The sequence below is a fragment of the Nostoc sp. DedQUE05 genome (genome assembly GCF_034530955.1).
GTDB lineage: Bacteria > Cyanobacteriota > Cyanobacteriia > Cyanobacteriales > Nostocaceae > Nostoc.
The window spans coordinates 1-115343 of sequence record NZ_JAVRCB010000009.1 but is presented as its reverse complement, the minus strand read 5'-3'; the positions used below and the strand labels follow the sequence as shown (position 1 = coordinate 115343).

60 protein-coding genes and 1 pseudogene (1 of these 61 running past the window's edge) are annotated in these 115343 nt (G+C 39.1%); 14 read left to right on the top strand and 47 right to left on the bottom strand.

The annotated features are described in order from the left end of the window. Together RMZ42_RS08815 and RMZ42_RS08810 are read right to left on the bottom strand one after the other, a co-directional pair. Positions 1–46, bottom strand: the start of a protein-coding gene (locus RMZ42_RS08815; RefSeq protein ID WP_322671059.1) for a calcium-binding protein. The gene continues 821 nt to the left of window position 1, outside the view; only the first 46 of its 867 coding nucleotides appear in the window; its start codon is at positions 44–46; the stop codon falls past the left edge of the window. 192 nt (positions 47–238) lie between these two features. Next, positions 239–1504 carry a glycosyltransferase family 4 protein gene (locus RMZ42_RS08810; RefSeq protein WP_322671058.1) on the bottom strand — a complete coding sequence of 422 codons (1266 nt, stop codon included), beginning with the start codon at positions 1502–1504 and terminating at the stop codon, positions 239–241. 151 nt (positions 1505–1655) lie between these two features. Here RMZ42_RS08810 and RMZ42_RS08805 point away from each other — a divergent pair, with 151 nt between their 5' ends. After that, on the top strand, positions 1656–2381 hold the full coding sequence (locus tag RMZ42_RS08805; RefSeq protein WP_322671057.1) for a DUF429 domain-containing protein: 726 nt from the start codon (positions 1656–1658) through the stop codon (positions 2379–2381). A 120-nt stretch (positions 2382–2501) separates the two neighbouring features. Here the strand turns inward: RMZ42_RS08805 and RMZ42_RS08800 are convergent, their stop codons facing one another. The 3 genes from RMZ42_RS08800 to RMZ42_RS08790 form a co-directional block, all read right to left on the bottom strand. Continuing rightward, entirely contained in the window at positions 2502–3032 is a 531-nt protein-coding gene (locus RMZ42_RS08800) for a hypothetical protein (RefSeq protein WP_322671056.1), read from the bottom strand. Between the two features lie 180 nt (positions 3033–3212). Next, positions 3213–5777, bottom strand: a complete 2565-nt coding sequence (gene glgP, locus RMZ42_RS08795) for an alpha-glucan family phosphorylase (protein WP_322671055.1) — start codon at positions 5775–5777, stop codon at positions 3213–3215. 622 nt (positions 5778–6399) lie between these two features. Next, positions 6400–6723, bottom strand: coding sequence for a hypothetical protein (locus RMZ42_RS08790; protein WP_322671054.1), 324 nt, complete (start codon positions 6721–6723; stop codon positions 6400–6402). 607 nt (positions 6724–7330) lie between these two features. Between RMZ42_RS08790 and RMZ42_RS08785 the strand changes: the two genes are divergently transcribed. The 4 genes from RMZ42_RS08785 to RMZ42_RS08770 all read left to right on the top strand — a co-directional run bounded on the left by RMZ42_RS08785 (position 7331) and on the right by RMZ42_RS08770 (position 12401). Beyond that, a complete protein-coding gene (locus tag RMZ42_RS08785; protein WP_256091202.1) occupies positions 7331–7459 on the top strand; it encodes a hypothetical protein in 129 nt (42 codons plus the stop codon). Positions 7460–8116: 657 nt separating this feature from the next. After that, entirely contained in the window at positions 8117–8818 is a 702-nt protein-coding gene (locus RMZ42_RS08780) for an acyltransferase (protein ID WP_322671053.1), read from the top strand. A 384-nt stretch (positions 8819–9202) separates the two neighbouring features. Continuing rightward, positions 9203–9319 (top strand): photosystem II reaction center protein I, encoded by a 117-nt coding sequence (locus tag RMZ42_RS08775; protein WP_041566417.1) that lies wholly within the window; start codon positions 9203–9205, stop codon positions 9317–9319. 196 nt (positions 9320–9515) lie between these two features. Next, the gene (locus tag RMZ42_RS08770) at positions 9516–12401 is read left to right on the top strand and encodes a DUF3769 domain-containing protein (protein WP_322671052.1); all 2886 of its coding nucleotides are present in this window, start codon (positions 9516–9518) and stop codon (positions 12399–12401) included. Positions 12402–12409: 8 nt separating this feature from the next. On the opposite strand, the gene RMZ42_RS08765 is transcribed toward RMZ42_RS08770, so the two are convergent. The 3 genes from RMZ42_RS08765 to murJ form a co-directional block, all read right to left on the bottom strand. Then, positions 12410–12691 (bottom strand): hypothetical protein, encoded by a 282-nt coding sequence (locus RMZ42_RS08765; RefSeq protein ID WP_322671051.1) that lies wholly within the window; start codon positions 12689–12691, stop codon positions 12410–12412. 209 nt (positions 12692–12900) lie between these two features. Then, positions 12901–13422, bottom strand: a complete 522-nt coding sequence (locus RMZ42_RS08760) for an outer membrane beta-barrel protein (protein WP_322671050.1) — start codon at positions 13420–13422, stop codon at positions 12901–12903. Positions 13423–13678: 256 nt separating this feature from the next. Further along, positions 13679–15283 (bottom strand): murein biosynthesis integral membrane protein MurJ, encoded by a 1605-nt coding sequence (murJ, locus tag RMZ42_RS08755; protein ID WP_322671049.1) that lies wholly within the window; start codon positions 15281–15283, stop codon positions 13679–13681. A 762-nt stretch (positions 15284–16045) separates the two neighbouring features. Between murJ and RMZ42_RS08750 the strand changes: the two genes are divergently transcribed. Beyond that, positions 16046–19063: a GAF domain-containing protein gene (locus tag RMZ42_RS08750; RefSeq protein ID WP_322671048.1), complete on the top strand. Its 3018-nt coding sequence runs from the start codon at positions 16046–16048 to the stop codon at positions 19061–19063. 213 nt (positions 19064–19276) lie between these two features. Here the strand turns inward: RMZ42_RS08750 and RMZ42_RS08745 are convergent, their stop codons facing one another. The 3 genes from RMZ42_RS08745 to RMZ42_RS08735 form a co-directional block, all read right to left on the bottom strand. Then, positions 19277–20200 carry a hypothetical protein gene (locus tag RMZ42_RS08745; protein ID WP_322671047.1) on the bottom strand — a complete coding sequence of 308 codons (924 nt, stop codon included), beginning with the start codon at positions 20198–20200 and terminating at the stop codon, positions 19277–19279. 44 nt (positions 20201–20244) lie between these two features. Further along, positions 20245–20751, bottom strand: a complete 507-nt coding sequence (locus RMZ42_RS08740) for a pentapeptide repeat-containing protein (RefSeq protein WP_322671046.1) — start codon at positions 20749–20751, stop codon at positions 20245–20247. Positions 20752–20856: 105 nt separating this feature from the next. Beyond that, positions 20857–22377, bottom strand: coding sequence for an LCP family protein (locus RMZ42_RS08735; RefSeq protein ID WP_322671045.1), 1521 nt, complete (start codon positions 22375–22377; stop codon positions 20857–20859). Positions 22378–22492: 115 nt separating this feature from the next. On the opposite strand from RMZ42_RS08735, the gene RMZ42_RS08730 reads away from it, so the two are divergent. The 5 genes and pseudogenes from RMZ42_RS08730 to RMZ42_RS08710 form a co-directional block, all read left to right on the top strand. After that, entirely contained in the window at positions 22493–23557 is a 1065-nt protein-coding gene (locus RMZ42_RS08730) for a mannose-1-phosphate guanylyltransferase (protein WP_322671044.1), read from the top strand. 78 nt (positions 23558–23635) lie between these two features. After that, positions 23636–23932: a membrane protein insertion efficiency factor YidD gene (gene yidD, locus RMZ42_RS08725; RefSeq protein ID WP_322671043.1), complete on the top strand. Its 297-nt coding sequence runs from the start codon at positions 23636–23638 to the stop codon at positions 23930–23932. 31 nt (positions 23933–23963) lie between these two features. Then, a complete protein-coding gene (locus RMZ42_RS08720) occupies positions 23964–25610 on the top strand; it encodes an AarF/ABC1/UbiB kinase family protein (protein WP_322671042.1) in 1647 nt (548 codons plus the stop codon). Between the two features lie 429 nt (positions 25611–26039). After that, on the top strand, positions 26040–26354 hold the full coding sequence (locus tag RMZ42_RS08715) for a hypothetical protein (RefSeq protein WP_322671041.1): 315 nt from the start codon (positions 26040–26042) through the stop codon (positions 26352–26354). Continuing rightward, positions 26332–26433: pseudogene (locus RMZ42_RS08710) on the top strand (hypothetical protein); the annotation flags it as partial. The gene RMZ42_RS08715 and the pseudogene RMZ42_RS08710, both read left to right, overlap by 23 nt. A gap of 63 nt (positions 26434–26496) precedes the next feature. On the opposite strand, the gene RMZ42_RS08705 reads toward RMZ42_RS08710, so the two are convergent. From RMZ42_RS08705 to RMZ42_RS08550, 32 genes are all read right to left on the bottom strand, one after another. Continuing rightward, positions 26497–27366, bottom strand: a complete 870-nt coding sequence (locus RMZ42_RS08705) for an oxidoreductase (RefSeq protein ID WP_322671040.1) — start codon at positions 27364–27366, stop codon at positions 26497–26499. Positions 27367–27492: 126 nt separating this feature from the next. After that, positions 27493–27720, bottom strand: coding sequence for an MbtH family protein (locus RMZ42_RS08700; RefSeq protein ID WP_322671039.1), 228 nt, complete (start codon positions 27718–27720; stop codon positions 27493–27495). A gap of 190 nt (positions 27721–27910) precedes the next feature. Next, positions 27911–29287, bottom strand: a complete 1377-nt coding sequence (locus RMZ42_RS08695) for an MATE family efflux transporter (protein ID WP_322671038.1) — start codon at positions 29285–29287, stop codon at positions 27911–27913. 25 nt (positions 29288–29312) lie between these two features. Continuing rightward, entirely contained in the window at positions 29313–30341 is a 1029-nt protein-coding gene (locus RMZ42_RS08690; RefSeq protein WP_322671037.1) for a sucrase ferredoxin, read from the bottom strand. A gap of 55 nt (positions 30342–30396) precedes the next feature. Next, a complete protein-coding gene (locus RMZ42_RS08685; protein ID WP_322671036.1) occupies positions 30397–31284 on the bottom strand; it encodes an SDR family NAD(P)-dependent oxidoreductase in 888 nt (295 codons plus the stop codon). A gap of 97 nt (positions 31285–31381) precedes the next feature. Next, positions 31382–32761 (bottom strand): cytochrome P450, encoded by a 1380-nt coding sequence (locus RMZ42_RS08680; protein ID WP_322671035.1) that lies wholly within the window; start codon positions 32759–32761, stop codon positions 31382–31384. Then, positions 32761–36873 (bottom strand): amino acid adenylation domain-containing protein, encoded by a 4113-nt coding sequence (locus RMZ42_RS08675; protein ID WP_322671034.1) that lies wholly within the window; start codon positions 36871–36873, stop codon positions 32761–32763. The genes RMZ42_RS08680 and RMZ42_RS08675 overlap by 1 nt, the downstream gene beginning before the upstream one ends. Before the next feature lie 183 nt (positions 36874–37056). Then, a complete protein-coding gene (locus tag RMZ42_RS08670) occupies positions 37057–37815 on the bottom strand; it encodes a class I SAM-dependent methyltransferase (protein WP_322671033.1) in 759 nt (252 codons plus the stop codon). A 76-nt stretch (positions 37816–37891) separates the two neighbouring features. After that, positions 37892–42508, bottom strand: coding sequence for a polyketide synthase (locus RMZ42_RS08665; protein ID WP_322671032.1), 4617 nt, complete (start codon positions 42506–42508; stop codon positions 37892–37894). 33 nt (positions 42509–42541) lie between these two features. Continuing rightward, a complete protein-coding gene (locus RMZ42_RS08660; protein WP_322671031.1) occupies positions 42542–46942 on the bottom strand; it encodes a type I polyketide synthase in 4401 nt (1466 codons plus the stop codon). Positions 46943–46974: 32 nt separating this feature from the next. Beyond that, entirely contained in the window at positions 46975–48654 is a 1680-nt protein-coding gene (panP, locus tag RMZ42_RS08655; RefSeq protein ID WP_322671030.1) for a pyridoxal-dependent aspartate 1-decarboxylase PanP, read from the bottom strand. Between the two features lie 103 nt (positions 48655–48757). Further along, positions 48758–53458 (bottom strand): type I polyketide synthase, encoded by a 4701-nt coding sequence (locus RMZ42_RS08650; protein ID WP_322671029.1) that lies wholly within the window; start codon positions 53456–53458, stop codon positions 48758–48760. A gap of 29 nt (positions 53459–53487) precedes the next feature. Further along, positions 53488–56253 carry an amino acid adenylation domain-containing protein gene (locus RMZ42_RS08645; RefSeq protein ID WP_322671028.1) on the bottom strand — a complete coding sequence of 922 codons (2766 nt, stop codon included), beginning with the start codon at positions 56251–56253 and terminating at the stop codon, positions 53488–53490. A 58-nt stretch (positions 56254–56311) separates the two neighbouring features. Next, a complete protein-coding gene (gene ectB / locus RMZ42_RS08640) occupies positions 56312–57568 on the bottom strand; it encodes a diaminobutyrate--2-oxoglutarate transaminase (protein ID WP_322671027.1) in 1257 nt (418 codons plus the stop codon). An 85-nt stretch (positions 57569–57653) separates the two neighbouring features. After that, positions 57654–58535: a cupin-like domain-containing protein gene (locus RMZ42_RS08635; protein ID WP_322671026.1), complete on the bottom strand. Its 882-nt coding sequence runs from the start codon at positions 58533–58535 to the stop codon at positions 57654–57656. Positions 58536–58636: 101 nt separating this feature from the next. Next, positions 58637–60040 (bottom strand): condensation domain-containing protein, encoded by a 1404-nt coding sequence (locus RMZ42_RS08630; RefSeq protein ID WP_322671025.1) that lies wholly within the window; start codon positions 60038–60040, stop codon positions 58637–58639. Then, positions 60037–66096, bottom strand: coding sequence for a polyketide synthase (locus RMZ42_RS08625; protein ID WP_322671024.1), 6060 nt, complete (start codon positions 66094–66096; stop codon positions 60037–60039). The genes RMZ42_RS08630 and RMZ42_RS08625 overlap by 4 nt, the downstream gene beginning before the upstream one ends. Before the next feature lie 14 nt (positions 66097–66110). Beyond that, complete coding sequence (locus RMZ42_RS08620; RefSeq protein ID WP_322671023.1) at positions 66111–69359, bottom strand: amino acid adenylation domain-containing protein; 3249 nt, start codon at positions 69357–69359, stop codon at positions 66111–66113. A gap of 115 nt (positions 69360–69474) precedes the next feature. Next, positions 69475–70518, bottom strand: coding sequence for a TauD/TfdA family dioxygenase (locus RMZ42_RS08615; RefSeq protein ID WP_322671022.1), 1044 nt, complete (start codon positions 70516–70518; stop codon positions 69475–69477). Position 70519: 1 nt separating this feature from the next. Continuing rightward, positions 70520–72154, bottom strand: a complete 1635-nt coding sequence (locus RMZ42_RS08610; RefSeq protein WP_322671021.1) for a condensation domain-containing protein — start codon at positions 72152–72154, stop codon at positions 70520–70522. Next, the gene (locus RMZ42_RS08605) at positions 72151–74898 is read right to left on the bottom strand and encodes an amino acid adenylation domain-containing protein (protein WP_322671020.1); all 2748 of its coding nucleotides are present in this window, start codon (positions 74896–74898) and stop codon (positions 72151–72153) included. The genes RMZ42_RS08610 and RMZ42_RS08605 overlap by 4 nt, the downstream gene beginning before the upstream one ends. Positions 74899–75057: 159 nt before the next feature. Further along, entirely contained in the window at positions 75058–76455 is a 1398-nt protein-coding gene (locus RMZ42_RS08600; protein ID WP_322671019.1) for a condensation domain-containing protein, read from the bottom strand. Beyond that, positions 76452–81158, bottom strand: coding sequence for a non-ribosomal peptide synthetase (locus tag RMZ42_RS08595; RefSeq protein WP_322671018.1), 4707 nt, complete (start codon positions 81156–81158; stop codon positions 76452–76454). Before RMZ42_RS08595 ends, RMZ42_RS08600 begins: the two co-directional genes overlap by 4 nt. Positions 81159–81196: 38 nt before the next feature. Beyond that, positions 81197–82267, bottom strand: a complete 1071-nt coding sequence (locus RMZ42_RS08590; protein WP_322671017.1) for an HAD-IIIC family phosphatase — start codon at positions 82265–82267, stop codon at positions 81197–81199. Positions 82268–82271: 4 nt separating this feature from the next. Then, a complete protein-coding gene (locus RMZ42_RS08585) occupies positions 82272–83456 on the bottom strand; it encodes an acyl-CoA dehydrogenase family protein (RefSeq protein ID WP_322671016.1) in 1185 nt (394 codons plus the stop codon). 51 nt (positions 83457–83507) lie between these two features. Continuing rightward, positions 83508–83753, bottom strand: a complete 246-nt coding sequence (locus tag RMZ42_RS08580) for an acyl carrier protein (RefSeq protein WP_322671015.1) — start codon at positions 83751–83753, stop codon at positions 83508–83510. A gap of 56 nt (positions 83754–83809) precedes the next feature. Then, the gene (locus tag RMZ42_RS08575) at positions 83810–84673 is read right to left on the bottom strand and encodes a 3-hydroxyacyl-CoA dehydrogenase family protein (RefSeq protein ID WP_322671014.1); all 864 of its coding nucleotides are present in this window, start codon (positions 84671–84673) and stop codon (positions 83810–83812) included. Between the two features lie 32 nt (positions 84674–84705). Then, entirely contained in the window at positions 84706–90594 is a 5889-nt protein-coding gene (locus RMZ42_RS08570; protein WP_322671013.1) for a polyketide synthase, read from the bottom strand. Then, entirely contained in the window at positions 90587–97177 is a 6591-nt protein-coding gene (locus RMZ42_RS08565) for an SDR family NAD(P)-dependent oxidoreductase (RefSeq protein WP_322671012.1), read from the bottom strand. The genes RMZ42_RS08570 and RMZ42_RS08565 overlap by 8 nt, the downstream gene beginning before the upstream one ends. Beyond that, a complete protein-coding gene (locus tag RMZ42_RS08560; protein WP_322671011.1) occupies positions 97170–102791 on the bottom strand; it encodes a non-ribosomal peptide synthetase in 5622 nt (1873 codons plus the stop codon). Before RMZ42_RS08560 ends, RMZ42_RS08565 begins: the two co-directional genes overlap by 8 nt. Before the next feature lie 53 nt (positions 102792–102844). Further along, on the bottom strand, positions 102845–103744 hold the full coding sequence (locus RMZ42_RS08555; protein ID WP_322671010.1) for a cupin-like domain-containing protein: 900 nt from the start codon (positions 103742–103744) through the stop codon (positions 102845–102847). 252 nt (positions 103745–103996) lie between these two features. Then, positions 103997–104989 (bottom strand): cupin-like domain-containing protein, encoded by a 993-nt coding sequence (locus RMZ42_RS08550; protein ID WP_322671009.1) that lies wholly within the window; start codon positions 104987–104989, stop codon positions 103997–103999. A gap of 741 nt (positions 104990–105730) precedes the next feature. Between RMZ42_RS08550 and RMZ42_RS08545 the strand changes: the two genes are divergently transcribed. The 3 genes from RMZ42_RS08545 (at position 105731) to RMZ42_RS08535 (ending at position 110153) form a co-directional block, all read left to right on the top strand. After that, the gene (locus tag RMZ42_RS08545) at positions 105731–108517 is read left to right on the top strand and encodes a TonB-dependent receptor (RefSeq protein ID WP_322671008.1); all 2787 of its coding nucleotides are present in this window, start codon (positions 105731–105733) and stop codon (positions 108515–108517) included. Between the two features lie 144 nt (positions 108518–108661). Then, complete coding sequence (locus RMZ42_RS08540; protein ID WP_322671007.1) at positions 108662–109492, top strand: iron-siderophore ABC transporter substrate-binding protein; 831 nt, start codon at positions 108662–108664, stop codon at positions 109490–109492. Between the two features lie 283 nt (positions 109493–109775). After that, positions 109776–110153: a DUF1636 family protein gene (locus RMZ42_RS08535; protein WP_322671006.1), complete on the top strand. Its 378-nt coding sequence runs from the start codon at positions 109776–109778 to the stop codon at positions 110151–110153. 47 nt (positions 110154–110200) lie between these two features. Here the strand turns inward: RMZ42_RS08535 and RMZ42_RS08530 are convergent, their stop codons facing one another. The 4 genes from RMZ42_RS08530 to RMZ42_RS08515 are packed head-to-tail and all read right to left on the bottom strand — an operon-like array spanning position 110201 to position 114981. Next, the gene (locus RMZ42_RS08530; protein ID WP_322671005.1) at positions 110201–112012 is read right to left on the bottom strand and encodes an ABC transporter ATP-binding protein; all 1812 of its coding nucleotides are present in this window, start codon (positions 112010–112012) and stop codon (positions 110201–110203) included. Between the two features lie 60 nt (positions 112013–112072). Next, complete coding sequence (locus RMZ42_RS08525) at positions 112073–112894, bottom strand: ABC transporter ATP-binding protein (RefSeq protein ID WP_322671004.1); 822 nt, start codon at positions 112892–112894, stop codon at positions 112073–112075. A gap of 18 nt (positions 112895–112912) precedes the next feature. Then, on the bottom strand, positions 112913–113953 hold the full coding sequence (locus RMZ42_RS08520) for an iron ABC transporter permease (protein ID WP_322671003.1): 1041 nt from the start codon (positions 113951–113953) through the stop codon (positions 112913–112915). After that, on the bottom strand, positions 113950–114981 hold the full coding sequence (locus tag RMZ42_RS08515; RefSeq protein WP_322671002.1) for an iron ABC transporter permease: 1032 nt from the start codon (positions 114979–114981) through the stop codon (positions 113950–113952). Before RMZ42_RS08515 ends, RMZ42_RS08520 begins: the two co-directional genes overlap by 4 nt. Positions 114982–115343: the final 362 nt, after the last annotated feature.

The window sequence follows — 115343 nt, the reverse complement described above, 5'->3', positions numbered from 1 at the left end:
CACCGCTAGGTTTGAAAAAATGGGCAATGGTAAAAATAATTCGCATTTTACATATCGCTTTTATATTTCTTTGTCATTTGTCATTTGTCATTTGTCATTAACCAATAAATAATAATTAATATAATTCTTACAAAATTAGTTATTTTAACACTTTTATTTGCACCTTTGCTTGAGGCAAAAATATTTATGCAAGAGGCTAATGACCAATGACCAATGACCAATGATTAACGATCAATGACTAATTTTTGCCAAATCCTTTAGAAACTGGGCGCTTTTTTAAACTATCAGAACTTTTACCAGCGAACATCCATTGCAAATGCTGTGGTAACAGTTTTGCCAAATCATAACGCTTGATGATTGTCTCTCGCGCCTTCGCACGAATTGCTTGCATCTCTTGGGGATTATTCAGGGCCTCTTCAACCCTATTAGCAATATTCTGAGGAGAAAAGAAATCTACCAACAGTCCATTCATCCCATCTTGTACGACTTCCAAAACTGGCGCAGTCTTAGACGCTACTAGTAAACATCCTGCTGCCATTACTTCTAACATTGACCAGGATAATACAAAAGGACGGGTTAAATAAACATGAGCAGAAGAAGCTTGCAAAACCTGAAGGTACTCATTGTAAGGTAGCCTATCTGTAAAGTGCAGCCTCGATAAATCCAAAGATGATTTTAATTTTTCTAGCATTAATTGTTTATAAGTCTGACCATCAGGGAGATTTTTACCATAAGCAACTCGATTTTCTCCGACAACTACCACGTGGCATTTAGGTCGTCGCTGCTGAAGTAGCGCTACCGTTTCCATAAACTGTGGAAAACCTCTATAAGGTTCCATTCCTCGTCCTACATAAGTTACCAACTCTTCGACATGAGAAAGATCCAGATTTATTCTTGGTAAAACTAACTTTGCACCTGGTTTGGGAACAAAATAATTGGTATCGACACCATCATGAATTACAGTGAGTTTGCTATGATATTCTTTGGGAAACTGCTGACGCTGCCAATTAGTTGGAGAAAGACCGCGATCGCAGCTATATAAATCCGTTAAAATCGGCGCATTTTTGACCCTGATGCGGCATTCATCATCAACATTCACCGGATCGTTGGGATCGAAATCTGCATCGGAACCGTGAGCGTGATAAAACCACTCGAAATAACACAATAATTCGGCTTTGGGGAAAACATCTTTCATAAATAAAGTTGGCCCCCAACCAGAATGACCATAAACTATATCTGGAAAGAAACCCTCGGATTTTAATTTTTCTGCTACGCGATAGACAGCTTGAGCGGTGAGAACAGCATTTTCCAGGTTGCGAACGTAGTGGTGAGTTTGAGGTGCAGCTTCACGAGAAGGAGTATAAATAGCTTTAAAAACGCCGGGTATTTCCCCTTCCCGACGATTTGTCCCAAAGACAACTTGGCAATTAGGATCTTTACCCAAAACCATCGCTAGGTTGCGAAATTGTGAGGGAAAATTGGGATGTAAAAATAAAACTTTCATTGGAATAATCTTGATTAAATTATTACCAGATAAAATAAATTAAGACAAGCTGCTTAAGATTATAAGATTATTTATCACAACTTTTAGCAAGTAAACTTAGATAAATGCTTCCCCAAAAATGCGAAAATAATCGCAAATTCGTGTTATAATCATGAAATTTATTGGCATTGATTTGGGCTGGAAATCTCAACCAAGTGGATTGTGCTGTTTAGAATGGATAGATGGACAACTGCAACTACTCGATCTAGACCGCAAAGATGCCATTGCAGACATCCTCACCTGGATCGATCGCAGCGTCCAACCAGATGAGCCAGCCATTATTGCCGTAGATGCACCTACCCTTATACCCAACGCTACCGGGAGTCGTCTCCCCGATAAACTCAGCCACAAATACTTTGGCAAATATCATGCGGGATGCTATCCAGCTAATCAAAACTTACCCTTCGCCGATCGCACCATCAACTTTGGCTTAGAATTAGAATCACGCGGCTTTGCCCACGCCCCCACGATAGAACCGCAAAAACTCAGCAGATATCAAATAGAAGTCTTCCCCCACCCAGCAATCGTTAACCTATTCAACTTAGAACGCATCCTCAAATACAAAAAAGGACGACTCAATGAGCGCCGTCTAGAACTAATTAAACTCCAAAATTATCTTCTTGATATTCTCCCCTCCTTCTCTCCTCCTCTGCGCCTGTGCGGTTTGTTTCTTCTTGAAATCCCCACCACAGGTGCAGCTCTCAAAGCAACCGAAGATAAACTAGATAGCTTAATTTGCGCCTATGTTGCTGCATACTGGTGGTATTGGGGAGAAAAACGTAATTTGGTATTAGGCGATCGCACTACTGGATACATTATCATCCCTCAAAGAATTTGAGCAAAGGCTTCGCGTATGCTGCTTTAAAGTCCTTGCTTCTGATTTAGATATTGCGATCGCGTCGCAATATCTTATCCCTAGTAAACTAGACTAATCAACCGGGGTATTGTAGATTTATAGTTAATTGTGTTTGGGAAAAAACGTTCCCTTAATTGCCTGGGTGATTTGCTCTAGGTCATTTTCATCCATCGGCAGTGGCGTCACTCCTTCCTCAGGTTCAAAAGAAATTTCTTGCCATTCACTGACGGGAATCTTTTGTTTCTCCAAGCTCTGTAGCTCATCTAGCGTAGCGAAGACCATCCAAACCGAAAAGTCTTCGATCCGCAGTAACACCTCAGTGTCATTGATTAACTCATAGCTCCATAGTTGCAAAGGATGATAGCAGCCATCTTTCTCAAATTTTCCGCGTTCTCGGATGAGCGCTCTTGCTGCTGACGTTAAAGTGCCTTCAACAACTATACAGCCCACCATTCCTGACCAAGGTTGTACAGACACTTCCTCAAGCGCTAAAAAATCTGGTCTGCTGCCACTTAACTCCTCTCCTCCTGGAAAGTACGTCCGAAACCTGTCAGCCTTTTTCAGGTAGAAGTCGAGGATGCCTTGCTGAATCTGTGGTGTGTTTTGGGTAACTAGAAAACTTGAGCGAGACATAAAAATAGCCTTTGAAACCCCTAAGATGACGTGAGTTCGACGGGTTGAAAAAAAAGCTGAGACTGGAATAATTCTAGCAGTAGTTATTTTTTGGGCGTGACTGCGTAGCATAATAAAAGGCGTTGCTAAACTTGAATCAGCAACGCCTAATCTTGAGTATTTAAGAACTACTCAGCACTCTTACTCTGCCCAAGCAATCAACCTTGGCTCATAAGGATTAGCCAGATTTTTATTTTTGGGCAATACACGCAAAGACAAACCTTGTAAACCAGAAGCGGTATAGATGATATTACCAGTGTAAATACTCAATTGCTGTCCATCTTCGCCTTGGTAATCCATCACCACTGGCACAGCGTTGACAATCTCACCATTGGCATCGATCGCACCTTGATATAACTCCACTTGCACATCATTATTCGTCAAAGTTGCCAAGTCAACCTTGGCTTTGACAGCAACGGTTTGGTTAACTTCAATGTCTGAAGCTGCCGATACGTCAACATCTTTGATTCTGATGTTGAACCAGTGTTCGCTGAGTTTTTCTTTCCAAGCGGCAAGTTCTTTCGCTGGAGCATAGTTATCAACAGTCAGGGTATGATAGCGATCGCTAGCTGGGAAATAAGCCCTAAGAGCATATTCTCCGACCATCCGCGCTGTATTAAAGAAGGGACAATTCAACCGAATTGCATCCTTCATTTTGGCAACCCACGGACGGGGCAAACCATCAGTATCCCGATGTTCATAAAATAACGGTACAACTTCCTTCTCTAACAATTCGTAGAGAGCATTTGCTTCTACTTCATCTTGGTAGTTAGGATCGTCATAATTTTCTCCATGTCCAATCGCCCAGCCTGTGCGGACGTAATCAGCTTCATCCCACCAGCCATCTAGCACACTTAAATTTGGCAAGCCATTCATTGCCGCTTTCATGCCACTAGTACCAGAGGCTTCCCGTGGACGACGCGGTGTATTTAACCAAATATCGCAACCCGCAACCATCAACCGGGAGATGTGAATGTCGTAATTGGGAACAAACACTACCTGTTTTTCTAAATGCTGTTCGCGGATAAAGTGATTGATCTCGCGGATCAGTTCTTTACCGGGGATATCTTTAGGATGTGCCTTACCAGCAATCACGAATTGCACTTTCCGGTCTTTATTAGCCAGCAGAAGCCGCTTAATCCGATCCAGATCGCGCATCCAGAGGGTGGCGCGTTTGTAGGTGGCAAAGCGACGAGCAAAACCAATGGTGAAAGCGTAAGGATCTAAAACTTCTTGTGCCTGGGAAATTTCAGAGGCAGAAGCGCCGCGATCGGTCAAATGTTTCACCAAATGATCCCGCACATACAAAATCATATCTAAACGGCAGCGTTCGTGATTGCGCCACAATTCCTCATCGGGTATGGCGTCCATCCGATCCCACAATGGGCTATCTGGTGGTGCTGATGACCAATTTGGGCCGAGGTAGCGATCGTACAATTCTTGAGTCGATTTCGCCACACAACTCCGAGCATGGACACCGTTGGTAATTGCAGCGATCGGCACTTCCTCCACTGGCACTTTCTGCCACAAGCCCTGGAACATTTGCCGCGACACCACACCGTGGAGTTGGGCGACACCGTTAGAAAATGTTGCCATTTTCAGCGCCAGCACCGCCATACTGAAAGGCCCGGATAAATCGCCTGTATTCTCGCGCCCCAGTCCTAAAAATTGCTCTTTGGGCAACCCAAATATCTCTGCATAATACCCCAGGTAGTACAACATTTTTTCGGGAGCAAACAAGTCAATCCCTGCTGGTACTGGCGTGTGGGTAGTAAAGATATTACTGGAAGCCACCACCTGTTTAGCTTGGGCATAATTCAGTCCCTCTTCCTGAATCAGCAAGCGGATGCGTTCTAGGGCAGAGAAGGCGGCGTGGCCTTCATTCATGTGGTAAGCGGTGACTTTCAACCCTAAAGCTTTGAGCATTTGCACACCACCGATCCCCAGCATAATTTCCTGGTGGATACGCATATCGATGTCGCCACCGTACAGCTGATCTGTGATGTCATGGTCGTAAGTGTTGTTGGGTTCAATGTTGGTGTCCATCAAATACAACGGAACCGTTCCCACCTGTACGCGCCAAACTCTGGCATACACCTTGCGTCCTGGATAATCTACCGCAATCCGCAGTTCAGAACCATCGGCATTGCGCTCTAAATGCAAGGGCATATTATAGAAATCGTTGAGCAGATAGCGTTCTTGCTGCCAGCCATCAGCATTGAGATACTGGGCAAAGTAGCCTTGCTGATACAGCAAACCTACACCTACAAGCGGTAGCCCCAAGTCACTGGCAGATTTGAGGTGATCCCCTGCCAGAACGCCCAAGCCTCCAGAATAGACGGGCAAACAATCTACAAGTCCAAATTCCGCCGAAAAATAGGCATAGCATTCTTTCGGTTTCTGTTCCCGTTGTTTCTGATACCAAGTGCGCTCTTGCAAATAATCGTCTAACTGACGGTCAGCTCGATCCATTTGCGCTAAAAAGCCTTCATCTTCGACAACTTCCAGAAGCCGCGATTGAGAGATAGTACCCAGCATTAACACTGGGTTGTGATGGCTAGACTCCCACAGGTCAGAGTCTAAGCGACGGAATAAATCTTTAGTATCAACGTTCCAATCCCAGTGCAAGTTATATGCTAGCCGCCGCAGTGGTTCGAGTCGCGGCGGTAGTGAAGGGGATACGTTAAATGTGCGAATTGGCTGCATAGGTTGGCAAAACTCCAAGTTTAGCTATGGTTATTGTTTACTCTCTTTACCAATGTTGCCAATTCTTTATACTGTAGTTTGTGAAAAAGCGATGACTTTGTTAAGCATTGAGAATTATTTTTAACCTCGTTGCTAAAGTTTACACCAAGGTGTTTCTAATTCTGTGCCTTACTCTGAGCCATATACTTGGTATATTAAGATTTAATCATTTACTGGTATGTATCACTTAAAAAAATTTACTTTTGAATAAATAATTTATATTTATTTTAGTATTGCTTCCGGGGATCAATCGAGAGTCTGGGCTGAAGGTAAAAATTCCCCATAGCTGTGTCCAGTGAAGTTAAATTTTTTAATTATTTTTTCATAAAACCGCGCTGTCAAAGAAGGCAATCCCGATGAAAGAAGTTTCAAAAGCCTTGCAGGAAAATCTTCTCAAGATTGGGATTTTTACTTAGCACTCTCAAGCCAGAAGACAGAAGGGAAACCCTATAAATGATCGGATGAAACCCTTACCAAGCAGTTAATCAAGAAAAGCGATGCCTGGGGCGGGCTACACCTATTTTAACTACTTGGTATTAAATATTTCCACTAAAGCAGCAAAATAACTTATAAAGGTGTTATTTTATGCACCTAATGAAGGCTGATCTTTAGTATTTTTTGTCATTGTCAAAGCTACAGCTGCTGCATAAGCGAGTTCTGCTGCCATTTGATAAGCAAGTTTGATACTTGATGAAGTGTCCTTGGCTTTAGGAGATGGGGAAGCTTTTTTTCGGCGCGACTCAAGTTTTACATCACCTGCTGCGATCGCTCGCTGTAAAATGATCCAGGCATCTAGGTCTTCTGAGTCATAATTACCTTGAAGCTGCGATCGCAGTTGATCTTCGGCTACAACACTCAAAGAGCCGATAGTTAGAGCTTCTTGTACAATTTCTTTAATTAAAGCCATAATTTGAACCAAGTGTGTGAGTTAAAATCGATACCTCAATTTGGGAAGTTAGATGTTTTTTTGCAGATTTATCCTCGAAAATAAGCTACTTTTAGCTTTCTTCTAATAAAATTTATAATGAGTAGTACCAAGCACGCATCACCCGCTTGGCTCACCCGAATGGGTGATTTATAAATTTTTAGATACAAGTAATAGCGAAGAGAAAAATTTTCAGCTACTTTGGCTTTTTAACGAAGAGGGTGTCACAAGTATAGTAAATGTCATTCTGAGTTTAACGCCCAATTATAAAATAGTAACGATAACAATATAGACCAAAATGCCAATAACTACTTACAGCATTTTTAAATCTCCCTCCTTAATGGATGCTATCTAAGTGTATAAAAATATTTTAGAGTAGCATAGGCTTTGCCTGCCGGAGAAATCGCCCTAGTAAAAAAGTTAACTTATTTCCAGTATTATCATCAACAATCAATCTGGAAATCAACTTATTTAATAAGAGTGTTCCACTAAAAATAAAATGTGCTATTGTTAAAAACAATTGTTCTTAAAAACCATTCATGTCATTACAAACGTGAATTGGCTAGTCTGTAAATCATCCGTGTGCAACATGATTGGAGCAGCATACTCTAGAAATTCGTTGCAAGAAAGCCGTCATAGTAGTCGGGGAAGCGCTTACTTGTTTGCACCGATGGTTAACTTCAATGTGATGGCTGATGTGGGAGATAATCCACCCTAATTGGATTTTATTTGGGCATCAATACCCAGAAAAATCCAACAATAATTACATTGTTATGCTAGGCAAAAATTTTATTTAAACTTTGAATATAGTCTAGTTAAATGTATTTTTTGTTGCAAAATAGTTTGTGAAACTGAATTGTTTCAAAAAACTAAAACCGCTTGAGAGTAAATAGCCTCAAGACAAACAACACTATCCCTATTTGCTTTAGGAGTGCTGTTAGCGGTAGCAAGCTTTTCAAATTTGCCAGAGAACCAAAACAGTAGTCTATCTAAACCAGCAAATTTTCCATCAGACAATTTAGAGTCTAAGTTTTGACACAGCAATGCACTGAAATTGTTTTGTTAATTGATTTTGTGAAACATAAGCCAAAATTTTACGTGCATATAGTACAAAATCTGCTAGCGACTTAATGCAATTGTGCATATTACTTGAGTAATTTTACATATCTAACCTCAAGAATTGTTCGCATAGTCAAAGCCAGACTTTGGTTTTTCAATGTAAAACCATCTAAAAATCTTGGGAAATTTTGGTGATATTGCTACTTAGCTCATGTATTAATACATACATAGTCTATTGGTATTGGTAGAAGATTAGAATACAGTCAAAACAACTTTAAACACTGTCAACAACAATTGATTAACGAGATATGTAGCCATGCAGAACGAGCAATATTTTTCCAAATTGCAGCGCGTGCAAGAACTTTTAGTAACTACAGTATTAGGAGATATTCCAACACTTCTTCTCGGCCCAAAGTTGCGTAATTTAGGATATCGTAGTATTTTTGGCCAGATAGACAGCCCAGTATATATTCAAAATGGTGTTGAATTTAACGGTACTTCTTGTATTGAGATCGGCACAGGAGTCTATATTTTCAAGGGTGTGCGGATGGATGCGAGAGGACATAAAAATAATAAAATTCATCTAGGAAATAGAGTTGCGATTGAACGTAACGTTGATATCGGGTCTTTAGAAGATACGTATATACATATTGATGAAGACACCTTCATTGCTCCTAATGTATGTATTGAGGGGCCAGGAGACATTAAAATTGGTAAACACTGCATGATTGCTGCCCATTCAGGGATATATGCCAATAATCATAATTTTGCCGATCCGATGGAGCTGATTAAATACCAAGGTGTTACTCGCAAGGGAATTGTGATTGAAGATGATTGTTGGCTAGGACATGGAGTAACAGTATTAGATGGCGTTACTATCGGCAAAGGCAGTGTTATTGGTGCAGGAGCAGTTGTTAATAAAGATATTCCTGCTTTTTCCGTTGCTGTCGGCACACCTGCACGAGTAATCAAAAACCGAATTGGCAAAGATATAGCAAAGCTTCAAGTTGAGAAATAGGGCATGGGGTATAAGAGGCAGAGGGGCAGGGGGGCAGGGGAGAAATAATAACTCCTAACTCAGCACTCCTAACTCAGCACTGCTGAAAGGCATGGGGAATAGTAACTATCCCCTGTAACCTGTTGCCTTTTTTGGGAAACCTTTGCCATCAGTCAACGTCACAAGGGTAAACGCCTCTGAGTTATCTTTCTTAAGGGCATCTACAAGTCAGACAACTGACATCTTGTACATTATCAATAACCGTAGGGTAGACATTCCTAGTCTTGAGTCCCCAGAGTCCTCTAAAAAAGGGACGAGATTTGGGTAATATAAAGTAGCTATCTTTTCTGCATTGCAGATACTGAAAGAAAAGCTTTCTTTGTTTTACCCGTTGGAGATATTTCTATGCTGACTTTAAAAATCGCTGTTTATATTGTTGTTGCCTTCTTCGTAACTATCTTCATCTTTGGATTTTTGTCGAACGATCCAGCTCGTAACCCCGGCCGTCGGGACTTAGAGTAAAAGGGCGATAAATTATCCGCGACTTTGGAAGGCGGAAAATACTAAACGCCACGGAAACTTACTAAGCGAAAATTTAGTAAGTTTCTTTCTCCAAGTAGCTTGCTGTAGGTAGCAGAAGGCGACAGTCGGAAGGCAAAATGTATGTTTATCCTTCCCTTTGTCATTTGGCTGTTTGTTAGCCCGATTTTGCTCACTTATGCTTCATCCAGTTCTGCCACCTAATCCGCCTCCTATCGTTGAATCTTTACAACCTGTAAATCCCGCCTCGTCTGCTAGTCATACAAAGTTTCTTTCAGGTGTAGATACTGGAACACACGAAAAGACAGACAAATCCAAGCAGCCCAAGAATTTGGCTCAGTTGGCAATTTCGGGTAACACTAAGAGCGATCTTTTATTGTCAACTCCGATAAACTCAACTCAAGATCGCTTGGTAGTTGCTGAAACTTCTTCTGCACCTCATTCACCAGAAACCTTTCCACCAGAAAGTTCTCCACTCCCCGGTTCTGCAACTGCTGGGCTTTTGGGACAGCCGCTGGTTGTTGGTTATCCCACGCAAGAGGTTACAACCTCTAATCGCCAAGTTAAAAAAGACACAAAGACAAGTCCGAGCGTCGAACCCCGCCACTCGGAACTTCTGATGTCGGCACTGCGCAAACGGGAGATGCAAAGAAAAGTTGGAGCGGAGGCTTTAGACGAAGACGCAAAGGGTGAAGCTTCTCAAAAACTCGGTCAGCGATGTCTGACGACAAGCTGCTTTGCGTCTACGCTACCTCCAAACTCTAGTGGTGGAGCAAAACCAACCTTTTTGGACTCTTCTAGCTTTAGCTATAAAGTTTCTCCAAGCCCACTTGTCGCCCAATCTCCACGCCCTCTGCAAATTGCCCCAACTGTCACAAACAGCAATAAATTAGTTAAATCCAAGGCGGAAATTTTAGCTGAGAAGTTAACTCAACAAAAACAGCAACGCGATATTACTGCACAACAGTCTCTAAAAAAAGACAATATCTCTGTATCTGCTGCCGATCTTGCACCGAGTTCTCAATCAGTACAAAATCTTATAACATTTAAGTCTCGTAACCCGACAAACAAACTCTCAGCGCCGATCGCTGTAGAATTTAAGTCTCAAGTCCAGCAACAAAGCCAAGTACCAACGCCTACACCACAAGTAAATACCACTCAGCCACAAGCTCAACCATCTGGTACAACTGCGCCAGCTACCACACCGCCAGCCGGGCCAAGAACTGTAGAAGTCACTTCAGATCGGCAAGAGTATGACGAGAAACAGCGAATTATTACAGCTGTAGGTAATGTAGTTGTGCGATTTGATGGGGCAGTGGTGGATGCCGATCGCTTGCAAGTTAATTTGGACAACTTGATCGCTGCGGGTGAAGGCAACGTCACCTTAACCCGGGGCGATCAAATACTGCGCGGACAACGCTTCACCTATAACTTCGTTCAAGATCGTGGGGAACTGGAAAATGGTAGAGGAGAAATTTACGTACCCTCAGCCCAAACAGATTTTGCTTTTTCACCCACAGCTATAAGTGCTGGTGGAGTTTCAAGACTTCCGCCTAGCGATCGCATTCGAGCCGATCAGCCCCTTTCCGGTGTGAGTAGCCCTGGAGGAATTAATGTGACATTTGGTGGTCAGTCAGATGCTAGCAACATCCCGCGATCGAAAACAGGGGGTGTAGTCAATCGGCTCAGGTTTGAAGCTGAACAAATTGATTTTTATCCGCAAGGCTGGCAAGCAAGCAATGTCCGCATCACCAACGATCCTTTTTCGCCCCCGGAATTAGAATTACGCGCAGATAAAGTAACTTTGACGCGAGAATCACCTTTGGTAGACCGCATCAGGACACAGCGACAGCGTTTGGTATTGGATCAAACAGTCTCCTTACCAATTCCTTTGAATGAGCGTACTATTGACCGCCGAGAGCGGGACGCTTCACCTGCAATAGTCTCCCCCGGCTACGATGGAGAAGATCGGGGTGGTTTATATATTGAGCGTGGCTTTCCACTAATCGATACAGAGCAGACACGCTGGACAATTACGCCCCAGTTATTATTACAGAGAGGTGTGCAAGAAGGCGTGGGTGACTTAGGCTCACTGTTTGCTGTGAAAACCAAGATAAATTCTGTTTTGAGTCCACGGACGATAATTCAGGGAAATGGGGAATTAACTAGTTTTAATTTGAATGACGTGGAAGATAATTTGCGGGTGAATTTAGGATTGCGTCAGATATTAGGCACTTCTCTTCCCCACACATTGAATGTGCAATATAACTACCGCAATCGTCTCTACAACGGTACTTTGGGTTTTCAAACTGTCCAGAGCAGTTTTGGCGGCATTATTACCTCTCCGGTGATTCCTTTAGGAAAAAGTGGTATCAACCTCAACTACCAGGCAAGTGCCCAGTATATTGATGCCAACACCGATCGCCTAGACTTGCTAGAACCAGTGCGGGAAAACAATCGCATTTCGCTTGGTCGTTTACAAGGCAGTGCGACTCTCAGTAGAGGGCTGTTGCTGTGGCAGGGAAAACCATTACCACCCACTGCCAGTGAGGGGTTACGATACACCGCTACTCCTGTAGTTCCTTACTTGCTAGCGATCGCTAGCCTCACAGGCACTACCAGCTATTACACCAATGGTGATAACCAAAGTACTCTAACTAGTACAATTGGCTTACAAGGGCAAATTGGCCATTTTTCCCGACCTTTTTTCGACTATACCGCCTTTAATATCAGTTACTCTCAAGGCTTAAATAGCGGATTATCACCCTTTTTGTTTGACCGCTCCGTTGATAACAAAGTATTGACTGCTGGAATATCACAGCAAATCTACGGCCCTTTTCGCTTAGGCTTTCAAACATCTGTTAACTTGGATACTGGTAAGGAAACTAGCACCGACTACATTTTGGAATATAGCCGTCGCACCTATGGCATCACCTTACGTTACAATCCGGTGTTGGAGTTAGGCGGCATCAGCTTCCGAATTAGTGACTTTAACTGGGGTGGCGGCACCGATCCATTTTCGCAAGTTAAGCCAGTAGTAAACGGCGTACAACAGGATTATTAGTCTAAGGACTAGGGACGACTCGACAGGCGATCGATCTCACAATTAGTTAATGCCGAGCCAGGTATTCTCAAGCTGGCATAGTCGCCGCTTAGTTGAACGCGTGATGGTGGTTGATGTAGGGTTACACAACATCTGTGAACTGCGGCTTGGTATTCTCGCCATTGCCTACGGATTGCAATACTTGCAGCATTGTTACCTAAGTCGGAAAATCTTAGCCCCGCTCGCATCAGCCAAGATTCTACGTCAGTTGTTTCACCAACTATTTCTGGAGTGGGATTAATCTTTTTCATGAGTAATATCTTATACGTGTATTCTCAATTACTCATTTCACTTTAAAAGAAAGTATCAATACTAGCCAATATCATTTTTTATCAAAATCATCAATAAAAATTATTCATACCTGAATAGAATACTCAGGTATGAAAGAATGAATTACTATTACGGCTGGTAAACAGCATTGCTTTAGCTTGTGAATAGGCCGTTTTCTAGCTCGTAATTACTAGAAGCGATAGCCTAATCCGGCTTGGAAGCTGACAGCATCAGCATCACTATTTCTGTAAGCGTCAATACCCCATTTAGTATCGCCGTAGGCAATGACATTTTTGCTAACTTCTGATTCAATCCCAAGGGTGACTACAGGTGAATTCCGATTGCCCAATGGAGTTTTTTGACCTTCGTCAGTTACAAAGGAATAACCACCACCGAAGTAAACGTTAGTATTTTTGGCGATGGGCGCATCATAAGTCACTATGGGCATAATTGCAGCAGCATCACCACCATACAACACAGAACCCCGCAGTGAAACAGGTGCATTCGGTACGGCGTATCGTCCTTGAATATTACCACCAATTTGTGCTTCATCGTTTCCTTGTCCGCCACTGGTTGCACCAACAGCAACACCAGCACCGATGTAATTACCGTTAGTACCGTTAGTAACTGCTGTTTGAGCAGATGCAATCCCGGCTGAGAGGACAATGGAAGCAGCAGCAAAGAAAGAGGCAGCTAATTTTGTCAGTTTCATAAAGTTATTCTCACTAGAGTTAGGTAAAATCAATGTTCTCTAGTACTAGAATCTCTTTTTTTACAAAATGTAACCTCACGCACCTGGTTCACCCAAGTGGCTGAATTATTTCTCACCCACCTGGGTGTAACAACTGAAATATTTAGATATAGCAAGGGACTGGGGACTGGTGACTGGGGATTGGGTGAAAAGTCTTGTTGTGTCTAAGTTTTATCATCTGTTAATGTCCTAACCACGTTGGCTTGTGCTATAACAGTTATTTCTTTAAAAAGCGCTGACGTAGACGAGAGATAAAAATATTTACTTCTGGTATTTTCAGCCAGGAAGCGATCGCCGCAAACACTGCAATCCCCACGAAGCCAGATATACACAATTGCAACACCAGAATCAGTAAACCCGTTTTACCTAACAACTGCTGAGAACCAACCAAAGTCCCATAGCTTGCTACCCCAGCTACCACGCTACCACCAGCCAAACCCAGAATCGGCAAACTCCACTCGCGCCAAGGTAAACCATTGAGTTTGCGATCGAGTAACCATAACAGCATTAACATTGAGCTACAATTTACACCCACTGTTGCTAATACCAAACCGGGAGCGCCAAAAGGTTTAACAAAAAACCAATCTAATAAAATATTAAGCAAGATGTTAAAAATACTGATGCGAAAAGGTGTCTGTCCATCGCCTAAAGCATAGAATACCCGCACCAAAACATCACGCCCCAAATAGACAAACATCCCAATTCCATAAGCTACTAGTAAGGATGAAACTAGCTGTGTGGCTTCTGGCTTGAAAGCACCGCGCTCATATACCACCTGTACAATGGGTACAGATAGCGCCACCATCAGCGCCCCTAGCGGTAGCATGGTAAAAGCAGTGAGTAGGAGTCCTTGGCGAATCCGTAATTTTAAATCCTGCCAATTTTCGGGGCCAGATAGTCTGGCAAATATCGGTAATAGAGGCAGTAAAATGATATTAGAAATAATCCCCAAAGGAGTTTGGACTAATAGATTGGCATAGTTAAATCCTGCCGCCGCACCAGGGATAGGACTAGCAAAATAAAGGTCAGTGGCAACATTAATTGGCATCATTCCAGAGGAAACTGTTGCCGGAGTCATGATTTTGATAACTTCTTGAACGCCTGGGGATTTAAAATCAAACCGCAGGCGTAATGTGCCTAATCCTAACCGCCACTGGACAATTAGCTGCACTACCCACTGGAGAATCGCTCCTGCTAAGGTTCCCCAAGCTAAGACCATTCCCCCGATTAAAGCGTACTCCGGTTTAATAATATTCTTGCCCAGTTGCATCGCCAAGATCGCAAGACCGCCAACAACGGTAATACTGGATAATAAAGGGCTAATGGAGAGTAACCAATATTGATTGGCTGTATTGAGAGTACCAAAGCCAATGCCAATTAAACCGGCAAATAAAGCCATCGGGGCCATAATGCGGAGTTGTTGAATAGCGATCGCTCTAGTCGTCGCCTCCAAACCATGACCGACTAAATCAACGATCGCATCCGCAAATAAAACTTGAGCCACTGTCACCAGCAACAGCACTCCACCTACCAGCGTTGTCACGGTTTCCACTAAAGGAGCCGCTTCTTCTCGCCGCCGCTTGGCTAAAACGCTGACGAGCGCACTGTGTAATGGCCCATTGACACCACCGAGTAAGATCAATAGAAAGCCAGGGATAATATAGGCATAACTATAGGCGGTAGCAGCAGCACCAACACCAAATGCGGCAGCGATCGCTTGCTGCCGCACTAAACCGAAGACTTTACTAATTAATGTGGCTGCGGCAACAATGCCAGCAATTCCAGCGAAAGAACGAGAGGGTTTTTGATCTTGTTGTGTCACGAATAATACCCGACAACTCTAGCAGAGTGCATACTTTAAAACATTTAACCTGAAATTCCGCAGTCTGTCAGGTAAATTTTGACAAATTAGTAATTTTAAATGCCTACGCCAACGGCAAAGGCAAAGTGATATCTACGGTAAATGCTCGCCTACGCTCAAAATTAAATTCCTGAATTGCTATAATACAGCGAATTACAAGTTAGTTAGATCGCGATTTCAAAGGGGTCAGACGGATTTTCTGATTTGCCTTGACAACACTAACTTAGTGACAGCCAAGCTTTAAGTTTGTAGTGAATATACCCAAATAAACTTTGCGCTCCTCTGTGTTTCAATTAAACCCTCAATTGACGACGAATTTACACAATTGCGTACTTAGTTATCTCCTCTATTGTGTACAAGCCAAAATTATTTTTTAATCCATTACAAGGATAGATCGAGAAAGGGGAACTATAACAATAACCATCTTCTGGGAAATAGTTGAACTAAGGATTGGGGATTGGAGACTAGAGACTGGATATCGGGCGAGATTTGAATCCCAAACAAATCTTACTCATATTTTATTCCCTAGTACCCAGTACTCAGTCCCAAAGCGCCCATTCGTCCCTACCCCAACAAGTTGCTATCCATCTGAAATTGGTGAATCCTGGACGCGGCCAGTTGAAGACTGTAAAACTTTGCAGTTTGTCATATTTTTGACACTTGTTAACCCCATGAAGTTTGGTGTGAGGAACCCTTGTATAAAAAACAAAATAATCCAGAGCAATGGAACCCAATTCAAATTTCACAGAAAATCAACTTCTTTTATCAAGCGCTCAACTTCAAGAGCAACTAGAGCAACAAAAAGCTCTGGCGAGTGTCATTGTCCGAATTCGGGAATCTCTTGACTTAGAAACAATTTTTCAAACGACTGTTAAACAAGTGCGTCAGTTACTAAATGCCGACCGAGTAGCAGTCTTCCAGTTCGACCGCGAACAAAACTGGCAGGGAGAATTTGTTTCTGAAGATGTTGCAACTGGCTGGAACTCAGCAATGGCAATAAAAGTTTATGATCACTGCTTTGGAGAACAATTTGCTTCTAGTTATCAACAAGGTAAAGTGCAAGCAGTAGCAGATATTTACAATGCGGGACTGAGTGATTGTCATCTGGAAATTTTGAGCAAATTTCAGGTGCAGGCTAACCTCGTTGTCCCTCTATCGCGGAAGAAGGAACTGTGGGGATTGCTTTGCATTCATCAGTGCAGTGAGACTCGTGAATGGAAAGAATCGGAAATTGAGTTTATTCGTCAAATTGCTGACCATCTTATTGTTGCGATTCAACAAGCAAAGCATCTTCATGAAGTCAAATTGCAAGCTGCAAAATTGGCTCAAGCAGTTCAGCGCGACCAAGTAATAGCTAAAATTGTCGATGAAATTCGCTCACCCCTTGATATTGAAATTATCTTTAAAACCACAACTCAAGAAATACGCAAGCTGTTGCAAGCTGACCGAGTTGCCATCTTTAGCTTCAATCCTGATTGGAGTGGTAACTTTGTTGCTGAATCATTTGCTGAAGGTTGGACTCCTTTAGTTGGTCTTCTGTCTGCGATCGCTGATAGTTATTTACAACAGACGCAAGGCGGGCGTTACGTTAACAACCAGACTTTTATAGTTAATGATATTTACCAAGCCGAATTAACAAACTGTCATGTAACTCTGTTGGAGCAATTTCAGGCAAAAGCCTTTGCTACTGCCCCGATTCTCCAAGGAGATCAACTTTGGGGAATCATCGCTGCCTATCAAAATGCCTCACCCAGAGAGTGGCAATCTTATGAAGTCGAATCACTGAGCAAAATCGGCACACAAATTGGTGTCGCAGTGCGACATCATAAGTTGCTGGCATACGCTCAGTACCAAGCAGAGCAACAAAAAACATTAACTAGTGTAATTACTCGAATTCGAGAGTCTCTAGATTTAGATACAATCTTCCAAACTACTGTCACTGAGGCCCGGCAAATGCTGCAAGCAGACCGAGTGGCAGTCTTTCGTTTTGACCCGCAAAAAGATTGGGAAGGAGAATTTATTTCTGAAGATTTTGTGCCTGAGTGTAACTCGGTAATGGCAGAAAAAGTTTATGACTATTGTTTCGGAGAAAACTTTGCACCCCTTTACGCCCAAGGTCGAGTAAATGCGATCGCTGACATTTATCAAGGAAAGTTCCCCGGTTGCTACGTCCAAATTTTAGAAAAATTTCAAGTGCGGGCAAATATGGTCGCACCTCTATTGAAAAAAGGTGAACTTTGGGGATTGCTGTGTATTCACCAATGCACTGCTCCTCGCTACTGGCAACCCTCTGAAGTTGAATTTGCTAGTCAAATCGCCGAGCAATTAGGAGTTGCATTAAAACAGGATTCTTATTTAAAGCAAGTTCAAATGCAGGTTGTCCAGTTAGCAGAAGCCACTGAACGCGAAAAAGCAATGGAACGCCAAGAACTACTGGCTGCAACTATTGATAAAATCCGCCAGTCACTCGATATTAAAACTATTTTTAGAACTACTACTCACGCTGTGCGAGAGTTACTCGAAGTTGAGCGAATTGCAATCTACCGTTTCAACCCGGATTGGAGCGGTAAATTTGTAGCAGATTCCTTTAAAGATGGTTGGAAACCAGTTGCACAAACCCAACCAACGATTATAGAAACTTTTGAGGATACAGACGACGATAACGAACTTCCGCGTAACGAAACCTTTGTGCCGATTCGCGAAGGTGAAAAATTATGGGGATTATTAGTTGCTTATCAAAATTCGCAACCACGTTATTGGAAAGAAGAGGAAATTAATTTACTGGCTCAAGTTGGGGTGCAATTAGGAATTGCGATTCAGCAAGCAGAATTACTCGAACAAACTAAACGTCAAACCTTAGAACTTACTCAGACTCTGCAAGAATTAAAACAAACTCAGACCAGGTTAATTCAGGGTGAAAAAATGGCAGGATTAGGACAACTACTTGCTGGAGTTGCCCATGAAATCAACAATCCTATCAGTTTTATTTTTGGCAATCTTATCCATTTAAGTGAATATACTCAAGAACTGCTCAAGGTAGTGAATCTTTACCGTCAACACTCTTCAATATTGCCAACTATCCAAGAGCAAATCAACAAGAGTGATTTGGACTTTATCATCGAAGATTTACCGAAAACCCTTGAGTCTATGAAAGTAGGAACAGAGCGGATTTGTGATATTGTGCTATCACTGCGAAACTTCTCTCGTACAGATGAGGCTGAATTAAAGCCAGTAGATATTCATGAAGGGTTGGATAGTACTTTGTTAATTTTAGGGCATCGCCTCAAAAATAATAACGATCGCCCAGCAATTGAGATTGTTAAACAATATGATAGTTTACCTTTGCTCGAATGCTATCCCGCGCAATTAAATCAAGTGTTTATGAATCTTTTGAGTAACAGTGTTGATGCATTAGAGGAAAAGTTTAACACTATACAGCAGAGGTATTTGAAATTATTACAAACGTGTCCGAGAATACCTTTGACTATCTGGATTAATACGCAATTAATTAATAACCAGGTTGTAATCAGAATAGCTGATAATGGTCTGGGGATTCCAGAAGAGGTGCGATCGCATATATTCGATCCCTTCTTCACTACCAAAGCACCAGGTAAAGGTACGGGGTTAGGATTGTCTATTAGCCATCAAATAGTAGTCGAGAAACATCATGGTCAGATGAAATGTTCCTCTAAATCAGGAGAAGGAACAGAGTTTTTAATTGAAATTCCCATTGATAATTAGAGGCTACTGATTTTTGACAGTTTCAGTCAATTTTAAATAGGGGAGCCAGGATAAGTAGAGGTGTCCTCCGTTCCCCGAAGGCATCATAACAGACTAATATACCAACACCTGAATCAATATAATAATTTATTTTCTTTAGAGTTTAAAATCATTTTTTGGGATGCAATCGCAGAGTTGCTCTTGAGAAAGCGGCAGAATTGGTATAAATAGGTACTAATTTGCAGCGAGAAAACTTTTGATCATCTTAACCATTTCTTGTTTCTCTTCAAACCCAGAACTATAGCAGCCACTTAAAGATACCTTTTCACCAGATATTAACGTTAAGCTAACTCGATAAACAAAGCCATCTTCGCTAGAAGAGCTTTCAACTTTAATCTCGACAATTTCATTCAACGAGTAGAGAAAAACTGCTTTTCCCAATGTCCCAAACCATCGATAGCGACTGAGAGTTAAACTATTTGATTCTTTATCAAAATTACAGTTGATAAATGAACCTGTTGCTATAATCAGTAAACCTAATAAAAACCAAAATAGGGTTATTCCAATTGCACCATAAAGGATTATGGTGTCATCTTGCGTAACTAGTAAACTTTTTTCTAAAGGTTGTGCTAAAAAATTCTTAATTTTTAATATTATAAACTCTGCTTCTTCAGAAGAATAATCACTGTAAGTAATTCGTCTAAATGGAATACTCTCTTTATTAGTCAATAACTGAACTTGATATTCATATATATTTTTTCCCTCTTTATCGGTTTTAGTTTGTTTTTCTAAACGAGTTTCAGTTAATCCAGAAATTTGTTTTTCGCTTTTTTGATGACCGATAAAATCAAACTCTGTCAGTTGACATATAATTGTTGATGATTTTTGTTGAATAATGGAACTTTCTAAATTTTGCGGAACACGGTCACATTTAAGTTGTGTAACTGGTATCATCACAAAAATAGCAAATAAGTAAATTATTCCTACTTGTCCAATAAATAACCCAGTAAATCGAAGCAACTTCGGTTGAATAGTAAAATTAAGTTTATTTTGTGTTTGCTCATGGATTTTTAGATTTTTACCTTTGTGAAAATACCAAAATAAAAGCAAATTTGTAATTAATAATACATAATCTAATAAATAAGCTTTATTTTCCATATTCCGATAAAATATCTCTATTTTATGCTCAACGCCGAGATTCTTTACCTACAACCCAAACTGTCTCGCGTTGACATACCCGTAACCGGATTTACCCCATCGGCTCTTTCACACAGCAGCGACACTTGATAACGGTCAATTAAAGCATCGGTAAAATCAGCACCAGTGACATCAGCATCATAAAAGCGGCTACGGGTCAAAGTGGCTTCAGTAAAGATGGCATTTTTCAGGTTAGCACCATCCATAGTCGCGCGATCTACTAAAGCACCGCTCAAGTTCGCATCTTCCAAATTTGCCTTTAATAAAACTCCTTTAGTCAGAATTGCGTTGGTTAAATTCGCTCCTTGAAAATTTGTCCCCCGCATTTCTGCTGCGACAAAAGTTACCCCTGCCAAATCAGTATGAGAAAAGTCACGATTTTCTAAATTTATATTGTTGTAATTGATTGTGTTTATCTGAGCAAAAGCCGGTTTGGGATTAAGTATTATCCACCCAAAGGCTAGTAGCAAAATTACAATCAAACCCAAAAAGCGCAGTAAAATCTTTTTCATAACTTTATTATTTTTCAGTAGTCCGTTGTCATTAGTCCTTTGTCCTTTGTTAGTTAACAATGACTAATGACTAATGACTAATGACTAATGATTAATGATTCTTGCCTATTTCCAATCTTTACCAATGCGGATTGTCAGATCGGATTCTAAATCACCAATGGCAGAGACCTCGATTTGACCCAAGCCTAAGACTTTTTGCAAATCAACCCCAACTCGTCGGTTGCCTTTTTGGACAATAATCTGAGTTTGACGTTGGGTATCCGGCCAATCAGGCACTTTGTAAATATTATTAAAGCCTTTCTGTTTAAGATAAGCAATAACTTTTTCAGTTAGCTGAGGTTGATTTGAAGCATTTTGAATAGCAATTTTGAGGTTAGGAACCTGACGCATATCTGGCTTTAGACCAGGTACATTGACCCCAACATAATCATTCAACAGGCTCTGTTGTCCAGTCATATTCAGCCAATAGCTATCGGGGTCTTTGCTAAAGCGGCTAAAGGTACCAGGCAACACAGTCATTTGGAAATTATCGCGATCTAGGTTAAGTCCGAAATTGACCAACGCCATCATTTCTTCCATCTTCAGGTTGGTATCAAAATATTTTCGCATTAGGCGAGTCAATTGAGGCAACCTGGGTAAGATGGTGGGACTATTTAAGCGTTGCAGCAGGGCACCTGTTAGTGCTTGCTGACGCTGCACTCTCGGTAAATCTCCCAGACCTGGTTCGCGGAATCGGGCAAACTGTTCTGCTTGTTCGCCATTAAGGGTTTGCCAGCCACTGACTAAATTAATCGACAGCCGACTGCTGGAGTCTTTATATTCCATTGATTGGGGAACAAAGACTTCTACTCCGCCTAACTGATCGACTAACTGCCGTAAGCCGCTGGTAGAAATACGGATGTAACGATCGATTGGGGCATTATTTAAGGTACGGCTAACTACCCGTGCTGCTAAGACTGGGCCGCCTTTGGCATTGGCATCAGATACCTTAGTTAATCCCTTTTCTCCCTTTTCGGGGATGGCGATCATTGTATCTCTGGGAATGGAAAGTACTCTTACAGATTTTTCACTAGGGTTAAGTCGTACCAGCAGCATGGAGTCGCTTTTGCCTGCAAAGCTTTCTGGTGAGCCATCAACGGTACCGCTGACTGGTTCAATCCCCATGATTAAAATATTCATCGGACGTGAAAGCTTGTACTGGGAGAGTTTGCCCCATAACTCCCCTGGTAATGGGATTTTTACTTCGTCTTTAGCAGCAGTTCCTAAATCGTCATCTGTTCGATCTAGATTGCTCCATAAAGGAGTCCACAGCGCTAATGTTGACACCAGCAGCCCAGATAAGATGATGCCAATGACAACCGTCATAAACCATAACAGCCATCGAGGCATGGTTAAGCCCAGTCTCTCAGAAAGCTGATTGGGAAATGCGCCCACAGATTCGATGACGCTACGGTTCGGATTCGCTGGCTGGTTTAGTTCAACCTGCTCCTCCTCTGAGTCGGCTACAGGTGCTGGCGCTACTTGATTTTCTGTCCGTTGAAGTTGCGACGATCGCACGTCACTTTCAAACTCTACTACTTGCTGAGACGTAACCGGATTTTCCGACCATTCGACTTGTTTTATCACAATTATCTCCCCACTCAACCACTCCCTAAAAGTATGTTAATCCAAGCTACAAATATTGCCAGTGGAAAAGCTCACTGTAAACTTGTAATGTTCTTCGGTAGGCGTGTATGACAACATGAATACTTTATTGTTCCCCGTAATCCTAGCTGGTGGTAAAGGTGAACGTTTTTGGCCCCTAAGCCGCAAAGACCGACCCAAGCAATTTTTAAGTCTTGATGGTAGCTCTAGAAGTCTATTACAAGCAACCGCCGATCGATTGATTGAACTCGGTGGCGGGTGGGATTTCTTGTGGGTGATCACTTCTAGTCAGATAGCTGAAGGCGTAAGACAACAACTACCCGATCTACCAGTTGAAAACTTACTGATTGAGTCGGAAGGCAGAGACACAGCCGCCGCCGTTGCTTGGACAAGTTTAGAAATCAAACAGCGCTATGGTGAAGACGCTGTGATTGGCTTTTTCCCTGCTGACCACTGGATTGCTGACCAAGAGGCGTTTGCACGCACATTAAATGCAGCTACGCAACTGGCAACAAGCACAGCAGCGATCGTTACACTGGGGATCAAGCCTACTTTTCCATCAACCGGTTACGGCTACATTGAACAAGGTGAAAAAATAGGTAGCTTTAATGAGTTGCCAGCTTATCACGTGAACCGCTTTACTGAAAAGCCCGACCGAGAAACGGCAGAGACTTTTTTATCTACGGGACGTTTTAGCTGGAATAGTGGAATGTTCGTTTTTCGGGCAGGGGTTGTTCTCAAGGAACTACATACCCATGCTCCAGAAATTATCGAACCTTTAGAACAACATGGCCCTGATATCTATCCCCAGTTGCCTAAGAAGAGTATAGACTATGCGTTAATGGAAAAGACAACTCTAGCATACGTTTTGCCAGTTGATTTTGGTTGGGATGATTTAGGAGATTGGAATGCGATCGAACGCTTACTGAAAACGGAAGAGACTCCCAATGTGGAACTTGCTACTCACGTAGGTATAGATACGCAAGGGGCGATTATTTACGCCTCAAATCCAGAAGATGTAGTTGTTACTATTGGTTTAGAGGATGTGGTGATTGTGCGCGATCGCAATGTCACCCTCGTTGTCAAAAAAGAACGTACCCAGGAAATCAAGCAGATCCTTAAAATTATCCAAAGCGATTCCCGATTTACCGACCTGCTATAAAAGTTAGAACCCTTGGCAGAGGCGAAAAAGTCTGTTTTCCCATTATAACTTGACAGTCTGTTATTTTATCTGACAGTTATGGACATTATTAGCTTTGAGCCTCTGGCCAAGACAATGGCAATCGATTCTATTACTGCCTATCAAAAATACATTTCTCCGTCTAAAGGATTTTCTTGTTCCCATCGCTTATTACACGGCGGGGATTCTTGCTCTAGTTACGTCAAACGGATGCTGAACGAACAGAAGCTCCACCAAGCCGTACAATCATCCATCAAAAGATTTCAAGACTGTGCTGCAGCTAGCAAAACTTTAACAAGCACCAAAACTAGAGCTGATTTCGGTTGTATTGTCATCCCCTGCTGTCTACCTCTTTAACTCCTCTGCATCCTTGCAGTTTTTTACAAAAATGTTCCTCACCCAAACTGTTCCCCGTCAACGAGAAATCCTGGAAGTCTTCCTTCGCAATGGCTGGGACTATATGCGAAGGTTACTTACTGGTGGCAAAGCTGATGAACCCCAGCTGCCGACACCTGCGGTTTTAAAAAATATTCTGGTAGACTTGGGGCCAGTTTACGTCAAACTTGGCCAGTTAATGTCTACCCGCCCCGACTTACTGAGTGCCTCCTATATTGAGGAATTGTCAACTCTACAAGATGAAGTACCGCCAGTTCCTTGGTCAGAGATAGAAATAATCCTCCGCAAAGAATTAAAACGTCCATTAGCAGAAACCTTCAGCACAGTTAACCCGATCCCCGTAGCAGCAGGATCGATTGCCCAGACACATCGAGCTACACTAGCAGACGGTCGAGAAGTCGCTCTCAAAGTGCAACGTCCGGGAATCGATCTGACTATTGCTCAAGATATTGCTTTAATTCAAGGTATTGCCGATTTAGTGGCGCGGACTGATTTTGGGCAAACCTACGAAATCAAATCCATCGCCGAAGAATTTACCAAAGCCTTAGAAGCTGAATTGGATTTTACACGCGAAGCGGGTTTTACAGACCAACTGCGGCGCAATTTATCTAAAAGTCGCTGGTACGATCCCACACAAATAGTGGTTGCGGAAATTAACTGGGAATTGACCACAGCAAAATTACTGGTAATGGAATGGCTCGATGGAGTACCGTTCCTGGCGGCGGATTTGGATAATGACCCTAATGTTAAAGACTCTGCCGAAAAGCGTAAAGAAATAACTACTTTGTTATTTCGGGTATTTTTCCAGCAACTATATATTGATGGCTTTTTCCACGCCGATCCCCATCCAGGAAACTTGTTTTATCTCAAAGATGGGCGTGTCGCTCTTTTAGATTGTGGCATGGTGGGAAGACTCGATCCCCGGACACAGCAGATATTAACAGAGATGCTGTTAGCGATCGTTGATTTAGATGCTCAAAGGTGCGCTCAGTTAACTTTACAGCTATCAGATTCTGCTCAACCAGTGATTTTGTCGCGGTTAGAAAATGATTACGATCGCATGTTGCGAAAGTATCACAATGTCAGCCTCACGCAAATAAACTTCAGTCAGATAATTTATGAAGTTTTACAAGTTGCCCGCAACAATAAAATTAGGTTGCCTAGTAATATGGGTTTGTATGCCAAAACCCTAGCAAATTTAGAAGGGGTAGCGCGGACATTCAATCCAGAGCTTAATTTTTTTGATGAAGTTAAACCATTAATTACAGACTTGTTTCGTCGGCAATTACTGGGCGATAATCCAGTGCGATCGCTATTACGGACAGCCTTAGATATTAAAAGTCTATCTCTCCAATCTCCCCGCCAAATCGAACTATTATTAGACCGAGTTACCTCAGAAACCTTACAGTGGAATCTATCACTGCGGGGTTTAGATGGTGTACGGCGCACTATGGACGATGCCGCTAACCGACTATCTTTTAGTATTTTAGTGGGTTCGCTGATTATGGGTGCGGCAATTATTTCCACCAGAGCGCAAACAACTCAGCTATCTTTTTTAAGCACCATCCTGTTTGCAGTCGCTAGTTTATTGGGTTTGTGGTTAATTATTAGTACATTGCGATCGGGGCGTTTACGGTAAAATCATTTTGAATTTTAGACTTTGAATTGAAGGAAAAATCTAAAATTCAAAATTTAATGACCGACATTCCTTGATGGTACAAGCCCCTAGATTCATTTATGGAGTTAATCTAAAATCTAAAATCTAAAATTCCCAAGCCCCTAGATTTATCTATGAGGTCAATCCAAAATCCAAAACTTGTACTGAGCGAAGTCGAAGTATCTAAAATCCAAAATTGTCTGACTCATACCGTTTGGATTTTCAACGAAGGAACAGCGATCGCTAAATAGACAACCAACAGGCAAAGCTTCTGGACTGGGTTGGCTATCAGGAACTGGGATAAAATCGATTGAGGAAGCGATCGCTATTAATGCCAAAGATGCCCCAAAGCGATCGCCAATTACCTCTGATACCAGCTGGTTGTAAGTTAGAAAGCATCAGTTAAAAAACTTGAGTCATCGACTTAGTACCCATTCTGACAGCCAAATTGTACTTCATCTTGATGAAAAGTTTAGCATCGAATGTTTGCAACATTTGCGGGGTGAATTCGCATTTATCTTGTGGCATGAAGCGAGGCAGGTTTTATTTAACGTGAGTTCGATGAACCTCTCCCGGACAACCTCCCTCTCCCACGGGGAAAGAGAAGAGCAACGAGAAATTAGGGTTTTGGCTCCCCTCTCCGACACGGAGAGGGGTTGGGGGAGAGGTCAAAAAAGGGCTTGTCGAACTCACGTTATTTACTGCCTGCGATCGCTTCAGTATTAAGCCACTTTTCTATACAACGGTCGGTAACACGCTTTATTTGTCGTCAGAAGTCAAAGCGCTATTTGGCGCAGACGTTTAGCTTGTCAAAAGTATTACTTATTATCTAAATTTTTGACCGTCTGATTAACCGCGAAAAATAGTACTATTTGGTTACTAGAACCTCATCAAATGCAGTATTTACAGATACTTCGCTCCAAGCATCTAATTCTCCTTTCATAAACTCTAATGCACGATCGATAATCTCTACTGCATCTGCTCCCAAGGCTAATCTCTGTGGTGGATTATCACTATCAACCACTTGAATCATTGCTAAAGCAGCTTTTTTGGGATCGCCTGGTTGTTTACCATGATCGTCTAACATCTCTTGACGACTGTTATTAACCAATTCCTTATAGTCATCTATTTGACTATCATTGGCAACAAAAGAACGTTTAATAAAATCTGTTTTAAAACTGCCAGGTTCAACTGCTGTAACTTTTATACCAAACGGTGCAACTTCGTAAGCTAATGAACCGGAAATACCTTCTAGTGCCAGTTTACTACTGCCGTAAAATCCACCAGTTGGTTCTGCCATAAAGCAAGCTGTTGATGAAATATTCAGGATATGCCCACTACGTTGCTTTCGCATATAAGGTAGTACTGCTCGAAGCGTTTCTAAAACACCAAAGAAGTTGGTTTCAAATTGATAGCGAACTTCCTCATCACTAATTTCTTCAACTACCCCTCCAATTTTATATCCAGCATTATTAACAAGTACATCAATGCGTCCAAACTCGGCAATTGCCTGTTTCACTGCTTCCTGTACCTCTTCGGGTTTCGTGACATCAAGTTGCAGCGCTAATGTCCGATCCGGAAAGCTTGCTGCTAAATCTTCTATCTGTTGTGGATTCCGTGCCGTTAGCACCACAATCTCACCTCGCTCAAGCACTGTTTCTGCTAATGCTCGACCTAAGCCACTTGAGGTTCCAGTGATAAACCATACTCGTGTCTCTTGAACTGAGGATACTACCATAGAATTCTCCATTTATAACAAGCGTTACTAAGCTAAAAGAAATTGAATTGCAGCATAAAAATGCATATCTCTTGTGGAGTGGACATACAAAATCCACCCAGATGCACAATTGAAACGCACATTTGCTTACTGGATGTTGCCAGATGTTTCCTGCATCTTCTTGCGGAGACTAAGTGGTCTCATATCAGTCCAGACTTCTTTGATGTAATCCAGACATTCTTGCTTCAAACCTTTTTTTCCAACATCTTTCCAACCAACAGCGTTTTCGCGATCGGATGCCCAAATGGAATACTGTTCTTCATGATTCACTACCACTTTGTAAATTGTTGTGTCTTCTTTTTCGTCTTGATACATAATTAACCTCGTGACATTTAATTAAATATGCTTTGTAATTTGGTACTAATTTCGGGTATTAGTCTTAATAAGATTTACGCTTAAATTTCCCGATCATACTAGTAATATATCTCAGTCTTATTTGCTCTTAAAAACAACTCATTATACATATTTTTCTGTAGACTATTCTCTCTTTTATGATTCCTGTATTTTACGATTTGCTTGCTTCAAGTTGAAGTGAACTTAAAGATTTAAATTCCAAAATTGTTAATATTAATACAATTAACATAAATAAAACATCTGCCAAAAGCATTCCATAATATATGCCTCTTACCCCTGATATTTTTGAAAAGAATAATATCATGGGTATTGTTAAAATTATACTTTTTAACAAAATTACTACTAATACAGTTTTGCCTTTGCCTATAGATAGAAAAAGAGTATTGCTAAAATGTGCTAAAGGCCATATAGGTATTGATATTGTGAGAATTATAAAATTTAACAGGTCATCTTTTGTAAAATTAATTCCCGGTAGAATTATACCCAAAAATTTACTTGGGATTAATTGTAAAGGCAACCAAATTAATATTGACAAAAGAGTTCCAATAATTGCAAAAGTTAAATATGCTTTTTTTATCCTGCCATAATTTTGTGCGCCATAATTCATGCCAATTATAGGTTGTAATGCTTGGGCAAAACCAATGATGGGAATAAAGACAAATAAAGATACATTTGCTGTTGCTCCAAAGAAAGCAATATCACTATTTGTTCCGTAGTAAGAAATTAAATTAAAAATCACCAAATCTTGAATCAACAATGTCAATGGATAAAATAATTCTGATATCCCTATGAAGAATATTGCACGTAGTAAATCTCTAGCGATCGCAATTTTTTTAAAATTAACTGGAATAGAACTTTTACCAGATATAAAATAACCTAAATTGACAACGCTATAAACAATCATCGCTATAAATGTTGCAAAAGCAATACCTTGAGTTCCCCAATTAAATACACTAATAAATATATAATTTAAGGAAATGTTAACGATAACAAACAGCCAGTCAAATATTGTGGTTAACCTAATTTTTCCCTCTGATTTTATAACACGGCTACAAGCTTCTCCTACTATCAGAAATAATGAGCCTAGTATATAAATTTTAAAATATTTTGTGCCTTCTAAAGCAACTTCACCGCTTCCTCCTATTAATACAATTAATTCTTTACCAAAGCTGTAACCAAAAATTGTGATAAAAAATGATATTGCAACACTCATCACAATTAGATTACTAAATATTTTGGACTGAGTTTTGATATCTCCAGCACCTATAGCTCGACTAAGAACAGAAGCAGAACCTACCCCAACTAACAGAGCAAATCCATTGATAATACTTGTAAATGGTAGTGCAAGTGAAATACCCGCCAAAGCAGTTTCACCAATGAATCGTCCTGCAAATAAAGCATCAATAAAAGTGTTTAAACTAAGCATCAATATCCCCAAAGTACTGGGAATTGATAACTTAAACATCAACTGAACAAGATTACCTTGAAGAATTTCATTTGTAATTTGGGATTGTTTTTGTAAAGTCATTTTTTAGTTTTTGGATGATTTCTGTTTACTCAACCTTAACCAAACGGCTAACGCGATATTGTCTCACTGCTTCTAACTCCATCTCTTTTGCTGAGTTAAATGCACTCATGACCTCACCACAGACTTCTATTCTGGCTTCATAGGCACCTGATGTACTACCATCTGGAACTACAAAATCAATACGAACTTCTGCCCAGTCAGCATTCTGTCCTTCAGCTACTTCTTCCATCGCCAGAACTTTACCTGCTTTCAAGTAATCTAACCAGTTCCAACCAGACTGCATCCAAATTTCGCGTTCAACACTTTGCTCAAATTCGCTCAAACCAGTCCATCCTCGGTAGTATTGACGCAAACCAGAAACTGAACCGTTTCGCTGCACTAATAAATCCAATACATCTGGCTGTAAGTGCCCCCATAAGCAGCCTTGGGGTAAATCAACTAAGGTAGGAGCAAACTGATGACCACCAAAGTGAGTTGTTTGCCAAACTCTTAACTTTCCATTAGAAGTAGGAGCATATTCTTTACGTAATCGTCGATAGATAGGAGTCCCAAATCTGCCACAAGCAAGGTCAACTTGAGCATGGGTGCAAACCATGAGTTCACGAATGTGACTTGTTTGTTGTATATATTGCTGAAATTCTGATAAATTATTGGGTTGTTGCATTAACTGCTTGAATATTGCTGTCACCAAAGCAGCCGCTTTGCTTTCTGGAACAACAAATTCCTGTTTCTCAAACTGAGAAAAAAGCTTTGCAGGACGGTAGTAGTAAAACACGCGGGTAAAGCCAGGATGAGAATACTCGCCATCAGGAGCAATTAGCATTGGTTTCAACTTGATTCCATGCTTAAAAATTAACTCTTCAAATAAACTCACCAATGGCTTAATAGTTGGATTTTCTTGAAATATTTCTTGCGGCCAAGGTTGTGGAACTTCCATAATCAACCAATGCTCACAAGTACCTGCTGTCCCAATTGGATCTTCTCCATTAGCTTGAGAAACCAAAGAGCAAAAACGACAGTCACTTGTAAGAAGTTGGTGAGTATGTTTTGACATATTTCCTATCTCTGTTCTAGTTATTATTCAAAAAGAATAAAATAATGATAAATTGCTAATCCAATCCCATTCCTTTTTGCATATCCTTATAAAAATTGTCATAAAAATATTGATGCGGCACCAATCTTTTATATAAGGCATATAGCCTAAGTTCCCATGATGATTGGGTGACAAAATATTGTCTTTTAGGTTTCCTAGCTTCCAAAGCCTCCAAAATCGTATTTGTCACTTTTTCAGGTGGTAAACCTGTGCTGCGATTGTCCTCTACTGCTCCTTGCATATATATTTTGTAATTCTTGCCATATATAGCTTTAGCTTCAGGTGACATATTAGCTAATATTTCCTGGTAACTAGCTTCTACTTTGTCAGCCTGTTCTGGAGTTACGATTCCCCCTGGTAAGATGGAAATAACCTCAATTCCACTAGAAGATAATTCCATTCTTAAAGAATCTGTAATTGCCTCGATCGCAAATTTTGAAGCAGATAAAAGACTTCTATAAGGTAGAGCTAATCTGCCACAAATTCCACTAATATAGATAATTCGACCTTTGGCTTGTCGGATCTTTGGTAAAAATGCTTGTGTAACTGCAATTTGTCCGACAACATTTACTTCAAAATTCCATCTAATGTCATCTATGGGAATACATTCTAGTGGCCCATCTACAGCTACAACGGCGTTATTAATTAATGCAAATAAACCATCATCACCAACCGCCAGTGAGACAAATTCCGCAGCAGATTTAATTTCTTCCGCTTTGCTTATGTCCATAATAATGGGTGTTAAATTACCAGATGCAGCCTGTTTTAGTGAATGTGCATCTTTCTCTGTACGGACTCCTGCAAAAATGCGATACCCTTGCTTGGCCAATGAAAGCGCAGTTACTCGGCCTAAACCTGTGGATGTTCCTGTGATGACAACTGTGCCTTTATTACTCTGATTCATATCTATTTACTCCAAAACAAAATGTATTTTTATACTTGAAAAGGTTATATTTAGAAATATGACCTATATCAACTGAATAGAAAACTAAATTCAAGGGCTAAACCAAGTCAGAAATCAGTGACTGTGACTTTCCTTGATACTGACGCCGATTACGCATGACCATTCTTACTCCACTTGCAGGAGAACAAATCAAACCTGCAAATTTAGGACGTTCTGGGCGCTGATCGATCAACTCTAATTGATAGCGTGAAAGAATAGTTGCTAATATAAGTTTCATTTCAAATAGAGCAAAACTCGCGCCAATACACACACGAGAACCGCCACCAAATGGCAGAAATTCATAAGGAGAAAATTGTTTTTCTAAAAAGCGCTCTGGCTGAAATTCTTTTGGTTTAGGATATAAATCATCACGCTGATGGGTCGAATAAATATTGCCAAGAAGTATTGTACCGGGATGCAGTTTGTAGCCCATTAACTCAATTGGAGATTCTACCAACCTGGGAAATGTAAACAATTGGGTTGGGTAAATTCGTAAAACTTCGTTACAAACAGCACTTAAATAAGGGAGTGTAACAATGCTCATGGGGTCTGGATTCTGACCAAGACTATCAAGTTCTTCTAGTAGTTGCTCCCGAACATTTGTTAAGCGGTGAATCCAGTATAAAGCCCAACTAATGGCAGTTCCCGAAGCATCACCAGCTGCAAATATAGGCGATAATAAAAGGTCACGCACCTCTTCATCGCTTAAAGTTTCACCTGTTTCATCACAAGCAAATATCAAATCGCCAAGTATATCAGTGCGTAAAATATCTGCTTGCTGGCGACGTTCTTTAACCTCAGTAGATAACAATTGAAAAAGTTCTTGCCGGAGGTGAAGGAGATATCCCTGGGGACTCCATTTACCTAAATCTTTTTCTTGGAAAATATTACTAATAATCTTAGCTATAAGAGATTGTCTATCGAGTTTAAGCAAAGACGCAAATAAATGCTTAATTTTGTTGTAGCGCTCTCCTTCATACAAACCGATTACCCGCTCTATACCAACTTGAAAAGTAATATCTTCAATGATTGGGTATGCAATAAAAGCTTTTCCAACCACTTGTTTACTCATCATCTTTTCCGTGAGTTCGCAGATACCTCGGCCACACGCTTGCATCCGCGCTCCATGAAAAGCTTGCATTAGGAGCTTACGCCGATTTTTATGAACTAAACCATCAAGTTGCAGAACTCCTTGATTTCCGGTTATGAAGGCGAAATCTTGGTTTAATACACCGCTAGCTGTAATTTCCTTAGTATTTGTAAAAATCTCTTTTATCCCTGAAGGATTGCTGATGTAAACAATTGGTGTAGAGCCAGACATTATAGTAACGATATCACCATAACGTTGGGAAATAGTATCCAAATAACCAAAGGGATTAATCTCAAATTGCAGACCTAGCAACCATAAGGGGATTTTCGGCCCTGGGGGTAGTTTCATTAGTCTTTTTTACTCCCATTATTTATGACATTGCACACAGCACGATCGATACAATTTCTCAGATGTTTAGCTAATTTTTGAATATGAGGCTCAACGAAAATCGAGAAATGATCGCCAGGAACTTCAATGACTTGAATAGGTAGACTAGAATATTTACCCCAACCTAATAATGGGTCATCAGTATTCCATTCTGGATTATCAAAGTCATGAATAATCTCTTCGTTAGCTCGAAATAGAGTTATGGGATGAGGATAAAGTCGTGGGACATAATCTCGCATAGCTTGAACATCAGCTTTAAAAAGTTTGTAATAGCTGATGAAATCTTTAATTTCTGTATCACTAAAGATGAAGTTTGCTTTTTTATTAATCAAATTAAGTTGCTCATTTAGTGGCAAAACTCTAAGTTCCTCAAAAGGAATCGAAAAATCTATATTATTATCAGTTTTTATGGATTCAGCCATCCGAAGTAAAAATTTTGCATCGTCATCCTTTGTAGATTCAATGCGTGTTTCTAAAAGAATGGCATCGATAACAACTAGCAAATCTACTGCTTCACCCTGTCTTTGCAATTGCTGCGCCATTTCAAAAGCAAGTACACCACCGTAACAATGACCGCCTAAAAGATAAGGGCCATTTGGCTGTACTTTACGAATTTGTTGGAGGTATTTATTTGCTGTTTCTTCTAGTGAGAGAATTTCAGGTTTTTCTTGATTAGGGGTATGTTCCAAGGCATAAAATGGATAGTCTTCACCAAGCCTTCTGGACAAATTAAAATAGTTATTAATACCTCCACCTGCGCCATGCATACAAAAGAAAGGTGTCTTGGAACCAGAAGAGTTAATTACTACAAGAGGAGAATTATAAATTTCGTGCGATCGCTGACTGACAATAAGAGCTAGTTTCTCAATTGTGGGATTTTCAAAAAGAGTAGATAGGGTAAGATTATGCCCAAATTTGTCTTGAATTTGAGCCATTAAGCGTACAGCTAAAAATGAATGGCCACCTAATTCAAAGAAATTATTTGTCACTCCAATGAGGTTAGTCTTTAGTAGATTTTCCCACAATTTTACTAATGACAACTCTGTAAAATTCCGAGGGGGGATGAAGGAATTTGTAATATTTGGTCGGATAAATTCATTTGTGGAAAAAGAACGCTTGTCTACTTTGCCATTAGGTGTAAGTGGAAAAGTATTTAATACCACAAAGCTGGATGGGAGCATATAATTAGGCAATTTTTGTTGCAAGTAAGGCAACAGTTGTGCAGCTATATCCTGATTTTGGGTGACGACATAAGCAATCAAAATTTGACTTTCTTGAGTATCGTTGCTAAGAATGACAACCGATTCTTTTACATCTGGATGTTCTGTAATAGCTGTAGAAATTTCGCCTAATTCGACTCGAAAACCTCTGATTTTTACTTGTTCATCGTGGCGACCCCAATATTCAATATTGCCATCATTGAGATAACGCACTAAGTCACCAGTTTTATAAAGTTTATTTCCTAGAACAAAGGGGTTATCGATAAATTTTTCAGCGGTTAATTCCAGGCGATGTAAGTATCCCTTCGCTAATCCGTCGCCACCAATATAAAGTTCGCCAACAACTCCTACAGGGGTTAGTTGTAAATTGCGATCCAATACATAGACTTGAGTATTATCAATAGGACGACCGATAGGTACACTGTTTGCTTGGTCTGATAATAAACTGGTGTCGTAGTAAGTGGCGTTTGCAGAAACTTCCGATGAACCGTAAAGGTTGATTAGTCTTGCAAATGGTATTAATTCTCGGAAACTTTTAGCTAAGTTAACAGATAATGCTTCTCCACTAGTTATCCAGAGTTTTAATTGTGATAATTTATTGGTTAGATGATGGTAATTATCTAGCAGTAAACGCAGGAGTGAGGGTACAAGTATAATACGGGTAACTTTGTGATGCGCTAAAGCTTCTATAAATAACTGTGGATCTAGTAGAGTTGCATTATTAATAATTACTATGGGAATTCCCTGAAGTAAAGGAGCAAAAATTTCCCAAACAGAATCTACAAAACTAATAGCTGTTTTCTGACAACAAACTTCTTCTGGATTGAAAGGATAAGTTTTCCATAGCCAGTGTAAGCCATTTACTGTCCCACGATGATTGCCAAGAACGCCTTTAGGAGTTCCAGTTGAGCCAGAAGTATAGATAATATAGGCAAGATTATCAGATGAGGAGATGTTAATGGGATTTTCTTGACTTTCTCGAGCAATTTCGTCTTTTTGAATATCTAGATAAACGATTTTAGGCGAAGATAATGATAGTTTTTCGACAATTTTATGATGGGTAATTAATATTGATGCTTGAGAATCAGAGAGCATAAAATTTAGACGCTCAACTGGATAACTCGGATCGAGGGGAATATATGCACCGCCAGCTTTAAGGATTGCTAAAATTCCCGTCACCATGTCTATAGAACGTTCTAGGCATAAAGCAACAAATGTTTCTTTTGTTACACCCTGTTTTTGTAAATAATATGCAAGCTGATTAACTGTATGGTTAAGTTGACGATAGGTAATTTTTTCTGACTGGCTAATTAATGCCACAGAGTCAGGTGTTAGTTCAACTTGCTGCTCAAATAATTGATGGAGACATACATCTTGATAGTCTGCACAAGTTTGATTAAATTTTAGTAATAATTGTTCTTGTTCATCAGTACTTAATAGTGATAATTCACAAATGCGTTCCTCTGGATTAGCGAGTATATTTTCTAATAAAGTCTGGAAGTGATTAATAAATTGGGTAATTCTTGTTGAATCAAAAATATCTGTATTGTATTCTAAACACCCTGTTAAGCCTTCTCGCGATTCAGATATCGATAAGAAAATATCTATTTGAGCAGTACCACTCTCAAACTCTAAAGCACGCAAGGTTAATCCAGATACTTCCTGTACAGATGTTGGAGTATTTTGCAGCACAAACATGACTTCATAAAGTGGATTTCGGCTTAAGTCTCGTTCGGGTTGCAATTCTTCTACAAGCATCTCAAAAGGCAAATCTTGATGTGCATAAGCATCGAGAGTCACCTCACGGACTCGACGGAGAAGTTCGCAAAAACTGGGATTACCACTGAGGTCATTACGCAATACTAAAGTATTAACAAACAGACCTAACATACCTTCTAATTCGGCTCGATTGCGGTTGGCAATTGGAGAACCAATCACAATATCTTCTTGGTCTGTGTAGCGGTATAATAATACATTAAATGCTGCCAGCAAACTCATAAATAAAGTGGCATCTTCTCGCTGGCTTAATTGCCTAAGTGCATCAGTCAGTTCTGCTGAGAATGTAAAGTATTGTTTGGCACCAGCAAAAGTTGTGACGCTAGGTCGCGGACGGTCTGTGGGTAATTGTAGTACAGGCAGATCACCGCTTAGTTGCTGCTTCCAATAATTTAATTTGGTCGTGAGGAATTCACCTTGGGTGCGATCGCGTTGCCAAATTGCAAAGTCCGCATACTGAATCGGGAGTTCAGGTAAAGCAGAAAGCTGATTTGTAGACAAAGCTGCATACAGAGTTGACAACTCCCGCAGGAACACGCCACAAGACCATCCATCTGTAATGATGTGGTGCATGGTTACAAGCAAAACGTATTCTTCTTCACTCAAGCTTAGTAAAGTTGCTCTGACTAAAAGTCCTTTCGCTAAATTAAAAGGTTTTGTTACTTCCTCGGCTATAAGTTTCTTTACTTCCCCTTCCCAATCTTTACCAAATAAATGCTCAAGATTAATAATAGGTAAATCCCAAGTTAACTTTGGTGCAATTTCCTGTACTGGCTCTCCATTGACAAGTGTAAAATTTGTGCGCCAAATTTCGTGACGCTTGAGAATTTCATTCAGACTTTGCTGAAGCGCTGTAATATTTAGTTGTCCTTTTATATGGAAAGCAATGGGAATATTATAGAAAGAGCTACCGTGGTAAAGTTGGTCGATAAACCATAGTCTTTGTTGAGAGAAAGATAAAGGAATATTTTTAGATATTTGACGTTTGGGAATAGTATCAGCTTGAAATTTTCCTCCCTTCCATTTTTCTAGAAGGGCTTTTTTGGCAGGTGATAAATTAGAGTGATGTTTATCCATTGCTAATATGTCATCAAAAGTTACTAATTACTATACGTGTTTTTAACTTATATAAAGTAGAAATATCGCTTAATATAATTTTTCCTCCAAAAAGTTTCTATTTAGATTAACTATAAACTCTATGGAGAAGCGGCAATTATTAAGCGACAAGTCTAATAATTTGCAAAGTTTGCAATTGGATTATTAAGTTAAAGATGTCTTCTGGCAAACAAAGCAAGCTATGTCTTCACTTTCCCCAAAATCTTTGCTATTGTAATAATTAAATTCTGTAAATCCTGCATCTTTTAAAGCTGATTGAACTTCTTCTAAAAAGTGATCTTTCCTTAGCCAAACGGTGTCTGAACGCTTCCAGGTTTCTTCTATTAATTCAAATCCTGTAACTTTGATTTCCCATGTCCTTTCTTCAGGTTTGTAATAGAATAACTCTATTAATGAGCATTCGTCGTTAACGTAGACAATATTAAAATTATTTTTTTGAGCAGCTTCATGTAGCCAATCTGTTATTGGTATGTTGAACACAAAGATGCTACCATCTTTAAGTGCAGCATATACGTTTTTAAATACCATTTTTAATTCTTCATTGTTTTGGATAAAATGAAAAACATCATTTGCCAAAACTGTATCGAAGATGGGTGGTAATTCAAAATTACGTATATCGCCAAGGATAAATTCACTTTCAGGCGCGTTTTTTCTAGCGTAGTTTAGTAGCCCTTCAGAAGCATCGATTCCAGTAACTTTATATCCTTTAATGTTAAGCTGCTGTGCTAAATAGCCAGAACCACAACCCAGTTCAAGAATATGCGCTCCCGCAGGAAGTTGTGATAAGAATATTTGCTCTAAAGCAGGTATTATACCTGCTACCAAATCTTCAGGCGTATTCTTGAATTCATTCTGTAAACGAGCGATGGGTTCATAGTTAGGAAGAGTATTGAGTAGAGACATAGACTATTTTTCCTGTTTTTCAATGAAGGTTTTTAAGTAATTAATGAGGCACTATTTGTTGAATAAAATCGGACTTTTATGTGTTAGCCAAAAAAGTTTCTACTTCTTCTTCAGATAATTCTTCTATTTTTTCCAACAGAAGTTGTTCAATCATTTCTGCCTGTTTGGTTGGGATCATGGCTTGCAACAAAAGGTCACGCAGTGGTAAATCTATAGGAAATTTCGCTCTCAATCGAGAAATTAATTGAGTTGCAATCAGAGAGTCTCCTCCTAACTCATAAAAGTTGTCGTAAATACCAACTTCTGCAATTCCAAGTACCTGTTGCCATATTTCCGTAATTTGTGTTTCTAACTGGTTTGTCGGAGCAACATAGGAATTACTAAGTTGAGGTCTGGAATAGCATGATGATGAATCTAATTGATTATAAGATTTTGAATTTGTATGGTGGTTAAATGCATAATTATGTCTGGCGTTTAAATCTACCGTAGAAACAATAATTTGAGTTCCTCGATCTAGAGAAAGTATTCGTTTAAATACTTCTATAGTTTCTGCTGGAGTAATGCCTAATTTCAAACCCAGTCCTTGCTCTGGTTTTTTTTGCTCTTGGGCGACATTTAGCTGTAACTTATCCCAATTTATAATGTACCAGGATAAAGAATTATTGCGGTTGTGTCGATTAGCAAAGCTATCTATGAAATGATTTGCGGCTGAATATAACCCTAAGCCAAATCCCCCTAAAATGGAAGCTAAAGAGGAAGAAATGATACAAAAGTCTAATTTTATATTTTGTAAAACTTGTTCTAATACAGCAATTTTACAACATTGAAGTTCAAGTAATTTTTCTAATTCTATTTTACCAATTTCTGGCAATGAACCAAATATTTTTTCCCGATTTCTTCCAGTTGAATAAATAACTCCATTAATCTGTCCAATATTATAAGATGAGAAGCATTGATGCATTTGCTCAGAATTAGTAGTATCCGCACGCATTACCAAAACTTCTGCACCTAATTTTTCTAATAATAATAATTGTTGAATTTTATAACTTACTTCATCTTCTTGAGGCTGAGTTACAAGCCATTGTGAGAAATCATACTTTTCTGGAAAATCTAAATTTTCGATAAATATGATTTTTGCTTGTAGAGTTTTGGCTAAATATTCAGCAAGTACAATTTCAATAGTTTCTAAGCCACCAGGAAACAGATAAACACCGTGTTTTCTCAATGGTATTTTTTCTTCACCTACTGACTCTAAGTGAATTGGCTCAAATGTTTGTACCCAACGGTAGCAACCACGATAAGCAACAATTAAGTCTGAGGATGCAGATGTTAACTCGCTTAAAAGTTTGTCAATAATATTACTTTCACAATCCTCTTGTTCTTTGTGTCCATCTAGGTGATTAGTTATAGCAATATCAATACTGCGGCAGGTTATATTAGGATACTCTTGAGAAATTACCTTACATAAACCTAATACCGTTGATTTTTCTGGAGCTATAATTTCATTTCCATTGACTTCTTGAATATGATTAGATACAACCCAAACTTGTAATATTTCGTCATTTTTGATTTTTCTTAAGCTCTGCGATAAAAACAGTAGACTATTGAATTCTAAATAAGTTTTTATTTGACATTTTTCAAGTTTGCTGATGCTCCATAAGTAAACTATATTATGCGGATATTTGCCGAATGAACTTAATTCTTTAAATAAGATATTATACTCTTCGCTTACACACGGATTAATTGTATAAACACCTTCAGTCTCTTTACTAAAAATTTCTCCCTGTTTAACTATAATTATATTTTTATTTTGACTCTTTAATACATTAATTAAATTTTCACCTACTCCAAAATTATCAATGAAAAACAACCATTGCTCTTGGGAAGCTTCTGTATGAGCAGAAGATGAATGAGTGAGGAAAGAGCGTTTCCATGACGGAGTATAAAACCAATTTGCAATATCTTGTTTCTGCTCTAATGTTGCCGAGTTACTCTTTACAGAAGGTGATGTAGATTTGGTATCAATCCAATACCTTTGTCGCTCAAAAGGATAGGTAGGAAGAGGTAAACGATGACGCTGTTCGTGGGTATAAAATCCAGACCAATCTATATTTACACCAAAAAGCCACAACCGACCTAATGTTTGCAACAAAAACCCTACATCCGATTGTTGCTCTTTAAGATGAGGTAAGGAAGTTAGGATGTATTGTTTAGCATTTTTATCTAGATGCTGTGTGCTGAATGTGCTTAAAGTTCGTCCCGGCCCCACCTCTAGAAAAACACCTGCAAACTGCTCTAAAAGTTGAGATATGCCATCAGAAAATCTTACAGTTTGTCTTAAATGTTGGCTCCAATAAGCGGGATTTGTGGCTTGTGCATCTGTGATCCAAGTACCAGTTACGTTAGAAATAAAGCCGATGCGCGGTGAATTCAGTTGAACTGTTTTCAGCAACTGCACAAACTCTTCTAATATTGGTGACATCATTTGCGAATGGAACGCATGAGATGTATGCAATAAACGACATTCAACCCCTTGAAGTGATAATTGATTTTGTAGAGTTGCGATCGCTTCCTTCGTTCCAGAAACCACGCATGAAGTTTTGGTATTAATCGCTGCTATTTCTAGAGAATTTTTATACAAAGGCTGTGCATCCAACAGCGATCGCACCTCTTGTTCTGGTAGTGGAATTGCCAGCATACTTCCTGGAGGTAACTGTTGCATCAGTTGTCCCCTTTTTGCCACAATTACTAAGGCATCTTCAAGAGAAAATACACCTGCGATCGCGGCTGCAACATATTCCCCAATACTATGACCAATCATTGCTTCTGGTAGCACACCCCAAGACATCCATAACTGAGCCAGCGCGTACTCAATTACAAATAACGCTGGTTGGGTGAAAGCTGTTTGTTGTAACTTTTGGCTAGCCGCTTCAATTTCTTCTGGCTCTGGAAACAATAGATCGCGGATATCAAAACCAAGATGGGGTTGCAAAATTTCGGCACAAGTATCTATATGTCTGCGATATGTCGGTTCGACTTCGTATAATTCCCGACTCATGTTTGCATATTGCGATCCTTGTCCTGAAAACATGAAAATTACTGGCTGTTCTCTATGCTCCTGACATACAGTAAAAATTCGTTCTTGCTCTTGTGTTTCTAAAACGCTGACAGCATCTTCAACACTCTGACACACTAATATTCGGCGATAGTTAAAAGCTCTACGACCCACTTTTAAAGTATAGGCAACATTAGCTAAATTTATCTCTGGATGTTGTTTGAAATACGCAAGTAAATTATTAGTTGCAGTTTCTAAGGCTGTGCTAGTTTTGGCTGATATTAACAACAATTGCCAAGGTTTATAGTCATCAAAATATTCAATTTTAGGGGCTTCTTCCAGAATCACATGGGCATTAGTTCCACCAAAACCCAAGGAACTAATTCCTGCTCTTCGGGGAGTATTGTTAGTTTTCCATTCGCTAAGTTTAGTATTAACGTAGAAGGGACTGTTGACAAAATCAATCTCAGGATTGGGAACTTCAAAATTGAGGCTAGGAGGGATTTTTTTATATTTTAAGGCTTGCACCGTTTTGATTAAACTTGCTATACCAGCAGCTATATCTAAATGTCCGATATTTGGTTTTACTGAACCGATAGCACAGAAGCCATTTCTTTGGGTAAAAGCACGAAAAGCCTTAGTGAGTGCAGCAATTTCCACTGGATCTCCAGCAGCTGTTCCAGTTCCATGAGTTTCTATATAGGAAATATCTTCAGCATCTATTCCAGCATTTGCCAGAGCTTCTACAATAACTTCAGCCTGACCATTTACACTAGGTGCTGTATAGCTAACTTTCAAAGAACCGTCATTGTTGATTGCTGAACCTTTGATAACTGCATGAATATAATCTTTATCTGCGATCGCATCTTTTAATCTTTTTAAAACGACTATTCCCAGTCCACTGCCAAAAACAGTACCCTGTGCTTTAGCATCGAAGGCTCGACAATGACCATCAGGAGATAGAATTCCATCCTCTTCATACAAATAACCTGACTTTTGTGGAACTATAATCGTCACTCCGCCTGCTAAAGCGATATCACACTCTTCATCAAGTAAACTTTTACAAGCTAAGTGTAAAGCAACTAATGAAGTAGAGCAGTAAGTTTGAATTCCTATGCTTGGGCCTTTTAAATTTAATTTATATGATACATTTGTAGTCAAAAAATCTTTATTAAAAGTATAGTTATTGGAAATCTCTCTAGAATTAACATTTTTATATATATTGTTAAAAAAGTAAGTGTTTGTGCTAACACCAGCATAAACTCCAATCAAACCATTATATGTTTCTGGATCGTATCCAGCGTTTTCCAAAGCTTCCCAAGCACATTCTATAAAGAGGCGATGTTGAGGGTCAATTAGTTCGGCTTCTCTAGGGGTGTAACCAAAGAACCTCGCATCAAAATACTCAATATCTTCTAATATAGGTGCTGCTTTTACATAATTTGGGTCGTGTAAAATTTCTTCTTCCAGATTTGAATCTACTAAATCTTCATTCGAGAAAAAAGAAATAGACTCAACTTTATTTTGGATATTATACCAAAACTCATCGATATTGTTTGCACCAGGGAAACGACCAGACATCCCCACTATTGCTATATCTAGATTTGCTATTTCCTCTTGCCCTATTTCTATACTCATGATTTGATTAACCAGATAAATTAACTTTGTATTTTAGTTTGCTTGCATTTTCATCTGTCTTCTTCTTTGTCCTCGATTTAGCCTTTGTTCAAAAGCATTTTGCTGAGAGTCTTCAGGAGTAAAAATCTTCGTCATCGAGCCTATATTTGGGCATTCATAAAGTTTGGCAATAGAGAGATTTGAATTAAATGCCTTATTTACGATTGTCATAAGTTGAATACCTATGAGAGAATCACCACCAAGTTCAAAAAAGTTATCATAAATTCCTATCCGTTCAATACCAATAACTTCTTGCCAAATTTCAACTAGCTTTTGTTCATTTTTATTTCGGGGAGCAATATAATCGTTACTTAGTTCAGGTCTAGGATATTTTAATTTGGAAGAGTTGACAGCTTCTAAAAGTTCTATGGTCTGTATTTGATTGTAAGAATTATACTGTTTGAGTACATTTAATAAGTCAGATGTAGATATTACAACTTGAGGCATTGGATTTTCCAAAATGCGGAGAAACACATCTACACCTTCATTGGATAATATACCTTGTTTAAGATTTTCTTTTCGCAATTCTTGGAGTCGCTGGGGTAATTCTGTATTCACTGCCATCCCAACTTCTTGCCAACTATCCCAGTTAATGCTAGTAGTAAATCTACCCTGCTTTGCAGCATTACAGTGAGCAAAGGCATCAAGAAAGGCATTGGCTGCACAATAGTCTACCTGTCCAAATTCCGCTACAATTGAGCTATTTGATGATACTAGAATAAAGAAATCTAACTCAGTATCTTTGACAATTGCATCAATAACTATTGTCCCCTTTACCTTTGGAGCCAGAACACTTTCTGCTTCTTCTAGAGTTTTTCGCTGAATTACACCGCCTCCAGGAACTCCAGCAGAGTGAATAACACCATTTAGTTGACCAAATTGTTGTTGAGCTTGAGCGATCGCACTTTGCATTTGTTCTATATTGCTAACATCAGCAGCGATGGCTAAAACTTCTGCACCCAAGTCTTCAAGTTCTTGAACTTTGCGAATCTTATAGCTAGTATTATCACTTTCATCGTGAGTGGATAGCCATTGAGACCACTCATCTTTTTTGGGTAAAGCAGAACGTCCTACTAACAGTAGTTTTGCTTGGACAGTCCGAGCTAAATATTCTGCCAAAACAAGTCCGATACCTCCAAGTCCACCTGTAATTAAATAGACTCCTCTTTCTCGTAGTCGAGGGGTTTCAATTTTAGCTTTATCAAAATGCACTGGCTCAAAACTCTGCACCCATCGATTCAAACCTCGATAAGCAATTAACTTTTCCGAATTATCAACCGTCAGTTCTGCCAGTAATTTTTCTATAAGTTTTTCTTCTTGCCAACTGTCTTTAGGAGGAAGAATAACATCAATACTACGACAGTTTATATTTGCATATTCTTGAGGAATAACTTTAATTGGCCCGATTAAAGTGGCTTTCTCTGGACAAAGCACTTCAGTTCCCGTCACAGACTGTAGGTTGTTAGAAATAACTGTGATTTGAAAATTATCGCTAGTTTCTTGTCTTCCCAAAGCTTGGGCAATAAATAATAAACTATAAAATCCTTTGATTTGGGCTGATTCTAGTTCTGGAATTTCTAATTCATGCTCGCTGATATTTGTAACATTCCATAAATGAATTATCGTTTGTGGCAACTTGTTTTTTCTGAGCAATTCTTGGAATAAAATATCGTAATCCTGATTATTTTCTGGGTTGATAGTATATCCATCGCCTAGTATGATAAATTGATCGCCGATTTTTACAGTAATGACATCTTGGTTTTGTTTTTCTAGTTGTTTTACCAACTTGATACCCAAGCCACACTCATCAAGAAATACCAAAGTGCAAGATTTTTTAGTTATTAATATTTGGCTATCAAGTTCGACAGGAGGTAAAGAAGGTTTCCAAAAAGGAAGATAAAACCAGTCGGCTATATCAGCTTTTTTAGTTAGTGATACTATATGAGCATCATCTTTACCTGGATTTTTCGCTTCAATCCAGTATCTTTGCCGTTCAAAGGGATAGGTAGGTAAAGGTAGACGATGACGCTGTTCTTCGGTATAAAATTCTGACCAATCTATATCGACACCAAAAAGCCATAACTGCCCTAATGTCTGCAACACAAAGCTTACATCTGATTGTTGCTCTTTGACATGGGGTAAAGAAGTTAGCACATATTGTTTAGCATTGATATCTAAATGTTGTTTGGTTAATGTGCTTAAATTTTGCCCTGGCCCTACCTCTAAAAAAACGCCTTCAAACTGCCCTAATAGTTGAGAAATACTATCGGCAAATTTTACAGTTTTTTGTAAATGTTGGCTCCAATAGTTAGGATTTGTGGCTTGTGCATCTGTAATCCAGCTACCAGTCTGATTGGAAATAAAGCGAATACTTGGTGGATTGAGTTGAACTTTTGTGAGCGATCGCAGTTGTCCTCTGTTTGCTACAATCAATAGCGCATCTTCAAGAGAAAATATACCTGCGATCGCAGCGGCAACATATTCCCCGATATCGGCACCAATCATCGCTTCTGGTAGCACACCCCAAGACATCCATAACTGAGCCAGGGCGTACTCAATTACAAATAACGCTGCTTGGGTCAGCGCTGTTTGTTGTAGTTGTTGGTTAGCCGCTTCAATTGTTTCTGGCTCTGGAAAGAGTAGGTGACGGATATCCAGACCGAGGTGAGGTTGCAAAATTTCGGCGCAAGTATCTATATGTCTGCGAAATGTTGCTTCAACTTTGTATAATTCCCGACCCATGTTTGCATATTCTGACCCTTGTCCTGAAAACATGAAAATGACAGGGCAACGACTTGGCTCCCAGTGGTAACTAAAAACGCGTTCTGCTTCTTCATTTTTAAGTAATCTAACTGCATCATTTAAATTTTGGCAAACTACCAGCCGCCGACGATCGAAAGCTCGACGGCCTACTTGTAGGGTGTAAGCTACATCTGGCAGGTTGATATTAGGATGTTGTTGGAGGTAAGCCGCTAAATTTGCAGTCGCACTTTCTAAAGCTGTGCTAGTTTTGGCTGAGAGTAACAGCAATTGCCAAGGTCGAGAAGCACTGGATGTTTCAATTACTGGAGCTTCTTCCAAGATTACATGGGCATTAGTCCCGCCAACTCCAAAAGAACTGACACCTGCTCTGCGAGGTAAACTATTAGTTTTCCATTCTGATAATTTGGTGTTGACGTAGAAGGGACTATTGGCAAAATCTATCTCTGGATTGGGTTTTTCAAAATGTAAACTAGGGGGTATTTGTTTATGTTTTAATGCAAGTACCGTTTTAATTAAACCTGTTACACCGGCTGCTGTATCCAGATGCCCAATATTGCTTTTTACTGAACCAATAGCGCAAAAACATTTTTTATTTGTACTAGCACGAAAAGCTTGTGTGAGAGCCTTGATTTCAATCGGATCTCCTAAAGGAGTTGCAGTTCCATGAGCTTCGATATAAGAAATAGTATCGGGTTCAACACCAGATAAGGCAAGCGCTTCTAAAATTACTTCTCTTTGACCATTAACACTAGGTGCTGTATAACCAACCTTTAAAGAACCGTCATTATTGATAGCTGAACCTTTAATTACAGCATGAATAAAGTCTCCATCAGTAACAGCATCAGCTAACCGTTTCAATACCACAATTCCTAAACCATCGCCAAACACTGTTCCTTTAGCGTTAATATCAAAAGTTCGGCAGTGTCCATCAGGGGAACAAAGAACCCCCTCTTGATAGTGATAACCAGATTGTTGAGGTAGCTTTGCTATAGAAACACCACCAGCCAAAACTATATCACTTTCACCATTCAGCAAACTTTGACAAGCTAAATGTACAGCGATTAATGATGTAGAGCAGTTATTCTGAACATTAATACTTGGCCCAGTCAGATTTAACTTGTAAGAGGTTTGCGTACTTAAATTATCTTTTTCATTACCAATAAAAATATTTAAGGCATCTACCGACTGCATTAAATCTTGGTTGGAATATAAATTTGTAAATAAATAGTTACTATTAGTTACACCAGCATAGACCCCAATTTTCCCGTTGTATGATTCAGAATCATAGCCCGCAGATTCTAAAGCTTCCCAGGCAGATTCTAAAAAAATTCGATGTTGTGGGTCTGTGATTTCAGCTTCTCTAGGAGTAAATCCAAAAAATGCAGCATCAAATAACTCGATATCTTCTATTATGCTGCTTGCTTTTACATAATTGGGATCGTTGAGTAAAGCCGGATCTATACCCGCAGCTAGCAGTTCTTCATTTGTAAAATGAGAAATTGACTCTACTCCATCTCGTAAATTATTCCAAAAAGTCTCAACATTTTTTGCACCTGGAAAACGACCATTTATACCAATGATGGCTATTTCATCGTTATCATCAAAGTTATTAAATTCATCAGAGTTGTTCATGGAAAATACCTAATTAAACTTATTAACAGCAACTACGCTAGGCTCTGAGTGGCTTCTAAGGAATCTGATATCGATAAATCTAAAGCAATCTGAATTTGGTCATTTAGTACTGCATCTATATCCTCTTTAGTCGTGAGCGGATTAGCGATTACCGCCCGAAGCGCAGTCACAGAAATTTCTTTTTCTAAACAGTTAATTCTTTTTGTTGTCCGCGAGATAAAAGTACGACCGGCTTGACGTTGAGTTTTTTGCAGGCGCTCATTGAATATATTGATTTGTTGATTATCAGTGTCTGTTAATTGCTTTTTAACTGCAAGTTCTCTGAAAGGTTCTGGGATGTAACGGTAAAGAAGGAGATTTATATCCGGTTGAGATAGTAACTCAAATTCGGGTATGGCAGTAATTTGATCCGCCATATATTGTGTCTTCTCAATACCTGCATCAATTAAAAATTCATAACCTTTAAGTCCGATCAGATGTAACCCAGCATGTAAAAATAATGCCATACCCGCTCGAGAACCTTCTAAAGCGCGTTTACCCAAATCGAATGAACCCTTACGCATGGTGTAGCTAGCATTTTTTTCAATCGATAAAGCTAAGTATGGTTCGCGCATAAATACCATACCAATACCCATAGGTAAATACAGTTGTTTATGTCCATCAATTGTTACCGAATCAGCGCGTTCAATACCAACAAGCTTTTGTCGATGTTGTTCGGAAAAAATGAGTGGGCCACCCCAAGCTGCATCTACATGAAAATGAACATTTGCATCTTGGGCAATATCTGCTATGTCTAAAAGCGAATCTATGTTTCCAGAATCCGTAGTACCAGCAACACCCACGATCGCAATAATATGCAAGTTTTTAGTCTGACAATCTGCAACAGCTTGACGTAAAGCTGGTAAGTCTACTTGATTATCACCATTAGTAGGAATTTTTATTAAACCATGCGTACCTATGCCTAATAAATCTGCGGCTTTATCAAAAGAATAATGCATCAATTCAGAGCCAATGATTACCGCTCCTTGATAACCATAGTAATCTAAAGCTGCTGTTAAACCTTCTTTTTCTACACCTGCAAAACTATTTTTTGCACCTAAAGATTTATTGCGAGCGCACCAAAGTGCGATGATATTTGCTGCCGTACCTCCAGAAACCAATATGCCTAAAGTGCTTTGGCTATTTTGGATATGTTCGTTATAAAATTCATCAGAAAAGTTATAAATCAATCTATGCATCATTGCCAAAGCCTGACGTTCATAAGGGCTAAAAGCTTTGGCTGTTTCTATTTTGACAACATTTTGGTTCATAGCTGTCATCAGTTTTGCGATCGGTCGCACAAAACAGGGAAGAGCAGAGGTCATATGACCTATAAACCGTGGTGAAGATGTATGTATTGAATGATTAATAACGTTATTTGCTAAATAATCAAGGTAACTATCAAAATTACCAGGATTAATCGGAACTTGACTATCAGAAAACGTTTCTACTAATGTATTGAAATCAATAGTTGAATTAGTGCTAATTGCGCTTAAAAAATCATCAACTAAAACGTCAGTTTGAACACCCATTTTAGCTTCTATAGATGATATTAAATTATTAGACGGTGCAAATAATTGCATCACTCCCTTAGCAACTTCATACTGTGGTGTTAGCTCATTTTCAAGAAATAAATTTTGCTGAGTTTTTTGTCTCTGCTGACTTAATGCCATTTTCTACTCCAGAATATATCTTAGTTCTTAATTGCCTGGTTACAAGTTTGTAGTCAGGACTTTAGTCCTTATCCTAAGTAAACCCTTAACTAGGTTTAAAATACTAATTATCTTCTATAAGTGATGTCCTTCGATGATTTTGTCTAGCTTGTTTGCGACGTTTAATTGAAGCAGACCTCGTTTGAGTCCGGTAAGAATCTTTTTGTAAATCAGCTTCTTCGTCGCTACTTAAAAACTCGGCAAGTGAACTAATAGTAGGTCTTTCATAAATGCTGATTATCGGAATATGGGCATTTAATTCTTTTTGTAAATGAGAGATAATCTCAACACCTATGAGAGAACTACCTCCCAAATCAAAAAAGTTATCATAAATACCAATTTTTTCAATTCCCAGAACTTTTTGCCAAGTCGTAGCAACTATTTGCTCTACATTATTGCTAGATGGGACATACTCATTTTGTAAGTTTGCTCTGGAATGAAGTGATAAACTACCTTGATTATTTGATGATTCCTTATTTTGTAAAAAGTTTCGTTTTATCCATTTTTCAATTCTTGGTTGTAGTTCTCCCGCAGAAACAACAATTTGTGGAGTTTTATTTAGAGATAATACACGACTAAAGACATCGATTCCTTCTTGCCATGTCATGCGTAATTTTTCTAAAGCTACTCCCACAGTTAAATCCTGTATATCATCTTCTTGAGATTGCCAAGTATCCCAGTTTACGCTAATACAAGGGAACAAATTTATTTGGTTGTGCTTATGGGCATATGCATCCATAAAAATGTTAGCAGCAGAATAAGAAGTTAACCCTAAACCTCCTAAAACAGATGATGAGGAAGATGTAAATAAGCAAAAATCTAACTTTTGGTCTTGCAAAAGTTTTTCTAAAACAAATAGTCCATATACTTTAGGATTAAATTGTGATTGACTTTGAGTTTTAGAACTTTCTTCGATAGTGTAATACGCATCGTCATTAATTCCGGCTGCGTGGATAACGCCATGAATTTCACCAAACCGTTCATTAACTAATGCTATAGCTTGTTGCATTTGTTCTTCATTAGCTACATCAGCCGCGATCGCTTGAACTTGTGCACCTAATTCTTCTAGCCTCATCACCTTTTTTAACTTCTGGCTAACTTCATTAGATTCATCATGGTTTAGTAGCCACTCAGACCACTGGTGTCTTTCCGGTATGCCTTTTCTGCCGATTAAAACTAACTTAGCCTGCATTGTTTTTGCTAAGTATTCTGACATTGCTAAACCAATGCGACCAAGCCCACCAGTGATTAGGTAAACGCCTCCTTTTCTCAACTTGGTTTTGCTGATAATGCCTTTATCTAACTGTACAGCTTCGTATGTTTTAATCCAGCGATGATTGCTACGATAAGCAATTAAGTTCTCAGTTATTGGTGCTGTAAATTCTGTAAGCAGTGAGTCTATAAGTGTTTGTGATGGCTTAGTTATGGAGTCTGGAAGTACAATATCAAAGCAACAGCAAGTTATGTTGAGATACTCTTGCGGAATTACATTGCATGGCCCTAATATAGTTGCCTTCTCAGGGCATAATTTTTCGCTGCCAGTTATATCATGTAGATTACTGGTGACAACCATCAGCTTGATTGGTTCAATTATATTTTGTTTTGCTAAGGCTTGGGTCAGAAACAGCAAACTATCAAAACCAAGACTTTGGCAATCTTCAAAAAATTGATATTGTGTTTGTGGCTCTAGCTCTTGACTGGGTAAAGTATTGTTAGGAGTAACGCTCCAAAAATGTGCAAGATGCCATCCGGCACGCTTTGCGATCGCTTGTGAATTCAAATTCTGTTTTTGTAGTGTTTCCAATAAGGCATCATAGTCATCCCTTTGTCTAGGATTGATTGTATATGTACACTCATCAAGCTGGGAAAATTTATCTGCGACCCTAACAAAAATCACCTCATGTCCCTGTTGTTTCAGTCGTTCAGCAATTTCTGCTCCCACTGCATAGGGATCGACAAACACCAACCAATATAACTTTTGTTCTACCAACTTATCCGGTTGAAAAAATTCAATTGGTGTAGATTCTTTCCACCGAGGAACGTAGAACCAATCAGCAATATCTGGTTTTTTTTCAGAACTTTTTGGCGACATCATTGCCAGAGTCGCATTTCGATTTACCTCAATCCAGTAACGCTGCCGCTCAAAAGGATAAGTAGGTAAGGGTATGCGATGACGCTTTTCATTTACATAAAAACCTGACCAATCAATTTGAATTCCTATTAACCAAAGCCTACCCAAAGTGTTAAGTAAAAACTCTATATCTGATTGTTGTTCTTGAGGATGTCGTATAGAAGTTAGTGCTATGAGTTTATCTTTTTGATGTTGTTTCGCAAAACTACTTAGTGTCCGTCCTGGGCCCACTTCCAACAGTATTGCCTCTGGCTGTTTGAGCAACTCATAGATTCCTAAACTGAAGCGTACTGGTTGCCTTAAATGTCTAGCCCAATAGTTAGGATCTGTTGCTTCATCTGCGGTAATCCAAGTACCGCTAACATTAGAAACAAACTGAATTTTTGGGGGATTGAGTTTTACATTTTGTAATAACTGGATGAAAGTCTCAATGATGGGTTCCATCATTTGAGAATGAAAGGCGTGAGAAGTATGCAAACGCCTAAAGTTTACACCTATTTGTTGTAGCTTTTGTTGGAATTTCTCTATTGCTTCTGTTGCACCGGACACCACACAAGAAGAAGGTGCATTGCTCGCAGCCAGAGAGATTTCCTTTTCTAGCAGTTGTTGTAACTCTTGTTCTGAAAGCTGAACCGAGAGCATAGCACCATCAGGTAACTGCTGCATTAGTTTTCCTCGCATTGCAACTATAGCTAAGGCATCTTCTAAAGAGAAAACTCCAGCGATCGTTGCAGCTACATACTCCCCTATACTGTGACCAATCATCATCTCAGGGCGCACACCCCATGCCATCCACAACTTAGCTAAAGCATATTCAATCACAAACAACGCAGGTTGAGTAATTGCTGTTTGCTGCAACTTTTGTGTTGTTTCTTGAGCTTTTTCTACTCTGGGATAGAGAACTGAACGCAGGTCTAATTCTAAGTAAGGTTTAAGCAATTCACAGCAATAATCAACTTGCTGTTTAAATACGGCTTCACTTTCGTATAATTCTCGACCCATATTTACATATTGTGAACCTTGTCCAGAAAACATAAACACGACCGGACGATTACAAAGTTCTTGGTAATGGGTGAAAGCTCTTTGAGGATCTTGCAATGCATTAATTGCATCTTCTTGGTTTTGGCAAACTACTATTCGGCGATGGTTCAAAGTCCACCGTCCTAATTGTAAAGTATGAGCAACATCAGCGAGGTTTAAATCTGGATTTTTTTGTAGGTAATTAGTTAAATTTTCTGTAGCAGTTTCTAATGCTGTATTCGTCTTAGTTGAAAGTAATAATAATTGCCAATGTCTAGAATCACTAGAGGATTGAGTTATCGGAGCTTCTTCTACAACTAAATGGACATTTGTTCCGCCAAAACCAAAGGAACTAATACCCGCCCGGCGAGGAGTATTACTAGTTTTCCACTCAGATAATTTATTGTTTACATAAAAAGGACTATTGGCAAAATCAATTTGCGGTGATGGTTCTTCAAAGTTTAAACTGGGGGGAATTTGTTTGTGTTTTAAGGCTAGTACAGTTTTAATCAAACCTGCTACTCCAGCAGTTGAGTCTAAATGCCCAATATTGGTTTTCACAGAACCAATACCACAAAATCCTTTGTTTTGAGTTTTAATACGAAAAGCTTGTGTTAAGGCAGCGATTTCAACAGGATCTCCAAGAGTTGTGCCGGTTCCATGTGCTTCAATGTAGCTAATGGTATCGGGTTCTACCTCAGCCATAACCTGAGCAGCTCTTATTACCTTGGCTTGCCCATCTACGCTAGGTGCTGTATAGCTAACTTTATTTGACCCATCGTTATTAATAGCAGAGCCTTTGATAATAGCATGGATGCAATCGCCATCTGCGATCGCTTCTTCTAACCGTTTTAAAACTACAAGACCTAAACCCCTTCCTTTTACTGTTCCCGCAGCCTTAGCGTCGAAAGCACGACAATGTCCATCACGAGATTCAATTCCTCCATCTTTATATAAATAACCAACTGCTGTCGATATTGAAACTCCTCCTGCTAAAGCAATATCGCACTCACCACTAAGCAAACTTTGGCAAGCTAAATGTACAGCAACCAACGAGCTAGAGCAAGTAGTTTGAACTGCATAACTTGGCCCCTGCAAATTTAATTTATAAGAAGCAAGTGTAGTAACATAATCTGGAGAAGTTCCCTTTTCTATTTGCTTATCACCTACAGAGGCTAGAAGCTCATAATTAGAATAAATGTTAAGTAAATAACTGCCAAAACTTGTCCCAGCGTAGACCCCAATAGGCTTTTTATAGACATCCGAACTATACCCAGCATCTTCAAGTGCTTTCCATGAATGCTCCAAGAAAAAACGGAGTGAAGGGTCCATGACTTCAGCTTCTCTAGGATTAATGTCGAAGAATGAAGCATCAAATAAGTCTATATCTTTGACTACACCCTCTGCTTTAACATAATTTATGTCGCTCAATAAAGCCTCATCTACACCTAAATCTTTTAATTCTCGATCGTCGAATCTATGTATTGACTCTACTCCATCTCGGAGATTGTACCAAAATTGCTCAATATTTTCAGCCTCTGGGAAACAGCCACTCATGCCAATAATGGCTATCTCCAGACCAGTTTTGCTACTTAAATATTCTGAATTTCCCATAATTAATGTTAATTATTCAATAGTAAATATTAAACGCTCTGTTGCTTTTTTTGTAAAAAACGTTGCTTTAATCTTGCTTTACCAGCTTCTAACTGTTCATTCAATTCATTGCTTTGGTTTGCAAAGTTATTATCATCTTCTTGACTTAAATACCGCGATATGGAACTAATTGTTGGATATTTAAATAGATCGGTTATTACTAAGTCTGCTTTATAAAGTTCCCGCAGTTTGCTATAAACCTGAAGTACATTTAGCGAATGACCACCAAGGTCAAAAAAGTTATCTTGAATACCGACTTTCTCCACCTTAAGTATTTTTTGCCAAATGTCAGCAATTGCGTGTTCCATCTCATTTCGCGGCAATACGTAAGCTGTTTCTAATTTCGGGCGAAGATTATCTGGTTTTGGCAGAGCTTTCCGGTCTACCTTACCGCTAGGTGCTAGGGGTAGATTTTCCAGCATCACAAAGGCAGAAGGTAACATGTGGTCAGGTAACTTTTCCTTTAAGAAGCTACGCAATTCACTAATATTAGGAACTGCTTGTGTCTTAGCAACCACATAGGCAACTAATTGTAAGTTACCTGGTTCGTCTTGCTGAACCACGACTACATTTTCACGTACATTCGGGTGCTGAAGCAGAAATGTTTCAATTTCTCCAAGTTCAACCCGAAAACCACGAATCTTCACCTGATGGTCAATACGTCCGAGAAATTCTATATTCCCATCAGGAAGCCACCTTCCTAAATCTCCAGTTTTATAAATTAAATCTTTGCGATTTTCTGGTAACTTGTTTTTAACATCTGTAAAAGGATTGGTAACAAAACTGAAATTAGTTTTTTCTTGATTTTTCCAGTAGCCATTACCAACACCAATTCCTGATACACAAATCTCTCCAGGAGCGCCAATGGGTAATAGTTTCATTTCCCCATCTAGAATGTAGAGATTTAAGTTTGCTAATGGTTTCCCAATTGGAACTGCTCGCTGATTTTCTGGCAAAGGCTTGTGAACGATAAACTGGGTAATATCATCAGCAGCCTCAGTTGGGCCATAGGCGTTAACTATTTTGATTTCGGGATATATCTCAAGCCACTTATTTACCAAACTTACCGATACTGGTTCCCCGACAACCATCATCCATTTTAAATCAGGTAATTCTCTTTGGTGAATCGGTAGCTGGGAAGTATATTCAAGCAAGCCGACAAATAATGCTGGTACTAATTCAACAACTGTGATTTTTTGTGATTTCAGAGCCAGAAATAGTTGCTCAGGAATCGCAACAGTTTCGATATCTACTATTACTGTTTTCCCACCAATTAAAAGTGGTGCTAAAAATTGCCATACAGAAATATCTGTAGAAGCAGGAGCGCTTTGAAGAAAACAAAATTCTGGCGTTAAATCCAACTCATCAAATTGGGCATAAATATGATTAATTGCACCATCATGCCTGACAATTGCCCCCTTTGGTAATCCTGTAGACCCGGAAGTGTAAAGCATATAAGCTGGGTCAACAGCATCATTGATACTTTCTAGATTATCATGAGATAGCTGCTCAAAATCCAACTTATTATATATCTTTAAGTTTTCTGGTCTAGGAAATAGTGTCCGATCGTTAGCAATGCTATCTAAGCAAATAATAGAGGATAATTCGGAACAGCCTTCTTCCAGTTCGGAAAGAACATTGAATAGCGAATAATCTGTGAATAAAAATCTCACCTCACTATTGGATAGCATATACTTAATTCGATTTTGGGGGTAAGTGCTATCAATGGGTACGTATGCTCCACCTGCCTTATATATAGCAAGAATAGCAATTAGAAAATTGATATCGCGGTCTTTGAAAATTCCGACAAACTCTCCTTTACAGACTCCTAATTTCTGCAATAATTCAGCTAGCTGATTAGCTTGATGATTTAGTTCTTGATATGTGAGTTGAGTTTGTTGATAAATTACGGCTATATTGTTTGGAGTTTCAGATACTTGGATTTCAAATAATTGATTTATTGTTTTATCAGTTGGATATTGTTTTATTTGCTTGTTAAATTCTATTAATAACTGATTTTGGTCAGCTGATTTTAAGAAAACAATATCTGAAATTTTAGTATCAACATTATTTAGAATATTTTCTAGAAGATTAGTATAATATTTACTCATCAATCTTATACTTTCATCTTGAAATAAATCTTCTTTATACTCGATATTGGCACTAATACTTTCGCCGTTAATTGTAAAAGAGATTGTGATGTCATTATTGAGTTGGCTGAAATTATTTTTATTATGAATATTTTCTAAGCAAACTACTATGTCAAAAAGAGGCTGGCGATTAGAAATTGTTGGTAGCTCTAATAAATCAATTAGTTCATCAAAATTATAGTTTTGGTGACTGTAAGCTGCGATCGTAGCATCTTTGACTTGAAAAAGTAAATCTTTAAATGAAACTTGAGGTGTGACTTGAGTACGCAAAGGAATAACTTTAGCATTTACGCAATCGATATCAATTGCCTCATATACTGGTATTCCGATAATAACATCATTATTTCTAGTATATTTTTGTAGCAATATATTAAAACAAGCTACAAGCATCAAATAGATTGAAAAGTAAGAGCCTTTAGCTAGCTTAATGATTGATTGAGATGAATCAATTGGTAAATCAAAACTCAGAAATTTATTTTTACCACTAGAAAACAAAGGTCTTGCATAGTCCAGCATTAGATTTGTTTCTGGTAGTTCTCCCGATAATTGATTTATCCAATAAATTTTTTGAGAAAAGAAGTCATTTGACTGTAAATGTATACCCATAGTTTTCCCCTGGCTTGTAACCAATTCTTTTCCAAGTTGTAAATACTAGTATGTATATCTAGTTTTGTATGCAATAATCAAAAGCTTCTTTGATAATCAAACATCCTTTCTCTAAAGTAAGCATATCAATTATTAAAGGAGGCAAAATTTTAATAACAGTATCATTTCTGCCTGCTCTTTCAACTATTAATCCTAGTTCAAAACAACGCGATGTGATCCTTTTAGCTAAACTACTACCGCCAAAATTTTTAACATCAATGCCCCAAATCATCCCAATTCCACGGATTGATATGTATTCATTTATTGGTAATATTTTTTGAGTGAGAAATTTTTTCAAGAAAATCTCTTTAGCCTTAACATCTTGTTCAAAATTACAACTTTCTCTATACTCTAGAGCAGCTGTAGCTCCTACAAATGCCAATTGATTACCCCTAAAAGTACCATTATGTTCGCCCGGTTCCCATATATCCAACTCCGGCTTAATCAATAATAACGACATTGGAAACCCATACCCACTAATAGATTTAGATAGTACTACCATATCAGGAACTATATCTGCTCTTTCAAAAGAAAAGAAAGGCCCTGTTCGACCACAGCCGACTTGAATATCATCACAGATTAATAAAATATCATTCTCGTTACACAACTTCCTCAGTCTTTGCATCCAGTCAATAGGAGCTATAACAACTCCACCTTCAGCTTGCACTGTTTCAAAAATTATTGCTGCTGGTTTTTCAATTCCAGAATTGACATCATTTAAAACTGTTTCTATATATTCTATTGTGTCAAAGCTTTCCATAAATCCATAAGGATAAGGCATAAAGGTTACATTATTTGATGTCCCAATTGCCCCGGCTTTAATTCCGACATTACCACTAATAGATAAGCTTCCTAAAGTCATTCCATGATATGCTCCCATGAAGGAGAATATACCCGATCTTTGTTTTACTTTTCTGGCTAACTTTAAAGCTGCTTCAACTGCATTTGTTCCTGTTGGCCCACAAAACTGAATGCGATAATCTAATTGTTTTGAACTTAATACTACCTCATCAAACTTAGCTAAAAACTTCTCTTTAGCTGAAGTATACATATCCAAACCATGTGCAATTCCATCGGCATCTAAATATGACATAACCTTTTGTTTTATATAGTCATGGTTATGCCCATAATTTAAAGCACCTGCTCCTGCAAAAAAGTCAATATATTCCTTTCCTGAGTCTGAATAAATTATAGAACCTTTAGCTCTATGAAATATATCAGGGAAATTACGGCAATAGCTTCTGACATTTGATTCACACTTTTCAAATATATTCATGAGAGTGTTCTGTTTGAATTACGAAAGGGATTAATCAGTCTAACGATTATGTATATTGCACATCTTCAGAGAAATGTATTACTTTTTAAGAAACATAATTTAGATAAGATTTATAAAATTTAAAAATAATTTGAGGAGGTAGTTTTAAAACTAAACCCATAGCTAACAAAAAGTTATAGTATAAATTTTGAATTGGCATTCCTTTTGTAATAGCTGCTAGACCATTGAGCGAACTTTTTGGAGTATGCCAATCTATATTAAAAGAAATTGACATATCTAAACTCCGAACATGATGCAGTGTTCCAGGGGGCATATATAAAATATCTCCAGGATTGACAATAAATTGAATCGGTCTTGCATTTTTGTATTCAGGATATTTATTTAAATCTGGATTTTCTGGATTAACGAGAAACCATCGCCAGCCTTTGCGATAACAATATTTAGCATCTTCAGGTAGTAATATAGTGAATTGTTTGCGTCCAACAATCTGAAAAAAAATATTGTTAGTCAGAAGGCAATCAAAATGTAATGGTGTAACACTATTAGAAGAACCTAAGAAAAACTGGCAGTAACGCCACCACTTATGCCAATACCATTCTGGCAAATAATCATAAGGAAATGGTTGAGCATCTTTCACTAAAGAAGGTATTAAGCTAAATAAGGGTAGGTCATGACAATATGGCGGTCGAGTATTATTTTGAGGATCTTGTTCATAATTTTCTATTAATTCTATATATCTTTCCATTGTCAAACTACATATCTCAATTTTGTTATCGCTAAATTTCTTTGCATAAATATTTAGAGAAGGAGATAAATTTTTAAGGTATTTTAAAGACCATTTGTCAAAACCATTCCAATTGATAATTACTCCAGAAATTATAACTGGTTTTCCTAATTCAACATAATCTTTATAGAACTCATTACTTGAAAGTTTATATCTTCTTTCTATTGCTGATGAAATAATCATAGCTTTATCCTTTGGAATCTTTTTAATTTTCGGCTTTTTAGTAGAAAAAGCATTTTTAAAGTGCTCTAAAAACAAGCTAAATTTAAAATGTTATCAGTATTTCAAGATATTGGAACTAATTGCCAATCAAACAATACTTCTTTTTCTAAAAGTTTTGATATTTGCTGTTGCTGTAGTGTTGAAAATGATAAGTCCTTAATTTGAACATCATGATTAACCATGATTTGTTGTAGCAGTATTTGAAAATCTCTAATTATCCCAGTAATTGTAGCAATATCAAATCTTCGAGAATCGTATGAAATTGCTACTACAATTTCTGTTTCTGGATATATAACTAAATTTAAAGGGTAGTTATTTCTGTAATAAGTTCCAGTAAGTTCAAATTCTATATTCCCTTTCCATTCTTTTAAAAATTGACTGACTGGAAAGTTTTCAACCACAACAATTGTTTCAAACAAAGGTAAATTTCGTGGTACTTCACTCCAACCCTGGATTTGAGTAAGCGGAGTGTATTCATGATGGCGTGCTTTTACTAATTGGATCTGAAATTCTTGTAGCCATGACAAAACCTGCTGCTCAGGATTTAACTTGACATTTATTGGTAAGGTATTTATGAACATACCAACCATTGACTCTACTTCAACTAAATCTACTGGTCTTCCTGTGACAGTGAATCCATAAGTTACATTGTTACGACAGGTGTAACGACTAAGGAGGATAGACCAGATTCCATTAACTAATGTGGCAAGGGTAAGGCGGTTTTTGGTAGCAAAAGATAACAGCGATTTTGTAGTTGCTTCCGATAGTTTAATTATCTCCTCATCGTACCTTTCTTCTTGGTTAGATAATTGATTATTTTCTATATAAGTTAGGGGAGTTGGTGCTTTGATTCCTTGTAATGCTTCGCGCCAAAAACTTTCAGTTTTAGCTATGTTCTGTTGCTGCAACCAGTCGATATAATTCCTAAAAGGACGAGCTGGCGCTAAGGTCACTTTTTTGCATTCACAAAGCGCCTCGTAAATTTGTAAGCATTCCTCTAATATTATCGGCCCAGACCATCCATCTGTGGTGATATGATGATTGCTCCAAATAAATTCATAGCGTTCATCAGCAAAACGAATTAAAGTTATCCGCATTAGACATGGTTGCGAAAAGTCAAAACCTAATTGGCGATCGCTCTCTAGAAATGATTTTAATCGCTTTTGTTGTTCTGCTTCCTCAACACCACGCCAATCGTATTGATTTAAAGTAATTTTTACTTGTTTATAGACAACTTGTAATGGATTATCAATGTCTTCCCAATAAAATCCTGTACGCAAAACTGTATGTCTATCAATTACTTGCTGCCATGCTTGTTCAAAAGCCTCTACATTTGGATTACCATGCAAAGTTAAAGTATGGTGAAAAAAGTATAATGCTGACTCGCTTGCATACAAACAGTGAAAGAGCATACCCTTTTGTACGGGTGTTAGTTCATAAATGTCCTCAACATTTTCTGTTTTCATTGTGTGTTTTTCTCACTTGCTCGGTTAATTTTTGCCAGAAATTTATCTAGGTTTTGTTGGTTCAAGTTTGCTCTAGGAAAATCAGAAGGTGTATATTTTTCTGCTTCAAGAGACTCACAGTGGGCAATAAGGCTTTGTGTAGCTTCAATAAAGCTTTGTGCTAAAGTTTCAATTGTTTCTCGGCGATGAACGGCTGAACTATAAGCCCAATTCAAGTGCAGTTGTTCTTGAACAATAATTCCATTTATTTCCACTAAGTAAAATCTTTTTGCACTTGAACTTTCACTAAGTCTAATAGACTGTTCGGTTAAATCAAATAAAGATGACTGCGATATAGTAGGATCAAAATTACCTAAGTAATTAAAACTTACCTGAGGCTGCGGAAAATACTGTAGCTTTGAATTGATTTCTGAATTGTTGGTTATATAGCGCAGTATATCGTAACCAATACCTTTGTTTGGAATGCTGCGTAAATACTCTTTGACTGCTATTAATGCATTCCCTTGATTAGAAACCTCTGTTATATCTAAAATGGCTGGAAAGCAAGTTGTAAATAAACCAACTGTACGAGATAGAGATATATCATTTACATCTTTGAAGATTATATCTCGACCATTATCTTTAATATCTACCCATAGTTGCTGCTCCCCCGTCCACTTTGCAAAAGATTGCACCAACGCTGTTAATAGAACATCGATTATCTGAGTATTGTAAGCCTTATTGACATTTTTCAATAATGCTTGCGTTTCTTTTTTATTTAGAGTAATTGATACCCGGTCAACATTGGTTACTGTAGTTTCATTTGCAGAATAATCAACAGGTAGATTGTGGAAAGGTTTTTCGGCTTTTGTCAACCAGTAGTCTTGCTCTTGGAGCATTTCTGAAGCCTGGTCATATTTTTGCACACACTGCATCCACCGCTTGAATGAAGTAGTTTTATCAGGCAAATGGATCGTTTTACCTTGAGTAAGTAACTGATAGGCTGTTTGTAAATCTTCTAGCAAAATATGCCAAGAAACACTATCTACTAAAAGATAATGAATGCTAATTATTAGGTAGCTATTTTGCTGCGATCGCAATTCAATGAAAGCAACTTTTACAAGCGACCCCTCACTTAAATTGAAGTTGCTTTGTAATTCTATGATAGCAGATTCAAAAGCATATTTTTGCTCATTTTTTGAAAGTTGAGACAAATTTATATGCTTGTACTCCATTAGATCGTTAGTGCCAGCTTCAATTTGTTGCCATCCAGATTCTTTTTGAATAAAACGCAGACGAAATACGTCGTGATATTCAATCACATATCGCACAGCCTGCTCTAATATTTTAGGCTCGCATATTTGTTGGATTTCTAGTAATAAAGACTGGCTTAATAAATTTTCATTTGGCTGATTTTGATTTAATAAACGATATTGGAACGGGGTGAGTTGTATTTCTCTAGTTCTGGAATTATTTTTAGTTTCCTTGTTTGCATTTGCACCTGCGGCTGTTGCTAATTCAGCAATAGTTTGGTGTAAAAACATTTGTTGAGAAGTTAGCTTCAAACCTAATTGATTAGCTTTGGCAACAATTTGAATTGCAATAATCGAATCACCTGCCAATTCAAAAAAGTTGTCATGAATTCCAACTCGATCGATGCCGAGAAATTGTTGCCAAATGTCAGCAAGGGTCTGCTCTATTTCGTTACCAGGAGCAACATAAGCATTTACCAAGCTGGGACGTGGATGGCTTAGTTGAGAAAGATTTGTTTTTGATGCATCTGATAAAAACGCTAATTCTTGTTCTAGATAATTGAAAGAATTGTCTTGCTCTATTACCGTTTGGAAGTCTTGTGGAGAGACAACGACATGATGCAAGCTACTTAGCAAAATCCGATTAAAAGCTTCGGCACCTTCTTGAGATAATATTCCTTTTTTGAGATCCTCTTCACGTTGATGCTTTAATTGTTCTGGTAGTGCTGTCTCTACTGCCATTCCTACTTCTTGCCAAGTACCCCAGTTGATTGCCACTGTAAATCGATCGGATTTAGCAGTACAATAATCTGCATAAATATCCAGAAATGCATTAGCTGCACAATAATCTACCTGTCCAAATTCACTTAAGATCGAACTTTGAGATGAACAAAGTACTAAAAAATCTAAGTTAATATTTTTTAAGTTGAAAATCTCCTCTAATACTAATGTGCCCTTAACTTTTGGTGCTAATACGCTGTTTGCTAAATCCTGTGTTTTTAATTGAACAATGCCACCACCAGCAATACCTGCTGCATGGATAACACCATTGATTTGACCAAATTTTTCTAAGGCTTCAGTAACAGCTACTTGCATTTGTTCGTAGTTGGCAACATCGGCACTTTTAATTTCAATTTCTGATCCTAACTCTTCTAGTAGAAGCATTTTTTGGATCTTACAGCTAATATTATCTTGGCTATCATGAGTTTCTAGCCATTGTTCCCACTGCGATCGCTCCGGTAATCCCTTTCTTCCAATTAAAACCAACTTAGCTTGTACTGTCTTGGCTAAATATTCCGCCAACACCAAACCTATACCACCAAGTCCACCAGTAATTAAATAAACTCCTCTTGGCTTTAACTTAGTTTTAGCTGGGGTGCTTTCATCCAGACGGACAGCTTCAAAGGTTTGAATCCAGCGATGAGATCCACGGTAAGCAACTATATTATCGGTTTGCTGTGTTGTTAGTTCAGTAATCAGATAGTCAATAAATTTTGGTGTTGGTGGGATATTAGAAGCAGGAATTACTACATCGATCGCACAGGAATTAATGTTTAAATATTCTTTGGGAATTATCTTACACGGCCCCAAGATTGTTGCTTTTTCTGGGCATAAAATTTCATCACCAATGACATTATATAGATTATTAGTTACAACCCTTAACTTCAGAGAATTGCTGATATTTTGCCTTCCTAATGCCTGGGTTAAATACAATAAGCTCCAAAAACCAAGATTCTGGTAATCTTCCGGCGTTTGTTTTCTGAACTTATTACCAGATAAAGTATCATCTGGCGTAATGCTCCAAAAGTGAGCTAATCCATTTGGAATCAAACTCTCTTTTTGGAGTTCTTGAAGCAAGGCATCGTAGTCATCGCTTTGCTGTGGGTCAATGGTATATGTATATTTGTTCAGCTTCGTAAATTTGTCTGCGACTCTAACTGTAACTACATTTTGACTTTGCTGTTCGAGTCGTTTAGCAACTTCGCCTCCAATTCCATAATCATCGATAAAAATTAACCAGTGGGTGTTTTGCTCAGTTACTAATTCCTTCCCTTGGAAGAACTCAAGTGGTGTAGATTGTTTCCAAATTGGAATATAAAACCAATCGGCAATATCTGGCTTTTTAACTAATGATTTTTGCCATGCCTTTGATAATACAGTTTCGGGGTTAGCTTCAATCCAGTAACGCTGACGCTCAAAAGGATAGGTAGGCAAAGGAATATGTCTGCGTTGCTCTTTTGTATAAAAGCTTGCCCAGTTTATTTGCAATCCTGATAGCCAAAGCCGAGAAAGAGTATTGAGCAAAAATGCTACATCAGAAATTTGCTCTTGGGGATGTCGCAACGAAGTTAGAACTACAGGCGGTGAAATCAACTGTCGTTTGGCTAAGGTAGTTAATGTTCGTCCTGGGCCAACTTCCAATAGGGTTCGTGGCTGTTGCAGCAATTCGGCGATTCCCTCGTTAAATAATACGGTTTGCCGTAGATGTCTAGCCCAGTAGTCAGGATCGGTCGCCTGTTCTGCTGTAATCCAAGTTCCGGTAACATTAGAAACAAAAGGAATTTGAGGTGGTTGTAGGTTGACATCTTTAACTTGCCGTACAAATGGCTCTAAAATCGGCTCCATCATCTGAGAATGAAAAGCGTGAGATGTGTGCAGGAGACGACAATCAACACCTTGCTCAATCAAACTATTTTGTAATGCTGCGATCGCATTTGTAGCGCCAGAAACCACACAAAGAGATGGCGCATTGCTAGCTGCTAAAGAAAGTTCTGAACCTAACATAGGTTGTATTTCTTTGGCAGAGAGAGAAACGGAAAGCATCGATCCTGGTTCAACTTGTTGCATTAGTCGTCCGCGAATTACGACTAAAGTCAATGCATCTTCTAAAGAAAAAACACCAGAAATACAAGCAGCCACATACTCACCAATGCTGTGACCAATCATCACTTGCGGATGTATACCCCACGCCATCCAAAGTTTAGCAAGTGCATATTCGATTACAAATAGCGCAACTTGGGTTAAGGAAGTTTGTTTAAGTTGTTCTTGTGTAGTTTCTACTGTTGAGGGATAAAGTATATCTTTTAGGTCTAACTTTAAATGGGGTTTTAGCAATTCAGAGCAATCATCAACTTGTTGCCGAAAAATTGCTTCTGTTTCATATAATTCCCGTCCCATGTTTACATACTGCGCTCCCTGTCCGGGAAACATAAATACAATTGAATGGTTACGGGTTTCTGAAAAATTACTCAAAACTCCTTGTTGATCTGGCGCTGTTAATATTTTTATAGCATCTTGAGTATCCTGACATAGCACTACCCGACGATGGTTAAAATTTCGGCGACCAACTTGTAAAGTATGAGCTACATCAGCAAGATTAGTATCAGGATGGTGTGCTAAATAGTCAATAAGGTTAGTTGTAGCAGATTCTAAAGCTGTTTGAGTTTTTGCAGAGAGAACTAACAACTGCCAAGGACGAGAAATACTTTCTTTGCTGGTAAAAACTGGAGCTTCTTCTAAAATTACATGAGCATTAGTACCACCAATCCCAAAAGAACTGACTCCTGCTCGTCTAGGATGTTTGTTTACTTCCCATTGGGAAAGTTTGTTATTGACATAAAAGGGACTGTTAGCAAAATCAATTTGAGGATTCGGTTGCTCAAAGTGCAAACTAGGAGGAATTTGTTTGTGTTTAAGAGCTAAGACAGTTTTTATTAAACCTGCAACACCAGCAGCAGCATCCAAGTGCCCAATATTTGTTTTTAGGGAACCAATTGCACAAAAGTTTTTCTTTTTTGTGCTGCTTCGGAACGTTTGCGTCAGTGCGGCGATTTCAATTGGATCTCCTAAAGATGTTCCTGTACCGTGAGCTTCAATATAAGTTATTGTTTCTGGATCTAACTCTGCAACAACTTGAGCGGTTTTGATAACTTTAGCTTGACCTTCTATCCGAGGCGCTGTGTAGCTAACTTTGTTTGAGCCATCGTTATTTATCGCCGAACCTTTAATCACAGCATCAATAGAATCTCTATCAGTTAGAGCGTCTTCTAATCTTTTTAAAACAACGATTCCTACACCTTCTCCGCCCACTGTTCCCCCTGCTTTAGCATCAAAGGCGCGGCAGTGTCCATCAGGAGAATTAATACCCCCTTGGTTATAAAGATAGCCAGCTTTTCTTGAGGCGCTGATAGAAACACCGCCAACCAAAGCGATATCACATTCACCGTTAAGTAAACTTTGGCAGGCTAAATGTACTGCTACTAATGAAGTTGAGCAAGCGGTTTGAACTGTATAGCTAGGCCCCGTTAAATTAAGTTTGTAAGAAGTACGTGTCGCCAGGTAATCTTTGTCGCCAGCGATCGCTATTTGTTGTTCGTCTACTGAGTTTCTAATATTTTGATTAAAATAAATGTTTAGTAAATAACCGCTGAAGTTAGAACCAGCGAAAACACCTATGGAACCTTTGTAGGTTTCGGAATTATAGCCTGCTTTTTCCAGCGCTTCCCAAGCACACTCTAAAAAAATCCGGTGTTGCGGGTCAGTAATTTCTGCATCTCTGGGATTAAACCCAAAAAACTCAGCATCAAAAAGTTCTGCATCTTCTATTACAGCATTTCTTTTAACATAGTTGGGATTGCCGATCAGCGCTGCATCTACTCCTGCTGCCAACAGTTCTTCATCACTGAAAAAAGAAATTGATTCTATCCCATTTTGGAGGTTATTCCAAAACTCATCAACATTTTTTGCTCCGGGAAATCTTCCTGATAATCCAATAATTGCTATTTCTGAACCGTTACTATGCTCTGCATCAGTGGGAATATTCATTATTTGTTAATTCCTTAATTATTTTCAACTGATTTAATTTTCTGTAGACGTTTTTTCTGTTGCGCCTTACCAGATGAAATTTTCTCTATTTGAATATCATTCTCTTGTAAAAATGCTGTGGAATTTGGAGATGAATTTAAATATTCTGCTAAAGAATTGATGGTGGGATATCTAAACAAATCAAGGGTTGACAGTTCTACTTTTAATATTTCCTGCAATTGGCTGTGAACTGTTACTAAAAGTAATGAATGACCGCCAATTTCAAAGAAATTATCGTGAATGCCTATCTTTTCAAGATTCAAAGCTTTTTGCCAAACAGAGGCTATTGTCTTCTCCACCTCAGTTTGCGGTACTACATAAGCAACTTCTAATTCTGGGCGTAGAGCATCGGGCATAGGCAATGCTTGACGGTCTACTTTACCATTAGATGTTAATGGCAATGCTTCTAATATCATAAATGCTGTTGGTAGCATATGATCGAGCAATTTATTCTGCAAGAAGCGACGTAGTTCAGGAGTAGTTAATGTTTTATCTGGTTGGAGAGTTGCATAAGCTATTAAACTTTGATTTCCAGATTTATCTTCTTGAAGGATAACTATACTTGTTGATACTGATGGATGTTGATTGATAACTGCTTCAATTTCTCCCAGTTCAACCCGGAAACCACGGATTTTAACTTGGTTATCAATGCGACCGATATACTCGATATCTCCACTCGGTAGAAAACGAACTAAATCACCTGTTTTGTAAAGGCGATCGCCTTCTTGTTTACTAAAGGGATTGGGGATAAATTTAAGGGCTGTTAATTCCGGTTGATTCAGATAACCTCTAGCTAACCCAAGTCCACCAATGTGCAATTCACCGGGTACTCCCATTGGTACTGGTTGCAAATATTGGTCTAAAATGTACAGTTGGGTATTAGCGATCGCTCTACCAATGGGTATGGAGCCTGTAGAGTGCTTACCGACTGGAACTTGATAAACACAGCAGCCTACTACTGTCTCTGTGGGGCCGTATTCGTTTACTAATATTGTATCTGGAGTTACATCTTGCCAGAAGGTGATGCTTTCAGCTAATAAATTTTCCCCACCAATAATAAAAGCTCTAGTTTTATTTACTATTTCTTCTTGGGATAACTGTTGCTTAAGTAAATCCAAGTGAGCGGGGGTGATTTTCACTAAACTTAAATTTGAGCTTTTCTTTAAAGCTTGACAAAGGGTTTCAATGCCTTGTTTTTCTGATAGTAATTCGACGGTACGACCAACTAATAAAGGTGAAAAAAGACTGGTGATTGTTAAGTCAAAACCCAAAGGTGAGTGAACTAAAGTTCCTGCTCCTTGTTCTACTTGATATGTTTTGGTACACCAGCTTAAGTAGTTAACTAATCCTTGATGAGGAATTAGAGTTCCTTTAGGTTTACCAGTAGAACCGGAGGTATAAATAACATAGGCTAAATTTAATTCGGTTGTTTTAGTAATTGGATTTTCAACTTTTTGTTGCTTTATAGTTTGCCAATCGCTATCTATACAAATTACTTTAATGCCATCTGTAGCTAAATCTGCAATTAAATGCTGTTGACTCAACAGCACTGGCATTTGAGAATCGTTTAGTATAAAAGTTTTTCTTTCTAAGGGATAGCTAGGATCGATTGGTACATAAGCACCACCTGCTTTGAGGACAGCTAAAAGTCCGATAACCATAAAAAGCGATCGCTCTACACAAAGTCCTACCATTACATCCGGCTTCACACCTAATTGTTGTAGGTAATGAGCTAGCTGGTTAGCGCGACTGTTTAATTCCCGGTAGGTAAGCTGCTGATTTTTATAAACAATAGCAATATTGTCTGGCGTGCGATCGCACTGCTGTTCAAACCAATTATGGATACATGTGTATTCTAGCTCTCCTGTTTTAGTGTTATTGAATGCAACTAAGAGTTCTTCACGCTCTCCTTCACTGAGGATATCTAGGCGTGATATTGCTGTAGAGGGATTGTCAATAACGCTAGTTAACAAAGTTTGCCACTGATTCGCCAAACGTTGAATATCTTCTTGACGGAAAAGCTTTGCATCATAGTGAAATTCTACTTTGACTAAATCATCTTGTGTACGGACACAAGAAAGTTTTACTTTAAATCGGTCAAAGCAGACGTAATGTTGATAAATTGAAAATGCTACTTGAGGAGCAGAATAATTACTTACCATTTCTTCAAAGTCAAAACAAAATGGTAAAAATGATTCTTCACTCTCATCTGCATTTGTTTTAGCAAATGCGTCCCAACTAAAACTGTCTTGCCATTCTAGTATTTCATCTGTTAAGTTTTTAACCTTTATTAAGGTATTACTGAATGATTCATTTTCTTGCAGATGATAAGCAAGGGGTAAATATTTGGCGAATAAACCTAGTGCTACTTTTAATTCTTCATAATTGCGACCATCACAGCCTAAACCTATAATTAAGTTTGCTTGCCCAGTCAAACGCCAAATTAGAGTTTGCCAGCAAGTCAGGAAGAATATATCTATCGAAATTTGATATTTTTGGACAATCCGATCGATTTTAGTTAGTAAATCACTAGGAATAGCTAACTTAATCAATTTAGGTTCAAATTCCGATTTGTCAGAAAGATTATTCTCAAAAGGAAGTTTTAAGCTATCCAGAGTAGAAAAATCTACTTGCTGCCAATAATTTTTCCTTGATGTAGTCTCCTCTGCTGCAAGTAATTCATTTTGCCATGTAGCGACATCAGCATATTGTAGTGGTTCTTCGCTGAGTTCTGCATTCTGCAAGCAGGCAGTATAATACTGACTAATTTCATTAACTATGTTTGTTAATGTTTTATAATCTGCACAAAGAGATGGCAGTTTTACAAATAGAATGTATTTTTTTGATGAGCATTTTAATAAATGTAATTTTAATAATTGACCTTGTTCTAATTGTATAGATTCTTGTTTAACTTTCTCAAACAATGCTTCTATTTCTTCCTCTTGAGAAGATATATTCTCTAAATTATGCTCGTCAAAAGATACACTATTGTTAGTCTCTATGACCTGAATAGGTATTTTTAAACCACGTGGACGATGAAAACTTGTGCGAATAATTTCATTTCTAGCGATAACTTTGTCTAACGCTTGTTTTAATATCTCTAGCTCTACATTTCCTTCAACAAGGATAGCACATTGACTACAATATAAATTACTACTTTGCTGTAATAACCAAAGGTGCTTTTGTTGAGGAGATAATGGAAAACCTTGAATTATTTGCTGCATTTTAATTAATAAAATTCCATTTCAAATTTGATCAAAATTTTCAGAAATTCTCATAAATAGCGGTGATTTAATTAAACATTGACGTAGTGAGTTTAAGAAAAATATTTTAACTATCTCAAGTTTGGCTAAAACTTATCAGTTCACTCATCGCAACAAAAAGCTTACGTTCTCCCACATAGGGATTGCGTCCATGAGCGGTTAACACATTGTCTAGTAATAATATATCTCCTTGTTGCCAAGGAAAAGATACTTCTAAATTTTGATAAATATCACAAATGTGTGTCATTACTGAGTCTTCAATAATAGTACCATCCCCGTAAAAGCAATCTCGTGGCAAATCTTCTTTTTTAAAAGTTGATAGAAGTGATTCACGGGTTTGCGTTTCTAAACAAGCTAAATGCCAATGTTGTGCTTGATTAAACCAAGATAATTCACCTGTTTGAGGATGCTTGATTACCGCTGGACGAATAGAAATAGTTTTCAAACCACCATTACTTTTCCATTCAAATTCAATTAAGTTGCTTTGACAAAACTTTTCTACATCTGCTTTACTTTGAGTTTGAAAAACTGTTTGCCAGTCAAGTCCTAATCCGTTTCCATAATTACGAACATACATAACCTGCTTTTCAACAAATTTTTCCCTAATTTTGGGTTCTATCAGTTGAAATACCTTACGACTATCAACTATTGGGGTTTCTCCTCCTTGCTGTGCAGGTTGATGACAACCGAACAGAATTTTTCTAGGCCATCGATAATTAAAAGAATTTTCGTTGTGCCATAATAACTTGCTATCCGCAGGGTAAAAAACTGGAGTATAAACTTTGCCGGTTAGTGTTTCACGGGTATGTTCGCCGTTTTCATTGAATAGTTCTGAGCAAACCGCTAGACCAAATCTTTCAAATCCGGCTGCTGTAGTAATATTAAATCCTTGGAAAAGGATAGCACCATGTTTAGTTAAATGTGTATCTACAAATTCTCGATTTGCTTCCGCCCAATCTGCAAGATCGACATCTGATATAGAAGGTTTTATTATTAGTGGTATTTGTTCGCCTCCCGAATTATCTAGTTTAATTAATTCTTTTTGTAGATTTATGGATTTTCTAGTAGCTCTATTAAATTCCGGTTTGAAATTAGAATTACTTACTTTTATCTGTTCCATTTTACTTCTCTACTTCAATTGCGATCGCTTTTCGTTTAATTGTGCTTAATTTTTGTTGAGATTTTTCTTTACGTTTCCGTTCTTCACTCAATTGATATTCTTTATCGGATTTTATAATCATTTGTTCTAACTGATTTAAGCTAATAGTAGGTTCTATAATAATTTGAGATAAAATTGTTTTAAAATTATTTATTAATCTGGTTATGCTACTAGCATCAAATCGGTCTTTATTGTATTTAAATAACCCAACTATTCCTTGCTCTGTATCCGTTAATTCTAAAAGTAAATCAACACTTGCTACCTGATTTTCTAAATCTAAACTAGTCAAAGTTAATTCTGAAAGCTCTAAAGAATGTATGGGAGCATTTTGGAGGATCAACTTGACTTGAAACAGAGGAGTTTGGTTGAAGTCTCTTTTTGGATTCAGAGCGCTAACTAGTTTTTCAAATGGTAAATCTTGGTGAGCATAAGCTTCCAAACAAACCTTCCGAAGTCGTTGCAAAAGATCGCTAAAAGTGGGATTTTCAGATAGATTAGTACGCAATACTAATTGATTAACAAAAAAACCGATTAAATTCTCTATTTCGATTCTATTTCGGTTGGCAATATCAGTACCGACAACAATATCTCTGTCGCCTGTATACCAATATAATAAAACTTTAAATGCTCCGAGTAGAGTCATAAATAATGTCGTTCCAACACTATCACCTAACTTTTTAATCGCTTGAGATAATGTTGTAGAAAGTATAAAATTTTGCCGCTCCTCCTGAGAGGTTTTCATTTCTGAAGGCTGACGAATTATAGGCAATTGTAAAACTGGTAAATTATCTCCTAATTGCTTTTTCCAGTATGTAAGTAAGGTGTTAAGTACCTCACCCTGTAACCAGTTTTGTTGCCAAGCTGCGAAGTCAGCGTACTGTATTGGTAGTTCCGAGAGTGGGGAAGGCTGTCCTTTGCAGAAAGCTTCGTAAAGTGCTGTTACTTCTTTGATGAGTAGCCCTATAGACCAGCCATCAGAGACAATATGATGCATGATTAACAACAGGACATATTGTTGTTCGCTTAAGTGCAACAAAGTCGTCCTCAGCAAAGGCCCCTGCGCTAAGTTAAAAAGCGACTGACTTTCTTGAACTGCTAACCGCAAAACTTCAGTTTCTTGCTTTGTTATTGAGTACTCTTGCAAGTCCACCACAGATAGCTTCAAGGTTAGGGTTGGAGTAATCACCTGAATTGGTTGTCCATTGGCGATCGCAAAGGTGGTTCGCAAGGCTTCATGACGCTGCACAATTTCGTTGAGACTTCGTTCCAATGCAGGCACATTCAGCGTACCAGTAAGACGCACGGCAAAGGGAAGGTTGTAAGTGGTGCTATTTGGCTCCAACTGATTCAGAAACCATAGCCTTTGTTGGGCAAAGGACAGGGGTAAATTGGCATTTCGAGGAACAGGTACTATGGGCAAAAGAGCAAGACTTGATGTTAAATGTGTGAGGATTTCTTGTTTCCGCTCTCGCAACTGAGTGCTTAACTCTGGTGAGAGTACCCCTTGAGGAGCGTTACAGTATAAGCGATCGCCATCAACTCTAAATTTGATGTTGAGGCTGTCAAGGTATAATAAGAACTCTTCAATAGTTTTCATAGTTCTATCTCCTCGCGATCGCAGTCTACCTCGTCCATAGAAACAAGCTCTAGCTGTTGGACTGCAAGCATCTTCTCGATCCGTTCTACCAACTGAGCTAGTGTAGGTGCTTCAAATAAACTCCGTAAAGGCAATTCCACCTTAAAAGCTTTCCGTAACCTGGAAATCGCTTGAGTCGCCAATAAAGAATGTCCACCCAAGTCAAAAAAGTTATCGTAAATGCCTATATGCTCGCGTTTTAATATCTGAATCCAGATGTCAGCAACTATCTCCTCTGTGGGAGTACGGGGTGCAACAAAGTCTAGTTTCGATTCATTCTGGAAATTTGGTACAGGTAATGCGCGGCGATCTACTTTACCACTGGGACTTAAAGGCAATGCTTCGATCTGTACGATCGCAGAAGGTATCATATACCCAGGTAGCTTTTCTTTAAGTAAATCGCGTAGTTGTTGAATTAGTTTGCTACTACTTAGGTCATTGCGATCGCCCTCAGCGCTAGGAACAACATAAGCCACTAAGCGTTTATCATCAGGGTTTTCCTCCATAACTACAACTACAGCTTCTCTAACAGCTTGGTGCTGAAGCAAAAATGTTTCAATTTCTCCAAGTTCAACCCGAAAACCACGAATCTTCACCTGATGGTCAATACGTCCGAGAAATTCTATATTCCCATCAGGAAGCCACCTTCCTAAATCTCCAGTTTTATAGATTAAATCTTTGCGATTTTCTGGTAACTTCTGACTAACATCTGTAAATGGATTGGTAACAAAACTGAAATTAGTTTTTTCTTGATTTTTCCAGTAGCCATCACCGACACCAATTCCCGATACACAAATCTCTCCAGGAGCGCCAATGGGTAATAATTGCATTTCTCCATCCAGAATGTAGAGATTTAAGTTAGCTAATGGTTTCCCAATTGGAACCGTTCGCTGATTTTCTGGCAAAGGCTTGTCAACGATAAACTGGGTGATATCATCAGCAGCCTCAGTTGGGCCATAGGCGTTAACAATTTTGATTTCGGGATATATCTCAAGCCACTTATTTACCAAACTTACCGATACTGGTTCCCCGACAACCATCATCCATTTTAAATCAGGTAATTCTCTTTGGTGAATCGGTAGCTGGGAAGTATATTCAAGCAAGCCGACAAATAATGCTGGTACTAATTCAACAACTGTGATTTTTTGTGATTTCAGAGCCAGAAATAGTTGCTCAGGAATCGCAACAGTTTCGATATCTACTATTACTGTTTTCCCACCAATTAAAAGTGGTGCTAAAAATTGCCATACAGAAATATCTGTAGAAGCAGGAGCGCTTTGAAGAAAACAAAATTCTGGCGTTAAATCCAACTCATCAAATTGGGCATAAATATGATTAATTGCACCATCATGCCTGACAATTGCCCCCTTTGGTAATCCTGTAGACCCGGAAGTGTAAAGCATATAAGCTGGGTCAACAGCATCATTGATACTTTCTAGATTATCATGAGATAGCTGCTCAAAATCCAACTTATTATATATCTTTAAGTTTTCTGGTCTAGGAAATAGTGTCCGATCGTTAGCAATGCTATCTAAGCAAATAATAGAGGATAATTCGGAACAGCCTTCTTCCAGTTCGGAAAGAACATTGAATAGCGAATAATCTGTGAATAAAAATCTCACCTCACTATTGGATAGCATATACTTAATTCGATTTTGGGGGTAAGTGCTATCAATGGGTACGTATGCTCCACCTGCCTTATATATAGCAAGAATAGCAATCAGGAAGTTGATGTCGCGGTCTTTGAAAATTCCGACAAACTCTCCTTTAAAGACTCCTAATTTCCGCAATAATTCAGCTAGCTGATTAGCTTGATGATTTAGTTCTTGATACGTTAGTTGAGTTTCTTGATGAATAACAGCTATATTGTTTGGAGTTTCAGATACTTGGGTTTCAAATAATTGATTTATTGTTTGAGCGATGGGATAATGTCTAGTTTGGTTGTTAAATTCTGTTAATAACTGATATCGCTCGGCTGATTTTAAAAAAGCAATATCTGAGATTTTAATATCAAGGTTATTTATAATATTTTCCAGAAGATTAGTATAATATTTACTCATCAATCTTATACTTTCATCTTGAAACAAATTTTCTTTATACTCGATGTTAGCACTAATACTTTCGCCGTTAACTGTAAATGAGATTGTGATGTCATTATTGAGTTGGGTGAAATTATTTTTATTGTGAATATTTTCTAAGTAAACTACTATGTCAAAAAGGAGATGGCGATTAGGAATTATTGATATATTCAATAACTGGATTAATTCATCAAACTTATAGTTTTGATTGTTGTAAGCACGGAGGATTGCATCTTTTATTTGAAAAAGGAAATCTTTGAATGAAAGCTGAGAGTTGATCTGAGTATGCAAGGGAATAACTTTGTTATTTATATCATCTACAACAATTTCCTCATATATTGGTATTCCAACAATAACCTCATTATTTCGAGTATATTTTTGTAACAAGATGTCCAAGGCAGATACAAGTATCAAATACGTTGCAAAATGAGAACCTTTAGCTAGCTTAATAATTGCTTGAGATAAATCCTTTGGTAAATCAAAGTTCAGAGATTTGTTTTTACCACTAGAAAAAATAGGTCTTACATAGTCCAGCATCAGATTAGTTTCAGGTAATTCTCCCGATAATTTATTTATCCAATATATTTTTTGAGATAATAAGTCATTGGAGTGTAAATGTGTACTCATGCTTTCTTCCTTGTAACAAAGTATTCGCTAAATAATAAAATCACTACAGACGAGTTTCACGTATTGGTGAGAATATTTTACGAATCAGATAAATTGAAAAAAATCTTGATATGTAAGGGTTTATTGTTATTGATTTTGACTGATTACTTCTGACACTAATTATTTAAATTGCTGAATAAAATCAAATGAAATATCATTTTCTAACATTAATAACTTAAGATGTGGTTTTTGCTCCGTAAGTAGCAATAATTCCTGAAGACGCACTTTCGGATTCGTTACTATACCTTCGAGCAATATTTTGAAATGCTCCAATATATTAATTATTGTTGCCGCATCAAAACGGCGAAAATCATAATTAATTCCAATCGTCAGTTCTGAGCCAGGATACCCAACTATATTTAGAGGATAGTTTGTTTTGTAATAGCTAGTTTGCTCAGAGATGTTTAGACTTCCCCATTCTTGCAGAAACTTGCCTGTTTTTTGGTTCTCGAACACCACAAAGCTTTCAAACAAAGGCACATTGCCCAGCACTTTACTGCACTTTTGAATATCTACCAGTGGAGAATACTCATACTCTCGAACTTCTATCAATTGAGTTTGTAATTGCTGAAGCCAAGGCAATAAATACTCCTCCAAATCTATCTTGATGTGGACTGGTAAGGTATTAACCATTTCTCCTACCATTGACTCCGATCGCTCTAAATCTACTGGGCGACCAGAAGTAGTACAGCCATAAGTTACATCATTTTTACCACTGTAGCGACTAAGGAGTATGGCCCAAACTCCCTGAACTATTGTATTCATAGTCAGGTGATGCTGTCTTGCTAATGAATCTAGATTTCTTGTAGTTGCTTCCGATAAACTGATTTGTATATCCTCGTAGCGTTCTTCTAGATTGGACAAGTTGTTTGAGTATAGGTTAGTTAAGGGAGTAGGCTCTTTTACTTCATTGAGTTGCTGTCGCCAAAATTCCTCTGCTTTGGATAAATCCTGCTGTTTCAACCATTTGATGTAGTCTTTAAAACAACTGCCGTCTACTAAGGGTGCATCTTGACCCCGACAATATGCTTCATAAATTTCAATCACATCATTTAATACCAATGGATATGACCAACCATCGAGAATGATTAGGTTGCTACTCCAAACAAGATAGTAAACATCTTCTTGAATCTGGATTACAGCCACACGCATTAGAGGTGCTTGGGAAAAATCAAACCGCCGGGAGCGATCGCTGTCGAGAAAAGACTTTAAACGCTCTTGTTGTTCTAATGGATCGAGTTCCTGCCAATCCTGGTACTCTACAGGTACTTCTACTTGCCGATGCACAACTTGTAATGGTTTATCCAATTCTTCCCAATAGAAGCTGGTACGCAAGATTGTGTGCCGGGTTGCTACTTGCTGCCAAGCGTATTTAAAAGCAGCAATGTTCAGATTGCCACTAAAAGTGTAGACAAACTGTGAATGGTATAGTCCCATTTCTGGAGTGTGCAAACCGTGAAACAGCATACCATGCTGTATTGGAGATAGTGGGTATATGTCTTGAATATCTTCTTTCATAGTCTTTTATTTTTACTCCCTCGGTTGATTTTCTCTAAAAACAGATCGAGGTCTTGTTGATTGAAGTCTGCTTCTGGAAAGTCAGAAGGTGTATATCCTCCGACTTCACGAGAATGACAATGAGTCATAAGTATTTGCAAAGCTTCTACAAACCCTTGTGCTAATCGTTCAATAGTCCTTCGTCGATGTATTTTTTCGCTGTACGTCCAATCCACTTTCAACTGGTTATTAACTACCAAAGCGTTGATATTGAGCATATAGGCCTCGCGGTTGCAAAGGCTGCGCGTTTGTCCTTGGGAACCTTGAGAGATTTTAAATATTGAGGAGTCGGAAAATGTTCGATCGAACTGACCTAGATAATTGAAGACCACCTCAGCTTGTGGAAGCGATCGCAGTGACTCTATTCTGGCAGTATCCTTACTAAGGTAACGTAGGACACCATAGCCCATCCCCTTATTTGGAATGCTCCGCAGCTGCTCTTTGATTGATTTCAAAGCCTCTACGGGATGAGAGATTGTTCCCAAATCTAACAGCACAGGAAAAATAGATGTAAACCAACCTACTGTGCGCGACAAATCGACATTATCAAAAATCTCTTCCCGCCCATGACCTTCTAGAGCTAGTAATAGGGAATTATTGCCAGTCCATTGAGAAAAAGCTTGTACTAGTGCCGCGAGCAAGACATCGTTAATTTGTGTATTGTAAGCTTTTGGTACTTCTTTTAGCAAGATTTGAGTCTGTTCCTCAGTCAAAAAAATCGAGATATTCTGAGCCGAAGCCACTGTATTGTCGCCGTCAGCAAAATCGACTGGCAAAGGAGCAATTTTTTGCCAAGACTCTCTCAGCCAATAGTCCCATTGTTGCTGGAGAGTAGCTGATTGTGCATATTCCTGTAGACATTCCGACCAGTATTTAAACGAAGTTGTCTTTGCTGGTAGTTGCACTTTCTTGCCTTGGCTTATCAGTTGGTATGCTGTTTCCAAGTCCTCCAGTAAAATTCGCCAAGAAACGCCATCTACAACTAAATGGTGAATGACTATCAGCAAATGGCTTGGTTGCTGCCCTAAGTCGAACAGAGCAACTCGGATCAATGGGCCTGTTGAGAGATTAAGACTGGCTTGTAATTTGGTAGCAGCTGTTTCGATGGCTAGTTCTTGTTCGCTTGCTGATAGGGCAGAGAAATCCAAGTGTATCCAGGGTATTTCTGCATCAGGGCTGGCTATAATTTGCTGCCAGCTAGACTCTGTTTGTTCAAACCGTAAGCGGAGAGCATCATGGTGTAACAGTAGTTGCTGTACGGATTCTTCTAATACAGCTAGGTCAAGAACTTGTTTAACTTCTAGTAAGACTGCTTGATTCCAGTAGTGGGGTTCGAGTAGATTCTGTTCAAAAAACCAGTATTGTATTGGTGTCAGAGAAGCTAAACCTGTAATCAGTCCTTGTTCAGCTTGTTTTACCTTTTTCGCAACTGCCACACTTGCCAAACCAGCAACTGTTTGATGTTGAAATAACTGTTTAACTGCCAGTTGTAGACCAGCTTGTTTGGCTTTGGTGATAACTACAATGGCAAGGATCGAATCCCCACCTAACTCAAAAAAGTTATCGAAAATACCCACTTTATCCACACCAAGTACTGCCGCCCAAATTTCAGCCAGCTTGGTTTCTACGTAATTACGAGGGGCTAGTAGTTCTTTATCTTCAGGTCTTATTGTATCAGGTGCTTTGAGTGCTTTACGGTCAATCTTGCCATTAGGTGTTAATGGTAACATCTCCAATATGACAAAAGCTGTTGGCACCATGTAATTTGGCAACTTTGCCTCTAAAAAATCGCGCAATTCAGAAATCGTTAGCGTTTGCTCTGAGTTCGGGACTAAGTAGGCAACTATTTGTTGAGAATCTGTTTCCAAAGAATGAACCGTAACTACAGCTTCTCGGACTTTGGGATATTTAATGATGAGTGCTTCAATCTCCCCCAATTCAATGCGAAAACCACGTATTTTTACTTGATAGTCAATGCGACCAATGTATTCTATCTCTCCAGTTGGTAAATAGCGTCCTAAATCCCCAGTTTTATACAACCGTTCCCCTGGTAGATTCGCGTAGGGATTGGGAATAAATTTATCCGCAGTCAGTTCTGGTTTGTTGAGATAACCACGGGATAAACCTGCACCACCAATATACAACATCCCTGGCACGCCTACAGGAACAGGTTGGTAATTTTTATCTAATAAATAAATCTGCGTGTTGTGAATCGGACGACCAATAGGTGGAATGTTGTTAGTATCTTTGTGTATCCAGGCAGATGTTGAATAAGTTGTATCTTCAGAAGGGCCATATAGGTTAAAAACCTGTTGTATATTATCCTGCTGATAAAGTTGTTGTACGAGTTGATTATGAAGTGGTTCACCGGCGATATTGATCGTCTGCACTGAAGTTGGAATGCTATCAGTTCTTAATAACTGTGAAATTACACTTGGGACAGTATTTATTAAGGTTACATTTTGAGCTGTTGGCAAAGTTGGTAAATATAGTGCGTTCTCGATTAAAATCACCTTACCACCGCAACACAGAGGAACAAACACCTCGAACACCGAAAGGTCGAAGCAAATTGAGGTTGATGCTAAAACACCTTGCATAGCTTCAATTGCAAAGGTTTTGTTTGCCCAATCGAGCATTGCAACTGTGCTAGCGTGTTTAATCATTACACCTTTTGGTCTGCCCGTTGAACCAGAGGTATAGATGACATAAGCTAGGTTGTCAGTAGTTACTTCAGAGAATAAATTTTCTTGGCTTTGTTGGGCTACTAGATGCCAATCAGTATCTAAACAAACGACTTTAGCTTTGTTTTGGGGCATTGCCTCTAGGAGCAACGCAGTAGTCAGCAATACTGGCGCTTGGGCATCTTCTAGGATAAATGCTATGCGTTCTGGTGGATAGGCTGGGTCTATAGGTACGTATGCACCACCTGCTTTCAGGATACCTAATAGACTAACAATCGTAGAGAGCGATCGCTCTACACAAATCCCAACTAATATCTCTGGCTTCACTCCCAGCTTTTTCAGATAGTGCGCTAGTTGATTTGCTTTAGCATTCAGTTCGCAGTAGGTTAATTGCTCATCTTCAAATACTACTGCTACAGCATCAGGCGTGCGTTCTACTTGCGCTTCAAACAACTGATGAATACATTGTTGTTCAGGATATTCAACCTGAGTGTTATTCCACTCCACTAGCTGCTGATGTAACTCTTCAGCCGTCAATAGTGGTAAGTCAGATAATCTTGCTTGTGGATTTGCAACAATCCCCTCTAGCAAATTACGAAAATGCTCTACTATCCGAATAACGGTTTCAGCATCAAACAAGTCAGTGTTATATTCTAAAAACCCCCGCAACTCTGGCTGTGCGTCCACTAGGTGCAGCGTTAAATCAAATTTAGCAGTCTGACCGTGTGTCGGGAGCCAATTCAGAGTCAAACCAGGTAGTGTCAGTTCCTTTTGAGTGTCTTCCTGCCAAGCAAACATTACCTGAAACAAGGGCATCTGACTGAGATTTCTATCTGGCTGAAGTTCTTCCACTAATTGCTCGAAAGGTATATCTGCATGAGCGTATGCACCCACGCAGACCTCGCGCACTCTATTCAACAATTCTAAAAAACTTGTATTACCAGAAAGATGAGTCCGCAGCACAAGGGTATTGACAAAAAAACCAATCAGCCCTTGAATTTCAGCTTGGTTGCGGTTAGCAATTGGGGAGCCAACGCAGATATCTTCTTGCCCTGTGTAACGGTACAGTAAAGCTTGAAATGCTCCCAGTAGCGTCATAAACAAGGTTACTCCTTCCTGATTGCTCAAGGATCTGAGCATATCAGTTAGGCTCGCTGATAGCTCAAAAGAAGCAATTGCGCCTCGAAAGCTTTGAATTGGCGGTCGTGGGCGATCTGTGGGCAAAGCTAAAGTTGAAGCATCTGCCAATTGTTGCTTCCAATAATCAAGTTGCGTCTTTTGTAATTCCCCTTGTAACCACTGACGCTGCCAAATAGTAAAGTCTGCGTATTGAATAGAGATATCAGGCAGGGGAGATGCTTTGCCGGTGGAAAAGGCTTCATAGAGTCCTGCTAATTCACGAATCAGTACTCCTATAGACCAACCATCAACGGCAATGTGGTGGATTGTGAATAGCAGCAAGTATTCTTCGGCACCTGTTTGTAGCAACATGACTCGCAGCAACGGGCCAGTCACTAAATTAAAAGGTTTTTGAGCTATTTCTGTTGTTAACCGTTCAACTTGTGCTTGCCGTTTCGCTTCTGACATCGAGAGCAAATTCACCACTGGCAGCGTCACAGTTACAGCAGGATGAATAATTTGAATTGCTTCTTCCTCAAGCATCTCAAAAGTAGTACGTAACGCTTCATGACGCCGCACAATCTCATTGAGACTTCGCTCTAACGCATCTACGTTAAGCGCACCTAACAACTGTACACACGCTAGTTCGCTGTAGTAAGGATTGTCGATATCTAACTGTTGAAGAAACCACAGCCGTTGTTGGGCAAAGGATAGGGGAGCAGGACTTATTTGAGAACGTTTTGGAATAACTTCTAATTGAGAGCGAGAGTCAACTTCACCGCGCAATCGCTTTGTGAGAAGCGCCTGTTGAGCGAGTGAAAGCTTTGACCGTCGTTTTAAAATTTCATCTTTTCTTGTTTCCATAATCCCCCCTGTCAAACTACGAGAACTAGCAATGCTTTTTAATCTATAACTTTGACCTTTATATACTCAGGGATAGGCTGTATTTGGGTTAGATCGTTTTCTAAAATCTGCAAATCTCCACATTTATCAATTTCTTGAAACCCTGCAAATTTATAAGATATATACATCATTCGATTACGATTATTTGAAACAAACTCAGCCCGCAAACGAACATTATTCTTCTTAGCCAAGGTCATAATATGATTTAGCATAATTGTGCCGACACCTCTGGACATAACCCGACAAGACATCAACAAAAGTTTTAGAGTCCATATAAGCTCTCCACATTCCACAAGAGCTAACCCAATTTTTCCATAACTGCCGTATTTATCTTCTAAACTAGCAATTAGTATTTTATATTGATTTGATTTTCGGAAATAATTCAATTCGTCATAGGAGTATGTATAACCAGTTGTATTTAATTGATTAGTTCTTAATGTTAATTCTTCAGCTCTTTGTAAATCATCTTCTTGAGCATCAGAGATAGTAAAAGTCATATTAAGCGTAGCTAAAAACTCGTCTTGAGTACCAATAAATTCTTTTTCCGAATTATTTCGTTCAATATCACTAATATACATTAATCTTCTCAGTTTTGAATCCTCTGTAATAAAATGAGGATTCATTTCTGGTTTATCTAAGAGATCCGTTAAATCAGTTACACTAATACAATGTACTTCAGGAAGGGAGAAATTGACTTCTTCAAGTTCAAATAACTGGTCATCGATAAAAGCAAATACATCGATACCAATATTGAGCGACTTAGCAATTTCTTGGATAGAACTTGATTTTGAGTTCCAATTGATTTGGGGATAGAGAAAATATTCGTGTAGCCCAAACTCCTGGATTTTTTCCATTGCTTTGGCATAGTCATTTTTACTGGCAATAGACTGCAAAATACCTCGACTATCTAATGTTTTGATAATATCGATTACATCGGGGAACAGGTAAACACAGTCATCCTCTAATAAAACACCATCCCAAAGCGTGTTATCTAAATCCCAAACTACGCATTTGATAGTTTTTTTATCGACTTGTTGATCGCTTGAGATTTCAGTGTTTGTGCTAATCATATTCTCACATTATTGCCAGTAAGTTTTGAGAATTGGCAGTGGAAACAGGTTTTGATATGTACTCCTGATAACCGTAATCAGCGATGGTAATCTGTTGTATTTGTGTACTTCCTTCAATGATTTCCATAATTTTGGCATCTCGGAAATATCTAGCAACCGAATATTCATTAGTACAACCATTAGCCCCGTGAATTTGTACGGCATCATTTGCGACTTTAGTTGCTGTTGTAGATGCAAAATATTTGGCGATTGAAGTCTCTGTAATGGAATTGGGATCGCCAATTTCTTTGAGATAGCCAGCTTGATAGCATAGTAATCTTGCTGCTTTCACATTGACTATCATGTCGGTAATCATTTGCCGAATTAATTGGTGTTCTTTCAAATAAACATCAAACTGTTTTCGTTCACTCGTGTAATGAATGCAGTCTTCTAGGCAGGCTTGAGCAATACCTACAGAACCCCATGCCACACTATATCTTCCATAATCTAATGCAGAAGAAGCTATATAAGAGAAACCAAAACCCAATCTGCCTACCAGGTTTTCTTTAGGAATTCGACAATCTAGAAAGTTTAATTTAGCAAGCATTGAAGCCCGAACACCTAATATTCCAGAAATAGGTTGTATTGAAAATCCTGGACTATTCTTTTCAACTAAAAAAGCAGAAGGTTTACCCGAACATTGGGCAAATACCAAAAATACATCTGCAATTTGTCCGTAGGTAATCCATTTTTTATTTCCATTTAAAACATAAGAGTCACCAGAAAGTGTTGCTGTGGTTTCTATACTTTTGGCATCGCTACCTACGTTAGGTTCACTTAAGGCGAAAGCAGCTATAACTTCACCGGATGATAATTTTGGCAGCCAATACTCTTTTTGAGACTTACTACCCCATCGACAAAGAGCATAAGAAACCATACTGTGAACTGTGAGCAAACTCCGTAAAGAAGAACATCCTCGTCCAATTTCTTCATTAAGAAGACCATAGGTGATGATATCCATACTTTTGCCACCAAATTCTTCAGGTAATATTGCACCCAAATATCCTTGATGAGCAAACTTTTCTATAACTTTTGAAGAGGTACACTCATCTCGATCGAAGGAATTTGCATGAGGTATAATTTCTTCGTTTACGAAACCTCTAAACTTAGATTTATCATCTTTTTGTTGAGATGTCAACTCAATTTTCATGATGATTACTTATTTGGTAGAAAGGATGATAATTGTTATATTTCTTCATTTTTATACGACTAAAGTTGTTTTCCGTTCAACTAAACGAATCATAGAATTTATAGTTCTGAAGTTATCAAGCTCCAGGTCTTCATTGTCAATAGTAATTTGAAATGTTTGTTCTATAAATAAGACAAGTTGCATAGCAAACATGGAATTGACAAAACCAAGCGCAAAGATATCTTCATCTAACTGCAAATCATGATTTCGGAAAAATCGGGATAAAAATTCTCTAATTTTTACTTGTATTTCTGACATTTTTCAATTTGCCTTGATTTTCAGAATGGCTAAGAAGTTTGTTTTAATATCCAATTTCAAATTGCTCCATTGTAAGTATAAAAACCTTGCCCACTCTTGCGACCAAATAACCCGGCATTTACCATTTTTTTTAGTAATTGACAAGGTCTATATTTGCTGTCGTTGAAACTTTCATACAAAACTTCGATAGAAAAAAGAATCGTATCCAATCCAATTAAATCAGCAGTTTCTAGAGGGCCCATCTTGTGCCCAAAACAACTTTTAAAAATTCTATCTACTTCTTCCACTGAAGCAACTTGGTCTTGTAGCAAGAAAATTGCTTCATTAATCATCAACATGAGAACTCGGTTAGAAACAAAACCTGGCGCATCATTGACAAGGATGCTTTCTTTACCCATCTGAGCCAGTAATTCTTTCGCTATTAAGATTGTTTCATCACATGTGTGATACCCGCGAATCATTTCAACCATCGGCTTCATGGGAACCGGGTTCATGAAATGCATACCAATCACTTTATCAGCACGCTTAGTTAATGAAGCAATGCGAGTAATGGGAATAGCAGATGTATTAGCTGCAAATATAGTTTGTTCTGGACAAATCGCATCAAGCTGTGCGTATACCTTCTCTTTAATATCCCACTTTTCGGTGACATTTTCAATCACAAATTCTGTATCTTCAAGAAATTTATAATTTGTAGAAAATTTAATTCTTTGAAGAGTGGTATCAGGATTGTCTACTTTTTCATTTTTATTGAAAAAACCTTGAAAACGGATATTATTTCTGATTTGTTTGTTAGCAGCTGACAAAATCTCTTCGGAAATATCTACTAAAATCACGTGATGACCACTCTGGGCGAGGCTTTGAGCTAACCCAATTCCCATCACACCTGCTCCAACAACACCGACAGTTTGAATTTTCATAATTTTATCCTGCAATGACTAACTTTTTCGATCTAGTTTGACAATTGCACATTAAGAGTTTTGTTAATCTCTCCAGTTACACTTGTTTCGTTTCTAGATAATTGTTCTAACTCTTCTATGAGAATTTCTTCAATCACCAAAGCTAATTCATCAATAGTGGGAGCTTCAAAAAGAGAACGAACAGGTAGTTCTATTTGAAAAGTTTTGCGAAGCTGAGAAATAAGTACAGTTCCCGTCAGAGAGTCTCCCCCTAAAGCAAAAAAGCTGTCATGAATACCTACTGGCTCTATACCCAGTAACTCTTGAAAAACTTCAACTAGTTTTTGCTCTACATCATTACTAGGAGCAATGTATGCATTTTTTAAGTTTGGTCTAGAGTGACCAGAAGATAAATTAACTGTTTGGGCAGTATTTTTTTGTTGTAAAGGCTTTAATTTAATCCATTGGTTAATTCTAGATTGTAAATTACCAGTTGAGACAACTATTTGATGATATTGACTCCACACAAGAATCCGTTCAAGGGCATTGATACCTTCTAAAGGTTCGATGGCGAATTCAGCCAAAGTTGTATTAGCAGGTATTTGTGAATTGCCTATTGCAAATCGCCATGCATCCCAGTTAATGCTTATCCAAGGAACAGGATTTATCTGATTATGCTGGTAAGCAAAAGCATCCATGAATAGACTGGCTGCTGAGTAGATAACAGAGCCTAATCCTCCTAAAACTGAGGTTAAGGAAGACATTAATAGACAAAAATCAAGCTTTTGGGACTGCAAAACTTCTTCTAATACTAAGAGTCTTTGTATTTCTTGCTGAAGTTGCTGTTGACACTTTCTTGGGTCTATCTCTACGATAGGGCTAAATAACTTATCTGCGGGTATTGTAGTTGTGTGGAATACCCCATTTATTTGACTAAACTTGTTTTGTATTAAATTTACCACATCAGCGCTTTCGATTAAGACTTCTGCGCCCAAATTTTCTAGTTCTTGCACTTTGAAAATCTTGCGGCTGATGTTATCTCGATCGTTGTGAGTTTTCAGCCACTGTTCCCACTCCTGTCGGTTGGGAAAACCCTCACCTTCTAAAATCAGCAGTTTCGCCTGTAGTGTCTTTGCTAAATGTTCGGCTACTACAAGTCCTATGTCTTCCAGTCCACCAGTAATTAAGTAGACTCCTTTTTCCTTTAATCTGGGTGTTTTGGGTAAATTTACATCTAATTGGACAGACTCAAAGGTTTGCACCCAACGTTCCAAACTACGGTAAGCAATAACTGAGTCAGAGGAATTGGTTTGAAGTTCCGTCAGTAGTTGTTCTACAAATTTTTCTTCTTGCCAACTTCCTGGTGAGGGAATAGCAACATCAATACTACGACATTTAATATTTGAATATTCTTGTGGGATGACCTTAACAAGTGCAAGGAGTGTTGCTTTTTCTGGACAAAGATTTTCAACTCCAGTTACAGCTTGCATATTGTTGGAGATAATTGCAATCTGTAACTCATTTGTAAAATTCTGTTTTCCTAGCGCTTGTGTCAACAATAATAAACTTTGGAATCCTTCTGTCGGGTTAAAGCCTCCAAGTTCTGACTGCGTTACACTCCATAGATGAATAATTCTTTGTGGTATTAAGTCTTGGGCACGAAGTTCTTTGAGTAGAGTATTGTAATCATCTTGTTGTTGCGGTGCTATTGTATATGCACGTTTACCCAGATGCTCTCTTGAAGATTCACTCGTAGTCTCAAATTGTTTTCCAATTCTGACGGTAATTACATCATGACCTTCAAGTTCGAGTCGCTTCACGATTTGAGCGCCTAACCCATACTCATCAACAAATATTAACCAGCGTTCTGCTTGTTTCACCTGACCGTTTGATTGTGGTGGTAGCGAACGTTTCCATGAAGGGATGTAGAACCAGTCAGCAATGTTAGACTTTTTGCCAAATGAAACTTCATGCGTTTTGTCTGCTTCAAGTAATGCTGTAAATGCTGCTGGTGCTTTGGGCGTTGTTTGTGTAGTAGCCTGAGCGACAATTATGTGGTCTGTAAAAGGCGCGAATTCTGAGAAGGCTCTCACCTCCACAAAACCATGAGATTTGAGTTCTTGTTGCCACTGCTCTTTGGATAAAAAGGGATTGCACATGTTACGATCGCTTTCTAAATCCTCTATCGGATTCATCAGCAGCGCGTCAATGAACTCAAATTCCAACCTGGGTTGAGTTGTTTCCCAAAAAAGAAGCAAACCTCCAGGAGCGAGTAAAGAGCGAATGCGATCGAGAGTTTCTCCAATATTTCGAGCAACGTGCAACACTTGGAAAGCTACAATTACATCAAAGCTGTGGCTTGAGTATCCTTGTTCTTGTGGCGATCGCTCAAGGTCTAGCAATTGGTATTCAATAAATGGATAATCGCTAAATTTCTTCTTAGCTGCATTCAGGAAGAAACCTCCCACATCGGTGAAGGTATAATTAGTTTTCTCTGATGGCAATATAGGTAATAACTCTGCCGTGCCGGTGCCAGTTCCAGCGCCAATTTCTAGAATTCTGAGATTCACTTGAGGAGGTAGTGCTTTTGACACTTGTTCTAAGCATACCCGCATGATTGAGTTGTAGTACTTATTTTCAGGCAATTGTTGGACTGAAAATTCTCCTGACTTTAATAAGGTGGAAACATGGAACTCTAATGGTTCTTTTTTACCAGTCAGCAGAGCTACCATATTTTCGCCATACAGTTGCAGCAAATCTATTTGTTGCGGTGTGTCTGTCCATTTGGTTCTGACTTCTACCAAAAGCTCATTTACAAAGTCTGTTGATATTGATAAAAAGTTAGTAAACAGTCCTTGTTCTTCATGTAACTGACCTTGCTCTACCAGTATTTCTAGCCATCGACTGAACAATTCTCTATAGGAAGGAATAATCTGACATTGGTCAAATAACTCTTCTAAAGAATACTTTTTAGTGGGATTGCTAAAAGCTCCTAAATGTGCTGTTGTAAGATTAATATAAGCAATACATAAACGATCTAAACACTCTCTTTTCTCTTGAGCAATTTGCTCGTCAAATTCCGAAGCCCCTATGCTAGCTTGGAGTTGACCGGCTTCTACCAAAGATTTCCAAAGCTCTGATGCTGTTAACTTGGGTTGGGAATTTATTTGTGCAGGTAATAATTTTTGTGGTTCAATCCAATATCTTTGTCGCTCAAAAGGATATGTTGGCAAGGGAAGGCGGTATCGGCGCCCATGGGCATGAAATCCCGACCAATCTATCTTGATTCCCTCAAGCCACAGTTGTCCTAATGTGTTGAGGATAAACGCAACGTCTGACTGGCGCTCATAAGCATAGCGCAGCGAGGATAATATTACTTTGTTATCATCAGAAACATTATCTAAGCATTGCATCGCCAAGCTGCTTAATGCTTGTCCTGGCCCCACCTCTAATAAAATTGGACTGTGTTTTGTCCATAACTGATTTACTCCATCAGCAAAGCGCACGGGTTGGCATAGATGCTGCGTCCAATAGCTGGGATTTGTGGCTTGCTCTGCTGTAATCCAAGTTCCGGTGACGTTTGACAGATAAGGGATTTGTGGTGGTTTAAGACTGATAGTTTGCACCAGTTCGGTGAAAGAGTCAGCGATCGCCTCCATCATGTAAGAATGAAAGGCATGGGAAGTCTGCAATTGCCGACAGGCTAACCCCTTAGCGCTCAACTCGCGTGCCAATTCCTCTACAGCCTGTGTAGTTCCCGCAAGCACACACTGAAATGAGCCATTAACTGCTGATAAGGAAAGGTTTTTATTCAAGAAAGGTTGCACTTCTTCTTCTGTCAAGGGAACTGCTAGCATTGCTCCCCCTGGCAACTCTTGAATCATTTGCGCTCTTTTGGCAACAAGAGTAATTGCATCTTCTAAAGACAACACTCCGGCTATTGTTGCTGCGGTATATTCACCGATGCTGTAACCAATCATTGCTACTGGACGAATGCCCCAGGATATCCATAATTGAGCTAAAGCATACTCAATGGCAAACAATGCTGGCTGCGTGAGGTATGTTTGATTTAGTTTTTGGGCGGCGGGATCTGGTGATTGGCGATCGCGACCAAGCATTTGGCGTAAATCTATACCCGATTTTTCTTTGGTTGTTTCGGCTGTTGAATGGGAAGTAGGATAAATAACTTCTTTGAGATTAAGACCTAAAAGGGGTTCAAACAACGAGCAACAGCGATCGAGGTGTTCTCTAAAAGTTGGTTCAGCTTGGTATAATTCAGAACCCATGTTGACATAATGAGTTCCCAAACCAGTAAACATAAAGACTACTGGGCGCTCATTAATATCTTGAGTGCTAGTTAGGACTCGTTTGGGATTTTGGAAAGCTGCGATCGCATCTTGAGTATCTTGACAAACAACTGTCCGCCGATGGCTCAAACCATGTCGCCCGACTTGCAATGTATAAGCCACATCTGCAAGGTTAATTTCTGGGTGCTGTTGCAGGTGATTAACCAAATTTGTAGTCGCCGTCTCTAAAGCAGAGTCAGTTTTGGCAGAAACTACCAGCAATTGATATCTTCTCCCCTGCCCCCCTGCCCCTCGGTCACTGAGCGTAGCCGAAGTGCTGCTCCCCTGCTCCCCTTCCGGGGCTTCTTCTAAAACAACATGAGCATTAGTCCCCCCAAGACCAAAAGAACTGACCCCAGCGCGGCGTGGTGTTCCGTTTGTTTGCCATGCAGATAGTTGGGTATTAACGTAAAAAGGGCTGTTGGCAAAGTCTATTTCGGGATTGGGTTCTTCAAAGTACAAGCTGGGTGGTATTTGTTGATGCTTTAAAGCCAAAACAGTTTTAATTAAACCCGTTACCCCAGCAGCTGTATTCAAATGGCTGACATTAGGTTTCACCGAACCGATTGCACAAAAACCCTTCTTACTGGTTCTGGCACGAAATACTTTTTCTAGCGCTCGAATTTCAATCGGATCGCCCAAGGCTGTACCAGTGCCATGAGTTTCAATGTAGGTAATGGTATCAGGATCAAATCCTGCGATCGCTTGGGCTTGGGCAATAACCTCTGCTTGACCTGCAACACTCGGTGCTGTGTAGCTTACTTTCACTGCACCATCATTATTAATAGCTGAACCTTTAATTACCCCATAAATATAGTCGCCATCCGCTACGGCATCCTCTAATCTCTTTAAGATCGCAATACCCACGCCTCTGCCAAAAGGGCCACCAGTAGCTTTAGCATCAAAGGCGCGAGTGTGAGCATCAGCAGAAGCCATCCCGCCAGTTTGATAGAAATAACCTTCTACTTGGGGAGTTTGGATCGCGATACCACCAGCCAGTGCCATATCGCACTGGTAACTTTGCAACCCTCGGCACGCTAGATGAACAGCTACTAAGGAGGTGGAACAAGCTGTACCAACACTAATACTCGGCCCTTTTAAATTTAACTTGTAAGAAGTTCGTGTAGATATAGAATCCTTATCATTGCCAAGGGCAATTTGCATATTCAGCGATTTGAGCAAGCCAGGGTGTGAGGCGAGATTATTCAGCAGGTAAGTACTTAGATTGCCCCCAGCATATACACCAATCAGGTTATTGTCTGTTTTTGGATCGTAACCAGCATTTTCTAAAGCTTCCCACGCACACTCTAAAAAAATTCGCTGTTGTGGGTCGAGAATCTCAGCTTCTCTAGGAGAGTAGCCAAAGAATGAAGCGTCAAACATCTCGATGTCTTCTAGCACAAACCCAGCTTTTACATAGTTAGGGTCTTGCAAACAAGTTGGATCTACGCCTTGTGCGATTAATTCTTCATCGCTGAAGGATGAAATAGACTCTACACCGTTGCACAAATTCTGCCAAAACTGAGCCACATTTTTGGCTTTGGGAAACCGACCTGCCATGCCAATTACGGCTATTCCTTTCAATCGATTACTCATACACTCTCCTCCTGAGTTTCATCAGCTCCATTTCTTCTTCAATTGCTGCTTCTTGCCTTTTGGCACGCTCTTGGGCTTGCTCGAAGGCTGGCTGTTGATTTTGTGTCTGGCTGAGATATCCTGCCAAGACATTGATGGTGGGATATTCAAATAAGTCAGCTGTGGAGATATCACAGTTTAAAGCAGCCTGCAATTTACTGCGTACCTGTACCATGAGAAGTGAATCGCCACCTAGCTCAAAGAAGTTATCGTGGATACCTACTTGTTCGCTACCCAGGAGTTCTTGCCAGATCAGAGAGATTTTTTGCTCGATTTCGTTTCTGGGAGCAATATAAGTAGTACTCAGTTCTGGTCTTGAATACGTTGGTTTTGAGAGGTTATCTTTGTTTGTAGCTTCTGGATTGGGTGAGTAATTCACGAGATCCGGCTTGATTTGAAGTCGGAAATCATGGGTTGAGACCAAAACTTGGGAAAGCGTATTTTCCAGAATCCGGTTGAGAGCTTCTATCCCCTCAGCAGGTGATAACCCTTGCTCAAGCAGTTGTTTTTGATAGGTTTGGGCAGGTGTGACAGATTTTTTCGGCTCTCTAGGACTGAAAGCTACGGATACTTTAGTGTCTTTGTTTTCCCCAATAGATAGGGAGTCTTGATTTTCCAAAGATACAACAATCTTACCAATATGCTTTGCTCTTGCCATCTCTTCAAAAGCACGAGCCACGGAATCAATAGCAAAGACCTGATAAGGCAAGGGTTGAAAATTTCTCTGGTGGAAATGTTGTACTACTTCGCGCCACAGGTCGCTAAAGTTGGGAAGTTGTCGGTCTACGTTAATAGCAAAGAACGATAAGCATTTTGCAAAGACTTTTAGACCTAGTTGGCTGTTATTGAGAATATCCCGCTTACCAATTTCTAGAAAGCGTCCGTAAGGTGCTAATACGTCTAGACTTTTGGTCAAGAATTCTCCGGCAAGGGAATTCAAAACTACATCTACACCCTTGCCATGCGTGCGTTGCATCACTTCGTCAGCAAAAGCGACAGACCTAGAATCAAAGACATACTCAATCCCAATTGAATGCAGAAACGCTCGTTTCTCTGGATTACCTGCCGTGGCGAAGATTTCTGCTCCTATCCACTGAGCAATTTGAACTGCCGCCATGCCGACTCCACCAGCCGCAGCATGAATGAGAACGCGATCGCCTTTACTCAACCGACCCAATTGCATCAGGGAATAGTAAGCTGTAGTAAAGGCTACGGGAATTGTTGCCGCTGCTTCTAAACTCAAATGTTTGGGTTTAAGTGCAACTGACAAAGCAGAAGTTGTGAGGAATCGGCTAAAGCAACCATCGCCAAAGGCAATCACTTCATCTCCAATTTCAAACCCCTCAACGCCTTCTCCTAATGCAACTATTTTTCCAGCACACTCCAAACCGAACTTGAGATCGGCATCAGTTGGCATAGGAAGCATTCCTAGAGCCAGAAGTACTTCTTTAAAGTTAAGACCAGTTGCAGCCACCTCAATTTCTACCTCTCCTCGACCTGGTTGCTGTCGCGATCCTGATTGAAATGTCAAAGTATCTAAAGTGCCGGGAGAAGAAATTTGTAAACAAAAGTTTTGGCTTTCGGAAATAGGAGATTTTTGTGGTATGACATCTACTTTTCTCAAAGTATACTCTTCTATCTCAACCAATTCTTTCCCTTGGTCATCCATAATAGTGATATCAAATTTCAGAGTATCATTCCGAGATTTGTCATTTTTAGTGCATCTAATGTGACTGTATACTTTCTCAGGTAAAGAATCTCTAAACTTCAATTTTTTATAAGAAAACGGTAAGTAAGCGCTTTTTTCTTTGATGCTTAGAAAACCAACGGCATTATCTAGTAAAGCCGGATGTAATTTATATAAATTAATATCGTTGGCAAATTGACTAGGTATTTCTAGGATAGCTAAACCTTCATTTGTACCGAATTTTGCCTGTTTGAAGTTGTTCCATCTAGAGCCAAATTCTATATATCCTCCTTGAAGTTTAATTTCCCTTTCTGCATTGGTAATTTCCTGCTCGTTACATCTGGCGATAATTGCTTCAATGTCATATGGATTAGTAAATTCTGTTTCGATAAAGGCTATTTCTCCCCTAGCATGTTCTAACCATTTATCTCCCTCAGAGCTTGATTGGCTGATGATCGAGAATTCAAATTTATCTCCCTGTTTTTTCAACAGTGTCCGAACTTCTTTTTCTTCATCACCTTCTACTACTAAGGGCGTGAGAAAATATACTTCACTGATTTCTATTGGGCGATTTTCCCTATGCTTTTCAAAAGCAGCTCTAGCCATTTCCAGGTAAGCTGTTCCTGGAAGTGTGGCTTTTCCCATGACTATGTGTTCATTCAAAACCCAGTGTTTGATGACGCTAAATTTCGAGATATATATTTCTTGCTCTGAACTCTCCACTATGCATTGCTCAAATAATGGATGGTTCACTGCTTGAAATTGAGGTTTGACGATCTGGGATGGGGTTGATATATTTGCGGCTGTGGCTGCCATCCCAACTTCCTGCCAAGCAGACCAGTTAATAGATGTAGTAAATATGCTATCTCGATTACTCTTATAGTGAGCAAAAGCATCCAGAAAAGCATTAGCACTAGCATAATCTACCTGTCCTAATTCTCCTTGAATGGCCGTCATTGAAGAACACAAAACAAAGAAATCTAGCGGAGTATCCTGAAAAATACTATTAATAACTAGCGTTCCCTTCACTTTAGGAGCGAGAACCTTTGCTGTCATTTCTGCCGTTTTTAGCTGAATGATTCCACCTCCCGGAATCCCAGCGGCGTGAATTACACCATTGAACTTACCAAAATGCTCCTGCGCCTTTGCGATCGCATTTTGCATCTGCTCAATGTTAGTCACATCAGCACTCACTACCAAAATTTCTGCACCCAACTGTTCGAGTTTTTGGAGTTTTTGAATCTTGCAGCTAATACTATCTTGCTCACCATGAGCCTTCAGCCACTCTGACCATTCGTCTTTTGCCGGAAATGATGAACGTCCTGTGAGCAGCAATTTTGCCTTTACAGTCTTCGCCAGATGCTCCGCCAGCACCAGTCCAATGCCTCCCAATCCCCCAGTAATTAAATAAACCCCTTTTTCTTGTAATTTTGGTATTTTTGTAGAGGCTGGCTCCAAGGAAACAGGTTCAAATTGTTGTACCCAACGATGATTTCCTCGGTAGGCGATAACTGAGTCAGAAGATTGTGTTTGTAATTCACTCAGCAACTGGTCTATCAGTTTCTCTTGATGCCAAGATTGATTTGAGGGAGTAGTAATATCAATGCTGCGGCAACTGATATTTAAATACTCTTTTGGTATGACCTTCACAGGGCCAAGAATAGTTGCCTTTTCAGGATAAAGAATTTCATCTCCAGTCACTTCCTGCATGTTGTTGGAGATGACGGCTATTTGCAGTTGCTCGCTAAAATGATGTTTCCCAAGTGCCTGAGCGAGAAATAGCAGACTATAAAATCCTAAATCTTCTGTGTTAACTGCTGATTCTGTATTGTTAACAGGAGTGACATTCCATAAATGCACAATTGTGTTTGGGAATTTGTTTTCTGCTAAAAGTTCCTTGAGCAAAGCATCATAGTCATCTCGTTGTTGGGGATTTAAGGTGTAGTGGCGATCGCTTAATTTTCTCAACTCCGATCCTGTGCTGAGTGCGATCGCATCTCGACCTTGCAGTTTCAATCGGTTCACTAATTCTTCACCCAATCCGCACTCATCGGTAAACACCAGAGTGCAAGCCAAAACCGATTTTTCACTCTTGGGTTTTTCGGGTAGTGGAGAGCGTTTCCATGATGGGACGTAAAACCAGTCAGCAATATCTGACTTTTTACCCGTTACAGAGGTAACAGGCGTCTGTAAACTTGTCTTGACAGTTGGTGCTGGTTTTTGGTCATGAATCCAGTAACGCTGGCGCTCGAAGGGATACGTCGGTAAGGGAAGACGATGACGGCGCTCATGAGCATAAAATCCCGACCAATCCACATTTACTCCAGATAGCCAAAGCTTACCTAATGTGTTCATTAAGAACGCTACATCTGAGTGTTTTTCTTGAGGATGTCGTAATGAAGATAATGCTATCGGTTCTGAATGCTTTTTGGCAAAGGTAGATAAAGTATGCCCAGGCCCAACCTCCAGCAGGATGCGATTTGGCTCTTGTAGTAATGCAGAGATTCCTTCCGAGAAGCGAACACAGGAGCGTAAATGTCTCGCCCAATAATTTGGATCTGTGGCTTGCTCTGCCGTAATCCAAGTGCCCGTAACATTGGAAATAAAGGGAATTTTCGGGGGATTTAGTTTGACTTTACTGACTTCCTTCTCGAATGGCTCCAAGATGGTTTCCATCATCGGAGAATGAAAAGCGTGGGAGGTATGAAGGCGACGACAATCTATCCCTTGAAGCTGGTTTTGCAATGCATCGATAGCATCATTAGTTCCCGATACTACACACAAAGCTGGTGCATTACTAGCAGCTAAGGATAAATTTTCATTCAGTAAACCTCTAACTTCCGCTTCTGGTAGGGGTACAGAGAGCATCGCACCAAATGGAAGTTGTTGCATCAATCGCCCACGAGCAGCTACCAGTCTTAAGGCATCTTCAACAGACATTACATCAGCTAAACAGGCAGCGACATATTCCCCAATGCTATGTCCTATCATCGCTTGGGCAGAAATCCCCCACGATATCCACAATTGAGCCAAAGCGTATTCTATGATAAACAATGCTGGTTGAGTGATGTCAGTTTGTTGCAGTTTTTCGGCTGCGGCTTTTGATTCTGACTCCTTGGGATAAATAACTGAACGCAAATCCAACTCCAAATGTGGTTGCAGCAATTGACAGCAAAAATCGACTTGTTCTTGAAAAACTGGCTCAGTCTGGTAAAGTTCTTTACCCATGTCTACATATTGAGCGCCCTGTCCGGGGAACATGAAAGCGATGGGGCGATCGCTATTTTCAACTAAGCGAGTCAAAACTCTTTGCGGATCTCGTAAGGCGCTGGCTGCATCCTCGATATCTTGGCACACCAGTACGCGACGATGATTAAATTCACCACGTCCTACTTGCAGGGTATGGGCAACATCCGCTAAGTTCACATCGGGATGTTGCTGGAGGTGATTAGCCAGATTTTCTGTTGCAGTTTCTAAAGCTGAGTCAGTTTTGGCAGAAAGTACTAACAACTGCCAGGGACGAGAAGGGCTAGACGGTTCCAGTACTGGTGCTTCTTCTAGAATGACATGAGCATTAGTACCACCAATACCCAAAGAACTCACACCAGCACGCCGAGGGGTACTTCCCGCTTTCCATTCTGTGAGGGTTGTATTCACATAAAAGGGACTATTGGCAAAATCAATCTGGGGATTTGGCTGCTCAAAATTTAAGCTGGGTGGTATCTGCTGATGTTTAAGGGCTAAAACTGTTTTAATCAGTCCGGCAATCCCAGCTGCTGCATCTAAATGACCGATGTTTGTCTTCACTGAAGCGATCGCACAGAAGCCTTTTTTGATGGTACTGTTACGAAAGACTTGCGAGAGTGCGGCAATTTCAATGGGATCGCCTAAAGCTGTACCAGTACCATGAGCTTCAATATAGTTAATTGTCTCAGGTTCAACTCCCGCCAGCATCATCGCTTCGGCAATCACCTCTGCTTGACCATTGACGCTAGGCGCTGTGTAGCCAACTTTACCAGAACCATCATTATTAATAGCTGAACCTTTAATTACAGCATGGATGCGATCGCCATCTGCTAGAGCATCACTCAATCGCTTCAGGACAACAATTCCTACACCATTACCAATGGTTGTTCCCTGCGCTTTAGCATCAAAAGCGCGACAGTGACCATCAGGCGATAATGTACCTCCGGGTTCGTACAGATAACCCGTTTTTTGGGGTACGTGGATAGAAACCCCACCAGCCAAAGCCATGTCACATTGATAATTCAACAAACTTTGACAAGCAAGTGTGGTTGCAACTAGTGAGGTGGAGCAAGCTGTTTGGACTGTAATACTTGGGCCGGTAAGATTTAATTTGTAAGAAACACGAGTTGTAAGGAAATCTTTATCGTTACCAATTACTGTTTGATAGCATTGGGCTGAACCCAGGCGATCGCGGTTTAAATCTAATGAATAATAGTTATTGAGGCTAGCACCAGCGTAAACTCCAATGCGACTGTCACATCTCTTAGAATCGTAGCCAGCATTTTCCAATGCTTCCAAAGCACACTCTAAAAAAATTCGGTGTTGGGGGTCAGTAATTTCTGCTTCTTTGGGATTAAAACTAAAAAATGACGCGTCAAATAAATCGATATCTTTTAATATGGCACTGGCTTTTACATAATTGCGATCGCTTAATATATTAGGTTCAATCCCATCAGAAACTACCTCTTCATTTGTGAAGAGAGAAATTGACTCTACACCAGATTGTAAATTCTGCCAAAACTCTTCAATATTTTTCGCATCGGGAAAACGCCCTGCCATCCCAATGATGGCTATGGCTTCTAAAGCATCATTATGTGTAGCGTTAACCATAAATATTTTTACCTTGCTTACTCAAATGTTGCTTTTGGCGCTTGATAGCCTCAATTTGCTTATTTACGCGATCGCGTGTGACTGTAAAAGAAAGTTGTCGCTGTTGACTTAAACATTGCGCTAGGGAGTAAATAGTTGGATTTTGAAACATCGTCACTACTGATATATCTCGCTGCAAAATTGCGCACAGTTGATGATTAACCTGAAGCATTAGTAGTGAATGCCCACCTAAATCAAAAAAGTTATCATGAATCCCCACTCGATCGAGATGCAGTAATTCTTGCCAAAGCTTTGCTATCTGCTGTTCCATTTTAGACTGAGGTAACTGAAAAGCTGCTGTCAATTCTGGACGCAGATTTTCAGGTACAGGTAAAGCACGACGGTCTACTTTACCATTATGAGTTAAAGGTAAAGCATCTAACACGACAAAGGCAGAAGGAAGCATATATTCAGGCAGTTTTTCTTTAAGAAATTCTCGTAGTTCATTTACAGAATGCGTATGATTTTCATAATTAACTATATAGGCAACTAGGCGGCAGTCATTTGCTATATCCTTTCTAGCTAATACTACCGTTTCTCGTATCTGTGGATGTTGCTCTAATAAAGCTTCTATTTCTCCTAACTCAATGCGATTTCCGCGAACTTTTACTTGATGGTCTATTCTGCCTAAAAACTCTATATTTCCATCTGGGCGATAGCGTGCTAAATCACCTGTTTTGTAAAGGCGTGTATTTGAATTGTGGATTGGAAATTTTGCTATTTTAAATCTTTTACTTAAGTCTACATCATTAAAGGGATTGGCAATAAACTTTTCTTCAGTTAACTCAGGTCTATTTAAATAACCTCGTGCTAATCCAATTCCAGCTAGATATAGTTCCCCCGATACTCCAATAGGAACAGGTTGTAAATGTTTATTTAAAATATATATCTGTGTATTGGCTATTGGACGACCTATAGGAACAATTTTTTCATCAGTAACAGATTCACAGCACCATGCTGTCACATCAATAGATGCTTCTGTCGGGCCATACAGGTTATACAATTTTCCATCAAAACTATTGAAAAATCGCTGTTGTAAATCAAAAGATAAAGCTTCCCCGCTACAAATAACGCGCTTGATACTTTTACAGTTTTGATGTTCTTGTGCCTCTAGAAAAACTTGCAACATAGAGGGAACAAAGTGAAGTGTCGTTATTTCTTTCTCTGATATAATTTTGGCTATATATCGCGCATCTTGATGACCACCTGGTTTAGCTAAAATTAAACTTGCACCCGTCAACAATGGCCAGAAGAATTCCCAAACCGAGACATCAAAACTAAAAGGAGTCTTTTGCAAAATCCTGTCAGATGATGTTATTTGATAAGCATCTTGCATCCATAGTAAGCGATTGCACAAACCCAGATGAGTATTCATCACTCCTTTGGGTGTACCCGTAGAACCAGAAGTATAAATTACATAAGCTAAATTTTCTGGCTTCACGTCGCTAACTATATTTTGGAAACTATAATTTTCAAATTCCGTACTTTGAGTATCTATACATACTAATTTTCCTTGATGTGATAGTAGTTCATTAACTAGATGCAGTTGTGTTAACAACACCGATACTTGAGCATCTACCAACATAAATGCCAAACGTTCTTTGGGGTAGCTGGGGTCTAAAGGTAAGTAAGCACCACCTGTTTTCAAAATCCCTAGTAATCCAATCACCATTTCCAGCGATCGCTCTAGACAAATTCCCACCAATACCTCTGGTTTGACACCTAGCGATCGCAAGTAGTGCGCCAGTTGATTTGCCCGGTTGTTTAATTCCCGATAGGTTAATTGTTGATTTTCAAAGACGACTGCAACAGCATCTGGTGTTTTCTCTACCTGTGCTTCAAATAGGTGATGAATGCACTTGTCTTGTGGGTAATCTGTCTTGGTATCATTCCACTCAACTAATAATTGCTGTACTTCAGATGGTGTTAGTAATTGCAAGTCTGAAATGCGTTGTTGGGGATCGCTAACTATGCTTTCTAGCAAAGTCTGCAAGTGTCCCAGCATCCGAGTAACGGTATCTACATTAAACAAATCTGTATTGTACTCGCAAGTCGCTATTAACCCTTGCTCGGAATCCTCCATAAACAATGTCAAATCAAACTTAGATGTCCCGTTGTAACCTTCTTCATAAGTCACTGATACATCCGATAGGCTTATATTGGGTTTTGGAACATTTTGGAGAACGAACATCACTTGAAATAGTGGATTGTAACTCAAGTCTCTATTTGGCTGTAGCTCCTTTACTAACTTTTCAAAAGGTAAGTCTTGATGAACATAAGCCTCTAAAGCTGTAGACTTCACTCGTGCTAATAACTCCTGAAAACTTAGGTCGCCAGAAAGGTCTGTACGCAGAACTAAAACATTGACAAAAAGTCCTATTAATAATTCAACTTCTGCTCTGTTGCGATTGGCGATTGGCGAACCTACTAAAATATCAGTCTGACCTGTATAGCGATACAGCAAGGTTTTGAAGGCTGTAAGCAAGGTCATAAATAGAGTTACTCCTGCATGACGGCTCAAATTCTTTAGCTCTTTTGTCAGAGTTTGGGAAAGAACTAATTTCGCTTGAGCGCCTTTGAATGTTTGAACTGGCGATCGCGCCCGATCGGTTGGTAAATTCAGTACAGGTAGCTCACCCTGCAATTTTTGTTTCCAATAAGTCAATAACGGTTGAATACGTTCGCCATCAAGCCATTTTTGTTGCCAATTGACAAAATCTCTATACTGAATAGCTAATTCGGGAAGTGGTGTACCCCATTGGGGAAGCAAGCTAGCAAGAGCGTCTGTCTGCAACACGCTGCGCGAATGCAGAGAAAGTTTGCCTGTTGAGAATGCTTCATATAGTGCAGTTAGTTCTTTAATCAGAATACCGATAGACCAACCATCTGCAATTATATGATGCAGAGCGATCAACAATTGATAACTTTTATCATTTAATTGTAAAATTTTAGTACGCAAAAGCGATTGAGCAGATAAGTCAAATGGCTGCTGTGCGAGTTCTATAGCCAAACGTTGGGCTTCTTGGGTGCGCTCATTTTCTGATAGTACACGCAAATCTTCAACCGCTAAAGTTAAAGGTACAGCTTGATTGATAACTTGAATGGGTTGTCCATCTGACACTGTAAAGCTTGTACGTAAGACTTCGTGTCGTCTAATAATCTCGTTAAGACTATCTTCTAAGCTGGCTTTGTCAATACAACCTTTGAAGTTAATAACTATAGGAATATTATATGTAGGAGTATCGGGAGTTAGCTGATTGATAAACCATAATCCCTGTTGGGCAAAAGAGAGAGGATTAATAGATGTATTTTTCTCTTGTTGGGTAAGGGATATTGACGGTAGTGCATCTGTTGTCAATTGAGCGAGGATTTTTGTAGCTAGCGATCGCGTATTCATCCCTTCAAAGAAATCTGCTACGGATACTTCTACCTCTAAATCAACCTCAATCCGGTTTTTCAACTCAAACACTTTTAAAGAATCAAGTCCCAGAATACTTAATGGTTCTTGAGGATTGATATCATCTGGTGCGATCGCTAATACTCTCGCTTCCTGTTCAATCAAATATATTTCTAGAAGCTTTTGACATTCCCTTGGGGAAAGCGCCAAAAGTTCGGAACGCTGTAATCGAGTTTCCTCTGTGAGAATATTGCTAATTTTGAGAATGTTGCTGACAAGTACATTCAGTTCACCATTCTGAAACTGGGCGCGAGTTGCACGACGTTGAATTTTACCACTGGAAGTTTTGGGAATACTACCGGGTTTAATCAAAACCACAGCATAAACTTGGACTTCATGTTCTTCAGTTACAGCTTGGCGAATTGCAGATATAACTTCTTCTAAATTTGGCTTGGCGCGAAACTTCAATTCTTGGACGATTACCAGCCGTTCTTCATTGTGAACCTCGACTGTAAATGCGGCGCTAGCACCAGAATTTAAAGATGAATGGCTGCGTTGGGCGGTTAATTCTATATCCTGTGGGTAAAGATTTCTACCGCGAATAATAATTAAATCTTTGGCTCTACCTGTAATAAAAAGCTCGCTATTTTCTAAAAAACCTAAATCTCCCGTCCGCAGAAAAGGGCCTACACCGGTGTCAGATAGATAAGCATGGAAAGTTTCTGCTGTCTCTCGATCGCGATTCCAATAACCTTGACCAACACTCGGCCCAGATACCCAGATTTCCCCAATTTCACCAGGTTTACAACTGCTGAGTGTTTCTGGATTAGCGATCGCTACTTCCAGTTGTGGTATAACTCGACCACAACTGACAAAATAATAGACATCTTCAGTACTCTGGGACTGGGTACTGGGTACTGGGTACTGGGAAGGAAATTCTTTTAAAGCCTCCACTTCACTCGGCTTTAATATTTGGTTCGAGTCTGAGTCTGAATCCTCATGCAAATCTTCCCGTTCCCCAGTCCCCAATCTCCGCTCCCCATCCCCAGTCCCTAGTCCCCAATCCCCAGTCCCCAATTCAACTACCCGATTAGATTCTAATGCAGACTTCTGGACTGTTTTGATTATCGGTGATGTCGCCTTCTCTACCCCAGAAACCATCAGAGTTGTTTCAGCCATCCCGTAACAAGGGTAGAATGCCTCTTTACGGAAGCCACAATCGGCAAAAGCTGCTGCAAACCGCTCTAAAGTATCATACCGAATCGGTTCCGCGCCGTTAAATGCCACACTCCAACTACTCAAGTCAAGAGTTTCTTTTTGTTCAGGAGTAATTTTTTGAGTACATAACTCATAGGCAAAATTAGGGCCTCCACTGGTTGTGCCTTTGTAGTGAGATATAGCTTGCAACCAACGGTAAGGACGTTGAAGAAAGGAAGTTGGAGGCATGATGATGCAAGGAAAACCTCCATATAAAGGTTGCAATATTCCTCCAATCAAGCCCATATCGTGGTACATCGGCAACCACGTCACGAACTTACTTTCTGGAGAATGCTCCATAAATTGGTAAGTTGTGTCCGCATTGTGCAGTAGGTTCCCATGACTAATCATTACACCTTTGGGTGTCCCTGTAGAACCAGAGGTGTATTGCAGAAAAGCTAAAGTATCTCGATCGATAGAGGGTTCTTGCCAATTATCTTCTATTCCCTCTGCAAGATTATCAGTAGTTAGCCACTGTAAGGATTCTAAGTCAGTCTTTTGTGTCATTAAAGACCGCACATTCGGCAGGATTTCTGTTGTAGTGAGAGCGATCGCTGCTTGTGCATCTATAGAGATAGCTTTTATTCTTGGTGTATTGCGCTCATTTCGAGGGGGATATGCAGTTATAGCCACAACTCCTGCATATAAGCAACCAAAAAAAGCAACTAAAAAATCTAGTCCTGCGGGATAAAGTAGTAAAGCGCGTTCCCCAGTCAAACCCAATGCTTGTAATTGAGCAGCTATTTGGCGCGATCGCCTATCTAATTCTTGATATGTAAGCGTGGTTTGTTCTGTCTCCCCATCTAACAAAAAGGTAAAAGCATCTCTATCTGGTTGCGTAGAGCTTCTTAAGCGTAGTAGTTCGACAACTGTAGAAAAATTGCCAACAATATCAAAGAAGCTATGAGAAAAACTATTCATTTTTATTTTCAACCCAGCGCGATGTGCAACTTACTTTGTTACCAGAAAATTCATCAAACAAACATACTTTTAAAAAAATCCATAAAATTATTCAGATTTCCACCAGAGATTATATGAGATAAATAATGAGGTGCAATGTTGAAAAAAACTGACACCATATTCTTTTGCCATAAAAAATCTTGTATTTTAAGATCGTACCAAAATGATAATGAGATATTATCATCTACTGCGGAAAGATGATGCCACCAAAAAGGCGGAATGTAGAGTATTTCTCCCGGTTGAAGTATAACTTCTATTCTTTCTTCCCAAGGAAAGTTCGGAAATAACTCCGAATTAAAGACAACTGGATTTACCTTACTATTATATGCTGCGCCAGAACTAGCCTCAAGAGGTGGATAAAATGACAAATAATTTGAAGGCGGAAATAAAAGTATTCTTTTTCTTCCTCGAATTTGAGCAAAAATATTATGTAGTGGGTCAAAGTGAAGTGTAGTAGTTGAAGAAAAGTTTTTACTTGAGAAACCATACCACAATGTCACAAATGCTTTCCTGTCAAAGTATTCTGGATAAGTTACATCTTGAAAAATTTCAGGAAAACGCTCTTCAAAACCTGCTTCAGATAAATAACATTCTAAGTCTTGCTCGTTATTGTTTTTACGATCTATATGGTTCTTGATATACTCCTGAAATTTCATTTCTTTTTTAGGCTCGTAACCATCTTCATAAGAAAAATTTTTATGATCGTCCCAAAAGTTTTTCTTATAAAACCGGACTGGCACCATGTTATTTCCACAATGTTTTATCAGATAATCATTAGACCAATTCTGACAAGCGCCCCAATGTTGAGCAACATCTTCAATGATAAAAGGTTGATATTGTTTACATATTTCTGAAAATTCTTTTGTACTAGGGCTTTTGAATTTTAAAACTGATTCACTCGCTTGAATTTGCATAGAAACTTCAATCTCCTGAATTTAACTAAAATTTTTGCACTATTTATAGATATTGCCATCTAGAATGACTATTAGGTTTTTATTCATCTATAAATTATGAAAGCAGTTTCTTGGTTGATGTCATTTTATTGACTCCAAGTTAATATTTTTGATTATCTCCTAATCAAACAATTTTTCCAGGCAAAGCCAATGCTTATAAACTACTATGAAAATTTTTATTTATTTTGATTTCAACTCAACGCGATATGCAACTTATTTGGTCACAATAGTATCAATCAAAAATTGCCTTATAAAAATGATAAAATCTTTGAAAGTGAGATTTCCAACAGAAATTGAATGATATAAATAATAAGGTGCAGTCTTTAAAAAAACTGACAACATATTCTTTTGCCAGAAAAAGTCTTGGATTTTAACATCGTACCAAAATGATAATGAGATATTATCATCTACTGCGGTCATTCGATGCCACCAAAAAGGTGGTAGGTAAAGTATTTCTCCCGGTTGAAGTACAAATTCTATTTTTTCTTGCCAGGGAAACTTCGGAAATAATTCCAAATTTAATAGATCCGGATTGACCTTACTATCATATGCTGCCCCAGAACGGGCCTCAAGAGGTGGATAGAATGACAAATAATTTGAAGGTGGAAATAAGAGTACTCTTTTTCTACCTCTAATTTGGGCAAAAATATTATGTGATAAGTCAAAGTGAAGAGGACTATTTGAGGAAAAACTTTTACTTGATAAACCAAACCATAACATCACAAACGCCTTCCTGTTGAAGTATTCTGGATAAGTTATATCTCCAATAATTTCAGGGAAGCGCTCTTCAAAATATGCCTGATTTAAATAACATTCTAAACTATGAAGATTATTATTTTTACTAACCCTATCTTCTATATGGTTATTTATATACTCCTCCAATTTCATTTCTTTTGGAGTTTCGTACCCATCTTCATAAGCAAAGTTTTTATAGTCTTGCCAAAAATCTTTCTTAAAAAACCGTACTGGAACCAGATTATTTCCGCACTTTTTTATCAGATAATCATTTGTCCAATTATTACAAGCATCCCAATATTGAGCAACATCTTTAATTATAAAAGGATGATATTGTTTCAATAACTCTGAAAATTGCTTTGTACTAGGACTTTTGATTTTTAAAATTGATTCATTAGCTTGAATTTGCATAAAAACTCCAACATACTCAGCACGATGTGCAACTTGTTTTGGTGCAAGAGCATCAATCAAAGATTTTTTTCAAGATAGGACTTACGCACGAGTTACGGAATAACGTAGACGCATTTGCAAAGCTTCTGTCTACCACACGCTACGTTCTCGTAGAAGCTGCTCCTCTACGAGAACGCCAAAGGCGAAGGCGCAGGCTACCGCAGAGGACACGGAGAAATCAGAGTTTGAGTAATATATTGCGTAAGTACAAAAAAAATTCCATAGAATTTTTTTGGATAAATATTTTCTTTATTGCAAGTAATTTTTATTTATCCTTGATTAGATTAACGAGAATGAGTTGCTTTAGCAAGAGAATTTTTATATATAAAAATTATCAAAAAGCTACATCTACATCAGCTTTTTTTATGTAACCTTGTTTATAGATGACGAGCAATATACTTTTCCAAACCCCATCTCAAAATAGATGTCTAAGTTTTGCATAGGGCTAAATAACACAGGATTTCGTTCTATTTGGGCAAATAAATAAACAATAAGGTTATCTAGGCATTTTGGAAATACTTATCGAGGAAGTAGTTTTAGCTACTAATTCCATCTCTGATGACGCGTCAAGCAAACAAATAGCTATAAGAATAATTACTGCTTGCTATCCAAATTAAATAAAAAAGATTATTAATTATCTTGTGTCTAGCATCAGTTCATAATATGATTCAACTAGCTTAAACCTAAATGACAATTCTTTTCAAAGATTGTCATTGTGTCTCCGAGTCCGGCCAAGTAGTGTGATTGAGTGTAAGCGGATCAATGAAGTTAGATAAATTTTTTCAAAGCCTGCTGTTAACAGGTGCGGTTGTTGTTGTGATTAACACTCCAGCTAAAGGTGAGGAAGTACGAGAGAATGTTCAAAGCAAATCTTCTACCCACAAGGTAGGGAAATCTGCATTAGATGAAAAGGTTGCAGTTACAGATAAAAAATTTGCGAACAGCAAATCTCCAGTACTAACTCCCAGTAGCAACAAATCCCAACTCCTTAAAACAAAGTCGGATAAAACAAGTAAAAATATTCGCCAACTAAGCGAAATCGAACTTCCCGCTACTAGCGCTCAAATGCTGGTACAGTCACCAACACCAACTAACCCCCCTAACTCAGAACAAAGAAATGGGGATCAACAAGTCATACCAATCACAGGAGTCAAGGTAAATCCCACAGACAAAGGTGTAGAGCTAATTCTAGAGACATCTCTTGGGGAAAAACTACAAATTACAAATCGTAGTCAGGGGAATAACTTTATTGCTGATATTCCCAACGCCCAACTGCGTTTGCCTAGTGGTGAAGCTTTCGTATTTCGTTCAGAAAAACCACTTACGGGAGTGACTGAGATTACAGTCATCAACCAGGATGCAAATACTGTCCGGGTGATGGTGGTAGGTGAGGCAGGACTACCACAAGCTGAGTTGTTTGATGGTGATGAAGGTCTGATTTTTGGAGTGACAACAACTGCTGCAACGGCGACGCAGCCACCGATAACACCACAGCAACCAGTAAATGAGACACCGCAAGAGGAACCAGCAGCGCAACCAGATGAGCCGATTGAATTGGTGGTGACAGGGGAGCAAGATGGGTATCGCGTACCTGATTCTTCAACTGCGACAAGAACCGATACACCCTTGCGTGACATTCCTCAATCGATTCAGATAGTACCACAACAAGTGTTGCGCGACCAACAGGTTACTCGCTTAGATGATGCACTCAGAAACGTTGCGGGTGTAACTCAAGAATTTACCAGTGGCCCAGGTGTTTTCTATAGACTTCGCGGATTTGCTCTAGCGGATAATAATTTGCTTAGGAATGGTTTACCCGATCCTGGGGTTGGAGATACGGTTGAACTTGCCAATGTTGAGCGAGTCGAGGTACTCAGAGGGCCAGCATCCGTACTATTTGGCTTGGGTAGTCCGGGAGGAAGCATCAACATCGTCACTAAACCTCCTTTAAGTGAGCCTTTTTACGCTGTTGATGCAACCGTTGGCAGCTATAGCTTCTACAGAGGTGCGATCGATCTTTCTGGGCCGTTAAATGATTCAAAAAGCGTATTGTATCGGCTCAATACAGCTTATAGAAATTCAGGCAGTTTTATCGATTTCTACAGTAGTGAAAACTTCAATATATCACCTACGATCGATGTGGCGATTGGCGAAAGAACTAAGCTGACTTTAAGCGCAGACTACATTGAGACTAGAAATTCTGGCACAGAATTTGGTGTACCGACTGTTGGCACTATATTTCCGAACCCTTACGGTAAAATCCCCCGTAATCGCAACCTTACTGAACCGACCGATGAAATAAACGGATCGACTACAAGGATTGGATATCAGCTAGAACATAAATTTAGCGACAATTGGTCTTTGAACAATGCTTTTCGGTATGGTTTTAACAGTTACTATGCCGCACAAACGAGACCTGGAAGTTTAGATGCAAACAACCAAACTATTAGCCGTTCTTTCTCAATATTTGACCAATATTTCACGAATTATATTCTGACAACAAATGTTGTAGGTAAGTTTTCCACAGGTTCAATTCGGCATCAGCTTCTATTTGGAGTCGATCTGAATCATTATATAAACGCAACACCAAGATATGCATTTGCTGATGCTGCATCTATCAACATATTTAACCCTATTTACGGTCAACCAAGAGGTGAGTTTACTTTTGAAACTAGCAATAAAGCAACAACAGATTCTTTAGGAATTTATCTTCAAGATCAAATCGCCATAACAGAAAATTTGAAGGTGCTGTTGGGTGCGCGGTTTGATGGTTTTAAGCAATACTCTGAAGATTTTCCTACTAATACAGAAAGTAGCCAGTCAGATAGCGCCTTGAATCCTCGGTTTGGAATTGTTTATCAACCCATAAGAGCTATTTCACTGTATGCCAGCTATATCAGTTCATTTACTCCAGCAAGAGGCACATATCTTTTTGGCGCTAGTTTGGCGACAGGTTTTGACCCAGAACGGGGTAGGCAGTATGAGGTTGGTGTAAAGGCAGATTTAAACGACCGACTTTCGGCAACGCTTGCTTTCTATGATTTGACGCGTACCAATGTCTTGGTAACTGACCCGAATAATCAAGATTTTCAAATCCAAACAGGTGAGCAGAACAGCCGAGGGATTGAACTGAGTCTGACGGGCGAAATTTTGCCAGGATGGAATATTCTTGCAGGCTATGCTTATACTGATGCCCGTATTACCGAGGATGCTACTATTCCAGTTGGAAGTCGTTTGCCCAATACCGCAGACCATGCTTTCAACGTATGGACAACCTACGAAATTCAAAAAGGTGATTTACAAGGGTTAGGATTTGGTTTAGGTTTATTTTTTGTGGGCGATCGCGCTGGAGATTTGCCAAATACTTATGAAGTACCGAGTTATGTTCGGACTGATGCAGCTGTTTTCTACAACAGAGATAGATTTAGAGTCGGACTCAATTTCAAAAACTTATTTGACGTAGAGTATTTTGAAAATACGTATTTTGGCAGTCGTGTTGGTTATGGACAGCCTTTTACAGTCCAAGGAACCATTTCGTGGCAGCTTTAATAATTAAGACTTAAGACAATCATGCGACATTTTTCCTATTGGCTAATATTGGGCATCTTAGGATTTACTCTAGTTACAGCTTGCAGCGATCGCGCACTTCACAATACATCCTCATTACCTAAACAACCAACCGCAGAATGTCGTATGGTTAAACACACGATGGGGGAAACCTGTGTTCCTATTAACCCCCAGCGTGTTGTTACCTTATCTTCATGTACTTTAGGCAATGTCCTAGCACTTGGGGTTAAACCTATCGGGACAACTAACGAAGTTTACGTAGAAGGAAACTCTCTAACATCTATGAATGGCGATCCAAAGGGAATAAAATTACTTGGACTTTCTCAAGCCAATTTAGAAGCAACATTACTACTCAAACCAGATTTAATTATTGGTGTAGATTGGTTTAAGCCAATATATCCTTTACTATCTAAAATTGCCCCTACAGTATTAGGCGAAATTGATTACATCAACTGGCAAAAACATTTCAGTTTTGTTGCACAATCACTGGGAAAACAAGAAGTTGAGAAAGAACTTTGGGAACGCTACTATCAGCGAATAAAAAAGCTAAAACAAGCATTAGGAAGTCGCTATCAAGGTAAAAAAATATCATTCGTAACTCTTGGGCACAATCAAATATATATTGATGCAAAAAATTCCTTTGCTGGTTCAATTCTTAACGATGTTCTTTTGCAGCGTCCAGCTTCACAAAATAGGGATTCAGTTTATGGATCGTTTCCTATTTCATTAGAGGAATTAAATAAAGCAGATGGCGATATTTTATTTGTGACAACTTATTCAAGTGGTGGCAATCAATTTCTTGAAGATAAACAACAAGAGCCACTTTGGAAAACCCTTAAGGCTGTTCAAGAGAATCATGTTTATTATGTTGATTTTATGTCATGGGCGGCGACAAATATGCTTGGAACTGATGTAGTAATTGATGACCTTTATAAATACCTTGTCAATACATTCTAAATGATGACTAAACATCCCCTATTCATCTATAAAGGATATATTTTTATTCCTGAATAATAACTATCGAAGATAGACGGTGATATTATATTTATAGGGTTTTATGGAGATGATGAACAAAAACTTTTTAAAAAACTCCAGCAAAAACTATTATAGAAAGCGCTGAAAGCCACCTCAATCTAAAATCCGAAATCTAAAATCTAAAATTGGCACGGTCAAATTTGCTTGCAGCCAATGCAGTAATCGATGACCTCTATAAATACCTTGTTAACACCCCTTAAATTAAATGACTAAACACACGTTATTCGTCTGCAAATCTTGTCATCGCTCATCTGAAGAACGACCAGAAAAAGCCCCTTTCGATGGTGATATTTTACTTGACCAACTAAACACTTTATGCGCCCAACAATTTCATGCTAATGAACTTAAAATTCAGCCCGTTGGATGTTTATGGGCTTGCAATAAAGGCTGCGTTGTATCTGTATCGAGCCACGATAAGCCCACCTATGTTTTTGCTAATCTTCTCCCTGAAGAAAGCCCAGCACCTTTACTAGAATTTATACAACTGTATATCAAGAGCCGTAAAGGAGTTTTAGCTTGGGAACAACTTCCCGATCTTTTGCAGTCTGCAAGCATAGCGCAAATTCCGCCTGTCAAATCATAGCTTTAATAAAGTATGTTTGATTTGATAATTCAGGAACATCCTATATTTTATTTTACCCCCAATTGCACGTTCCATAAACCAGCATAAATCCCATTTTTCTCTAACAATTGTTCGTGTGTTCCCGATTCAACTAATTCTCCATATTCCATCACATAAATACAATTAGCATTGCGGATAGTGGAAAGACGATGAGCTATGGCTATTGTGGTTCGATTAACAGTAATTCGTTCCAAAGAACGCTGAATGGCAGCTTCAGTTTCATTATCCACTGCTGAGGTAGCTTCATCTAAAACTAATATAGGCGGGTTTTTCAAAACAGCCCTAGCGATCGCAATTCTTTGGCGTTGTCCACCAGATAATTTTTGACCCCGTTCTCCGACTATTGTCTCATAACCTTGGGGTAGGCTGATAATAAAATCATCAGCTTCGGCAATTTTCGCAGCTTCAATGATTTGTTTATCAGTAGCATCGAAAGTACCATAGGCGATATTTTCAGCAATAGTACCATGAAATAAGAATACGTCTTGACTGACCAAGCCAATACTGCGACGCAAATCACGTAAATTTAATTTTTGAATATTAATATCATCAATAGTAATTGTGCCAGAAGAAATATCATACAATCGCAACAATAATTTAACTAAAGTGCTTTTTCCAGAACCTGTAGAACCAACAATAGCAATAGTTTTACCTGCGGGGATATGTAAAGATAATTTCTTAATTACTGCTTCTCTATCGTGATAAGCAAAAGTAACTTGTTTAAAGTCAATTTTACCTCGAACTCGATCCACAGGTAAGAATCTGTCTCCCGCAGTAATGTTGATGGGAGCATCTAATAAATTCATCACCCGATTAGTAGAAGCCATTGACCTTTGATATTTGTCAAATATTTCTCCTAATGTTACTAAAGGCCATAATAATCGCTGTACTAAAACCAGTAAAACGCTGTAATTTCCGATAGATATTTGACCAGCATAGGCTGCCATACCTCCCCAAAATAATAAAGCTGTGAACCCTGCTAAAACTAGCATTCTGATTAAGGGCACAAATGCGGCAGAAAGTTTAATTGCTTTGGTGTTACTTTTTCTATAGGCTTCGCTATCTCCTGCCAATCTAGCGCTTTCATAAGGTTCAGCAGTGAAACTTTTAATTGTAGTAATACCGCTAATATTATTGGCTAGTCGTGAGTTCAGAAAGCTTACTCTTTCCCGGACTTCAGCGTAACGAGCTTCCAGACGCTTTTGATAACTAAAGGAACCCCAAACAATAAATGGCATTGGTAACATTGCTGCGAAGGTGATGTATGGGGGTAAAATGAAGAATGCACCACCAGTTAAAATGATCAGTGAAGCGATAATATTGATAATTTCATTGGCTCCAAAATTTAAAAAATCTTCTAACTGGTTGATATCATCATTCAAAATTGCCATCAAACCGCCAGTGCTGCTTTCTTCAAAGTAAGCTGAATCTAATTCTTGTACATGATTGTAGGTATCCAAGCGTAAATTATGCTGGATATTTTGGGCTAAATTACGCCAAATTCTGTTATATGCGTACTCAGAAGTAGATTCTAGTATCCAGACAATGATAGTTATAAATGAAAGTAGTGAAAACTGCCAAAATATTTCTTTTACACCCAACTTAGCAAATACAGAATTTTGCTGCTCTACGAGAATATCTACCGCAATACCAATTAACCACGGTGGTGCTAAATCTAAAATTGTATTAATTATAGAACATGCTGTTGCCTGCCAAATTTGTTGTCGATATTGGCTGCCATAGTTGAGCAGGCGTTGTAAAGGATGGGCTGAATTTCTTTGATTTTTAGATACTCTAGGAGATTTTGATGTGATTGTCACGACAGTTTCTTATTTGTAGTTAGATGATTCATGAGAGCGATATTTCTAATAAAAATAGAATCAGGAATTTAAGTACATTTGTTTGTTATTTATTACTTTTCCCTTGCGTCCTATTGGTACACACATTGGCGTTTCCATCACTGGGTCAGGAATAATCCGACACTCCAACCCAAAAACCTCTTGAACCATTTCTTGAGTCATGACTCGCTTTGGTTCCCCAGCAGCAAAAATTCGACCATCTTTGATTGCAACTAAGTAATCAGCATAACGACACGCTTGATTTAAATCATGCAGTACCATAACAATTGTCCGTCTCTGATTTTGGTTCAACTCATACAACAAATCCAAAATTTCTATCTGGTGCGCCAAATCTAAAAAAGTAGTCGGTTCATCTAAAAGTAAAATCTCTGTATCTTGCGCCAACGCCATTGCAATCCAAGCTCTTTGTCGTTGTCCACCAGACAAAGTATCTAATGCTCTATCTGCCAATTCCAACAAATCTGTAATTTCTAGTGCCTGCTGCACGATTTTTTCATCTTTTGTTGACCACTGCTGTAACCAATTTTGATAAGGGTAACGTCCTTGTGCTACTAAATCTTGCACTGTTAACCCTTCTGGTGCTACTGGTGCTTGGGGCAAAATACCTAATTGCTGTGCTACTTCTTTGGTAGAAAGATTGAAAATAGACGTTCCATCAAGATAGACTGTACCGCCACGGGGTTGAAGCAATCTTGCCAGACCTCGTAACAAAGTTGATTTCCCACAACCATTAGCACCAACTAAAGCACTAATTTGTCCGGCAGGGATTGCCAAATTTAGGTCACGGATAATCAGCGCCCCATCATAAGCTAAAGACAGACTTTTAGTTGAGAGTCCTTTCATAGGTCATATTTACCAGCTTTATTTTTTGCGATTACGAATTAATAAATAAAGAAAATAAGGAGCGCCAATAGCAGCAGTTACAATCCCACAAGGAAGTTCGATAGGTGCAAATAGTGTTCTTCCTAGCAAGTCTGCCATCACAACAATCACTCCCCCCAAGAGTGCGGAAGTAGGAATCAAGCCTTCATGGGTTGCACCTACCAACTGTCGTCCTAAATGGGGTGCGATTAAACCGATAAAACCAATATTTCCGGCGGTGGCGACTCCTGCACCTGCTAAGGCTACACCTACCAGCACGAGTAAACCACGTTGCCATTCCACTTGAGTACCTAAACTTTTGGCAACATCATCTCCTAAGTTAAGAGCGTTCAAATGCCTTGCTAGTGTTAAAGCCATTGGCACAAAAATAATCAACCAAGGTAACAAAGAAAAGACTTGCTCCCAAGTCCGGCCGTAGACGCTTCCAGCTAACCAAACCAAAGCATTGCTAACATCAGAAATTTCTCCAAAGGTAATCATCAAGCTGGTTATGGCACTGGCGATCGCAGACAAGCCAACACCCATTAAAATTAATAAAATCGGAGAACTACCGTTATTCCAAGCCAGCGAGTAAATTAAAATCGCCATCAGCAATGCACCAGCAAAGGCTGATAAAGGTAAGGTATAAATCGGTGCTGATGGGAATAGCACAATTACTGTAACTGCCGCCAGACTCGCCCCAGCATTGATACCGATAATACCTGGGTCAGCCAATGGATTGCGTGTCAATCCTTGGAAGATAGTGCCAGAAATTGCCAGCGCCACTCCCACCATAAAAGCTACAAGGGTGCGGGGTAAACGCAGATTCTGAATCACGAATCGATGGTCTGGGTTTCCTGTATCTAAACCCAATATAGTTTTCACGATATCCAAAGGCGAGATTGGATATTCACCCCGCCCTATATTCATCACCATCGCCACTACAATCGCTACTGCCAAACATAACAGTATGACTGGTACACGTCGGTCGGTGCGGAAAGATATCGCTTGGGAACGAATGACTAGCCAATCAAAACTCATTTTTTCACCTTTGACTTAGCTAGGTAGACAAAAAAAGGAGCGCCAACTATTGCTGTCATTACGCCTACAGGTAACTCCTGTGGTTTAAACAATATACGGGCGGCAATATCTGCAACCAACAGTAAAATAGCACCCAAAACTGCACAATAAGGTAATATCCAACGATAATCGGCTTTAATGTAAAATCTCACTATATGGGGAACGACTAAACCAATGAAGCCGATTGGCCCTGCAAGGGCAACGGAACTTCCTGCTAATAAAACTACGCTGATAGCGGTAAATATTTTGATCCAAGCTGTCTGTTGACCCAAGCCTTTAGCGACATCTTCACCTAAACTCATAGTGGTAATTTGTCTGCCGAGGGTAAAAGCTAATACTAATCCCATAGCGATGAAAGGCAGTAGTTGTAAGAATAAATTAAAATCTCGACCAGATAATGAACCAGCTAACCAAAATCTCACTTGTTCGAGTGTTTGTTGACTGACAATGAGGATACCAGTGGTGAAGGAAGAAATCAGAGCAGTTAACGCCGCTCCCGCTACCGTCAAATTCAGTGGAGTGGCTCCTCCCCGTCCCAGAGAACCAAGAATGTAAACTAACACTGCCGTTAATCCCGCACCCAAAAAGGCCACAAGAGCGTAAATACTTGGGGATGAACTGCCAAAAACAAAAGTTGACACAACGACAAACAGGGCGGCTCCTGACTCAATACCTAAAATACCTGGGTCTGCTAAGGGGTTTCGTGTCAAACCCTGCATCAATGCTCCCGATACAGCAAGGGCTGAACCTACAACAATAGCAATTAGCGATCGCGGTAATCTCACGGTCTGAATAACTAAGCGATCGTAGGAACCATCAGAGGCTATAAAAGATGTCAAAATTTTGTCTAAAGGTATTTCTGCTGCACCTAGCGTCACACTGTACACCAAGCAAATTAGCAGCATACATAGCCCTAAAACCAGACCAAATAAGGCTGATATTTGTGGCTGCTTCAATCGTTTAGGTGACACTGTGGTCGCTTTTATCATGATCCTGCCGTAATTTGAAAATATGACGCTCTGCTGGCTAGTTGTTTTTTCAATAGATAATATCAATATTTAACAGTATTTTAATCATCGAATTGATAATCTTTCTTGATAAATATATAGATTACATGATTGTGTAGCCTTTTAGCCATTTTTTAAACGGAATAAAGGATACCATGATAATTTGATATTGTTTCTCAATAAAGTGGTATTGTTAGATCGACTTAAATCTGCTATAACTCTCTTTATCTAGTTCAACTTCTCGATAGCCAGAGTAGTCAAACATACGTTGGATGACTTTTCAAACATGCTCTAAGCTCGACTTTATCCATTTTTAATTCAATCAAGCAGCGTAAACAGCAATA

Excerpts from the sequence above, each read along its gene's own strand:
- RMZ42_RS08810 (WP_322671058.1), bottom strand. The coding sequence starts at position 1,504 with ATGAAAGTTTTATTTTTACATCCCAATTTTCCCTCACAATTTCGCAAC.
- RMZ42_RS08805 (WP_322671057.1), top strand. The coding sequence starts at position 1,656 with ATGAAATTTATTGGCATTGATTTGGGCTGGAAATCTCAACCAAGTGGA.
- RMZ42_RS08800 (WP_322671056.1), bottom strand. The coding sequence starts at position 3,032 with ATGTCTCGCTCAAGTTTTCTAGTTACCCAAAACACACCACAGATTCAG.
- glgP (WP_322671055.1), bottom strand. The coding sequence starts at position 5,777 with ATGCAGCCAATTCGCACATTTAACGTATCCCCTTCACTACCGCCGCGA.
- RMZ42_RS08790 (WP_322671054.1), bottom strand. The coding sequence starts at position 6,723 with ATGGCTTTAATTAAAGAAATTGTACAAGAAGCTCTAACTATCGGCTCT.
- RMZ42_RS08785 (WP_256091202.1), top strand. The coding sequence starts at position 7,331 with ATGATTGGAGCAGCATACTCTAGAAATTCGTTGCAAGAAAGCCGTCAT.
- RMZ42_RS08780 (WP_322671053.1), top strand. The coding sequence starts at position 8,117 with ATGCAGAACGAGCAATATTTTTCCAAATTGCAGCGCGTGCAAGAACTT.
- RMZ42_RS08775 (WP_041566417.1), top strand. The coding sequence starts at position 9,203 with ATGCTGACTTTAAAAATCGCTGTTTATATTGTTGTTGCCTTCTTCGTA.
- RMZ42_RS08770 (WP_322671052.1), top strand. The coding sequence starts at position 9,516 with ATGCTTCATCCAGTTCTGCCACCTAATCCGCCTCCTATCGTTGAATCT.
- RMZ42_RS08765 (WP_322671051.1), bottom strand. The coding sequence starts at position 12,691 with ATGAAAAAGATTAATCCCACTCCAGAAATAGTTGGTGAAACAACTGAC.
- RMZ42_RS08760 (WP_322671050.1), bottom strand. The coding sequence starts at position 13,422 with ATGAAACTGACAAAATTAGCTGCCTCTTTCTTTGCTGCTGCTTCCATT.
- RMZ42_RS08750 (WP_322671048.1), top strand. The coding sequence starts at position 16,046 with ATGGAACCCAATTCAAATTTCACAGAAAATCAACTTCTTTTATCAAGC.
- RMZ42_RS08745 (WP_322671047.1), bottom strand. The coding sequence starts at position 20,200 with ATGGAAAATAAAGCTTATTTATTAGATTATGTATTATTAATTACAAAT.
- RMZ42_RS08740 (WP_322671046.1), bottom strand. The coding sequence starts at position 20,751 with ATGAAAAAGATTTTACTGCGCTTTTTGGGTTTGATTGTAATTTTGCTA.
- RMZ42_RS08730 (WP_322671044.1), top strand. The coding sequence starts at position 22,493 with ATGAATACTTTATTGTTCCCCGTAATCCTAGCTGGTGGTAAAGGTGAA.
- yidD (WP_322671043.1), top strand. The coding sequence starts at position 23,636 with ATGGACATTATTAGCTTTGAGCCTCTGGCCAAGACAATGGCAATCGAT.
- RMZ42_RS08720 (WP_322671042.1), top strand. The coding sequence starts at position 23,964 with ATGTTCCTCACCCAAACTGTTCCCCGTCAACGAGAAATCCTGGAAGTC.
- RMZ42_RS08705 (WP_322671040.1), bottom strand. The coding sequence starts at position 27,366 with ATGGTAGTATCCTCAGTTCAAGAGACACGAGTATGGTTTATCACTGGA.
- RMZ42_RS08700 (WP_322671039.1), bottom strand. The coding sequence starts at position 27,720 with ATGTATCAAGACGAAAAAGAAGACACAACAATTTACAAAGTGGTAGTG.
- RMZ42_RS08695 (WP_322671038.1), bottom strand. The coding sequence starts at position 29,287 with ATGACTTTACAAAAACAATCCCAAATTACAAATGAAATTCTTCAAGGT.
- RMZ42_RS08690 (WP_322671037.1), bottom strand. The coding sequence starts at position 30,341 with ATGTCAAAACATACTCACCAACTTCTTACAAGTGACTGTCGTTTTTGC.
- RMZ42_RS08685 (WP_322671036.1), bottom strand. The coding sequence starts at position 31,284 with ATGAATCAGAGTAATAAAGGCACAGTTGTCATCACAGGAACATCCACA.
- RMZ42_RS08680 (WP_322671035.1), bottom strand. The coding sequence starts at position 32,761 with ATGAAACTACCCCCAGGGCCGAAAATCCCCTTATGGTTGCTAGGTCTG.
- RMZ42_RS08675 (WP_322671034.1), bottom strand. The coding sequence starts at position 36,873 with ATGGATAAACATCACTCTAATTTATCACCTGCCAAAAAAGCCCTTCTA.
- RMZ42_RS08670 (WP_322671033.1), bottom strand. The coding sequence starts at position 37,815 with ATGTCTCTACTCAATACTCTTCCTAACTATGAACCCATCGCTCGTTTA.
- RMZ42_RS08665 (WP_322671032.1), bottom strand. The coding sequence starts at position 42,508 with ATGAGTATAGAAATAGGGCAAGAGGAAATAGCAAATCTAGATATAGCA.
- RMZ42_RS08660 (WP_322671031.1), bottom strand. The coding sequence starts at position 46,942 with ATGAACAACTCTGATGAATTTAATAACTTTGATGATAACGATGAAATA.
- panP (WP_322671030.1), bottom strand. The coding sequence starts at position 48,654 with ATGGCATTAAGTCAGCAGAGACAAAAAACTCAGCAAAATTTATTTCTT.
- RMZ42_RS08650 (WP_322671029.1), bottom strand. The coding sequence starts at position 53,458 with ATGGGAAATTCAGAATATTTAAGTAGCAAAACTGGTCTGGAGATAGCC.
- RMZ42_RS08645 (WP_322671028.1), bottom strand. The coding sequence starts at position 56,253 with ATGGGTATACATTTACAGTCAAATGACTTCTTTTCTCAAAAAATTTAT.
- ectB (WP_322671027.1), bottom strand. The coding sequence starts at position 57,568 with ATGAATATATTTGAAAAGTGTGAATCAAATGTCAGAAGCTATTGCCGT.
- RMZ42_RS08635 (WP_322671026.1), bottom strand. The coding sequence starts at position 58,535 with ATGATTATTTCATCAGCAATAGAAAGAAGATATAAACTTTCAAGTAAT.
- RMZ42_RS08630 (WP_322671025.1), bottom strand. The coding sequence starts at position 60,040 with ATGAAAACAGAAAATGTTGAGGACATTTATGAACTAACACCCGTACAA.
- RMZ42_RS08625 (WP_322671024.1), bottom strand. The coding sequence starts at position 66,096 with ATGAATATTCCCACTGATGCAGAGCATAGTAACGGTTCAGAAATAGCA.
- RMZ42_RS08620 (WP_322671023.1), bottom strand. The coding sequence starts at position 69,359 with ATGCAGCAAATAATTCAAGGTTTTCCATTATCTCCTCAACAAAAGCAC.
- RMZ42_RS08615 (WP_322671022.1), bottom strand. The coding sequence starts at position 70,518 with ATGGAACAGATAAAAGTAAGTAATTCTAATTTCAAACCGGAATTTAAT.
- RMZ42_RS08610 (WP_322671021.1), bottom strand. The coding sequence starts at position 72,154 with ATGAAAACTATTGAAGAGTTCTTATTATACCTTGACAGCCTCAACATC.
- RMZ42_RS08605 (WP_322671020.1), bottom strand. The coding sequence starts at position 74,898 with ATGAGTACACATTTACACTCCAATGACTTATTATCTCAAAAAATATAT.
- RMZ42_RS08600 (WP_322671019.1), bottom strand. The coding sequence starts at position 76,455 with ATGAAAGAAGATATTCAAGACATATACCCACTATCTCCAATACAGCAT.
- RMZ42_RS08595 (WP_322671018.1), bottom strand. The coding sequence starts at position 81,158 with ATGGAAACAAGAAAAGATGAAATTTTAAAACGACGGTCAAAGCTTTCA.
- RMZ42_RS08590 (WP_322671017.1), bottom strand. The coding sequence starts at position 82,267 with ATGATTAGCACAAACACTGAAATCTCAAGCGATCAACAAGTCGATAAA.
- RMZ42_RS08585 (WP_322671016.1), bottom strand. The coding sequence starts at position 83,456 with ATGAAAATTGAGTTGACATCTCAACAAAAAGATGATAAATCTAAGTTT.
- RMZ42_RS08580 (WP_322671015.1), bottom strand. The coding sequence starts at position 83,753 with ATGTCAGAAATACAAGTAAAAATTAGAGAATTTTTATCCCGATTTTTC.
- RMZ42_RS08575 (WP_322671014.1), bottom strand. The coding sequence starts at position 84,673 with ATGAAAATTCAAACTGTCGGTGTTGTTGGAGCAGGTGTGATGGGAATT.
- RMZ42_RS08570 (WP_322671013.1), bottom strand. The coding sequence starts at position 90,594 with ATGAGTAATCGATTGAAAGGAATAGCCGTAATTGGCATGGCAGGTCGG.
- RMZ42_RS08565 (WP_322671012.1), bottom strand. The coding sequence starts at position 97,177 with ATGGTTAACGCTACACATAATGATGCTTTAGAAGCCATAGCCATCATT.
- RMZ42_RS08560 (WP_322671011.1), bottom strand. The coding sequence starts at position 102,791 with ATGAATAGTTTTTCTCATAGCTTCTTTGATATTGTTGGCAATTTTTCT.
- RMZ42_RS08555 (WP_322671010.1), bottom strand. The coding sequence starts at position 103,744 with ATGCAAATTCAAGCGAGTGAATCAGTTTTAAAATTCAAAAGCCCTAGT.
- RMZ42_RS08545 (WP_322671008.1), top strand. The coding sequence starts at position 105,731 with ATGAAGTTAGATAAATTTTTTCAAAGCCTGCTGTTAACAGGTGCGGTT.
- RMZ42_RS08540 (WP_322671007.1), top strand. The coding sequence starts at position 108,662 with ATGGTTAAACACACGATGGGGGAAACCTGTGTTCCTATTAACCCCCAG.
- RMZ42_RS08535 (WP_322671006.1), top strand. The coding sequence starts at position 109,776 with ATGACTAAACACACGTTATTCGTCTGCAAATCTTGTCATCGCTCATCT.
- RMZ42_RS08525 (WP_322671004.1), bottom strand. The coding sequence starts at position 112,894 with ATGAAAGGACTCTCAACTAAAAGTCTGTCTTTAGCTTATGATGGGGCG.
- RMZ42_RS08520 (WP_322671003.1), bottom strand. The coding sequence starts at position 113,953 with ATGAGTTTTGATTGGCTAGTCATTCGTTCCCAAGCGATATCTTTCCGC.
- RMZ42_RS08515 (WP_322671002.1), bottom strand. The coding sequence starts at position 114,981 with ATGATAAAAGCGACCACAGTGTCACCTAAACGATTGAAGCAGCCACAA.